The 114,097-nt window shown below is 71.2% G+C and carries 101 protein-coding genes, 3 rRNA genes and 1 riboswitch (2 of these 105 cut by a window edge); of the genes, 41 read left to right on the top strand and 63 right to left on the bottom strand.

Features of this window, described 5'->3' with window-relative positions; translation table 11 throughout:
* From C6376_RS22730 to lnt, 4 genes are all read left to right on the top strand, one after another.
* Positions 1-320, top strand: partial view of a DUF6585 family protein gene (locus C6376_RS22730; RefSeq protein WP_319595067.1) — the 3' portion only. It extends 520 nt beyond the left edge of the window; the window shows 320 of its 840 coding nt (coding positions 521-840); its start codon lies off the left edge, out of view; the stop codon is at positions 318-320.
* Positions 321-714: 394 nt separating this feature from the next.
* Positions 715-1,308 (top strand): DUF4291 domain-containing protein, encoded by a 594-nt coding sequence (locus C6376_RS22725; protein ID WP_107449110.1) that lies wholly within the window; start codon positions 715-717, stop codon positions 1,306-1,308.
* Positions 1,309-1,555: 247 nt separating this feature from the next.
* The gene (locus tag C6376_RS22720; protein WP_107445123.1) at positions 1,556-2,023 is read left to right on the top strand and encodes a nuclear transport factor 2 family protein; all 468 of its coding nucleotides are present in this window, start codon (positions 1,556-1,558) and stop codon (positions 2,021-2,023) included.
* Between the two features lie 268 nt (positions 2,024-2,291).
* Positions 2,292-3,863, top strand: coding sequence for an apolipoprotein N-acyltransferase (gene lnt, locus C6376_RS22715; protein WP_107445122.1), 1,572 nt, complete (start codon positions 2,292-2,294; stop codon positions 3,861-3,863).
* Here the strand turns inward: lnt and C6376_RS22710 are convergent.
* On the bottom strand, positions 3,781-4,692 hold the full coding sequence (locus C6376_RS22710) for a Gfo/Idh/MocA family protein (RefSeq protein WP_107445121.1): 912 nt from the start codon (positions 4,690-4,692) through the stop codon (positions 3,781-3,783). The genes lnt and C6376_RS22710 overlap by 83 nt on opposite strands.
* Before the next feature lie 214 nt (positions 4,693-4,906).
* Here C6376_RS22710 and C6376_RS22705 point away from each other — a divergent pair, with 214 nt between their 5' ends.
* Positions 4,907-5,419, top strand: a complete 513-nt coding sequence (locus C6376_RS22705; protein WP_107445120.1) for a DinB family protein — start codon at positions 4,907-4,909, stop codon at positions 5,417-5,419.
* 111 nt (positions 5,420-5,530) lie between these two features.
* A complete protein-coding gene (locus C6376_RS22700; RefSeq protein WP_107445119.1) occupies positions 5,531-5,998 on the top strand; it encodes a hypothetical protein in 468 nt (155 codons plus the stop codon).
* 231 nt (positions 5,999-6,229) lie between these two features.
* On the opposite strand, the gene C6376_RS22695 is transcribed toward C6376_RS22700, so the two are convergent.
* From C6376_RS22695 to C6376_RS22665, 7 genes are all read right to left on the bottom strand, one after another.
* Positions 6,230-6,721 carry a hypothetical protein gene (locus tag C6376_RS22695; RefSeq protein ID WP_107445118.1) on the bottom strand — a complete coding sequence of 164 codons (492 nt, stop codon included), beginning with the start codon at positions 6,719-6,721 and terminating at the stop codon, positions 6,230-6,232.
* Positions 6,722-6,917: 196 nt separating this feature from the next.
* On the bottom strand, positions 6,918-7,601 hold the full coding sequence (locus C6376_RS22690; protein WP_107445117.1) for a uracil-DNA glycosylase: 684 nt from the start codon (positions 7,599-7,601) through the stop codon (positions 6,918-6,920).
* A 93-nt stretch (positions 7,602-7,694) separates the two neighbouring features.
* Positions 7,695-9,245, bottom strand: coding sequence for an ABC transporter substrate-binding protein (locus C6376_RS22685; protein ID WP_254076010.1), 1,551 nt, complete (start codon positions 9,243-9,245; stop codon positions 7,695-7,697).
* A gap of 265 nt (positions 9,246-9,510) precedes the next feature.
* On the bottom strand, positions 9,511-10,272 hold the full coding sequence (locus C6376_RS22680; protein ID WP_107445115.1) for an SDR family oxidoreductase: 762 nt from the start codon (positions 10,270-10,272) through the stop codon (positions 9,511-9,513).
* A 31-nt stretch (positions 10,273-10,303) separates the two neighbouring features.
* Complete coding sequence (fabG, locus tag C6376_RS22675) at positions 10,304-11,065, bottom strand: 3-oxoacyl-ACP reductase FabG (protein ID WP_107445114.1); 762 nt, start codon at positions 11,063-11,065, stop codon at positions 10,304-10,306.
* 155 nt (positions 11,066-11,220) lie between these two features.
* Positions 11,221-11,637 carry a DUF3037 domain-containing protein gene (locus C6376_RS22670; protein ID WP_107445113.1) on the bottom strand — a complete coding sequence of 139 codons (417 nt, stop codon included), beginning with the start codon at positions 11,635-11,637 and terminating at the stop codon, positions 11,221-11,223.
* Positions 11,634-12,389 (bottom strand): HipA family kinase, encoded by a 756-nt coding sequence (locus C6376_RS22665; protein WP_107445112.1) that lies wholly within the window; start codon positions 12,387-12,389, stop codon positions 11,634-11,636. Before C6376_RS22665 ends, C6376_RS22670 begins: the two co-directional genes overlap by 4 nt.
* A gap of 191 nt (positions 12,390-12,580) precedes the next feature.
* On the opposite strand from C6376_RS22665, the gene C6376_RS22660 reads away from it, so the two are divergent.
* Entirely contained in the window at positions 12,581-13,090 is a 510-nt protein-coding gene (locus tag C6376_RS22660; RefSeq protein ID WP_107445111.1) for a Rieske (2Fe-2S) protein, read from the top strand.
* Here C6376_RS22660 and C6376_RS22655 read toward each other — a convergent pair.
* Entirely contained in the window at positions 13,077-13,739 is a 663-nt protein-coding gene (locus C6376_RS22655; RefSeq protein WP_107445110.1) for a cysteine hydrolase, read from the bottom strand. The genes C6376_RS22660 and C6376_RS22655 overlap by 14 nt on opposite strands.
* A 135-nt stretch (positions 13,740-13,874) precedes the next feature.
* On the opposite strand from C6376_RS22655, the gene C6376_RS22650 reads away from it, so the two are divergent.
* Positions 13,875-14,342, top strand: a complete 468-nt coding sequence (locus C6376_RS22650) for a pyridoxamine 5'-phosphate oxidase family protein (RefSeq protein ID WP_107445109.1) — start codon at positions 13,875-13,877, stop codon at positions 14,340-14,342.
* 62 nt (positions 14,343-14,404) lie between these two features.
* Here the strand turns inward: C6376_RS22650 and C6376_RS22645 are convergent, their stop codons facing one another.
* The gene (locus C6376_RS22645; RefSeq protein ID WP_107445108.1) at positions 14,405-15,307 is read right to left on the bottom strand and encodes a LysR family transcriptional regulator; all 903 of its coding nucleotides are present in this window, start codon (positions 15,305-15,307) and stop codon (positions 14,405-14,407) included.
* Between the two features lie 38 nt (positions 15,308-15,345).
* Here C6376_RS22645 and C6376_RS22640 point away from each other — a divergent pair, with 38 nt between their 5' ends.
* Positions 15,346-16,383 carry a DMT family transporter gene (locus C6376_RS22640; protein WP_107445107.1) on the top strand — a complete coding sequence of 346 codons (1,038 nt, stop codon included), beginning with the start codon at positions 15,346-15,348 and terminating at the stop codon, positions 16,381-16,383.
* A gap of 130 nt (positions 16,384-16,513) precedes the next feature.
* On the opposite strand, the gene C6376_RS22635 is transcribed toward C6376_RS22640, so the two are convergent.
* Positions 16,514-17,845: an aminotransferase class I/II-fold pyridoxal phosphate-dependent enzyme gene (locus C6376_RS22635; protein WP_107445106.1), complete on the bottom strand. Its 1,332-nt coding sequence runs from the start codon at positions 17,843-17,845 to the stop codon at positions 16,514-16,516.
* A 35-nt stretch (positions 17,846-17,880) separates the two neighbouring features.
* Between C6376_RS22635 and C6376_RS22630 the strand changes: the two genes are divergently transcribed.
* Positions 17,881-18,564, top strand: a complete 684-nt coding sequence (locus C6376_RS22630; protein WP_107445105.1) for a pyridoxamine 5'-phosphate oxidase family protein — start codon at positions 17,881-17,883, stop codon at positions 18,562-18,564.
* Positions 18,564-19,193 (top strand): FMN-binding negative transcriptional regulator, encoded by a 630-nt coding sequence (locus C6376_RS22625; protein ID WP_107445104.1) that lies wholly within the window; start codon positions 18,564-18,566, stop codon positions 19,191-19,193. Before C6376_RS22630 ends, C6376_RS22625 begins: the two co-directional genes overlap by 1 nt.
* Positions 19,194-19,214: 21 nt before the next feature.
* Here the strand turns inward: C6376_RS22625 and C6376_RS22620 are convergent, their stop codons facing one another.
* Complete coding sequence (locus C6376_RS22620; RefSeq protein ID WP_254076009.1) at positions 19,215-20,225, bottom strand: DMT family transporter; 1,011 nt, start codon at positions 20,223-20,225, stop codon at positions 19,215-19,217.
* Between the two features lie 193 nt (positions 20,226-20,418).
* Positions 20,419-21,417, bottom strand: a complete 999-nt coding sequence (locus C6376_RS22615; RefSeq protein WP_107445103.1) for a DMT family transporter — start codon at positions 21,415-21,417, stop codon at positions 20,419-20,421.
* 332 nt (positions 21,418-21,749) lie between these two features.
* Between C6376_RS22615 and C6376_RS22610 the strand changes: the two genes are divergently transcribed.
* Positions 21,750-22,178: an SRPBCC family protein gene (locus C6376_RS22610; protein WP_107445102.1), complete on the top strand. Its 429-nt coding sequence runs from the start codon at positions 21,750-21,752 to the stop codon at positions 22,176-22,178.
* 145 nt (positions 22,179-22,323) lie between these two features.
* Here the strand turns inward: C6376_RS22610 and C6376_RS22605 are convergent, their stop codons facing one another.
* The gene (locus C6376_RS22605; protein WP_107445101.1) at positions 22,324-22,962 is read right to left on the bottom strand and encodes a PadR family transcriptional regulator; all 639 of its coding nucleotides are present in this window, start codon (positions 22,960-22,962) and stop codon (positions 22,324-22,326) included.
* A gap of 109 nt (positions 22,963-23,071) precedes the next feature.
* Here C6376_RS22605 and C6376_RS22600 point away from each other — a divergent pair, with 109 nt between their 5' ends.
* Positions 23,072-23,947, top strand: a complete 876-nt coding sequence (locus C6376_RS22600; RefSeq protein WP_107445100.1) for an SDR family NAD(P)-dependent oxidoreductase — start codon at positions 23,072-23,074, stop codon at positions 23,945-23,947.
* Between the two features lie 61 nt (positions 23,948-24,008).
* On the opposite strand, the gene C6376_RS22595 is transcribed toward C6376_RS22600, so the two are convergent.
* From C6376_RS22595 to C6376_RS22560, 8 genes are all read right to left on the bottom strand, one after another.
* Positions 24,009-24,848 (bottom strand): class II glutamine amidotransferase, encoded by an 840-nt coding sequence (locus tag C6376_RS22595; protein WP_107445099.1) that lies wholly within the window; start codon positions 24,846-24,848, stop codon positions 24,009-24,011.
* 41 nt (positions 24,849-24,889) lie between these two features.
* Positions 24,890-25,321, bottom strand: coding sequence for a hypothetical protein (locus tag C6376_RS22590; RefSeq protein ID WP_107445098.1), 432 nt, complete (start codon positions 25,319-25,321; stop codon positions 24,890-24,892).
* A 42-nt stretch (positions 25,322-25,363) separates the two neighbouring features.
* A complete protein-coding gene (locus C6376_RS22585; protein WP_107445097.1) occupies positions 25,364-25,795 on the bottom strand; it encodes an SHOCT domain-containing protein in 432 nt (143 codons plus the stop codon).
* A gap of 132 nt (positions 25,796-25,927) precedes the next feature.
* Positions 25,928-26,635, bottom strand: a complete 708-nt coding sequence (locus C6376_RS22580) for an HdeD family acid-resistance protein (protein WP_107445096.1) — start codon at positions 26,633-26,635, stop codon at positions 25,928-25,930.
* Positions 26,636-26,678: 43 nt separating this feature from the next.
* Positions 26,679-26,876, bottom strand: a complete 198-nt coding sequence (locus tag C6376_RS22575; RefSeq protein WP_057580603.1) for a hypothetical protein — start codon at positions 26,874-26,876, stop codon at positions 26,679-26,681.
* A 184-nt stretch (positions 26,877-27,060) separates the two neighbouring features.
* Complete coding sequence (locus C6376_RS22570) at positions 27,061-27,582, bottom strand: hypothetical protein (RefSeq protein ID WP_107445095.1); 522 nt, start codon at positions 27,580-27,582, stop codon at positions 27,061-27,063.
* A 64-nt stretch (positions 27,583-27,646) separates the two neighbouring features.
* Positions 27,647-29,275 (bottom strand): MFS transporter, encoded by a 1,629-nt coding sequence (locus C6376_RS22565; protein ID WP_107449108.1) that lies wholly within the window; start codon positions 29,273-29,275, stop codon positions 27,647-27,649.
* 424 nt (positions 29,276-29,699) lie between these two features.
* Positions 29,700-32,417 (bottom strand): LuxR C-terminal-related transcriptional regulator, encoded by a 2,718-nt coding sequence (locus C6376_RS22560; RefSeq protein ID WP_107449107.1) that lies wholly within the window; start codon positions 32,415-32,417, stop codon positions 29,700-29,702.
* Between the two features lie 428 nt (positions 32,418-32,845).
* Here C6376_RS22560 and C6376_RS22555 point away from each other — a divergent pair, with 428 nt between their 5' ends.
* Positions 32,846-33,655 (top strand): PhzF family phenazine biosynthesis protein, encoded by an 810-nt coding sequence (locus C6376_RS22555; protein WP_107445094.1) that lies wholly within the window; start codon positions 32,846-32,848, stop codon positions 33,653-33,655.
* 9 nt (positions 33,656-33,664) lie between these two features.
* Here C6376_RS22555 and C6376_RS22550 read toward each other — a convergent pair whose 3' ends face one another.
* Positions 33,665-34,465, bottom strand: coding sequence for a CPBP family intramembrane glutamic endopeptidase (locus C6376_RS22550; RefSeq protein ID WP_107445093.1), 801 nt, complete (start codon positions 34,463-34,465; stop codon positions 33,665-33,667).
* A gap of 560 nt (positions 34,466-35,025) precedes the next feature.
* Positions 35,026-36,546 (bottom strand): glutamate-cysteine ligase family protein, encoded by a 1,521-nt coding sequence (locus tag C6376_RS22545; protein ID WP_107445092.1) that lies wholly within the window; start codon positions 36,544-36,546, stop codon positions 35,026-35,028.
* A gap of 574 nt (positions 36,547-37,120) precedes the next feature.
* Here C6376_RS22545 and C6376_RS22540 point away from each other — a divergent pair.
* The 3 genes from C6376_RS22540 to C6376_RS22530 all read left to right on the top strand — a co-directional run bounded on the left by C6376_RS22540 (position 37,121) and on the right by C6376_RS22530 (position 39,531).
* Complete coding sequence (locus C6376_RS22540) at positions 37,121-37,711, top strand: hypothetical protein (RefSeq protein ID WP_107445091.1); 591 nt, start codon at positions 37,121-37,123, stop codon at positions 37,709-37,711.
* A gap of 328 nt (positions 37,712-38,039) precedes the next feature.
* A complete protein-coding gene (locus C6376_RS22535; RefSeq protein ID WP_055632223.1) occupies positions 38,040-38,228 on the top strand; it encodes a DUF5999 family protein in 189 nt (62 codons plus the stop codon).
* Positions 38,229-38,484: 256 nt separating this feature from the next.
* Positions 38,485-39,531: a LacI family DNA-binding transcriptional regulator gene (locus C6376_RS22530; RefSeq protein ID WP_254076008.1), complete on the top strand. Its 1,047-nt coding sequence runs from the start codon at positions 38,485-38,487 to the stop codon at positions 39,529-39,531.
* Here the strand turns inward: C6376_RS22530 and C6376_RS22525 are convergent.
* The 4 genes from C6376_RS22525 to C6376_RS22510 form a co-directional block, all read right to left on the bottom strand.
* Positions 39,524-40,594 (bottom strand): endo-1,4-beta-xylanase, encoded by a 1,071-nt coding sequence (locus C6376_RS22525; RefSeq protein ID WP_107445089.1) that lies wholly within the window; start codon positions 40,592-40,594, stop codon positions 39,524-39,526. The genes C6376_RS22530 and C6376_RS22525 overlap by 8 nt on opposite strands.
* Positions 40,595-40,650: 56 nt before the next feature.
* A complete protein-coding gene (locus tag C6376_RS22520) occupies positions 40,651-41,415 on the bottom strand; it encodes a carbohydrate ABC transporter permease (protein ID WP_254076396.1) in 765 nt (254 codons plus the stop codon).
* A gap of 107 nt (positions 41,416-41,522) precedes the next feature.
* The gene (locus C6376_RS22515; protein WP_107445088.1) at positions 41,523-42,521 is read right to left on the bottom strand and encodes a carbohydrate ABC transporter permease; all 999 of its coding nucleotides are present in this window, start codon (positions 42,519-42,521) and stop codon (positions 41,523-41,525) included.
* Positions 42,522-42,527: 6 nt separating this feature from the next.
* Positions 42,528-43,823 carry an extracellular solute-binding protein gene (locus tag C6376_RS22510; protein ID WP_107449104.1) on the bottom strand — a complete coding sequence of 432 codons (1,296 nt, stop codon included), beginning with the start codon at positions 43,821-43,823 and terminating at the stop codon, positions 42,528-42,530.
* Between the two features lie 504 nt (positions 43,824-44,327).
* Here C6376_RS22510 and C6376_RS22505 point away from each other — a divergent pair.
* Together C6376_RS22505 and C6376_RS22500 are read left to right on the top strand one after the other, a co-directional pair.
* The gene (locus C6376_RS22505; RefSeq protein WP_107445087.1) at positions 44,328-44,723 is read left to right on the top strand and encodes a molybdopterin-binding protein; all 396 of its coding nucleotides are present in this window, start codon (positions 44,328-44,330) and stop codon (positions 44,721-44,723) included.
* A 63-nt stretch (positions 44,724-44,786) separates the two neighbouring features.
* The gene (locus C6376_RS22500; protein WP_107445086.1) at positions 44,787-45,206 is read left to right on the top strand and encodes a molybdopterin-binding protein; all 420 of its coding nucleotides are present in this window, start codon (positions 44,787-44,789) and stop codon (positions 45,204-45,206) included.
* Between the two features lie 50 nt (positions 45,207-45,256).
* On the opposite strand, the gene gcvP is transcribed toward C6376_RS22500, so the two are convergent.
* On the bottom strand, positions 45,257-48,142 hold the full coding sequence (gene gcvP / locus C6376_RS22495; RefSeq protein WP_107445085.1) for an aminomethyl-transferring glycine dehydrogenase: 2,886 nt from the start codon (positions 48,140-48,142) through the stop codon (positions 45,257-45,259).
* A gap of 182 nt (positions 48,143-48,324) precedes the next feature.
* Positions 48,325-48,420, bottom strand: a riboswitch (glycine riboswitch).
* A 110-nt stretch (positions 48,421-48,530) separates the two neighbouring features.
* Between gcvP and C6376_RS22490 the strand changes: the two genes are divergently transcribed.
* On the top strand, positions 48,531-48,902 hold the full coding sequence (locus C6376_RS22490; protein ID WP_173985704.1) for a PRC-barrel domain-containing protein: 372 nt from the start codon (positions 48,531-48,533) through the stop codon (positions 48,900-48,902).
* 36 nt (positions 48,903-48,938) lie between these two features.
* Here the strand turns inward: C6376_RS22490 and C6376_RS22485 are convergent, their stop codons facing one another.
* The 13 genes from C6376_RS22485 to C6376_RS22425 all read right to left on the bottom strand — a co-directional run bounded on the left by C6376_RS22485 (position 48,939) and on the right by C6376_RS22425 (position 64,338).
* Positions 48,939-50,369, bottom strand: coding sequence for a DNA polymerase IV (locus tag C6376_RS22485; RefSeq protein WP_107445083.1), 1,431 nt, complete (start codon positions 50,367-50,369; stop codon positions 48,939-48,941).
* A 69-nt stretch (positions 50,370-50,438) separates the two neighbouring features.
* A complete protein-coding gene (locus C6376_RS22480) occupies positions 50,439-51,122 on the bottom strand; it encodes a MerR family transcriptional regulator (protein ID WP_107445082.1) in 684 nt (227 codons plus the stop codon).
* 248 nt (positions 51,123-51,370) lie between these two features.
* Positions 51,371-51,844, bottom strand: a complete 474-nt coding sequence (locus C6376_RS22475) for a bifunctional nuclease family protein (protein ID WP_004934251.1) — start codon at positions 51,842-51,844, stop codon at positions 51,371-51,373.
* A gap of 84 nt (positions 51,845-51,928) precedes the next feature.
* Complete coding sequence (locus tag C6376_RS22470; protein ID WP_107445081.1) at positions 51,929-52,666, bottom strand: MerR family transcriptional regulator; 738 nt, start codon at positions 52,664-52,666, stop codon at positions 51,929-51,931.
* Between the two features lie 42 nt (positions 52,667-52,708).
* A complete protein-coding gene (locus tag C6376_RS22465) occupies positions 52,709-53,593 on the bottom strand; it encodes an FHA domain-containing protein (RefSeq protein ID WP_107445080.1) in 885 nt (294 codons plus the stop codon).
* 82 nt (positions 53,594-53,675) lie between these two features.
* Positions 53,676-54,509, bottom strand: a complete 834-nt coding sequence (locus C6376_RS22460) for a DUF881 domain-containing protein (RefSeq protein WP_107445079.1) — start codon at positions 54,507-54,509, stop codon at positions 53,676-53,678.
* A gap of 5 nt (positions 54,510-54,514) precedes the next feature.
* Positions 54,515-54,847, bottom strand: coding sequence for a small basic family protein (locus C6376_RS22455; RefSeq protein ID WP_020133151.1), 333 nt, complete (start codon positions 54,845-54,847; stop codon positions 54,515-54,517).
* Positions 54,844-55,749, bottom strand: coding sequence for a DUF881 domain-containing protein (locus tag C6376_RS22450; protein ID WP_107445078.1), 906 nt, complete (start codon positions 55,747-55,749; stop codon positions 54,844-54,846). The genes C6376_RS22455 and C6376_RS22450 overlap by 4 nt, the downstream gene beginning before the upstream one ends.
* A gap of 97 nt (positions 55,750-55,846) precedes the next feature.
* Complete coding sequence (locus C6376_RS22445) at positions 55,847-58,342, bottom strand: mannose-1-phosphate guanyltransferase (RefSeq protein WP_107445077.1); 2,496 nt, start codon at positions 58,340-58,342, stop codon at positions 55,847-55,849.
* Between the two features lie 109 nt (positions 58,343-58,451).
* Positions 58,452-59,060 (bottom strand): CDP-alcohol phosphatidyltransferase family protein, encoded by a 609-nt coding sequence (locus C6376_RS22440; RefSeq protein ID WP_107445076.1) that lies wholly within the window; start codon positions 59,058-59,060, stop codon positions 58,452-58,454.
* Positions 59,061-59,169: 109 nt separating this feature from the next.
* A 5S ribosomal RNA gene (rrf, locus tag C6376_RS22435) occupies positions 59,170-59,286 on the bottom strand.
* 90 nt (positions 59,287-59,376) lie between these two features.
* A 23S ribosomal RNA gene (locus tag C6376_RS22430) occupies positions 59,377-62,498 on the bottom strand.
* A 314-nt stretch (positions 62,499-62,812) separates the two neighbouring features.
* Positions 62,813-64,338: ribosomal RNA gene (locus C6376_RS22425) — 16S ribosomal RNA — on the bottom strand.
* The 16S, 23S and 5S rRNA genes sit together here, the layout of an rRNA operon.
* 561 nt (positions 64,339-64,899) lie before the next feature.
* On the opposite strand from C6376_RS22425, the gene C6376_RS22420 reads away from it, so the two are divergent.
* Both C6376_RS22420 and ptsP read left to right on the top strand, forming a co-directional pair.
* Complete coding sequence (locus C6376_RS22420) at positions 64,900-65,349, top strand: PTS glucose transporter subunit IIA (protein WP_107445075.1); 450 nt, start codon at positions 64,900-64,902, stop codon at positions 65,347-65,349.
* 79 nt (positions 65,350-65,428) lie between these two features.
* Entirely contained in the window at positions 65,429-67,099 is a 1,671-nt protein-coding gene (gene ptsP / locus C6376_RS22415) for a phosphoenolpyruvate--protein phosphotransferase (RefSeq protein ID WP_107445074.1), read from the top strand.
* A gap of 95 nt (positions 67,100-67,194) precedes the next feature.
* On the opposite strand, the gene C6376_RS22410 is transcribed toward ptsP, so the two are convergent.
* Positions 67,195-68,088, bottom strand: coding sequence for a hypothetical protein (locus C6376_RS22410; RefSeq protein WP_107445073.1), 894 nt, complete (start codon positions 68,086-68,088; stop codon positions 67,195-67,197).
* Positions 68,089-68,315: 227 nt separating this feature from the next.
* The gene (locus tag C6376_RS22405) at positions 68,316-70,283 is read right to left on the bottom strand and encodes an acetoacetate--CoA ligase (RefSeq protein ID WP_107445072.1); all 1,968 of its coding nucleotides are present in this window, start codon (positions 70,281-70,283) and stop codon (positions 68,316-68,318) included.
* Positions 70,284-70,497: 214 nt separating this feature from the next.
* On the opposite strand from C6376_RS22405, the gene C6376_RS22400 reads away from it, so the two are divergent.
* On the top strand, positions 70,498-72,858 hold the full coding sequence (locus tag C6376_RS22400; RefSeq protein WP_107445071.1) for a TIM-barrel domain-containing protein: 2,361 nt from the start codon (positions 70,498-70,500) through the stop codon (positions 72,856-72,858).
* Between the two features lie 18 nt (positions 72,859-72,876).
* On the opposite strand, the gene C6376_RS22395 is transcribed toward C6376_RS22400, so the two are convergent.
* Positions 72,877-73,413: an NUDIX domain-containing protein gene (locus C6376_RS22395; RefSeq protein WP_107445070.1), complete on the bottom strand. Its 537-nt coding sequence runs from the start codon at positions 73,411-73,413 to the stop codon at positions 72,877-72,879.
* A 206-nt stretch (positions 73,414-73,619) separates the two neighbouring features.
* On the opposite strand from C6376_RS22395, the gene C6376_RS22390 reads away from it, so the two are divergent.
* Together C6376_RS22390 and C6376_RS22385 are read left to right on the top strand one after the other, a co-directional pair.
* Positions 73,620-74,045 carry a Zn-ribbon domain-containing OB-fold protein gene (locus C6376_RS22390; protein WP_107445069.1) on the top strand — a complete coding sequence of 142 codons (426 nt, stop codon included), beginning with the start codon at positions 73,620-73,622 and terminating at the stop codon, positions 74,043-74,045.
* Complete coding sequence (locus C6376_RS22385; RefSeq protein ID WP_107449103.1) at positions 74,042-75,232, top strand: lipid-transfer protein; 1,191 nt, start codon at positions 74,042-74,044, stop codon at positions 75,230-75,232. The genes C6376_RS22390 and C6376_RS22385 overlap by 4 nt, the downstream gene beginning before the upstream one ends.
* Before the next feature lie 115 nt (positions 75,233-75,347).
* Here the strand turns inward: C6376_RS22385 and C6376_RS22380 are convergent, their stop codons facing one another.
* The 4 genes from C6376_RS22380 to C6376_RS22365 form a co-directional block, all read right to left on the bottom strand.
* Positions 75,348-75,953, bottom strand: coding sequence for an ATP/GTP-binding protein (locus C6376_RS22380; protein WP_107445068.1), 606 nt, complete (start codon positions 75,951-75,953; stop codon positions 75,348-75,350).
* 108 nt (positions 75,954-76,061) lie between these two features.
* Entirely contained in the window at positions 76,062-76,457 is a 396-nt protein-coding gene (locus C6376_RS22375; protein WP_107445067.1) for a DUF742 domain-containing protein, read from the bottom strand.
* Positions 76,458-76,466: 9 nt separating this feature from the next.
* Complete coding sequence (locus tag C6376_RS22370) at positions 76,467-76,898, bottom strand: roadblock/LC7 domain-containing protein (protein ID WP_107445066.1); 432 nt, start codon at positions 76,896-76,898, stop codon at positions 76,467-76,469.
* Entirely contained in the window at positions 76,895-79,753 is a 2,859-nt protein-coding gene (locus C6376_RS22365; protein ID WP_107449102.1) for a nitrate- and nitrite sensing domain-containing protein, read from the bottom strand. Before C6376_RS22365 ends, C6376_RS22370 begins: the two co-directional genes overlap by 4 nt.
* Before the next feature lie 420 nt (positions 79,754-80,173).
* On the opposite strand from C6376_RS22365, the gene C6376_RS22360 reads away from it, so the two are divergent.
* The gene (locus tag C6376_RS22360; RefSeq protein WP_107445065.1) at positions 80,174-80,773 is read left to right on the top strand and encodes a hypothetical protein; all 600 of its coding nucleotides are present in this window, start codon (positions 80,174-80,176) and stop codon (positions 80,771-80,773) included.
* 60 nt (positions 80,774-80,833) lie between these two features.
* Here the strand turns inward: C6376_RS22360 and C6376_RS22355 are convergent, their stop codons facing one another.
* The 4 genes from C6376_RS22355 to C6376_RS22340 all read right to left on the bottom strand — a co-directional run bounded on the left by C6376_RS22355 (position 80,834) and on the right by C6376_RS22340 (position 88,832).
* On the bottom strand, positions 80,834-85,474 hold the full coding sequence (locus tag C6376_RS22355; RefSeq protein ID WP_107445064.1) for a hypothetical protein: 4,641 nt from the start codon (positions 85,472-85,474) through the stop codon (positions 80,834-80,836).
* Positions 85,475-85,557: 83 nt separating this feature from the next.
* A complete protein-coding gene (locus C6376_RS22350; protein ID WP_107445063.1) occupies positions 85,558-86,436 on the bottom strand; it encodes a hypothetical protein in 879 nt (292 codons plus the stop codon).
* Positions 86,437-86,518: 82 nt separating this feature from the next.
* Positions 86,519-88,045, bottom strand: coding sequence for a hypothetical protein (locus C6376_RS22345; RefSeq protein ID WP_107445062.1), 1,527 nt, complete (start codon positions 88,043-88,045; stop codon positions 86,519-86,521).
* Between the two features lie 58 nt (positions 88,046-88,103).
* Positions 88,104-88,832: a GntR family transcriptional regulator gene (locus tag C6376_RS22340; RefSeq protein ID WP_107445061.1), complete on the bottom strand. Its 729-nt coding sequence runs from the start codon at positions 88,830-88,832 to the stop codon at positions 88,104-88,106.
* 171 nt (positions 88,833-89,003) lie between these two features.
* Between C6376_RS22340 and C6376_RS22335 the strand changes: the two genes are divergently transcribed.
* Genes C6376_RS22335 through C6376_RS22315 form a run of 5 tightly spaced genes read left to right on the top strand, consistent with a single transcriptional unit; the run spans position 89,004 to position 93,430 of the window.
* Entirely contained in the window at positions 89,004-90,305 is a 1,302-nt protein-coding gene (locus C6376_RS22335; protein ID WP_107445060.1) for an MFS transporter, read from the top strand.
* Positions 90,302-91,156 carry a putative hydro-lyase gene (locus C6376_RS22330; protein WP_107445059.1) on the top strand — a complete coding sequence of 285 codons (855 nt, stop codon included), beginning with the start codon at positions 90,302-90,304 and terminating at the stop codon, positions 91,154-91,156. The genes C6376_RS22335 and C6376_RS22330 overlap by 4 nt, the downstream gene beginning before the upstream one ends.
* Positions 91,157-91,185: 29 nt before the next feature.
* Positions 91,186-91,944 carry a LamB/YcsF family protein gene (locus tag C6376_RS22325; RefSeq protein WP_107449101.1) on the top strand — a complete coding sequence of 253 codons (759 nt, stop codon included), beginning with the start codon at positions 91,186-91,188 and terminating at the stop codon, positions 91,942-91,944.
* A gap of 2 nt (positions 91,945-91,946) precedes the next feature.
* Entirely contained in the window at positions 91,947-92,564 is a 618-nt protein-coding gene (locus tag C6376_RS22320; protein ID WP_107445058.1) for an allophanate hydrolase subunit 1, read from the top strand.
* A complete protein-coding gene (locus C6376_RS22315) occupies positions 92,561-93,430 on the top strand; it encodes a biotin-dependent carboxyltransferase family protein (protein WP_107445057.1) in 870 nt (289 codons plus the stop codon). The genes C6376_RS22320 and C6376_RS22315 overlap by 4 nt, the downstream gene beginning before the upstream one ends.
* A 408-nt stretch (positions 93,431-93,838) precedes the next feature.
* Here C6376_RS22315 and C6376_RS22310 read toward each other — a convergent pair whose 3' ends face one another.
* The gene (locus tag C6376_RS22310) at positions 93,839-95,260 is read right to left on the bottom strand and encodes a hypothetical protein (protein ID WP_107445056.1); all 1,422 of its coding nucleotides are present in this window, start codon (positions 95,258-95,260) and stop codon (positions 93,839-93,841) included.
* A 323-nt stretch (positions 95,261-95,583) separates the two neighbouring features.
* Positions 95,584-95,976, bottom strand: a complete 393-nt coding sequence (locus C6376_RS22305; RefSeq protein WP_107445055.1) for an ankyrin repeat domain-containing protein — start codon at positions 95,974-95,976, stop codon at positions 95,584-95,586.
* A 263-nt stretch (positions 95,977-96,239) separates the two neighbouring features.
* Here C6376_RS22305 and C6376_RS22300 point away from each other — a divergent pair, with 263 nt between their 5' ends.
* Together C6376_RS22300 and C6376_RS22295 are read left to right on the top strand one after the other, a co-directional pair.
* The gene (locus C6376_RS22300; RefSeq protein WP_107445054.1) at positions 96,240-96,434 is read left to right on the top strand and encodes a hypothetical protein; all 195 of its coding nucleotides are present in this window, start codon (positions 96,240-96,242) and stop codon (positions 96,432-96,434) included.
* A gap of 40 nt (positions 96,435-96,474) precedes the next feature.
* Positions 96,475-98,193 carry a hypothetical protein gene (locus tag C6376_RS22295; RefSeq protein ID WP_107445053.1) on the top strand — a complete coding sequence of 573 codons (1,719 nt, stop codon included), beginning with the start codon at positions 96,475-96,477 and terminating at the stop codon, positions 98,191-98,193.
* A 209-nt stretch (positions 98,194-98,402) separates the two neighbouring features.
* On the opposite strand, the gene C6376_RS22290 is transcribed toward C6376_RS22295, so the two are convergent.
* Entirely contained in the window at positions 98,403-99,902 is a 1,500-nt protein-coding gene (locus tag C6376_RS22290; RefSeq protein WP_107445052.1) for a PLP-dependent aminotransferase family protein, read from the bottom strand.
* 99 nt (positions 99,903-100,001) lie between these two features.
* On the opposite strand from C6376_RS22290, the gene C6376_RS22285 reads away from it, so the two are divergent.
* The 4 genes from C6376_RS22285 to C6376_RS22270 all read left to right on the top strand — a co-directional run bounded on the left by C6376_RS22285 (position 100,002) and on the right by C6376_RS22270 (position 103,510).
* Positions 100,002-100,694 carry a YitT family protein gene (locus tag C6376_RS22285; protein ID WP_107445051.1) on the top strand — a complete coding sequence of 231 codons (693 nt, stop codon included), beginning with the start codon at positions 100,002-100,004 and terminating at the stop codon, positions 100,692-100,694.
* Positions 100,691-101,458 carry a glycerophosphodiester phosphodiesterase gene (locus C6376_RS22280; RefSeq protein WP_107445050.1) on the top strand — a complete coding sequence of 256 codons (768 nt, stop codon included), beginning with the start codon at positions 100,691-100,693 and terminating at the stop codon, positions 101,456-101,458. The genes C6376_RS22285 and C6376_RS22280 overlap by 4 nt, the downstream gene beginning before the upstream one ends.
* 52 nt (positions 101,459-101,510) lie before the next feature.
* Positions 101,511-102,857 (top strand): MFS transporter, encoded by a 1,347-nt coding sequence (locus tag C6376_RS22275; RefSeq protein ID WP_107445049.1) that lies wholly within the window; start codon positions 101,511-101,513, stop codon positions 102,855-102,857.
* A 278-nt stretch (positions 102,858-103,135) separates the two neighbouring features.
* The gene (locus tag C6376_RS22270) at positions 103,136-103,510 is read left to right on the top strand and encodes an RNA polymerase-binding protein RbpA (RefSeq protein ID WP_020128921.1); all 375 of its coding nucleotides are present in this window, start codon (positions 103,136-103,138) and stop codon (positions 103,508-103,510) included.
* A 310-nt stretch (positions 103,511-103,820) separates the two neighbouring features.
* On the opposite strand, the gene fxsA is transcribed toward C6376_RS22270, so the two are convergent.
* The 4 genes from fxsA to C6376_RS22250 all read right to left on the bottom strand — a co-directional run bounded on the left by fxsA (position 103,821) and on the right by C6376_RS22250 (position 107,952).
* Positions 103,821-104,354, bottom strand: coding sequence for an FxsA family membrane protein (gene fxsA, locus C6376_RS22265; protein WP_107445048.1), 534 nt, complete (start codon positions 104,352-104,354; stop codon positions 103,821-103,823).
* A 46-nt stretch (positions 104,355-104,400) separates the two neighbouring features.
* Positions 104,401-105,237, bottom strand: a complete 837-nt coding sequence (locus C6376_RS22260) for a polyprenol monophosphomannose synthase (RefSeq protein ID WP_107445047.1) — start codon at positions 105,235-105,237, stop codon at positions 104,401-104,403.
* A 607-nt stretch (positions 105,238-105,844) separates the two neighbouring features.
* Positions 105,845-107,461 (bottom strand): amidohydrolase, encoded by a 1,617-nt coding sequence (locus tag C6376_RS22255; protein ID WP_107445046.1) that lies wholly within the window; start codon positions 107,459-107,461, stop codon positions 105,845-105,847.
* 50 nt (positions 107,462-107,511) lie between these two features.
* Positions 107,512-107,952, bottom strand: a complete 441-nt coding sequence (locus C6376_RS22250) for an Lrp/AsnC family transcriptional regulator (protein ID WP_057583720.1) — start codon at positions 107,950-107,952, stop codon at positions 107,512-107,514.
* A gap of 275 nt (positions 107,953-108,227) precedes the next feature.
* Here C6376_RS22250 and C6376_RS22245 point away from each other — a divergent pair, with 275 nt between their 5' ends.
* Both C6376_RS22245 and C6376_RS45350 read left to right on the top strand, forming a co-directional pair.
* Positions 108,228-108,698: a hypothetical protein gene (locus C6376_RS22245; protein WP_107445045.1), complete on the top strand. Its 471-nt coding sequence runs from the start codon at positions 108,228-108,230 to the stop codon at positions 108,696-108,698.
* Positions 108,699-108,992: 294 nt separating this feature from the next.
* Positions 108,993-109,190 (top strand): hypothetical protein, encoded by a 198-nt coding sequence (locus C6376_RS45350; RefSeq protein WP_107445044.1) that lies wholly within the window; start codon positions 108,993-108,995, stop codon positions 109,188-109,190.
* A gap of 182 nt (positions 109,191-109,372) precedes the next feature.
* On the opposite strand, the gene C6376_RS22235 is transcribed toward C6376_RS45350, so the two are convergent.
* From C6376_RS22235 to C6376_RS22225, 3 genes are all read right to left on the bottom strand, one after another.
* Positions 109,373-110,032: a TetR/AcrR family transcriptional regulator gene (locus C6376_RS22235; RefSeq protein ID WP_107445043.1), complete on the bottom strand. Its 660-nt coding sequence runs from the start codon at positions 110,030-110,032 to the stop codon at positions 109,373-109,375.
* Positions 110,033-110,106: 74 nt separating this feature from the next.
* Complete coding sequence (locus C6376_RS22230) at positions 110,107-110,247, bottom strand: SCO1431 family membrane protein (RefSeq protein ID WP_107445042.1); 141 nt, start codon at positions 110,245-110,247, stop codon at positions 110,107-110,109.
* 91 nt (positions 110,248-110,338) lie between these two features.
* Positions 110,339-111,715, bottom strand: a complete 1,377-nt coding sequence (locus C6376_RS22225) for a peptidase C39 family protein (RefSeq protein ID WP_107445041.1) — start codon at positions 111,713-111,715, stop codon at positions 110,339-110,341.
* A gap of 402 nt (positions 111,716-112,117) precedes the next feature.
* On the opposite strand from C6376_RS22225, the gene C6376_RS22220 reads away from it, so the two are divergent.
* Positions 112,118-112,687, top strand: coding sequence for a hypothetical protein (locus C6376_RS22220; RefSeq protein WP_319593919.1), 570 nt, complete (start codon positions 112,118-112,120; stop codon positions 112,685-112,687).
* A 439-nt stretch (positions 112,688-113,126) separates the two neighbouring features.
* Positions 113,127-114,097, top strand: partial view of an AAA family ATPase gene (locus tag C6376_RS22215; protein ID WP_107445039.1) — the 5' portion only. 898 nt of this gene lie beyond the right edge of the window; the window shows 971 of its 1,869 coding nt (coding positions 1-971); its start codon is at positions 113,127-113,129; its stop codon lies off the right edge, out of view.

Raw genomic sequence — 114,097 nt, 5'->3', positions numbered from 1 at the left:
CGAACGGCTGGGCCGCGACCCAGAACCGGATCGCCGAGGAGGACGCCAGGGCCCGAATGGCCGAACTCGGCGAGTTGTTGCAGACCGGCGGCCGGGCGGCGTTCGGACCGTTCACAGTGAGCCTGGCCGGCCTCGAGCACGGGGGCACCGTCACGGACTGGAAGAGGATCAGTGAGGTCGAGCTGATGGGATCGACCATCTGCGTGGTGGTGACCGGTGAGCTCAAGCCGGTCCGGGTGCCGGTCTCCGACGTGGCGGACGCCGTTCTGTTCCTCACCGCATCGGACGCCTTGCGACGGGCCTCCCGGCAGTCCAGGTGAGTCGCAGCCATGTGAGTCGCAGACCAGGTGAGTCAGGACCGCCCTGCCCCACCGATACCCGCCCGCCCGGGCTCCGCCCCGCGGAGCCGGGGCGTCCATCACCTCCTCGCCACCAGTACCAGCCGCTACCACCGCAACCGCTGTCTGGACGCCCTCAGGAACGGGGGCTACGACATCACCGCCCTGGAGAGTCCCGCTGACATTGCCGCACGCGCTCGGCATGTCCGTGACATCTGGACCGGCGACTGCACGGGCAACCTCCGTTCTGCCCCCGGACGCCACGTGGCCCGCACGGGTGACCGCCTGCCGCTTGCGGCCGACGTGCTCCAGCGGAACCGAGCAACGGGTCGAAAATCGGTGGCCACCTGAGATGACCGGGCCCACTCTGTACGCCATGGAAGAACCGCTCCACAGGATCCGCGCGCTCCACACAGCGTCCACGATCACCGTCTACCAGGCTTACTCCTCCGAGATCGGACTGCCTGCCATCCGAGACGGCCGTTTTCCGGCCGCGTGGAAGCCTGGCCGCATGACGTGGATCAAGCCCAGTTTCCTGTGGATGATGTACCGATCCGGCTGGGGCACGAAGGAGAGCCAGGAGACCGTCCTCGCCGTCGAGATCACTCGCGACGGCTTCGACTGGGCGCTGCGCCATGCCTGCCTGTCGAGTTACGTCCACGGACCGCATCCCGATCGCGGGACCTGGCAGCGTGACCTCAAGCGCGCACCGGCCCGTGTGCAGTGGGATCCCGAACGCGATCTGCACCTGCGTCCCCTGCCGTACCGCTCGCTGCAACTGGGGCTCTCGGGTGAGGCATCGTCGCGTTACGCGGACGAGTGGATCGTGTCCATCAGCGATGTGACTCCGCTCGCCCACGAGATCCGCGCACTCGTCAGGGAAGGCCAACTGGACTCGGCTGCCCGATTGCTCCCCAAGGAGCAGGAGTACCCCGCTGGAGCACAACTTCTGGCCCACCTGTCTCCCTGACCGGCAGGCCTGGTGGAGAGTGACGGTCGCTTCGGTGTGGAGCGCGCGGATGGGGAACTTCGCTTCCGGGTGGGCGGGTTGGTCATCGGGGTGGTGCCGGTCGTGCGCGTTCTTCGGTCTGTTCTCCTCGTTCACGGAGGCAGAGGCCGACCGCCCGCTCGTCCGTCGGGCCGCCGGATTACGCCATGCCCGCACCGATCCCGGCACAGACCTTGGCTGAGCAGCTCGCATGCCCAACACTCGGCCCATGACGCAGCGTGTGGAGCTCGCCGCCGTGATGGACCGGCTGGCCGTCGACGGATTGCTCACCGACTACGCGGTGGCGGTCGACGACGGGGACTGGACGGCGTACCGCGACCTGTTCACCCCGGACGGGCGGGCGGACTACCGCTCGGCCGGGGGCATCGAGGGGGATGCCGGGAGCGTCGCCTCCTGGCTCGCAGACAATCTGCGGGTGTTCGCGATGCGGCAGCATCTCCTCGTCAACCGCCGGGTGCGTTTCGGGATCCTGGAACAGGACGCGGGCGACACCGCCCGGGTGCAGGCCGACTACGTCAACCCGATGCGGTTCGCGGCCCAGGAGAACGGGGCGCCGCCCGGCGCGCCGGACTTCGTGTGCGGGGGCCGGTACGCCTTCGGTCTGCTGCGGACGCACGACGGCTGGCGGGTGCGGGAGGTCGCCGTACAGGAGAAGTGGCGGCGCATGTCCGGTTGAGCCGCGTCGAGGCGAGTCGAGGTGTCCCGACGGGCCGGGGCCCAGGGGGCGAGGAGTCCGGACAAGCCGGTGCGTCCGGTCGAGCGGCGGTGTCCCGACGGGCCCGGGGGTCCGGACAAACCGAGGCATCCCATCGAGCCGAGGCATCGGGACGAGCCGAGGCGTCCGGTCGAGCGGCGGTGTCGGTTCGGCTGAGTACGGGACACGCCCTGTCGGAGATCGTTCGCGGAGCGCACACTGAAGCTCAGCGCGGGTAGGGAGGTGTCGTATGAAAACGCTCGGACACTGGCTCACCTCCCCCCGGCGGCGTACGGCCGTGGCGGCCCTTGCGGGCGCGCTGCCCGTGGCGGCCTTCCCGGCACCTGCCCTGTGGTGGTGGGCGTATCTCGCCCTCGTCCCCTGGATCCTGCTCATCCGCTCCGCGCCGACGCCGCGGCGGGCCGCCTACGACGGCTGGAGCGGCGGGTTCGGGTTCATGCTGGCCATGCACCACTGGCTGCTGCCGGACCTGCATGTGTTCACCCTCGTCATCGCCGCGCTGCTGGGCGGCCTGTGGGCCCCCTGGGGCTGGCTGGTGCGCCGGTTCCTGGCGGACGAGGCCGTCCCCAGCCGGGGCCGGGTGCCGGGTGCGCTCCTCGTCCTGCCCTCCGGCTGGCTGGCCGTCGAACTCGTCCGCTCCTGGCAGGGTCTCGGCGGCCCGTGGGGCATGCTGGGAGCCAGCCAGTGGCAGGTGGAGCCGGCGTTGCGGCTCGCCTCGGTCGGCGGGGTGTGGCTGCTCAGCTTCCTGGTGGTGGCGGTCAACGTGGCGGCGGCCGTGCTGATCGCGCTGCCCGCGTCCCGGGCGCCGGCCGTCGCCGGGCTCCTGGCCACCGCCGTCACCGCCTCGGCCGCGTGGATGTGGGCCCCGCACCCGGACGGCGAGGGGCGGGCCCGGATCGCGGTCGTGCAACCGGGGGTGATCGACGGGACCGACCTGCGTTTCGACCGCGAGGAGCAGTTGACCCGCCGGTTGATCGGCGAGGACGTCGACCTGATCGTCTGGGGCGAGAGCAGTGTCGGGTACGACCTCGCCGAGCGGCCCGATCTGACCGCGCGGCTCGCGACGTTGTCCCGGGCGACCGGCGCCGACCTCCTCGTCAACGTGGACGCCCGCCGCTCCGACCGGCCCGGCATCTACAAGAGCTCGATCCTCGTCGGCCCGGACGGGCCGACCGGCGACCGGTACGACAAGATGCGGCTGGTGCCGTTCGGTGAGTACATACCGGCGCGCTCCCTGCTGGGCTGGGCCACGTCCGTCGGCAAGGCGGCCGGCGAGGACCGGCGGCGCGGCGGCGGTCAGGTCGTGATGCACGCCGGCCCCGGGCTGCGCGTCGGGCCGATGGTGTGCTTCGAGACGGCGTTCCCCGATATGAGCCGCAGCCTCGCCGAGCACGACGCGGACGTCCTCGTCGCACAGTCGTCGACCTCCTCGTTCCAGCACAGCTGGGCGCCCGCGCAGCATGCCTCGCTGGGCGCGCTGCGCGCTGCCGAGACGGGACGGCCGTTCGTCCATGCGACGCTCACCGGCGTCTCGGCCGTGTACGACGCGAGCGGCCGGCGCATCGGCTCCTGGCTGGGCACTGAGGCGAGCACGACGGCCGTCTACGAGGTCCCGCTCGCCGACGGCGTCACCCCGTACGTGCGGTACGGGGACTGGCCGGTCGGTCTGGCCCTGCTGGTGCTCGCCGCAGTGGCGCTCTCGGAGGGTGCTCGGACGGTCAGGCTGCGGCGGGCCGCTGCCGCACCGCTCGGACCACCCGCTCGCACAGTTCGTGAGTCGCCAGCGCGTCCCGGGCGCTGAGCACCCTGCCCTCGCGCACGGCGTCGAGGAAGGCGAACACCGCCTGCTCGATGCCGCGCTGGCGGGACACCGGGACCCAGTCGCCGCGCCGGCGCACGCTCGGCTGCCCCTTGTGGTCGACGACCTCGGCGAGATTGACGACCTGCCGCTTGGTGTCCTGCCCGGACACCTCCAGGATCTCCTCGTTCGAGCCGCTGAGCCGGTTCATCACGCCCAGCGCGGTGAAGCCCTCGCCGGCCAGTTGAAGGACCACGTGGTGCAGCAGCCCGTCCTCGGCACGGGCGCGCACGGTCACGTCGTCGATCGGTCCGGGCACCAGGAAGCGCAGCGTGTCGACGACGTGGATGAAGTCGTCGAGGACCATGATGCGCGGCTCTTCGGGCAGCCCGATCCGGTTCTTCTGCATGAGGATCAGCTCACGCGGATGGTCGGCGCACTGCGCGTAGCCGGGCGCGAAGCGCCGGTTGAAGCCGACGGCGAGAGACGTGCCGCGCTCCTCCGCGAGTTCCACGAGCCGTTCGGAGTCCGCCAGTTCGTAGGCGAGAGGCTTGTCGACGTACGTCGCGACGCCCGCTTCCAGCAACCGGGCGACGATCTCGGGGTGGGCTGCGGTCGGCGCGTGCACGAAGGCCGCGTCCAGACCGGCGGCGAGGAGCGAGTCGAGATCGCGGTGACGCTGCTCGCGGGGCACGCGGAGGGTGGCGGCGACCCGGTCGAGGGTGGCCGGGGTACGGGTCTGCAGGTGGAGCTCGGTCCCGGGCAGGGCGCCCAGCACCGGCAGATACGCCTTCTGCGCGATGTCTCCGAGTCCGATGCAGCCGACCTTCACGGGAGCTCCCTCACTGCTTGTCACCTGCACGGCAGCATACGACCCCGCCCCGGGCGCCGGTCCCCCGTGCCGGCGACGGTGCCCATACGGTGCCCGCACGGCGACCGCACGGCGAGCCGGGACGAGGGGCGGGCGAGCCTCGAAAGCCGCTCACGGCCTCCGCGGCCTCGGAAAACCCGTGGTGACGGCGGCCGACGTGGACGAACATACGAGGATGACGACGCAGCGCACCGAACCAGCCCAGAACGCCGACGAACGCACCATGCTGGAAGGCTGGCTCGACTACCACCGGCAGACGCTGGCGTGGAAATGCGAGGGCCTCAGCGACGCGCAGTTGCGCACCGCCTCGGTGCCGCCGTCCGAGCTGTCCCTCATGGGTCTGGTGCGGCACATGGCCGAGGTGGAGCGCGGCTGGTTCCGCGCGGTCCTGGTGGGCGAGGACCCCGGCCCGATCTACTTCAGCGAGGACGATCCCGACGGCGAGTTCCACCTCACCGAGCAGGACACCTGGGACCACGCCCACACCGTCTGGCAGGCGGAGATCGAGGTGGCGCGGCAGAACGCGGCCGGCTTCGCCCTCGACGAGCTCTCCCGCGGCAAGAGCAGGTCCACCGACGAGCCGTTCAGTCTGCGGTGGATCTACACGCACATGATCGAGGAGTACGCCCGGCACAACGGCCACGCCGACCTGCTCCGGGAGCGCGTCGACGGCGCCACGGGGGAATGACGTCAGCACGGGCGGACCGGCTCCCTCGTACGAGGCCCGGGATCACCCGTGCGGGGCAACCTGCGCCCGTCCGCTGTCGCCCGGGCGGCCGGAACCACCAGAGTTACGCAGGTGCCCCGATCGACGACGACCACCGCGACGCTTCTGGCCGCCATGGCATTCTCGGCGCTGTCCGGATGCGTGACCGTCCAGCATCCGACCGCGCCGGGACCGGCCGCGACCCCGTCCCGGCCACCCCTGCCGGGGCCGGACGGCCGGGCCGGGACTCAGGTCGTGCAGGCGCCGGCCCGTGAGGCGCTGGAGATGGCCGGGCAGCCCCGCGAACCGGAGCCGACCGTCCCGTCGGCCGAGCGACCGCGGACGTCTGCGGGCGGACCGGAGCACGGCTCCCGTGCCCACCCGCACACGCGGCCCGACCGGCCGGAGCATCGGCGGCGCGCACGGCCGCGCGTGGAGATCCCGGACGTGGCGGCCGAGGTGCGCCGCAGCACCGACGTCTGCGCACTCGGCGAGAAATACGGCGGCTGGCGGGAAGGCAGTCCCGAGGCGGTGATCTGCGGGCAGACCTACCGGCGCTGACTCGGGACGGGCGTCGAGGGGCGGTGACGGGCGGCGACCGAGATGGGCCCGGTCCAGGCCCTGCGGGTCAGGAAGGCGGTCCCAGGGCCTGCGAGTCCGGGAGGACGGGCCCAGGGCTGAGTCGGGAAGGGCTGTCCGGTTGAACTCGGCGTGCGAACGCAACGCCGCGAGCCCCTGCCCGCTCGTCGCCTCTCACTCGCGCCCCGCACCGCCCGTCGGCCCCGCTCCCCCTCATCCGCTCCCGTCCCGGTCGCCCGGGTCCCGGTCGTCCCGCGCCTCCCCCAGCCTCAGCTCCATCCTGCTGATCGCCGCCCGCACGCCGTCCCCGTAGCTGTCGTCCGCCAGGGCCACGGCCGCTCTGCGCGCCCTGCGGACATGGGTGCGGGCGGCCTCGGCGCGACCGAGCTTGACGTAGTCCGCCGCGAGATTGAGATGCAGCGACGGGTACAGCGCGCGGGCCTCGGCCGAGCCCGCGTGCTCCTCCGCCGCCGTGAGCGCCCGCAGATCCCACGCGAGTTCGTCCGAAGGGTCGTCGTGGGTGTCGGCCAGGTAGTGGGCGAGGGTGCAGCGGTGCAGCGGATCGCCGCCCTCGCCGAGCTCCGACCACAGGACGAGCAGCCGGCTGCGGGCCTCCTCGCGGTCTCCCCCGTGGTGCAGCATCACGACCTGTCCGATCCGCGTCAGCAGGGCGTCCGGCACCGTCTGCCCCTGTCGCTCCGCCACCTCGGCCTCCTTGCGTCGTTGCGACGACGCTAGCCGCAGGATGCGGCAAACCGGGTCAGGCGGCACCGGGCCGGTCCGCGGAGGGTCGGGCCCTGCGGGGCCATCAGACCCGGGCGGGCCGACCGCCGGGCCAGGCCTGGCCCGGCGGTCGGGCAGGGCCGAGGCCGGGCGGTCAGGCAGGGCCGAGGCCGGGCGGTCAGGCCAGGTCCGGGATAGTCCAGTCGATGGGCTCGTGGCCCTGTCGCGCCACCGCCTCGTTGATCTGGGTGAACGGGCTGGAGCCGAAGAACTTCTTCGCCGAGAGGGGCGAGGGGTGCGCGCCCTTGACGACGATGTGCCGCGTCTCGTCGATGAGCGGGAGCTTCTTCTGTGCGTAGTTGCCCCACAGGACGAAGACAGCCGGGTCGGGCCGGTCGGCCACGGCGCGGATCACCGCGTCGGTGAACTTCTCCCAGCCCTTGCCCTTGTGCGAGTTCGCCTCACCGGAACGGACCGTGAGGACCGCGTTGAGCAGCAGGACGCCCTGCCGCGCCCACGGCATCAGATACCCGTTGTCCGGGATCGGCGTTCCGAGCTCCTGCTGCATCTCCTTGTAGATGTTCCGCAGGGACGGCGGGGTCTTCACCCCGGGACGCACCGAGAAGCACAGGCCGTGCCCCTGGCCCTCTCCGTGGTAGGGGTCCTGGCCGAGGACGAGCACCTTCACGCTGTCGTACGCCGTCGCCTCGAGCGCGGCGAACACCTCCTCGCGCGGCGGGTAGACCGGGCCGTTCGCCCGCTCCTCCTCGACGAACTCCATCAGCTCCTTGAAGTAGGGCTGCTGCAGTTCGTCGCCCAGAACCCCGCGCCAGGACTCGGGCAGCATGGCGATGTCGGTCACGTCAACGTCCTTCGTTGTGCGGTCACTTCCTCAGAGCACAGAACCTACAGGCGACCACTGACAACGGGACGGGGACCGTCCCGACGGCGGGGACTACCAGCTGGTCTTCCGCGAAAGTTCCCACACCATCATGATCGTCGACGGGTCGAGGGCCCGCTCGCCGCCGGAGACGTCCTCGGACGAGGCGATGTACTGCTTGCCCTGCCACAGCGGCAGCAGCCGGGCGTCCCTGACGAGGATCTGCTGGGCCTCCTCGAAGTCCTTCGCCACGTTGGCGCGGTCGCTCACCTCGCGGGAGCGGGGCAGCAGGACCTGGGTGATCTCCTTCGCCGGGTAGGGCGTGCCGAGCGCGTTCTGGTCGCCGACGAAGGGGGCGATGAAGTTGTCGGCGTCGGGGAAGTCCGGGGCCCAGCCTCGCCCGAACACCGGGTACTCGCCCTTCTCGTAGCCCTGCACGTAGCTGTTCCAGGGGCGGTTCTTCAGCGTGACCGAGAACAGGCCGGAGGCCTCCAGCTGGCTCTTGAGCTCCTTGAACTCCAGGGCGGTGTCGGAGCCGTAGCGGTCGGAGGTGTACCAGAAGGTCAGCGGGACGGTCTCGTTGATCCCCGCGTCCTTGAGGATCTGGCGCGCCTTCTTGGCGTCGGGGTCGCCGAAGGAGTCGAAGAATCCGGTGGTGTGGCCGGCGAGACCGGCCGGGACCATGGAGTACAGCGGGTCGACGGTGTCCTTGTAGACCTTGTGGGCGATCGCGGCCCGGTCGACGACCTGGGCGATCGCGCGGCGCACGGCCAGCTTGTTGGACCACGGGTCCTTGGGGTTGAACACCAGGTAGTTGATGTTGCTGCCTGCGGCCTCGATGAGCTGCAGGCCCTCGTTGACGTCGCCCTTGCCCCCGAGGTCGATGATGTCGTCGGCGGCGAGGCCCTGGTAGGTGATGTCGATGTCCCTGGCGCGCAGGGCCTTGACCATCTTGCCGGAGTCCTGGAAGTAGCGGATGGTCACCGCGTTGTTCTTGCGCTCGGCGAAGCCCTTGTAGTTGTCGTTGCGCACCAGTACGGCCTGCTTGCCCTCTTCGTAGGACTGCAGCCGGTACGGCCCGGAGCCGACGATGCCGTCGTCCTTGCGCAGGGACTTCGCGGGGTAGTCGTCGGGGTCGACGATCGACATGCCGGGGGTGGCGAGCACGAAGGGGAACGTGGCGTCGGCCTTGTTGAGCCGGAAGACCACCTCGCGCTCGCCGTTCGCCTGGACGCTCTCCAGGGTGCCGAGGAGCCCGCTGGGTCCGGTGCGCGCGTTGATCGCCCTGATCCGGTCGATCGAGTACTTGACGGCTTTCGCGTCGAGCTTGTCGCCGTTGGAGAACGTGAGGCCCTCGCGCAGGACGCACTTGTAGGTGCGGTTCGTGCTGTCCGTGAAGACGCACTCGGCGGCGTCCGGCTGGGGCGTCGTCGCACCCGTGGGATAGCTCAGCAGCGTCTGGTAGACGTTGCGGAACAGCTCCCAGGAGCCGTCCCAGGCCGCGGCGGGGTCCAGCGTGCTGGGCGCGCTGGTGGTGCCCACGACGATCGGTCCGGCATCGTCGGAGCTCTCCTCCCCCAGGAGGCTGCACCCGGCCACCAGGGATATGGACACGATTGCCGCCATTTGCTGCACGGATCGGTTCCGGTTGAACACGCGCACGCTCCTCGATCTGCCATGCCAAGGGTTGGCAGACCATACCGCAGCGCCGGGCGACGTGAACCCGCGCCCGTCGGGCGTTCTTGATCACTCTCGGTGTGACGACGTTGTCATCCCGGTGTCGGCGATCCATATGTCCGTGAATACGACGACACGGGCGCCGTTTCCGTCAGGGAAACGGCGCCCGTGGAAGAGCTCCCGCCCGGCCCGGGCGGGTTCGGCCGCGCCGGTCTCAGCCCACGCCGGCGTTGAGGAAGATGCCCCCGTCGACGACGAGCGTCTGGCCGGTGATCCAGTCCGACTGCTCGGAGGTGAGGAACGCGGCGGTGCCGCCGATGTCGGAGGGCACCCCCAGGCGGGCCAGCGGGTAGGCGGCGGCCGCCTCCTCCTCGCGGCCCTCGTACAGGGCCTGGGCGAACTTGGTCTTCACCACGGCCGGGGCGATCGCGTTGACCCGCACGCGGGGCGCGTACTCGTGCGCCAGCTGCTGGGTCAGGTTGATCATCGCGGCCTTGCTGATGCCGTAGGCGCCGATGAAGGGCGAGGCCGAGAGCCCGGCGACGGAGGCGATGTTCACGATCGCGCCGCCGTTGTCCTTCTGCCAGGCGTGCCAGGTCCGCTGGGCGAAGCCGAGCGCGGAGACCACGTTGGTCTCGAAGACCTTGCGGGCCACGTTCAGGTCGAGGTCGGCGATCGGCCCGAACACCGGGTTCGTGCCGGCGTTGTTGACCAGGAAGTCGATCCGGCCGAAGGCGGCCATGGTGCGCTCGACGGCGGCCGCCTGGTGCTCCTCGTCGTGCGCCTTGCCGGCGACGGCGATGACCCGGTCGGCGCCGAGCTGCTCGACGGCCTCCTTGAGGGCGTCCTCACCCCGGCCGGTGATGCAGACGCGGTCGCCGCGGGCGACGAACGCCTCGGCGACGCCGTAGCCGATGCCGCGGCTGGCGCCGGTGACGAGGGCGACCTTGCCGGAGAGTGCGGGCAGTTCAGTCATGTCGGTGATCCCCAGGTGTCCCTAGTGGGTGTTAGTCGAGCGGTCCGCCGGCGACGTACAGCACCTGGCCGGAGACGAAGCCCGCGGCCTCGTTCGTGAAGAAGGCGATCGCGTTGGCGATGTCGTCGGGCTCGCCGACGCGCGCGACCGGGATCTGGGTGGCGGCCGCGGCCTTGAACTCCTCGAAGCCCATGCCGACGCGGGCGGCGGTCGCCGCGGTCATGTCGGTGGCGATGAAGCCGGGCGCGACGGCGTTGGCGGTGATGCCGAACTTGCCCAGCTCGATGGCGAGGGTCTTGGTGAAGCCCTGCAGACCGGCCTTGGCAGCGGAGTAGTTGGCCTGGCCCCGGTTGCCGAGCGCAGAGGAGGACGACAGGTTGACGACACGGCCGAAGCCAGCGTCGACCATGTGCTTCTGGACGGCCTTCGTCATCAGGAACGAGCCGCGCAAGTGCACGTTCAGAACGGTGTCCCAGTCGGCGGCGCTCATCTTGAACAGCAGGTTGTCGCGGAGCACGCCCGCGTTGTTGACGAGGATCGTCGGCGCGCCGAGCTCGTCGACGACGCGCGCGATCGCCGCCTCGACCTGGGCCTCGTCGGAGACGTCGGCGCCGATCGCGACGGCCCTGCCGCCCGCCGCGGTGATCTTCTCCACGGTGTCCTTGCAGGCGGCCTCGTCCAGATCGACGACGGCGACCGCGCGGCCCTCGGCGGCCAGCCGTACGGCGGTGGCGGCTCCGATGCCGCGCGCCGCGCCCGTGACCACAGCGACCCGCTGCTCAGTGGTGGACATTGCTGGTTCTCCTCGCCCTTGAGAAAGCCTGATGCGCCCCGGTGCCGGGCGCCGGATGCGCCCTACTGGTGAGCGACCGCTTAGTACCTTCGGCAGACGTGACGCTAGAAGCCCTGGCACCCGGTGTCAACGCCACACGACGCCGGTGTGATCCATTACCTCACCAGCAGTTCCAGTAGCCGCTCCGTCTCGGCGTCCGGATCGGCCGTGAGCCCGGTGTGCACGGGGCCCGGCTGGACGATCGTCGAGCGTGGCGCGATCAGCCAGCGAAAGCGCCGTCCGGCGTCGTCGCCGGCCGCCTGCCCGGCCGACGCGCCGCCCGCGCAGACGCCCTCGACGGCCCGCAGGGCGGCCCGCACCCCGGGCACGTCCGCGCCGGGGTCCAGGGCCAGCAGCCTGGCCTCGTCCAGATGGGTGCGGGCGCCCACGTAGCCGCGGCCGCGGCAGTACACCAGCACGCCCGCGTTGATGCACTCGCCGCGCTCGACGCGCGGCACGACCCGCAGCAGCGCGTACTCGAAGACGTCCCGGTCGCCGCCCTGGCCGGGCCGGATGATGTGGCGGTCGGTCACTTGATCCCCTCGATGCGTTCGTGGACGTCGGCGGCGCGCGCGAGGAGGGGCGCCGCGTAGGCGCGCCGGAGCGCGTCCGCGGTGTCGAAGCCCGGCTCGTCCGTCAGCCAGACCTCCGGGATCTCCGCGGTGACCTCGGCGAGGAGGTCGGCGGTGACCAGCGGCGCGAGCTCTGCCGCCGCGGCCCGGACGTCCGGCCCGAAGGGGGCCAGGACGTGGTCGGAGGCGTCGTAGGGACGGGCGACGGAGGTCTCGGCGGTGGGCCAGTTGTGCTGCCAGATCATGGTGGCGCCGTGGTCGACGAGCCACAGGTCGCCGCGGTGCATCAGGAGGTTGGGGTTGCGCCACGACCGGTCGACGTTGTTGACGAGCGCGTCGAACCAGACGATGCGGCCGGCTTCCTCGGCGTTCACCGCGAAGGCGAGGGGGTCGAAGCCGAGGGCTCCGGAGAGGAAGTCCATGCCGAGGTTGGTCCCACCGCTGGACTTCAGCAACTCCTGCACCTGCTGGTCGGGTTCGCCGAGCCCCAGCAGCACGTCGAGCTCGACGGTCACGAGGCGGGGGGCCCGCAGGCCCAGGCGGCGGGCCAGCTCGCCGCAGACGACCTCGGCGACCAGCGTCTTGCGGCCCTGGCCGGCGCCGGTGAACTTCATGACGTACAGACCGAGGTCGTCGGCCTCGACGAGTCCCGGCAAGGAGCCGCCCTCCCGCAGGGGCGTGATGTAGCGGGTCGCGGTGACTTCCTTGAGCATCGCCCCAGGTTACCGGGCCTGGCATGCCGTGCGGCCGACAGCTGGACGACAGCTTCGGCTTACGCCGTACTCATGTCGAACGGGTCAATATCTCGACACTGTCCGGACTTGACGGGGGCGCTGAACACGGGGCGTCCGTCACTCGTACCTTTCGGCAGATCCACGCACCCCTCTGGAAGGGACCCCCCAGCATGACCAGCGCATCGATCAAGTCCGCGTCGGGGCCTGCCCGCCGTGCCGTCGTGGCAGCCGCGGGAGCCGCGGGGCTCTCCGTCGCGCTGACCGCGTGCGGAGGCTCCGACGACGACTCGTCGAGCACGTCGCCGTCCGGCGCGTCGGGTTCCACCGGTTCCACCGGCAGCAGCGCGGCCGCGAGCACCGGCGGCACGGGCGGCGGGGACAACGCCGGGGCCGGCGCCGCGCTCGCGAAGACCGCCGACATACCCGAGGGCGGCGGGAAGGTCTTCGCGTCCGAGAAGGTGGTCGTCACCCAGCCGGCGGCGGGCACGTACAAGGCGTTCTCCGCCGTGTGCACCCACGCGGGCTGCGCGGTGAAGTCCATCTCCGACGGCGTCATCAACTGCCCTTGCCACAACAGCAACTTCTCGATCACCGACGGCAGCGTGAAGAGCGGTCCCGCGCAGAAGCCGCTGCCCGAGGTGCCGATCAGCGTCAGCGGCGACTCGATCAGCCTGGCCTGAGTCCCGGCCCCGCCCCGGGAGTCCGCCGGAGGCAGGCCAGCACCTCGGCCGTGGTCGCGACCGTGGCGACCAGGGCGAGCGTGTGACGGATCATCGCGGGGGTGTAGTCGGCGGGCACTCCCGCGATGGCGTCCGACGGCACGACGGCCGTGTAGCCGCGGTTCACGGCGTCGAACACGGTGTTCGGGATCGCGACGTTGGCGGAGACTCCGGTGACGACCAGGGTGCGGCAGCCCAGGTTGCGCAGCAGTGCGTCGACGTCGGTGCCCTGGACGGGCGAGAGCCCGTGCAGCCGCCGTACGACGAGGTCCTGTTCGGCGGCTTCGATCTCGGGTGCGAGGCGGGTCGCGTCGGTTCCGGTGAGCTGCTGGACCGGGAGGCGTTCGGCCGCGCGGAACAGCCGTGCGTTGCGGCTGGCGCCCCGTCCGTCGGGGCGGCGCTCGGCGACGGCGTGCACGACCTGGACACCGCTCGCCCGGGCCGCCGCCACGAGTCGGGCGATATTGGCGAGGGCCCCCGACTCCCTTGCCGCACGGGCGAGTTGGGGCAGGGCGGCGGCCGGTCCGACGACACCTCGCTGGCACTCCACCGTGATCAGCACGGTGCTCGCGGGGTCGAGGAGGTCACTGAGCTCTTCGTGCGACGGCATGGGCTCCCCTGACGTCGGTGTGGGGCGGGCGACGGTAACCGCCATTGCGTGGAGAAGGAAGAAGACCGATCCTTTTCTGACGGAGTTTCAGAAAAGGCAGCACAGGTAGGCACAAGAGCAGAATGAGGGGGCCGGATGACCGTCACACAGCGCCGGGGCCGAAAGATCATGATGTCGCCGGGCGAGCTGGACGCGTTCCTCACCGTCCAGCGCACCTGCCGGGTCGCGACCGTGTCCGTCGACGGCGCGCCCCACGTCAGCGCCCTGTGGTTCCTCTGGGACGGCACCGCGCTGTGGCTGTACTCGGTCGTACGCAGCAAGCGCTGGGCGGACCTGCGCCGTGACCCCCGGGTGGCCATCGTGATCGACACGGGTGAGGAGTACGACGCACTGCGCGGCGTGGAGCTGTCCGGCATCGTGGAGTTCGTGGGCGAGATCCCGCGCACCGGGGAGCTGTGCGCCGAACTCGACGCGGTGGAGACGCTGTTCGCGCGCAAGAACTTCGGCCTGGACGCGATGCCGCACGACGGCCGGCACGCCTGGGTGCGGCTGAGGCCGGAGAAGATCGTCTCCTGGGACTTCCGCAAACTGGGCGGCGCGTAGGCCGCGTCAGCCCCTCTCCGCCGGCCCCCGGCGTCGGGCCACGGCCCGGCGTCCGGCGGCTCTCAGCGGACGGCCTCCCCGGCGGACTTGAGTGCCCGGACCGCCGCTCTGATCGACGGGCGGCGGTCCGCGTCCGCCCGCCAGACCACGTACACATGCCGGCGCACCCGCTGCCGCAACGGGACCGTCACGACGCCCTCGGGGACGGGCCGGCGGCCGAGCACGGGGGCGATGCACACCCCCAGTCCGGCGGCCACCAGCCCGAGTTGGGTGTGCGTCTCGGCCGCCCGGTGGCCGACGATCGGCTCGACGCCTCGCGAGCGCAGGGTGAACATCAGCCATTCGTGGCAGAACTCACCCTCGCCCCAGGTGATCCACTCGTCCTCGGCGAACTCCCCGAGGTCCACCTCGTCCCGGCCGGCGAGAGGGTGATCGGCCGGCATCGCGACGTCCGCGGGGTCGTCGAGGATGGGCGCCTTGACCAGTCCGTCCGGCACCGGCATCGGCTTGTTGTACCAGTCCAGGACGACGGCGAGGTCGAGGTCGCCGCGCACCACGCCCGCGACGCCCCGCTCCGGCTCCAGTTCGCTCGAGCGCACCCGCAGGGCGGGGTGCGCCTTGCGCAGCTCGGCGAGCGCGACGGGAAAGAGCCCACGGGCCGCGGTCGGGAACGCGGACAGCCGCAACTCCCCCGCCACCTGGCCGCGTTGGGCCTCCAGATCGGACTGGGCGAGCTCCACCTGGGACAGGATCCGGGACGCGTGATCGGCGAGCAGGCGTCCCGCGTCCGTCAGCCGCACACCCCGGCCGTGCTTGGCGAGGAGCTGCTGGCCGACCTCCCGCTCGAGCTTTGCCAGCTGCTGGGAGACGGCCGAGGTGGTGATGTGCAGGCCCGTCGCGGCGCCGCTGACCGAGCCGTGCCGGGCGAGGGCGTCGAGGGTCCGCAGGCGCTCCAGGTTCAACATATAAGCAATGCTACGAGGTACTGCTGGAAAAATCTCGATTGTGCTACGAGATGGTGTCGACGATCGTGGAGGCCATGACCACCGCACCCACCGCATCGACCCCGACGCCACCCCCTGTCCGCACCACCCCGCCACCGGCCCCCGCGGTGACCTCGCCCCATCCCGGGCTGTCCGCCGAGGGCCCCGCCCCTGCCCGCCGCTCCCTCGACTGGCGTCTGCGCTTCGGCGCACTGTCGCTGATCTGGGGCTTCAGCTTCCTGCTGATCAAGGTGGGTACCGGGGGCTACGCGCCGTTCCAGGTCACCCTCGGCAGGCTGGCGTTCGGCACGGCGGTGCTGGCGGTGGCGATGGCGGTGAAGCGGGAGCGGCTCCCCCGCGGGGCCCGCACCTGGGCGCATCTGACGGTGGCCGCGCTCCTCCTCAACGCCGTGCCCTTCTCCCTCTTCGCGTTCGCGGAGCTGACCATCCCCTCCACCCTGGCCGGCATCTGCAACGCCACGTCGCCGCTGTGGGGCATGGCGCTCTCGCTGGTCGCGCTGTCGGAGGACCGGCCGACCCGGCTGCGCGTCGCGGGCCTCGGCCTCGGATTCCTGGGCGTCCTCACCGTCCTCGGCGCCTGGCAGGGATTCGACGGACTCGACGCCCGCGGCACGACCCTCGCGCTGCTGGCCTCGCTGAGCTACCCGGTCGGCTGGATCTACCTCCGCCGCACCCTGGCGCACACGGGTTCCTCCGCCCTGTCGATGACCGGCGCCCAGCTGTTCCTCGCCACCCTGCAACTGGCCGTGGTCACCCCGCTGTTCACCGATCTCCCGAGCCGCTTCCCGCTCGTCCCGCTGCTCGCGATCGCGGCCCTGGGCGCGCTCGGCACCGGTCTGGCCCTCCTCATCCAGTACGGCCTGGTGACGGAGGTCGGCCCGACGACGGCCCAGATGGTCACCTACTTCATCCCGGTCATCGCCACGGCGGCGGGCGTCGCACTGCTGGGCGAGACCCTGAGCTGGTCGACGCCGGTGGGCGCGGCGGTCGTCCTGGCAGGCGCGGCACTGACCCAGGCGCGACGGCCCGGGTCGTAACGGGCCGGGCGAAGCCTGGCGACCGGACGGAGCGTGACGGCCCGGCGACGCGTGACGGTCGAACCGTCGGGCATTCGGATGCGGGCATTCGGGCTGTCAGGCCGCCGGGGGGTGCTTTGCGACCTGATCGCTAGACGTAGTTCCGCGTCGGGGAGGGGCCGGCCGCCGCGGCGACGAGATCGGCCAGGGGCTCCATCTCCCCGGCGTCCAGCGTCGACACCGTGATGCGGATTCCGGGCGGGGAGCCGATCCGGAAGCGTGCCCCCGGTGCGACCGCCCAGCCGGCGTGCAGCAAGCGGGTGACCGCCCCCGTCTCGTCCGGCACGGGGACCCACACGTTCATCCCGCTGCGCCCGTGCGCCTCGACGCCCCGCGCGGCCAGCGCGGCGATCAGCGCGTCGCGTCGGGCGCCGTACGCCCGGGCCACCGCGCGCGCGTCCACCGCGCCGTCGGCCCACAGGCGCAGTACCGCCCGCTGGGTGATCCGGCTGACCCAGCCGGGACCGAGCCGCTGCCGTCCGCGCACCCGGTCCAGGGTGACGTCGTCCCCGGTGAGGACGGCGAACCGCAGGTCCGGACCGTAGGCCTTGGCGGCCGAGCGTACGAAGGCCCAGTGGCGGGTGACGCCCGCCAGGGGGTGCAGGGGGAGGTCGACGATCCGGTGACCGTGGTCGTCCTCGACCAACAGGGTCTCCGGGTGGTCCCGCAGCACGGCGCGCAGCGCACGCGCACGTGCGGCGCCGATCGCCGCGCCGGTCGGGTTCTGCGCCCGGTCGGTGACGACGAGGGCGCGCGCCCCGGACTCGAGGGCGCGGCGCACGTCGTCGGGCAGCGGACCGTCGTCGTCGAGACCGACCGGGACCGCGCGCAGCCCGAGCGCCGGCACGAGGTCGAGGAGGGAGCCCCAGCCGGGATCCTCGACGGCCACGGTGTCGCCCGGCCGGAGGTGCGCGGCCAGGACGCGTTCGATCGCGTCCAGCGAACCGGAGGCCACGGCCACCGGACCGGGCGGCACGCCGTCGGCGTCGAGGTCGGCGCGGGCCAGCCGGGCCAGCTCGGGTTCGACCGGCGCATGTCCGTACAGGACGGGCTCCCGGTCGCCCTGCGCGGCGGCCCAGGCGAACGCCGGTGCCAGCGGCGGAAGCAGTGCCGTGTCGGGATTGCCCGCCGCCGCGTCCCGCACCCCCGCCGGCACCTCCACCCGGATGAACTCGCGGCCGGTGGTGGCGGGCTTCGACCGCACCCGGCTCCCCCGGCGGCCGTCCGTCTCGATCACCCCGCGCTCCCTCAGGGTGCGGTAGGCGGCCGCGACGGTGTTCGGGTTCACTCCGAGCTCTGACGCCAACTCCCTCATCGGAGGCAGCAGTTGTCCCGGCCGGAGCTCACCGGAGCTCACCGCCGCTTCGACGCTCGCGGAAATCTCGGCTGCGCGCCGGCCTGTGATCCGATACTCTCCTAGCACAAACATCATTATGCACTAGTGCAATGGAGAACGCCATGCAGGGGACCCCGGAGACGACGACACGGGCCGCCGCGTACACCCCGACCGACCGCACGGTCCCCACCAGGTCCGCGCAGAAGGCCTCCTACGACAGGGGCCTGGTGCACGCGATACTCGACGAGGGATACGTCTGCCATCTCGGGTTCGTCCGCGACGGCGCGCCCGTGGTGCTGCCGACCCTGTACGGCCGGGTCGGCGAGACGCTCTATGTGCACGGTTCGACGGGTTCGCGTCCCCTGCGGATGACGGGACAGGCCGACCCGGGACTGCCGGTGTGCCTGACGGTGACGCACGTCGACGGGCTGGTCCTGGCGCGCTCCGCCTTCCACCACTCGATCAACTACCGCTCGGTCGTGGTGCACGGCGTGGCCCACGACGTGACGGACCCGGCGGAGAAGCTGGCCGCACTCGACGCCCTCGTGGACCACGTCGTGCCGGGCCGGGCCGCCGACTCCCGCCCCGCCAACCGGAAGGAACTGGCCGCGACCGCGGTGATCCGGCTGGACCTGAACGAGGTCTCGGCCAAGACCCGCACCGGCGGGGTGAACGACGAGCCGGAGGACCTCGCCCTCCCCCACTGGGCCGGCGTGCTGCCGCTGCGCAAGGGCTACGACGCACCCCTCCCGGAGGCCGACCTGGTGCCCGGCACCGCGTTCCCCGACTACCTCGCGACCCTGTGATGCTCGTCCACCCCTGGGACGCGCCCCACGACGACGCCGAGTGGCAGGAGTGGCTGTCCGAACACGACTTCGGGCAGCTCGCCGTCAACGGCCCGCCCGGCGAGCCCCCCTTCGTCCAGCCCCTGCACTTCGCCTACGACCCGGCCGAGGGCGACGCCGTCACCCACCTCGCCCGGCCCAACCCGCTGTGGCCCGCCCTGGAGGCGAACCCGGCGGTGACCCTGAGCGTGGTGGACGACTACGTGTTCGTCCCCGGCCCGTGGCAGGCCCCGCCGGGCGCCCCCGCCGAGCACGGAACCCCGACGAGCTTCTACGCGGCGGTCCAACTGCGGTGCACGGCGCACATCGTGGACGATCCCGCCGCGAAGGCGGACCTGCTGGCCCGTCAGATGGCGCACTTCCAGCCCGAGGGCGGGTCCGCCCGACCCACCGCAGGCGAGGCCCCGTTCGGCCGCCTGCTCCGGGGCATCCGCGGCATCCGGCTCCATGTCACCGATGTGCGGGCCAAGTTCAAGTACGCGGCGCACCGCCCGCCCGAGACCCAGGAACGCATCGCCGTCGCGCTGACCACCCGCGACGCCCCCGGCGACGCCGCGGCCCGGGCACACCTGCTGCGTCGCCGGGGGTGACACCGCGGTCCCGCCGGCGTCTCAGCCCCGCGCGGGAACGCCCCGCGCTTCTGCCAGGGCGAGGCCGGTGACCGAGGCCAGCATCAGCAGGGTCCCGGCGAGCGTGGTGACCGTGAGGGGTTCGCCGAGGAGGACGACGGCCAGCGCCGCCGCGCTCACCGGCTCGAGCAGCATGATCACGGAGACCGTGGCGGAGCGCACGACGGCCGCGCCCGCGAAGTAGAGGGCGTAGGCGAGCGCCGTGGGCACCGCGGCGATGTACGCCAGCAGGACGAGCACCCCCACGGGGTCGGCGCTGTGCGGCATCAGCCCTTCGGCCACGGCGAACGGCGACAGGCACACGGCGGTGACCGCGAACGCCCCCACGGCGCCGGCGGAGGCGTCCGCGCCACCGTCCCGCCCCCACCGGCGGGTGAGCAGGGTCATCGCGCTGTACCCGGCCGCGGACATCAGCGCGAGCAGGACGCCCCGCGGGTCCACGGTCGAACCGCCGCCGCCCGCGAACAGCACCCCCAGCCCGGCGAGCGCCCCCATGACGGCGAGCGCTCCGCCGCGCCCGAGCCGCTCCCCCAGCGTCAGGCGGGCGCCGAGCGCGATGAGGACAGGCCCCGCGCCGAGGGTGACGACGGTGGCGACGGCGAGTCCGGTGGCGGAGACGGCCGCGAAGTACGCCGTCTGGAAGACCGCGAGGCCGAACCCCGTGATCGCCGTCCGCCGGGCCTTGCGGCGCAGCGCCTCGGGCGCCGGCGCCTGCTCGCCGAGGGCCGGGGACGCCGTGGTCGTCGCGGGTGCCGGGGCGGACCGGGCGCGCCGCCGCAGCAGCGGGCGGGCGGCCAGCAGCAGGGCCAGTCCGGCGGCGCAGCGCCAGAACGACAGGGCGACGGGGCCCAGGTCGCTGATCCGGTAGATCAGGGACGCGGCGGCGCCGGCCGTACCCCAGGCCGCGCCCGCGACGACCAGATAGAGCAGAGCCCGTGCGAGGGGCAGGGAAACGGCGGCGGAGTCGCCGGAGGAGGACACAGAGGACGACACACTCGAACAGGACACGCGTTCTCTCCGCACAGAAGTTCGGGGAAGGGGTCGCCGCAGGGCAGCGGACCTCGGACTTCGTCTGCGGGCAGCACCGTTCTGTCCGGCAGCGCGTGCCGGACGTGGTTCACCGGAGGGCCCGCCTCAGCGGGCCGGAGGCGGCAGAACGCGTGCGTCGAGAGGCATGATCGAAAGCCTAGGTCGCCGTCCCCCGGGCGGACAACTCCCTTTCCGGGCCGCCGGCGGCCACCGGCTCCGCGGAGCCCTTGGCGGGCGCGGACGACTGCGCGACGAACGCCCCGAGCAGCACCACCGCCCCGCCGGCGATCTGCGGCGCCGAGAGGTGCTCGCCGAGCAGCACCCACGCCAGCACGGTGGCGATGACCGCCTCGAGACAGGCCACGACCCCGGCGACCTGCGGGGAGAGCCGGCGCACCGAGACCACGCCGGTGACGTACGCGACGACGGTCGCGATGAGCACGGTCCAGCCGAGCAGCAGCCAGGCGGGGACCTCGACGCCGTTCATGCCGGCGCTCTGGCCGAGCACGGACCAGTCCATGCCCCACGGCCTGGTGACGACGGTGAGCACGACGCTGCCGACGAGGAGCCCGTGGGCGATGACGCCCAGCGGGTCGGGAGCGTCGTCGCCCGAGTCGCCGCCGTGGTCGGACAGGACGAAGTAGCCGACCTGGCAGCAGGCTGCCGCGAGGGCGAGCAACAGTCCGACGGCGTCGAAGCCCAGACCCGACCAGACCTCGACGACGCAGGCCAGCCCGCCCACCGCGAGGACCACGCCGAGCGCCGCGGCACGCGTCACCGGCCGCCGCTGCACGAACCGCACCCAGCCGAGGACCAGGGCGGGCGCGAGGTACTCCACGAGCAGCGCGACGCCGACGGGGATGCGCGATATCGCGGCGAAGTAGAACGCCTGCACGCCGGCCACGGCGAGCAGTCCGAACCCGGCGAGCAGCGCGGGCCGGCCGCGCGGCAGGGCCCGGTGACGTACGGCCAGGGGCAGCATGACGAGGGCCGCGCCGGTCACCCGCAGCCACACCACGTGCAGCGGGTCGAGGCCCGCCTCGATCAACGGCTTGGCCGCCACCCCGGACCCTCCGAAGGCGATGGCGGACGCGACCGCCAGACCGAGCCCGATGCCCTTTCCGCGGTTGCCCCGACTGCTCACAGAGGTACGCACCGACCCATGATGACAGGGGACGACATGACCGTCATCCCGGATGACACCTGTCTCAGCCGTCGGACGGGCACCGATCCGTGAGGGCCGGCCCGTCAGTGACCGAACGGCGCACTCGACGCAGTGGCCGGCGTCTCCTCCCCACGGAGGAGATCGGGCCGATCCCCGCCAGGGGCGTACGCGGGCACCTGGCGGCGGCGCCTGCGGTGAAGGCCCTCTTCTCCCCACACTTTTGACGGTGCGTCAGTATTGAATGTTGGCGTCGCTGGAGCTACGTTCCGCGCACCGCAGCCCGAGTGGCCGGCCCGAGTTGCCCGACATGAAGAGGTGGTCGCATGGCCGAAGTCAGCGCGGAGGCACGCATCCAGGCACCGGCCGAGAAGGTGTGGGCCCAGCTCACCGACTGGCCGGCGTACGGGGAGTGGAACGCGACACACACCAACTTTCCCGAGGGCGGCCCGCAGGCCCTCGAACTGGGCGCGACCTTCCAGGAGAACATGAAGCTCATGGGCTTCCCGGCCGAGGTCGAGTGGACCGTGGCGGAACTGGAGCCCGCCCGGGTGCTCGCCATCCGCGGCAAGGGCCCGATGGCCGTGTCGGTGGCCACCCGCTACACCCTCACCCCGGACGGGGACGCGACGACGGTCCGTATCGACGGCGAGTTCACGGGCGCGGCCGTGTCACTGATGGCGGGCAGACTCAAGGACTCGGGGACGGCCGCCCTCAACGAGTCGCTGCGCAAGCTGGGCGGCCTGGTGACCTGACCCGCGCGGGAGGAGAGCACGGACGGCCCCCGCGGACAGGCCCGCACAGAAGGCCTGCAGAGGAAGTCCCGCCCAGGAAGCCGCACGGCGCGCGAAGGCGCCCCGCGGACGGTTCCGCGGGGCGCCTTCCGTTGCCGGAAGCCGTTCAGTCCTCGTCGGCGAGGATCAGGTACAGCTTCTTGCGGGCGTCGTTGATGACCGTGAGCGCCTTCTCGCGCTGCTCCTTGCTGCCGGCCTTCCAGACCTGCCCGAAGGCCTCCATCAGCCCGAAGCCGGCCTGGCGGATCTCGCCGAGGGCTTCCCAGTCGACCCCGCGCGCAGCCTCCTCCCAGGGGGCCTCCGGGCCCGCCTCGGCCGCCGCGCGGCCTTCCTCGGTGAGCGAGAACAGCTTCTTGCCGCCGTCACTCTGGCTGCTGATCAGGCCCTCGTCCTCCAGCAGCTGGAGGGTCGGGTACACCGAGCCGGGGCTGGGCTTCCAGGCGCCGCCACTGCGTTCGGCGATCTCCTGGATCATCTCGTAGCCGTGCATCGGCCGGTCCTTGAGCAGGGCCAGGATCGAGGACCGTACGTCACCCCGCCGCGCCCGGCCCCTGGGACCGCCACGCCCCCGTCCGCCCCAGGGGCCGCCGAAGCCCGGGCCGAAGCCGGGACCTCCGGGACCGAATCCCGGGCCGCCGGGGCCACCCGGACCGAAGGGCCCGAAGGCCGCCCGCTCTCCGCCGAAACCCCCGCGGCCGCGTCGGGGGCCCTGGCCGTGTCCACGCTCGAATCCGTGGGTACGCATCGCAAACCACTCCTTCATTCCATCGTTGATCAGTCGCGATGCCTCAACGATATATCGAAATAGCTCGCGCGGCAAGAGTTCGCCCCGTGATCGCCTCTAGGCTGCGGACATGACATCGCCGAGCCGCTCTCACGGCACCGCCTCCGCCCCCTCCGCCGCCCCGAGTGCCGCGGACGGCATTCCGTCCGGCGTCTTGGCCGGTCCCCGCGCCTCGGACGCCTATCTGGCCGAGCTGTTCTCGCTGGAGGGCCGGGTGGCCGTGGTGACCGGCGGCAGCTCGGGAATCGGGCGGGGCATCGCGGGGGCGCTGGCGCGTGCGGGGGCGAGCGTGGTGGTCGTCGCCCGCAGGAAGGCGGAACTGGCCGCGACGGTCGACGAGCTGACGGCGGCCGGCTGCCGGGCGGCCGCGGTGAGCGGCGACCTCGGCACCCGCGACGGGGTCCGCACGGCGGCGGAACAGGCCGCGCGCCCCTTCGGCGAACCCGACATCCTCGTCAACAGCGCAGGGATCAACCTGCGGCCGCCGATGGGCGAGTTGGACGAGCAGGTCTGGGACAGCACGATGGCGGTGAACCTCGAGGCGCCCTACCTCCTCGGCCGGCGGTTCGGGCCCGGGATGGCGGAGCGGGGTTTCGGCCGGATCATCCACATCACCTCGCAGCAGGCGCACCGCGCGTTCGTCCAGAGCGGTGCGTACGGGGTGTCCAAGGGAGCGCTGGAGTCACTGGCCCGCTCGCAGGCGGAGGCCTGGTCGCCGCACGGCGTCACCTGCAACACGCTGGTCCCCGGCTTCGTCATGACCGCGCTCAACGCCCGGCTGTCGTCCGATCCGGAACGGGTGGCGGCTCTGGCGGCGCGCACGATGGTCGGGCGCAACGGGCTGGCCGAGGACTTCGCGGGAGCGGCGGTGTTCCTCGCGAGCCGCGCCGCCGGCTACGTCACCGGGCAGTCGATCTTCGTGGACGGCGGCTTCTCCGTGCACTGAGCGCGCGTCCCCCGGGCATCCGCCCGGTCGCGCACGGCGGAGGCCTGGGGGACGTCATGCGTCATGCCGCCAGCGGGGTGAAGTGGACGATCTCGTCCGCACCGGGCTGCACCACGCCGTAGGTGCTCTCCGGGACCTTGTTCCAGGCGCCGGGCAGATCACCCAGGGGTTCGGAGACGATCAGCCGGGTCTCGTCGGAGACCTCGCGCAGGAACGCCATGTCGGGGTGGAGCGAGCGGAGTGTCTCCACCCGGGTGCTGTAGAAGAGCGACCGGGAATCTCCCTGGCTGGAGTACCGGAAGGCCCAGAGCCGCTCGCCGTCGGTCACGGCGACGGTCATCTGCAGCGGATACTCCACGCCGTGCGCGTGGCCGACCCGTTCGACCAGGCCCGCCATCCTCGCCACGGCGCCCGGCGGGTCCTCCTCCAGGCCGAGGGTGAGCGCCAGGTAGAACATCAGCTCCGAGTCCGTCGACCCCTCGATGTCGAGGAAGAGGCGCGGATCGACGGCGAGGGCCAGGTCCCGGCGGACGCGGTGGAACTCGGCGATCGCCCCGTTGTGCATCCACATCCAGCGGCCGTGCCGGAAGGGGTGCGAGTTGGTCTGCTGCACCGCCGTGCCCGTCGAGGCCCGGATGTGGGCGAAGAACATCGGTGAGCGGACGTGGCCGGCGATCTCCCGCAGGTTGCGGTTGCTCCAGGCCGGGCCGATCTCCCGGACGACGGCCGGATTACCGTCGTCCGCCTCGAGCCCGTACCAGCCGACGCCGAAGCCGTCGCCGTTCGTCGTCTCCACGCCCATCTTGGAGTGCAGACTCTGATCGATGAGCGAGTGCGCCGGCCGGTAGAGGATCGTCTCCAACAGGACGGGCGTGCCCGAGTAGGCGAGCCAACGGCACATCGTCTACCGCCTTCCTACAAGCGCCGCACGAGGCGCCGTCACTAGACCGACCTGTTCGGCTTCGCCACGCACAGAGCCCAGATGACGAACGCGGAGAACGCGATCATCACGACGGACCAGACCGGGTAGTACGGCAGGGACAGGAAGTTGGCGATGACGATGAAGGCGGCGATCCCCACGCCCAGAACGCGCGCCCACGTGGCTCCCGTGAACAGTCCCAGACTGACTATCACCGCGACCGCGCCCAGCGCGAGGTGGATCCAGCCCCAGCCGGTGAGGTCGAACGCGAACACGTAGTTGCGGGTCGTCACGAAGATGTCGTCCTCCGCGATCCCCATGATCCCGCGGAAGATGTCGAGCAGTCCGGCGAGCATGAGTGTCACGGCGGCGAAGACCATCAGGCCCTCGGCCCACTGCTGCTTGGCGGTGTGCCGCTCGGCCGACGGCGTGTGGGAGGTGGAGTGAGTCGTCATCCTGGTGCCTCGATTCGTGTTGGTTCGGCGGAGTGCGCCGGCTCAGCGGCCGGTGCCGCTCAGGACGAGTTGCTTGGCCTTGTCGTACTCCTCGTCGGTGATGTCGCCCCGGGCACGGATCTCCGACAGGCGGGCGAGTTCGTCGACGCTGCTGGTGGGACGGTCAGCGCCCTTGGCGGTCTCGCGGATGTAGCTGTCGAATGCCTTCTGCTGCTCCTGCGCCTGCGTGATCTCCCTGCGTCCCATGTTCTTGCCGCGCGCGACCACGTACACGAACACGCCCAGGAAGGGCAGGACGACGCAGAACACCAGCCAGCCGGCCTTGGCCCAGCCGCTGAGGTCGTCGTCGCGGAAGATGTCCACCACGACCCGGAACAGCAGCACGAACCACATGATCCACAGGAAGAACACCATCATGGTCCAGAAGGCGCTCAGCAGCGGATAGTCGTACGCGAGGTAGGTGTCGCCACTCATCTGTCTCCTCCGTCCCGGGCTTTCGCCCGACACCCGGCAGGCCGTTGCGTGCCGTTCTCAGACTGCGCGCCCGGGAGTCCGTCGTCCTCACCCGAGACGGGTGAGGAATGACCGCCGTCCGGGCCGCGCCGATCACTGGGGAGTCACTCGGGAACCGCCGGCCGGCCCTTGCGGCGCGGTCGCCGTACGGGCCCTGCGCAGCGCCGCCCGCCAGGCGAAGGCGACACCCGCCTCGACCAGTGCGAGCAGCACCAGCCACAGGCCGAGCAGCCGGGTCAGCGCGCGGGCCGACTCGGTGGGCAGCGCGAGCACCACGATCCCCGCGACGACGGCGAACACCGCCGCGCCGATGACGACGCCCCGGTGCGGCAGGTCCTTGGCCGCGAGGGCGGTGTAGAGGGTGAGGATGCCCGACACCAGCCACAGAACACCGACGATCAGCGAGAGCGCCGCGATGGTCTGCAACGGGTGCCGCAGACACAGCACCCCGGCCACCACGTAGACCATGGCCAGGAGGAGCCCGGTCGCCCGCTCCCCGTGGTCGCCCCCGCCGAAGGCGGCGACGAACCGGAACACGCCGGTCACCAGCAGGTACAGGCCGATGAGCACGGCGAGGACGTGCAGGGTCTCGTCCGGCCAGACCAGGATCAGGATGCCCGGCACGAACGCCGCGATCGCCGACCCGAGGATCCACGTCCAGGAACGCCCGAGCACACACAGGACGTCGGCGGGATCGCCGCCCGCGGGCGCGCGGACGGCCCGGTCGTCCCCCCGGCCGTCGCGGCCGTCGGCGAGCGGGTCGGGTGCGGACTGCGGTACGGAACCGTGCGGCACGCTCATGACTTCCTCCTCGCGCCCGGCCGGGACAGCGCGCCCCGGCATCTCACTCGGGCAGTTGGCGCATCTCCATGACGCGCAGTCCCAGGGACTGGCAGCGGGCCAACAGCCCGTACAGGTGCGCTTCGTCGATCACCCGCCCGAACAGAACCGTCTGGCCGGACATGACCACATGCTCCAGCTCCGGAAACGCCCTGGTCAGCGTGTCCGACATCTGTCCTTCCACACGGATCTCGTAGCGCATGGGCTCTCTCCCCGGGGCGGCCTGGGACAGGCGGACCACGCCCTCTACCGCGATGGTCCGCCCCGGTGAAGCCCTGGGCCTCACCCGGTGCAGGTGAGTCGGCATCCCGCCCGCGCCCTCGTCACCCGCTGGAACGAGGGTGCGTATGTACGTCAGCACGTCAGTGTGTATGTACGTCAGTGCGTCAGTGCGTCAGGTACAGCTTGAACACGATGATCACCAGGCCGAGCACCAGGTTCAGCGAGGCGGCGGCGGACACCATGCGCCAGGAACCGCCGGCCCGGCGCGCCGCCATCGCCGACCAGCCCACCTGCCCGGCGACGGCGACCGACAGCGCGAGCCACAAGGTGCCCGAGAGGTCGAGACCGAGCAGGGGGCTGACGGCCACGGCGACGGCCGGCGGTATCGCGGCCTTGACGATCGGCCACTCGTCGCGGCAGACGTGCAGCACGACCCGGCGGTCCAGGCTCCGCTGCGCCAGCCGTGCCCCGAACAGCTGGGCGTGCACATGCCCGACCCAGAACACGAGTCCGGTGAGCAACAGCAGCAGCACCAGCTCCGCCCGCGGGAACTTCCCCCAGGCACCGGCCCCGACGACGACCGAGGCGGCCAGCATGGATCCGTAGACGCCGCCGGTGTAGTCGGCGGTGGCCCGGCGCTCGGCGGCGCGGGCCCGGGCCGCGCCGCGATGTCCCGTCGCGGTCATGGCGGCCTCCCTTCGGCGATCGGTCGACGGAGGACCTGTCGAGCACGTCCAGCGAACAGGACTGTCAACGTGGCGCGTCGACGGGACCGCTCGGCATGCCGCCCCGCGACTTCCCGGGGCGTTCGGTCCTCGCTGTGGGCAGGTGCGACGTGACCAGGAAACTGGCGAGCGTGATCCCGCCGGCGGCGAGGATCGCCGCCTTCAGCCCGTCGAGCTGCGCAGAGGCGTAGGACTCGGTGAGCGCGTCGACCTCGGCGGGCGGCAGTCCGGCGTCCTCGGCGGCGGTGCGCACCTGCTCGGTGGGGACGAAGCTGATGCCCGCCTCCAGAGCCACGCCGGCCTGGCGGCTGGTCTCCTCCGACAACTGGGGGTGGCTCTCCACGCGGGTGGTGAAAGCCTGCGCCAGGGCGCCGACCAGCAGCGACCCGATGAGCGCGGTACCCAGCGCGGAGCCCAGGTTCTGAGCAGTGAACTGCAGCCCGCCCACCTCGCTGCGCTCGTCCCCGTGCACGCTCGACTGGACGACGTTGCCCAACTGGGAGGCCAGCAGACCCATCCCCACGCCGAGCAGCGCCATCGCCCCGGCGAACTGCGCGTCGTCGATGACGGGGTCGATGGTGGCCAGCAGCCACACGACCGCCCCGGCCAGGGTCAGCAGCGCGAGTCTCACGACCCGCCGCGCTCCCGCCACCCGGCCGAGCCTGGCGGCGCACATGGACGCGGCGAGCATCGCGACCGACACGGGAAGCAGGCGCAGGCCCGTCTCGAAGGCGTCGAAGCCCTGCACGACCTGCAGATACAGCGGAATCGTGAAGAACAGGCCGAGCAGGATGAGGTTCTGGCTCAGCAGACACATCAGGCCCGATCGCAGCACGGGCCTGTGCAGGAGCGCGAGATGGACGAGGGGATCGGCGCCCCGGGCCTCCCTGCGCCGTTCCCAGTGCAGGAAGAAGGCCAGCACGGCCACTCCGGCCCCGACGACGAACAGGGTGGGCGAGAAGCCGAGCACGGTGAAGGGCGGGTTGCGGGGCTGCAGCCAGCCCCAGGTGCCGCTCTGCAGGACGCCGAGCACTCCGAGCGCCAGCCCGGCCGCCGACAGCGCGGCGCCGACGCCGTCGAGACGAGGCCGTGTGCCGGTTCGGGGCGACGCCCTGATGGCCTTGTGGAAGCACAGCACGACCAGCACGACGACGACCTCGCCCGCGAAGACCAGCCGCCAGGTGAGGTACGTCGTCACCCAGCCGCCCAGCAGCGGGCCGACCGCGATCCCCGCACCGGCCAGCCCGCCGACCACCCCGTAGGCGACGGCCCGGTCCCGCCCCCGGTAGGACTCGGCGACCAGCGCCGCCATGGCGGGCAGGACCATCGCGGCGCCCAGTCCCTCGACCACCGACCAGCCCAGCGTGAGGACCCACAGGGTGGGTGCCACAGCGGTGAGGGCCGAGCCCGTGGCGTAGACGACGAGGCCGAGGAGAAACATCCGGCGCCGGCCGAGGATGTCCCCCAGCCGACCTCCGATGATCATGAAGGCTGCCATGACCAGGGCGTACAGGGTGATGACTGCCTGGATGGCCGTCACCTCGGTGTCGAAGTCCTCGACCAGCTGGCTGATCGAGACGTTCATGACGGAGGTGTCCAGGACCATCAGGAACTGTGCGGTCCCCAGGACCATCAGAGCGCGCCAGCGGTTCACGGTGTCCACGGGTCCATGGAAGCCGGGCGGTCCGGTCGGCGCCTCACCCGCCACGGGCGAGCCTTGCGCCGAACGGCGGTGGCGGCGTCGGCCAGGCCCCGCAACGCCGAACGACGGTGGCCGGAGCTCGGCTGTGGCTCAGCACCAGCGGCGGCTTCGGCCGTCCCCTGCGCGATCGGGCGGCCTCGCCAACGGTCCACCGCCCTCGCCGCCACCGCCACCGACCGCTCCGGCCTCGCCGCCGACCGCCGCCGCCACCGACGGTTCCGGCCTCGGTCGGGTCCGGCCGATACGTCCGGAACAGTTCAATGCAGAACAGGACAGGACTGGACGGGACAGGGCAGGGCAGGGCAGCCGACGTGCGGCCCCGGGGCAGCCCCGCCGCGGCGTCACCACGCACATCCGTCGTCGCTGTCAGACGCTGTCAGAGCAGGTCCAGCTCACGGGCCCGGCGCACCGCCTCGTTGCGGCGGTTGACCGACAGCTTCCGGTAAGCGCTCTTGAGGTGCGTCTTCACCGTGTTCACGGACACGTACAGGTCGGCGGCGATCTCCTCCGTCGACATCGTTTGGGCCAGCCTGCGCAGCACGTCGCGTTCGCGTCCGCTCAGTTCCTCCACCACCGGCGGCGGCCGGTCGTCGGACGGCGGCGCGCCCGGCGTGAGCCAGTCCCCGGCCGTCCCCCGCAGCGACGCCGGGGCGAGGAAGCGGCGGATCCACGGCCCGGCCTCGGTGAAGGGCCGGCGCAGGCCGTCGCGGCGTGCCTCGCGCAGGGCCTGGCCGACGAATCCGTGCGCGGCGGCCGTGTCTCCCGCCTCACTCGCCGCCTGTGCCCGCACCAGCAGGGCCCGGACGATCACCGCCGGCCCGGAGCGTCCCTCCTGACGCACGGCGTCGAGCAGGTCGATCGCCGCGTCCGGCCTTCCGGCGGCGAGCTGGGCCCGTGCGGCCGCGACCTCGCAGGCCGGCTGCGCGCCGGGGACCGCCAGGAGCACCTTGACCGCCGTCTCGGGGCGGCCCTCGGCGAGATGCGCGGCGGACGCGACGAGCGCCGTCTGTCCCTCCGCCCAGGGCGAGGGCACAGCGGCCGGAACGGTCGGCTCCGCCATGGCGAGCGCCGCCCGGGTGTCGCCCCGGGCCAGGTGCAGCCGAGCGGCGGCGACGGCCCGGACCGCCTCCATGACCGGGTCGCACCAGGCGGAGGGCGACTCGGCGCTCTCGTCGAGAAGGGTCCGGGCCCGGCCCAGGTCGTCGCGCTCGACGGCCAAGGCGGCCTGGACCAGCCGCGCCATGCCGGAGCCGGACGACTGGGGCAGGCCGTAGCGCTCCGTCTCCGCCGCGGCGGCCCGCGCCCTGCGCTCCGCTCGGCCGGGCCAGCCGTCGAGGTAGTCGATCAGGGCCAGCCGGCCCAGGGCGTCCTCGCGTGCGAGTGCCGTGGCGGCCCCCGCGGCGGAGCCTGCCACGCTCGACAGGGCGGCGCACGCCTCCTCGAACCGTCCCGCCCACAGCCGCGCCGAACCCAGATGGGCCAGTAGCAGTGCGGTGAGCTCGGGGTGCTTCTCGAGCAGCCGGGCGGGGACCTCGTGCCGGAGCGTGTCGGCCGCCGCGGCGGCCAGCTCCGCCCGGGCCGGAGCACCGGTCAGCCGGGCGGCCAGCGCCTCGAGCAACGCGCAGCTCAACCGTGCCGCCGCCAGCGCGGGCTGCTCCCCCACCGGATCGTCCCCGGCGCCGGCGCGTGCCGGCGACCCGCGCCCGGCCGCCGCGAGCGTCTGTTCAGCGTGCCGCAGATGCGCCTGGCCACGGTCGAGCTCGTGCAGGGACAGCTCGCGTGCCGCACGGACGAGGTGCGCGGCAGGGCTCGCCGCCTCCGGCCCCATCCGGGAGAACAGCTCGGCGAGCGCGTCGACGCGCAGACCGGTGAAGAGCCACCCGATCGCGAGGTCGTCGACCAGAGCTCCCGCGGTGAACTCCCAGTCGCCCGCCGCCGCGCCGTGGCTCAGGGTCGACGCGAGGGATCCCGAGCCGTGCAGCCAGTGCGCGGCCCGCCGGTGCAGTTCGGGCTCCAGACCGGGTGACCGCATCCGCAGATGGGCGCGGAGGATCTCCGCGAACAGCGGATGGAGGCGGTACCAGTCCCGCTCGAGATGTTCGACGAACGCGTTCTCGCGATGCAGCCCGGCCAGGATGGGCTCGGCGTCGGTCCGTCCGGTGAGGGCGTTCACCAGCCCGGGACGGAACCGGTCGAGGACGCTGACCCGCAGCAGCAGGTCCTGCGTCTCGGGAGGCTGCCGCCGGAGCACCTCCGCCAGCAGGAAGTCGGCGACCGCCGTGCGGTCGGCCTCGAACTTCTTCAGGTACGACTCCGGATCCGGGCTCTCGCGCGCGGCGAGGGCGCACAGCCGCAGACCGGCGGCCCAGCCCCGGGTGCGGGTCACCAGGCTCTGCGCCGCGTGCGCCGGAAGCCGCAGTCCGTGCAGTTCCAGCAGTTCGGCCGCCTCTTCGGCGGTGAAGGCCAGCTCCGCTCCGCGGATCTCCGTCAACTCGCCGGCCGCCCGGTAGCGGTGCAGCGGCAGCAGCGGCTCGGTGCGGGTGACGAGGACCAGGCGCAGGCCTCCGCCCGCGTGGTGCAGGACGAACTCCAACTGCTCGGCGATCTCCGGGTCGGCCACCCGGTCGTACTCGTCGAGCACGACGATCACGGGCCGCTCCCGGGTGCTCAGCCCGGCGGCCAGCCGGGCCAGCAGTGCGGCGGGCACCCGGCCCGCGTCCGCGGGACAGCCGATCTCGGCGGGCAGGTCGGTCCCGGCACCGCGCAGGGCCTCGAGCAGGTAGGCCCACAACATGCCCGGACCCTGCCCGGCCGCGTCGGTGGTGAGCCAGGCGACGGGATGCTCGCGTGCCGCGGCCCAGTCGGCGACCAGCAATGTCTTGCCTGCGCCCGCCGCGCCGTTGACCATGGTCAGCGGCGTCTCCAGAGCCCCGTCGAGGTGTGCGACCAGCCGCTCGCGCCGCAGAAACGTCACCGGCCGGGCCGGGACGACGAACCGCGTGCGCAGGAACGGATCTCCCTGGGGATCGGCGTACGGGCCCGCCGGCACATACGGGCCCCTCCGTTGCGCGTCGCTCTCCTCGAGCCCGGCCATGGCGCTCACCGCCCCGGTCGTCAGGTCATGCGTAACGCTCCTCCCAGCATCCCAGGGTTCCGCCACAGCCGCTTCGCGAGAGCCCCGCGAGCAGGTGCGACGCCTGCGCGGGCAAGGTGGGCGGCCTGCGGCGACGCCGCCGTGCGGACACCCGGGAGCCCGGCCGCGCCCCGCCTTGCCTGCCGTGCCGTCCGTGCCGTCCGTGCGGGAGGACGGATTCGACGAGCGGAACCGGCACGGGGCGGCACGCGGAATCGACAAGCGGACCCGCCCCCCGACGCCGGCCCCAGGGCCGGCCCGTGGCGTCGGCCCACCGTCTCGGCCGCCGACGTCGGCCCGCCTTCGCGGCCGTGGACACACCGAAGGCGGGCCACCACCCGCGGATTGGCCTTGGCCGACGGCGCGGCCCGTCTCCTAACGTCGGCGGCATGCGGATGCGAATCGTCGACGCCTTCACCGACCGCCCCTTCACCGGCAATCCGGCCGGGGTCCTGCTCCTGGACGCCTTCCCCGAGGACCGCCGGCTCCAGAACGTCGCCCTGGAGATCAATCACGCCGAGACGGCGTTCGCCCGTCCTCTCCCCGAGGGCGGCGACGCCGACTGGGCCCTGCGCTGGTTCACCCCCGTCACCGAGGTCGACATGTGCGGTCACGCCACGCTGGCCACGGCCCATGTCCTGCACACGACGGGCGTGCACGCCGGCCCGGTGCGGTTCGCGACCCGCAGCGGCGTCCTGGTGGCCACCCCCGTCGAGGACGGTTCGATCACCCTGGACTTCCCCACCGCCCCACTGACCGCGGTGGACGTCCCGGCCGGTCTGGCCGGGGCGCTGGGCGCCGAACCGCTCGCCTGCCTCGACACCGGCCCGCACGTCGGCGACCTGCTGATCGAACTGGCCGACGAGAAGACCGTGCGCGCCCTGCAGCCGGACCACCGGGCCCTCGCCGGCTGTTCCCGCCGCGGCGTCATCGCCACCGCCCGCGCCGAGGACCCCACCCGCGGATACGACTTCGTCTCCCGTTGCTTCTTCCCGAACGTCGGCATCGACGAGGATCCGGTGACGGGCAGCGCCCACACCGCCCTCGCCCCGTACTGGTCCGGTCGTCTCGGCCGTACCGCCCTGACCGGCTACCAGGCCTCGCCGCGCTCCGGCCGCGTACGGACCGAACTGAGCGGCGACCGCACGCTGTTGAACGGCCGTGCGGTCACGGTCATCGAGGGCGAGCTGCTGCTCTGAGCCGGCGGCTCACGCCGTGGGCAGCCACCCGACCTTCCCCGCCAGCAGCGCATAACCCACGAAGGCCCCGATGTCGAGCAGCGAGTGCGCCACCACGAGAGGGCCCACCCGGCCCCAGCGCCGGTAGAGGTAGACGAACACCACGCCCATCACCATGTTGCCGACGAAGCCGCCGATGCCCTGGTAGAGGTGGTACGAGCCGCGCAGCACCGAGCTGGCCACCAGCGCGGTGCCCGGCGTCCACCCCAACTGGCCGAGCCTGCGCAGCAGATACCCGACGACGATGACCTCTTCGAGGATCGCGTTCTGCAGCGCGGACATCACCAGCACCGGGTACTTCCACCACACGTCCGGCAACGCCTCCGGCACCACCGTCAGGTTGAAGCCGAGTCCGCGGGCCGCCAGGTAGAAGGCGATGCCGGTGCTGCCGATCACCGCCGCGACGGCCGCCCCGCGACCGAGGTCCGGCCAGGGCCGGGTGCGGTCGAAGCCCAGCGTGCGCAGCCCCTGCCCCTCGCGCAGCAGGAAGTGCGCGACGAGGGCCACCGGGACCAGCGCCGTGGCGATCCCGAACAGCTGCCAGGCGAGATCGAGCCATGGGCGGCCGGGCGCGGCGGAGGCGTTGAGGGTCGCCGCCTGGTCCTTCAAGCCCCCCGGCTTGGTGACCGATCCGACAAAGCTGATCAGGGCGGACACACCGCTCGCACCGAGCGAGACCCCCAGAACGAGCAGGGTCTCGTCACGGAAGATCCGTCGCGAGAGCCGCTCCTGCGGAAAAGATTCTGCCAACGCCCCTGCCTCCACCTGCACACCTGCCTCCGGTTGCGTGACCCCGCATCCCACCGCTGCCCCGCCAGGCTCTCCGACGATGCTGTGGAGATCGCGCGTGGCGGGCCGAGGAAAGCACGGGCGCCCCGTGACCGCGCGCCCCTCCCCTTCGCCGGCCGCGCGGCGGAGATCCGCCGCCGGCCGCCAGGAAGGGACGTCACCGTCGTGGGAGGTCACAGCTTGCCCGATCGGCACCGGGCAGGCTGCAGCGACCCCCGTCCGCGCGGTTCCGCCGCACGACGGCCGCCGCGGCAGCCTCCGCCCTCGTCCCCGCGAGGAATCGCACGCAGTGGTGCCGCCCCTGCCACCGGACTCTCCCAGGGCGCCGGCGCACCGATCGCGGACGAAGGCCCGGGCACGGACCGCGAGGACCCGAACCCGGTCGCGCCGCTCTCAGAACCCAGCCCGGCGCGCCCCGTGCTCGGCCGCCCGGTTCTCGGCCTCCCGTCGCTCAGCCGGTCGGTTCTCGGCCTCCCGTCGCTCAGCCGGTCGGTTCTCGGCCTCCCGTCGCTCAGCCGGTCGGTTCTCGGCCGCTCACGCGCTCACGCGCCGCTCGGGGCAGGCTCGGGCAGCCCCACGGGCCAGGTGTGCACCGGCTCGCCCGCGTGCATCAGCTGCGCGTACCGCCGTGTGGTCGCCGCCAGCGCGGCGTCCCGCGACATTCCGGCCTCCACCGCCCGGTGGAAGGTGGCCACCTGCCAGGACGCCCCGTTGGTCCGTCGCCGGCACCGTTCCTCGATGACCCCCAGGTAGAGATCGCGGTCGGCCGGGTCCACGCCCCAGGCGTCCAGCCCCGCCTCTGCCAGCGGCAGCAGCTCGTCCCGTACGAGACTCACCGCGTCCACCTCGACCAGGCCCCCCAGCCGCCCGCGCCGCGGCCACTGCAGCCGGGCCTCGATCCCGTGCCGGCACGCCGCGTCGAAGTTGGCCTCCGCCGTCTCGAACGGCAACCGGGACCACACCGGCCGCGAGTCCTCCGCCAGGGCCCGGACGAGGCCGTAGTAGAAGGCCGCGTTCGCGATCACGTCGGTCACGGTCGGTCCGGCGGGCAGGACGCGGTTCTCCACCCGCAGGTGCGGGACGCCGTCGGCGATGCCGTAGACAGGCCGGTTCCAGCGGTAGACCGTGCCGTTGTGCAGGACGAGCTCGGCGAGCGAGGGCACCCCGCCCGCCTCGAGGACCTCGAGCGGGTCCTCGTCCCCGCAGATGGGCAGCAACGGCGGGAAGAAGCGCACGTTCTCCTCGAACAGCTCCTGAGCCGAACTGATCCACTTCTCCCCGAACCACGTCCGCGGCCGGACGCCCTGCGCCTGGAGTTCCGGCGGCCGGGTGTCGGTCGCCTGCTGGAAGAGCGGCGGCCGCGACTCCCGCCACAGCTCGTGGCCGAACAGGAAGGGCGAGTTGGCGCCCACGGCGATCTGCGCGGCGGCGACGGCCTGCGCCGCGTTCCACACGGCGGCGAAACGGCCCGGTGTCACCTGCAGATGGAGCTGCACGGAGGTGCATGCCGCCTCCGGCACGATCGACTTCGACGTGCACGACAGCCGTTCCACGCCGTCGATCTCCAGGGCGAAGTCCTCGCCGCGTGCGGCCACGATCTGGTCGTTGAGGAGGGTGTAGCGATCGACGTCCGACAGGTTCGACGAGACCAGGTCGTCACGGTCGAGTGTCGGCAGAATACCGATCATCACGATTCCCGCGTCGACCTCGCCCGCCTTTCGATGGGCATATGCCAGTGACGTACGGATTTCCTCCGCGAGTCGATCGAATACCCGGCCGCCCAATCGGTGTGGAGCTATGTTTACTTCCAGGTTGAACATGGCGAGTTCTGTTTGGAAATCACGGCTCGCGATCCGCTCCAGCACCTCGCCATTCAGCATTTTCGGCAGACCGTCCGCACCCGCGAGATTCAGTTCGATCTCGAGACCCATGAAGTTCTTGGGTCGATCGAAGCGCTTCTGGGCCAGGAGTCGCTCGAGCCCCGTCAGGCACTTCCGGAGCTTGTCCCGGTAGTCCTGACGGTCGGACAGGTCGAACGCGCCTGCCACGACCTTCTCCCCCATCGAAGCGTCCTTCCTCGTGTGGCGGGCCGGCGGTGCGGCCGCCGGTGGTCCCGGGGTCAGGTGCAATGATGCCCAGCCCGGCCGATCGATAACGTCACCGACGGGGAGCATCGGCCGCTACGCTGGCCCAAAGCCACCGGAAGTGACCGGTGGCACATTCACCGGGCATGGTTTCGGGCGCCCTTTCGGTGAAATCGAGAAGTCGTGAAAAACGCCGACGAAAATGGGCCGACCGTCCAGCGCGCCACAACCCGAGGTCATCGAGGTGCGCGCCGCCCGGAATCGGGATTTTTCGCACGTATCGCCGACCGGTTGAACCCTTGTCGAGTGTCCCGGAATCGACTAGACGAAACACAGTCTGAACACGTGTCGTATAAACTCCGCGAACAAGGCAGAGAAGGTTGGCGCCCACGGTCGAAGGAGCCTGTCGTCGAGGAGACGGCAGGCCGCTCGCGCACCCCCGCACTCTCCCCCAGACCCGGCCCCCGCCTCTCCGACCTCGAGAGCTAGCTGACAGCGCCGTCCGCCCACGCCCTCGCGCCACCGTGCCTGTCGAATTGAGAGGCGACCCACCATGCCTTTGCATGTTCCCCCGGCTCCCGCGCCCGCCCTGCGCTCGGTCCTCACGGCACTCGGTTCCCCCACCGCCGTCCGCGAGGCCCGTACGCCGTCCCTGCGCAGCGCCCAGCAGGATGCCGTCCCCGACCTCCCCCTGCCTCTGTACGTCCTGGACGCGATCACCCCGGAAGGTCTGGCCGCGACCCGGCTGGCCGGCTGGCGCTTCCTGATCCGCTGCGGCGACCGGGCCGTGGCCGCCGCCGAGACCCGGCTCACCCCGGACGGCTGGGCGTTCTCGCACTTCTTCGAAGGCCCCTACATCGCCTCCACGGAGCGGGCCCTGCGCCAGGCCGAGCCCGTCGCCCAGCCCTGCCAGGCGCGGCTGCTGTCGGTGCCGGGGCTCTACATGCTCACGCTGTGGCTGCACGGTGACAGCGACTCGGACGGCACCACCGGTCATCCCGATCCGACCGATCTGCTCGTTCCGCTGGCCCCGGCGCCGCCCGGCATCGCCGCCCACCGCCCGCACCGGGTCGCCGAGCTGCTCCCGGTCCTCACCCTGCGGGTCACGCCCGCACCGCCCCCACTGCTCGGCTCGCCCGCCTGACCGTCGCGGCCCCGCACCGCCCCCCGTACCCCGTCGCCGCAGCCCGGCGACGGGGTACGGCGCTGCGCGTCGCTGGTCGGACTAGCCCCATCCGGCCACCGGGAACCACCCGAAGGGACGGTGTGGCGGGGATGAACCGCCCGCGCGGGTGACGCGTCCTGAACCTGTAAGAAGCGGTGCCGTGAAATCCCTGCGGATCGGCCTCCGTGGGGCAACACTGGTTCCGACCGACTTATCACAACGGGGGGCGGCCATGAACGACGTTTCACGCCGCGGGACAGACACCACATCCATCTCACATCTCACGCCAGAGCGGAAGTTCCCATCCATGTGCCAGCACCAGCCACCGTGCCCAACAGCGACCTCAGCCGACCGGGAGTCCGCCCGCCTCGTGGCGCACCACCCGGAACAGGGCTGGAGCCTGCTGTGCAACGGCGTCCTGCTCTTCGAGGACACCGGTGAGCTCCTGCCGGACGGCCAGGTCATCGCCCCCCACCGGGTCGTGACCGCCGCCTAGGCTTCCTGCCCGGCGGGGGCCGGACAGCCGCAGCACCCACGACGGCGCGGGACCGCCGTCCGCAGACTCGAGGGGCCGGCCGCAGCGTCCACTGCGAACCGGCCCCGCCGCATACCCGGAGCCGGTCACTCCGGGTAGCCCACCGGTTTCCACGCGACACGACGGCCGTGAACGTCTCCCGTGGCGGCCTTTTTTCCGGAAGACTCCTGGAAGTTTCGGCGGCGGCGCCCGGAGCGGATGGCGGCGGAGGTGGGCAGTGACGACGGACGATGCGACGCGCGCGTCCCGGATCGAGGTCCGGGTCACGATCACCGAGATCGCCCGGCAGGCCGGCGTCTCGGTACCGACCGTGTCCCGGGTGGTCAACGGCCGCTCCGACGTGTCGCCTCGGACGCGGGCCCGGGTCGAGGACCTGCTGCAGCTGCACGGCTACCGCAGGCGTCCCCCCTCGGCGCCGACCCGCGCCTCCCTGCTCGACCTGGTCTTCAACGATCTCGACAGCCCGTGGGCGGTGGAGATCATCCGCGGTGTGGAGGAGGCCGCCCACGCGGAGGGGGTCGGCACGGTGGTGTCGGCGATCCACGGACGCTCGGGCGACGCCCGCGAGTGGATGCGCAACCTGCGCTCACGCGCCTCCGACGGCGTCGTCCTGGTCACCTCGGCTCTGGAGCCCACCCTGCACGAGCAGCTGCGCGTGCTGGGCGTTCCACTGGTCGTCGTCGATCCCACCGGCTCCCCCGCGGCCGACACGGCGACGATCGGCGCGGCCAACTGGTCCGGCGGTCTCGCGGCCACCGAGCACCTGCTGTCGCTGGGCCACCGCAGGATCGGCCTGATCGCGGGCCCGGCCCGACTGCTGTGCTCGCGCGCCCGCTTCGACGGCTACCGGGCCGCGCTGGAAGGGGCGGGCCTCGCCGTCGACGACGCCCTCGTCGTCCCTGGGGACTTCCACCCCGAGTCGGGTTTCACCGGCTGCAACACCCTGCTCGACCTGCCCGAACCGCCGACCGCGGTGTTCGCTGCCAGCGACCAGATGGCGCTCGGGGCGATCGAGGCGCTGCGCCGGCGCGGCCTGCGCACTCCGGAGGACATGAGCGTCGTCGGCTTCGACGACCTGCCGGAGGTCCGCTGGTCGGCGCCGCCCCTGACCACAGTCCGCCAGCCCCTGGCCGAGATGGGCAAACTCGCCGTCCGCACGGTCCTGAGCCTGGCCCGCGGCGAGCGCCCCGACTCGCCGCGGGTGGAACTGGGCACGGAGCTGGTGGTGCGGGCCAGCACCGCGCCGCCCCGTGGCGCTAGCTGAGCGCCTCCCGGATCGCCCGGTACGCCGGCTTCGGCGCGAGCTGCTCGTCCCAGGGCAGCGCCGCGCCCTCGCCGGGGAAGAACGCCGGAATCCACGAGTACTTGTCCGTGTAGTCCCAGACGGTGATGCCGACGCACCGCCGCACCGCGAGGCACGACCGGGTCATGTCCCGGTACCAGTCGGCCTGTCGGGCCAGCTTCTCCTCGGTGGCGGGCAGCACCATCCGGACGTCGACCTCGGTGAACGCGGTGTCCAGGCCGAGCCGCGAGAAGCGGCGGAGGTTGTCCTCGAGGGTCGTCGGATAGCCGTACTGGAGGGCGAGGTGGGCCTGCAGGCCGATGCCGTCGAGCGGGACGCGCCGGGCCTTCAGTTCCTTGGCGAGGGCATGGTAGGCGTCGCTCTTCGGGCCGACAGCCTCGATGTTGTAGTCGTTGAGGTAGAGCTTCGCCTTCGGGTCGGCCTGGTGCGCCCAGCGCAGGGCGTCGGCGATGTAGCCGGGTCCGAGGGTCTTGTAGAAGACCGTCTCACGGTAGGTGCCGTCCTCGTTGAACGCCTCGTTGACGACGTCCCAGGCGTAGACCTTGCCCCGGTAGTGGCGGACCTCGGTCTGGATGTGCTTCTTCAGCACGGCCCGCAGCTCGTCGGCCGTCCACTCCCTGCCCGTCAGCCAGCCGGGCAACTGGCTGTGCCAGACCAGGGTGTGCGCGCGGACCTTCTGGTGGTGGGCGCGGGCGAGGTCCACGATCTGGTCGCCGGCGGTCCAGTCGAAGACGCCCTGCTGGGGCTCGGTGGCGTACCACTTCATACCGTTGCCCGGGGTGATCATGTCGAACTCGTGGCCCAGGATCTTGGTGTAGGCGGTGTCGGTGAGTTCGGGGTTGTCGGTGGCGCTGCCGAAGTAGCGGCCGTGGCGGTGGGCGAGGTCGGCGAGGGTGGCGCGCGGCTTTCCGTGCGCGGGTTGCTCGTGGGCCTGTGCGGCCGGTCCGGTGACCACGCCGGCGGCGACCAGGACGGTGGCGAGGGCGCCGGCGAGTCTGAGCCGGGTGCGGGCGGTGCTGGGCATGGTGCGACTCCTCACGGTGGGCGGGTGGGCGAGCCGTACGGGTCCGCGGGTGCGGGTCATCCCTTCGTGGCGCCGGCGGAGAGGCCGCCGACGAGTTGGCGCTCGGCGACGGAGTAGAAGGCCAGGGCGGGGACCATGGCGAGGACGAGATAGGCGAAGACGCGCGCGTACTCGGCGGAGTACTGCCCCTGGAACTGCTGGACCCCGATCGGGATGGTCCACCAGGTGGGTTCGTTGAAGACCAGCAGCGGCAGCAGGAAGTTGTTCCAGCTGCCGACCACGGCGAGGACCGAGACCGTGCCGAGGGCGGGCCTGGCCATGGGCAGCAGGATCCGCCAGAAGAAGCCGAGCGGCCCGCAGCCGTCGAGGGTGGCCGCCTCCTCCAGTTCGGCGGGGATCTCCCGGAAGAACCCGCGCAGGATGACGATCGTCATCGGCAGTCCGAACGCGGCCTGCGGCAGGATCACGCCGAGGGGGTTGTCCAACAGGCCGATGGAGCGCAGCAGCAGGAACAGGGGCAGCGCCGCCACCGCGAAGGGGAACATCAGCCCCATGGTGAACAGGGTGAACAGCAGCTCCCGCCCCCGGAAGGCGAAGCGGGCGAAGGAGAACGCCGCGAGCGCGGACACCGCGACGACGACCACGGTCGTCCCGACCGCGATGAGGGTGCTGCTGCCGACCAGGCGCCAGAACGAGCCGGCGCCGAGGATGTCGGTGTAGTTGGAGGGGACCCACGGGTCGGGCAGGCCGATGGGGTTGCGCGAGAGCTGGTCGGTGGACTTGAAGCCGGACAGCACGGCGTACACGAGAGGTACGGCCATCACCGCGCCGACGATCCCGAGGACCAGGTGCAGCGGCAGGGTCCGGCCGGTCCGGCGCGCGCCCCGCCCCGTCCCGAGGTCCGTGCCGCGGCCGGTCTTGGCGATGCTCACGAGCCGCCTCCTCGCATGGTCGTGGTGGCGCCCTGGAGGTCGCGGCGGAGCACGAACCGCTGGTAGGCGAGGGCGAAGACGAGGCAGATGCCGAACATGACGACGCTGATCGCACTGGCGTAGCCGACCTGGTAGCGCTTGAAGCCGTACTGGAACATGGTCACGGCCATCGTCTCGGAGTGGTGGTCCGGGCCGCCCGCGGTGACGACCCACACCAGGTCGAAGAGCTGGATCGCGCCGATGACCGACAGGAAGACGCTGATCCGCAGGGTCGGTGCGAGCAGCGGCAGAGTGACGTTGCGAAAGCGCTGCCAGGGGCCGGCCCCGTCGATCAGGGCCGCCTCGGTCAGCTCGGCCGGGATGGACTGCAGTCCGGCCAGGTAGAGCATCATGTGGAAGCCGAAGTACTTCCACGTCATGACCAGGAAGAGGGTGGCCATGACGGTGGAGGGATCGGAGAACCACTGCCCGCCCGCCCCGTCCAGCCCGACGGCGCCCAGCACATGGTCGGCCAGGCCGTCGTCCGGGGCGAAGATCATGCTGAACAGCACGCCGGTGATGGCCTCGGAGAGGATGTACGGCGCGAAGAACAGCATCCGGTAGACGGCCCGGCCGCGGATCTTCTGGTTCAGCGCGACGGCGAGGGCCAGCGCGAACGGCAGTTGCAGCAGGAGCGAGAGGCCGACCAGGAGCAGGCAGCGCCACAGGTCGCCGAGGAACACCGGGTCCTTGAAGAGCCGGGTGAAGTTGTCGCCGCCCACGAAGTCCTCGGGCATCCCGAAGCCGCCCCAGCGGAAGAACGCGGCGTACACCGCGAAGAGCATCGGCAGCAGCACGAGCGTGCCGAACAGCACCAGCGCGGGCACCTGGAAGCCGACGGCGGTGAGCCAGTGCAGGGCCCGTCGGCGGGCCCGCGCGCGGCCCGCGGCGACGGCCGGCGGTGCGGGCTCGAGGTCCGGACCGCTGCGCTTGTCCGGGAGGAAGGTGGAGGTCATCGCCGGCTACTGCTCTTCCTTCGCGACCTTGGTGATCGACTCGCTGACCTGCCGGGGCGATTTCGAACCGGCGATCAGAGCGGCGACGCTGTCGTTGACCTCCTGGCCGAGGGCGGGCGCGTAGGCCTGGTCGAGGTAGAGCTGGAAGCCGGTGGCGCCCTTCAACTGTGCCTGTACGGCCTTGATGTTCGGGTCCGTCAGGGCGCTCTCGGCGGCCGGGACGACCGGCAGCACCCCGGTCTTCTTGACGAGTTCGGTGTCCGTGGCGGCGGAGGCGAAGAACTTCAGGAAGTCGACGGCCGCCTGCGGGGCGTCCTTGCGCAGCGCGTGTCCGCCGCCGCCGCCGAACACCTCGGTGATCACGCCCTTGCCGCCCTCGACCGCCGGGAACGGGAAGAAACCTAGGTTCGCGCCGAGCCCCTTGCCCGCGTCGGCCTCCACGACCGGCGCCCACTGGCCCATGAGTTCCATCGCCGCCTTGCCGTTGCCGACGGCCGCGGCCTGGCCGGTGGGGCTGGAGTACGCGGCGCCGAGGAAGCCCTTCTGGAACGGCTGCAGATCGATGAGGTCCTGGAGGTGCTGTCCGGCCTGGACGAAACCGTCACCGGTGAAGTCCTTGTCCTCCCCGGCCTTCCGCAGCGCGTCGACGCCGGCGGTGCGCATCGCGAGGTAGGCCCAGTAGTACATGCCGGGCCACTTCTCCTTGCCGGCGAGGGCGAGCGGGGTGATCCCGGCGGCCTTCAGCTTGCGCACCGCGTCGAGGAAGCCGCTCCAGGTGGTGGGCGGCCCGCTGACCCCGGCCTGCTTGAAGAGGGCCTTGTTGTACCAGAACCCGATCATGCCGATGTCGAACGGTATGCCGTACGCCTTGTCGCCGAGCAGATACGGCTGCCGGGCGACGGACAGCAGGCTCTCCCCCCAGTCCTTCGTGCGTTCCGTGAGGTTCTCCACGAGCCCCGCGTCGACCTGCTGCTTCAGGACCCCGCCGCCCCAGGTGTGAAAGATGTCGGGGAGCTTCCCGGAAGCGGTCAACGCCGTCATCTTCGACTTGTAGGCGTCGTTCTCCAGCTGGACGATCTTGACCTTCACCTTGGGGTTCTGCGCCTCGAACTTCTTGGCCAACGCGGCCCATACGTCCTTGGTCGGCTGAGTGGTGGAGATGTTCCACCACTCGATGGTGGTCGTCCCCGACGACGACCCCTCGTCCGAGCCGCCGCCGCAGGCGCTCAGTGCCGTCATGCCCAGACCGGCCGCGGCGGAGGCCGCCAGGAAGCCTCGGCGGGAGAGTGCCGGGTCGCCCATCATGCGCTCCTTGTAAGATCGAAAGTTTCGAACCAGATCCAGAAAGGTTCGCTGCTGCCGCACCCTAGAGACACCCTCCGACGGGTGGCAACCCCTTGAACACACAGAATCCAGAGGCCTGTTCACGAAGGCCCGCCCGAGAAGGCTTTCAGAGTGAGCGAAACATTCGAATCACATGGCGAACGTTACGAAGTGGAGATCGATGCGTCACGATGACCGGGACCAGCCTTCCCGACCCGGGGCGGCGGCCGGAGGGACACGACGAAAGCCGATCCGGACCGCGTCGCCGCCCCGGATCCCCACCCCGGATCGGACCGGATCGCCGCCCGGATCCCCACCCCGGATCGGACCGGATCGCCGCCCGGATCCCCACCCCGGATCGGACCGGCCACCAGGCGCCGGGACACCGCGGCACCGGTCGACGCCCACCACGTCATCCCGCCGGGCGCCCACCCGCCGTCCCCCCGCGCCCACCCGAACGCCTCCCGGCCCTATCGTGACCGCATGCAGAGCTACACGATCGGCCAGGCGGCACGACTGCTCGGCGTCAGCCCCGACACCGCGCGCCGCTGGGCGGACGCCGGCCGCGTGGCGACCCATCGCGACGAGAGCGGACGACGCCTCGTGGACGGCAAGGCCCTAGCCGCCTTCTGCGTGGAACTCGCCCGATCGGACGGCACGGAGGACGAGACACCCCGCACCTCGGTCCGCAACGCCTTCCCCGGCATCGTCACCGCGATCAAGCTGGGTGACGTTGCCGCCCAGGTGGAGATCCAGGCCGGCCCGCACCGTCTGGTCTCCCTGCTGACCCGGGAGGCGGTCGAGGAACTCGGACTGGAGGTCGGCATGGAGGCGACGGCCCGCGTGAAGTCGACCAATGTGCACATCGACCGAACGTGACCGCAGGCGGCACAAAGCGGGCATCCGCGCCATAAGCACCTCGGGGCCGTACCGTTGACACCCATGACCTTGAGCATCCGCAACCAGCTTCCCGGCATCGTCACCGCCGTCCACCCCGGCCAGGTCATGGCCCTCGTGAAGATCCGCCTCGACGGCGGGCAGCACCTCACCGCGGCCATCACGCTGGAGGCCTCGGAGCAACTCGCCCTCACACCCGGTGTCGCCGTCCACGCCCTGGTGAAGTCGACGGAGGTCTCCCTCTCCACAGGCCAGGTCGCCGGGCTCTCGATCCGCAACCGGTTGCCCGGCACGATCACCGGACTCGCCCTCGGCTCGGTCATGGCCGCGGTGAGGATCACGGTGGACGGCGGCGAACTCACCGCGGCCATCACCAGGGAGGCTGCCACCGACCTCGGTCTGTTCGTGGGCTCCGACGTCATCGCGCTGATCAAGTCGACCGAGGTGTCCCTGGCGACCGCTTAGAACGACGAGGGGCCCCGTCCGTGACGGACGGGGCCCACACACCTTCCGGCTCAGTCCTCGTACGCGTCCGGCGGCGGGCACGAGCAGACGAGGTTGCGGTCGCCGAAGGCCTGGTCGACACGGCGCACCGGCGGCCAGTACTTGTCGGCCGCGGACACCCCGGCGGGGAAGACCGCCTCCTCACGCGAGTACGCGTGCGTCCACTCCCCACCGAGCGTGGCCGCGGTGTGCGGGGCGCCGACGAGCGGGTTGTCGTCGGCCGGCCACACGCCCGCGCCGACCTTCTCGATCTCCGCGCGAATCGCGATCATCGCGTCGCAGAACCGGTCGAGCTCGATCAGGTCCTCGGACTCGGTCGGCTCGATCATCAGCGTCCCGGCCACCGGGAACGACATCGTCGGCGCGTGGAAGCCGTAGTCGATGAGGCGCTTCGCCACGTCGTCCACCGTCACACCGGTCGCCCTGGTCAACGGCCGCAGGTCGATGATGCACTCGTGCGCCACCAGCCCGCCCGGCCCGTTGTAGAGCACCGGGTAGTGCGGCTCCAGGCGCTTGGCGATGTAGTTGGCGCTCAGCACCGCCACCTGCGTGGCCCGCTTGAGGCCCGCACCGCCCATCAGCCGCACGTACGCCCAGGAGATCGGCAGGATGCCCGCGGAGCCCCACGGTGCCGCCGAGATCGGCCCCACGCCCGTCTCCGGCCCGGCGGCGGGCTGCAGCGGGTGGTTGGGCAGGTACGGCGCCAGGTGCGACCGGACGGCCACCGGCCCGACGCCCGGGCCGCCGCCGCCGTGCGGGATGCAGAACGTCTTGTGCAGGTTCAGGTGCGAGACGTCGCCGCCGAAGTGCCCCGGCTTGGCGAGCCCCACGAGCGCGTTGAGGTTGGCGCCGTCGACGTACACCTGCCCGCCGGCCTCGTGCACCTGGGCGCAGATGTCGGCGACGTGCTCCTCGAACACACCGTGCGTGGACGGATAGGTGATCATCAGCACCGACAGCTCGTCCCGGTACTGCTCGATCTTCGCCCGGAGGTCCTCGACGTCGATCTCGCCGTCCTCGGCGGTCTTCACGACGACGACCTTCATACCGGCCATCACGGCGCTCGCCGCGTTCGTGCCGTGCGCGGAGGACGGGATGAGGCACACGGTGCGCTGCTCGTCGCCGTTGCCCCGGTGGTAGCCGCGGACGGCGAGCAGTCCGGCCAGCTCGCCCTGCGACCCGGCGTTCGGCTGCAGGGACACCTTGTCGTACCCGGTGACCTCCGCGAGCCGCTCCTCGAGCTCCCTGATGAGCGTCAGATAGCCCTGGGCCTGTTCGGCGGGGGCGAAGGGGTGCAGCTGCCCGAACTCGGGCCAGGTGACCGGCTCCATCTCGGTCGTGGCGTTGAGCTTCATGGTGCACGAGCCCAGCGGGATCATGCCCCGGTCGAGCGCGTAGTCCCGGTCGGCCAGCCTGCGCAGGTAGCGCAGCATCGCCGTCTCGGACCGGTGCCGCTGGAAGACGGGGTGGGTCAGGATGTCGTCGCTCCGCAGCAGCCCGGTGGGCAGGGCGTCCTCGACGGCCGCGTCGAGCGACTCGATGTCGCCGTCCACCCCGAAGGCCGCCCAGACCGCCGCGACCTGGGCACGCGCGGTGGTCTCGTCACAGGAGAGCGCCACCCGGTCGGCGTCGACGAGGTGCAGGTTGACCCCGCGGTCCCGCGCGGCGGCGACGACCTCGGCGGCCTTCGCGGGCACCCGCGCGGTCAGCGTGTCGAAGTACGTCCGGTGCACCACCTCGACGCCGCCCGCCTCGAGCCCCGCGGCGATGATCGCGGCATACCGGTGCGTGCGCCGGGCGATCGCGCGCAGTCCGTCGGGGCCGTGGTAGACCGCGTACATCCCGGCCATCACGGCCAGCAGCACCTGTGCCGTGCAGATGTTGCTCGTCGCCTTCTCACGCCGGATGTGCTGCTCACGCGTCTGCAGGGCGAGCCGGTAGGCCTTGTTCCCGTCCGCGTCCACGGACACGCCGACGAGGCGGCCGGGCAGGCTCCGCGCGAACTTCTCGCGCACCGCCATGTAGCCGGCGTGCGGCCCGCCGAAGCCCATCGGCACGCCGAACCGCTGGGTGGTGCCGACCGCGATGTCCGCGCCCAGCTCACCGGGCGACTTCAGCAGTGTCAGCGCGAGCAGGTCCGCGGCGACGGTGACCAGTGCGCCGAGCCCGTGCGCCTGGTCGATGAGCGCCTTCAGGTCCCGCACGGCTCCGGAGGCACCGGGGTACTGCACGAGCACGCCGTTGATCTCGCGCTCCGCGATCTGCGCCGGAATGCCGCCGCTCAGATCGGCGACGACGACCTCGACGCCGGTCGGCTCGGCTCGCGTCTCGATCACGGCGACGGTCTGCGGCAGCACGTCCGCGTCGATGAGGAAGAGGCCCTTCTTGTTCTTCCCCATGCGCCGTGAGAGCGCCATCGCCTCCGCGGCCGCCGTGCCCTCGTCGAGCAGCGACGCGCCCGAGGTCGGCAGGCCCGTCAGGTCGGCGACCATCGTCTGGAAGTTCAGCAGCGCCTCGAGCCGGCCCTGGGAGATCTCCGGCTGGTACGGCGTGTAGGCGGTGTACCAGGCCGGGTTCTCCATGACGTTGCGCAGGATGACGGGCGGCGTGAAGGTGCCGTAGTAGCCGAGGCCGATCATCGGGTCGAGCACCTGGTTGCGGTCGGCCAGGGAGCGCAGCTCGGCCAGCACCTCGGCCTCGGTGCGGGCACCCGGCAGGTCCAGCGCGTCGGCGTTCCTGATCACGTCGGGGACCGCGGCGGCGGTGAGCTCGTCGAGCGAGCCGTAACCGACGTGCGCGAGCATCTTGGCCCGCGCCTCGTGGTCAGGCCCGATGTGGCGCTGCTCGAAGGGGATTCCCTGCTCGAGCTCGGAGAGCGGAATGCGATGGGCGGTCATTACGGAGGCCTCCTGGTCTGACACGACCTTCGAGGGTCACCACGGCGGGTACCCGGACGGCCTCCCCCTCTGTCATCTCAACCTGAGAGCTTCACCGGCCGCCCGCGGACGACCGGCTTTCACCGTCGGTGAGAGCGGACACCGTCGACGCCGTCGGCACCCGCCCTGCTTTCCAGAGTGACCTCGTCCGTGCGGTACGTGAGCCTGAGAGATTCCGGGGAGGAGTTGCTCCTTCGGCGCCTCCGGTGGTCTCCGGAGGACTCTCCCGCACGGGGTCAGCAGCCTTTGCCAGACTACCAGCGAGGTCAACGGGCCTCTCGAGTGGCCGCTCGCCGCAATGTGCTCTTTTGTAGTCCTTACGGACGAGCTGCGACCAAGAGGAGGGCCCGTGCAGACCGACATCGATCCGCGCAACCTGATCGGCCGCAAGGCGTTCGACCGCAACGGCGCGAAGATAGGCACCGTCGACGAGGTCTACCTCGACGACGCGACCGGCGTGCCGGAGTGGGCCGCCATCCGCACGGGCCTGTTCTCCCGTGACGCCTTCGTCCCCCTCGAGCCCAGCGAGCTGGTCGAGGGAACCCTGCACATCCCGTTCGACCGCGCTCTGATCAAGGACGCCCCCGACTTCGGAGTCGGCCGCCACCTCTCCCCGGAACAGGAACTCCAGCTCTACCACCACTACGGTCTGGACGTGGCGGCCCCTCCCCCGCTGCCCGACCACGATTTCGGCCGCCTGGCGGGCACCGACGAAAGCTGACTCCCGCAGGCCGCCGCCCCTGGACCTCGAACAGTCTCACTCCGCCGTGCCGCTGTCCGGCGTCATCGAGAGTTCCCGCGTGCCGCCCGCCGCCTCCTCGTCCTCTCCCGGTCTTCGCCTCACCAGCGGCAGCGGGTCCGCCGGAGCCAACTGCGGATCGTCGGTGCGGAACGTGCGCACCCGGCCCGGCGCCGACTCCGGCGTCTCGAACCGCACCGTGACCCGGCCCAGCCCGCTGCCCTGCACCCACCCGTGCCCGAGTTCGGCATGTCGCACGTCGCGCCCAGGACGCCACAGATGCTCGGCGTGGACAGCGGCATGGGCAGGCGCCGGCGTCGGCTCCTCGGCCGCGGGCACCTCCGCAGATCCGTCCGCCGACTCGTCCGCACGCGCCTCCGCGGCCTGCGCGAAAAGGTCCTCCTGCGTGAAGTCCGCCAGACCGCTGACGCCCACCCCGAGCAGCCGCACCCCGCCCGTGGTGTCCACGGAGTCCAGCAACCGGGCCGCCGCTTCCCTGATCACCGCCGGATCGTCGGTGGGCCCGCGCAGCGTCTCGGACCGGGTGAGGGTCGAGAAGTCGTACCGTCGCACCTTCAGCACGATGGTCCGACCCGACAGGCGGGCCTCCCGGAGCCTGCGCACACACCGGTCCGCGAGCCGCTGCACCTCCAGCCCCACCCGGATCCGGTCGTGGATGTCCACGTCGTACGTGTCCTCGACCGAGACGGACTTGGTCTCCCGCTCGGCCACCACGGGACGGTCGTCGCGTGCCAGCGCCATGGCGTGGAGGGCATGGCCGTGCGCCTTGCCCAGCAGGCGCACCAGCTCGTCCTCACCCGCCTCCGCGATCTCGTCGACCGTGGTGATCCCGGCCCGCCGCAGATGGTCCCCCGTGGCAGGGCCCACCCCCGGCAGTGTCCGCACCGGCATGGGACCGAGCAGCTGCCGCTCGGTGCCCGGCTCGACGAGCACCAGACCGTCCGGTTTCGCCTCCTCCGAGGCGATCTTCGCGAGCATCTTGCAGGAGGCCAGTCCCACCGAACCCGTGAGACCGGTGACGGCCCGTATGTCCGCGCGCAGTCTGACGCCGGCCAGCCGCGCGGAATCCCCGTCCCAGGCCGCCCCGCCGGCCTCCAGATCCACGAACGCCTCGTCCAGGCTCAGCGGCTCCACCAGCGGCGAAAGCGCCCTCAGCAGGGCCATGACCTGCTCGCTGATCGACCGGTAGAAGGCGAACCGCGGCACGAGGTACGCGGCGTTCGGCGCCAGCCTGCGCGCCTGGGCCATGGGCATCGCCGAGTGGATCCCGAAGACCCGTGCCTCGTAGGAGGCCGTCGCGACCACTCCGCGGGGCCCGAGGCCACCGACGACCACGGCCTTCCCGCGCAGACTCGGCTTGGACGCCTGCTCCGCCTGAGCGAAGAAGGCATCCATGTCGAGATGCAGGATCGTGGGCGCGTTTCTCACACCTCCGATGCTGCACCACGCCACTGACAATGACGTCGCACGACCGTCCCCCGCGCCCGGGAGGCCGTGTCAGACCGCCCGGTTGCGCCTGCGCGCCAGCTCGTCCGCCGGATTGGGCCCGACGAGCGTCTCACCGGTATCGACGCGCTCCCCGTGCAGCTGCGACAGCGCGCTCTCGACGTCCCGCCACACCACGCCCACGGCGATCCCGAAGACTCCCTGACCGCCCTGGAGCAGCGCGTGGACCTCGTCCGGCGAGGTGCACTCGTAAACGGTCGCGCCGTCGCTCATCAGCGTCATCCGCTCCAGATCGCTGAACCCGCGCTCCCGTAGATGGTGCACGGCACTGCGGATGTTCTGCAGCGACACCCCGGTGTCGAGGAACCTCTTGACGATCTTCAGGACGACGACGTCGCGGAAACTGTAGAGACGCTGGCTGCCGGACCCGTGAGCCGGCCGCACGCTCGGCTCGACGAGCCCGGTGCGTGCCCAGTAGTCCAGCTGCCGGTAGGTGATGCCCGCAGCCGCACAGGCGGTCGGACCGCGATAGCCGATCTGCTCGGACGCCATGGACGTCGTCCCTCCGCTGCTCGGCACGGCCGCCGGTCGCTGCGGAACATGATCGGCCGCGCCGCTCTGCTGGGGATACCCCATGCCCGAGCGCAGTCGAGAGCCGGGGGGAGGATACGGACCGCTTCCCCCGACACCGAGTCCGGGGGCACCCCCAACCGCACCGTCGCCGCTGCTTCTCACGCCGACCTCCGTCCTAGACCTGCCTTCTCGACGGTAGGCAGTCGCCAGGGGTGCGTCAACGATCGCCACACTCGGCACGCCGAGTGATAATCACCCTAGGAGTGGTTTCCCGCACCTCACCGCGGGGAAAGGCTAGCCGAATGCGCTGAGAAGTGGCCGTAGGACGCTCTCAGTCGCCTCTGGCATTTGCCGACGAGGGCGGGACGCCCGCGCAGGTCGCCGCACGGGTGCGCCTCCCGCTCGGGTCGCTACTGGTTGCTGGTGCCGAAGTCCTCCGGCGAGATCTGGTCGAGGAACTCGCGGAACTTCTCCACCTCGTCCTCCTGCTCGTCCGGGATGGCGATTCCCGCGTCGTCCAGCACCGTGTCACTGCCGTAGATCGGCGTTCCGGTGCGCAGGGCCAGCGCTATGGCGTCGGACGGGCGCGCACTCACCTCGACGCCGCTGGCGAAGACCAGCTCCGCGTAGAAGACGCCCTCCCGCAGATCCGTGATGCGCACCTCGGTGAGCTCCTGGCCGACGGCTTCCAGCACGTCCTTGAACAGGTCGTGGGTCAGCGGTCGCGCCGGGGCCATGCCCTGCTGGGCGAAGGCGATGGCCGTCGCCTCCCCCGGTCCGATCCAGATGGGGAGGTAGCGGTCGCCTCCCACTTCGCGCAGCAGCACGATCGGTTGGTTGGAGGGCATCTCGACCCGGACACCTACGACATCGAGCTCGTTCACACAGCAACCCTAGGCCGTGCCCGGGACGTTTGGGTAGTCGGGCCGGGAACGGGCGACCGATCCGCCCTGCGCGAAACCGCCCGCTCAGGGCAGGCGCACCCCGAGCGCGGTCTGCACCAACGCCGCGTGCAGCCGGATCGCGAGCCCCGCGATTTCCTTCGTGCGGGCCTCCGCGTGCGCCCGGGTCTGCGGGTTGCGGTGCCGTCTGAGCGGTGCGACCACCTGGTCGACGAGACCGGCTTCGCGGTCGGCCGCCGTCTTCATCACACGCAGATGCCGCGGCTCGATCCCGAACCGCCCCAGCTCCGCGACGAGCGCCGCCACCGTGGCCGCCTCGGCGTCGTAGACACCGTCCTCGATCGGCACGACGAGCCCGTAGGACTCCCACTCCTCGAGCTCCGACTCGCCGATGCCCGCGGCCGCCAGCAGTTCCGTCCTGCCGATCCGGGCGACCGTGGGCCCCTCCGACGGCTCCAGGGCGTGCTCTCCGTCCCGCTGTCGGCCGACGGACGGCAGCGCTGCGGCCTCGCCGCGCTCCATGGCCTCCAGATGCTCACGGATGACCTTGAGGGGCAGATAGTGGTCTCTCTGCATCCTCAGGACGTGACCGAGGCGCTCCACGTCGCGCACGCTGAACTTGCGGTAGCCCGAAGGGGTCCGCTGGGGCTCGATGAGCCCTTCCGACTCCAGAAAACGGATCTTGGAGATCGTGACGTCCGGGAACTCGTCCCGCAGGGCGTTCAGCACGGTGCCGATGCTCATCAGCACACCGTCCGCAGCGGCGGTGCCGACTCCGGCACCGCCCCTCGGTGTTTGCAGCATGGACCTTCCCTCGGATCCCCCCGGACGGAGCCCGGGGGCGGGTCAGTAACCCCGCTGGCTCGCGTAGAAGACCAGCCGGTACTTGCCGATCTGCACCTCGTCGCCGTTCGACAGCGGGATCTCGTCGATCCGCTCGCGGTTGACGTAAGTACCGTTCAGACTGCCGACGTCGGCCACCTTGAACGTGCCGTCCGGGTTGCGACGGAACTCCACATGGCGACGCGACACCGTCACGTCGTCGAGGAAGATGTCGCTCTGCGGATGGCGACCGGCCGTGGTCAGGTCGCCGTCCAGGAGGAAACGGCTGCCCGAGTTCGGGCCGCGACGCACCACCAGCAACGCGGAGCCCACCGGCAGCGCGTCGACGGCCGCCTGCGCCTCGGGACTGAGCGCCGGCAACTGCGTCTGCCCGGTGACCTCGGAGTCATAGGCTTCAAGACCGGAAATCGAGATCGTGGAGGTCGTCTCGGACGCACGCTCGGGCGTCAGCCCGGGGCGCAGCGGCGCACCGCAGTTCGAGCAGAAGCGGCTGTTCTCCGCGTTGCGGTTACCGCACCTCGTACACACCAGGGCCGACATAGGGGAAAACCCTCCACCCGTACTCGAGGTTGACGGTTGGCCGAAACCTATGCCGCCGGACTGCGCGGGGTCAACAGACGCCGCGCCCTGACCTCCGGGAACGTCACCGCCCGAACCAGCCATCTGGTCCCTGAACAGCGGTCGCTGACCCTCTGCATCGGGCTGCGCGCGATGACGGGCGGTCGCGTTGTCGCCACCCTCACGCGGGCTCTTGCCGAACAACTTCGCAAACAACTTCACGGGCGATTCCCCTTGACCGAAACAGACCCGCCCGTGGGGCAGGACGAACCCTGACTGAATACACCGGTCGACCCGGACACCTTCACAACGTCCGTGCCCACCTGACAGTTTCCACCACGCACCACCCGATCTGTGCGCCGACCCCCCGCAACCTCATGCCCCTGCCGGACGCCCCCCATGCGCCCCCCGCTCATGGCGCCGACGACCGAGCGTAGTCAGGCCGCTTCGCCTCTCGCAAGGCGTCTACAACGATCTTGTCCGATCGCTCCACGGCCACGGTGGCCTGCTCCTTCTCGAGGGTCTGCACGACTCCTCCAGGGATGTTCAGCGCCGGCTCGAGGTCCTGCGGGTTGCCGATGACCTTGAAACGATACGGCGCGTTGATCTTCTTCCCGTCGACGCTCACGCCCCCACCCGACTCCGTCAGGAAGGTGCCGGCGACGACCCGCACACCGTTCACCTGGATCGCCTCGGCCCCCGCCGCGCGCAACTCCTGGATCGCGTCGAGCAACATGTCCGCCTCGACTGCTCCCTTCGTGTCCTCGATGGTCATGGTGATGCCGGGCCCCTGGGCCGCGACGGTGCCCGCCAGAATGCCGAGCTGCCCCTCCTTCTCGACCGTCTGCTTGCGAGCCTCCTCCGCCTGGTCCGAGCTGGTCTCCAGCTCCTGCTGCTGCTTCTCGAGCCCTTGCTTCTCGTCCTCAAGACGCTGACTGCGGTCGTCGAGTTCATCGAGGATGCGCACAAGATCTTCCTGACGGGCACCCCGCAGCGCGTTTCCGCTGTCGCTGTTGGATGCGACCTGCACGGCAAGGCCGAAGCCCAGACCGAACAGCAGCAGCGCCACGATGAGTTGGGCCCGCGTGACCCGAGGCGGCCAGAGCCCCTCCACCAGCCGTCGACGGCCGTTGGACGCGGTCTCGGCCGGCTCCCGGGCCGATCCGTCCTCGGACGACGTCACGGGGACCTCGTCGGGCAGTTCCTTGCGCAGCCGGTTCTCGGGCGTCTCGTCCCCGTCGCTCATCGTCGTCACGCCCGGAAAACGTGCCGACGGATCGCCGCGGCATTGGAGAAGATGCGGATACCGAGAACGACGACGACACCCGTCGACAGCTGCGATCCCACGCCCAACTCGTCTCCCAGGAAGACGATCAGCGCGGCGACGACCACGTTCGACAGGAACGACACCACGAACACCTTGTCGTCGAAGATGCCGTCCAGCATGGCCCGCAGCCCGCCGAACACGGCGTCCAGCGCCGCCACCACGGCGATCGGCAGATAGGGGACGACGGCTGCCGGAACCTCGGGCTGGACCAACAGGCCGGCCACGACTCCCACGACGAGACCCAGTACGGCGATCACGGTGTGCCCTTCTCAGTGCTCGGCTGTGCTGTGCGTACGATCACGCTCGGTGCGGCGGGCAGCCGGAGGTCGCTCGCCACGGAGATGGCCGTCCGGACGCCGTAGTTCTCCTGCAGGGCGTTGAGATAGAGCCCGTCCGCGCTGTTCTGGAACCTGGTGCTGAGCTTTTTCCCGTCCCCCACCGCGAGCACGGTGTACGGCGGCACCAGCGGCTTGTTGTCCACCAGTATCGCGTCACCCGCGGCCCTGATCGCGGACAGCGCCGTCAGCCGCTGACCGTTGATCGAGACGGCTTCGGCGCCCGAGGCCCACAGTCCGTTGACCACCCGCTGCATGTCCCGGTCGCGGACCCGCCCGGTGTCGGAGAACCCGGAGGTCTCGCGCGGGTCGCCGTCGCCGCCCGTGCTCGCTTCCTTGGCGTCGTCCACGACGAGCTTCACGCCCGGGCCGTGCACCGCGACGGCGCCCGACAGCAGCCCGGCGAGATCCGCCTGGTCGCTCCCGCCGCTCTGCTTGAGCGCCTCCTGCTGCCGGGCGCTCACATCGCTCCGCAGCTTGTCGACGGTGTCTTCGAGTTCCTCGGCCGCCTCCGTCTCGCGGTCGATGCGGTCGATCAGCTCCCCGCGCTCCTTGGCTACGACCGGAGCCGCGACCCGCGCCTGGGCGGCGCCGACGGTGACCACCAGGGCCGCGAGCACCAGCCCTGCGGCCAGCCCCAGCTTCGCCCGTACCGTCTTGGGCAGGCCCCCGGACCCGTCGGCCTGCTTCCGGGCGGCGGCCGCGGCATAACCGTCGTCGAGGCTGTGGTCCATGACGTTGGTGAGCAGCGACATGGACGCGTCCGGACGCGACGCGCGCGCGGGTGTGCTCCGAACGGGGGGCGGCTGCGGCATGCCGCACATCGTCGCACGTCATGCCCAGTACCTCCGAATGGCCCCACCGGCGTGCCGGACAGGCCCCCTCGGGGACACTTGTCCGGCACGCACGCGTGCGCGCGGTTCAGCGCCCTGCGCTGTCCACGACCGCCGACCACTCGTCGAGCAGGGCCTGTGCGGACGCGTCGTCCGGCCCCTCCGCCCACAGATGTGTGACGGCCTCGGCCGGGTCGGGCAGCACCATCACCCAGCGCCCGTCCGTCTCCACCACCCGAACGCCGTCGGTGGTGTCCACGAAGCGATCTCCAGCGGCTTCGACGACGCGCCGCATCACCAGTCCCTTGACGGCCCACGGGGTCGCCAGATCCCGCTTCAGGACGTGCGCCCGCGGAATCCGCGCGTCGATCTGGCTGAGGGTGAGCTGCGTGCGGGCCACCAGCCCGATCAGCCGCACGAAGGCCGCAGTGCCGTCGAAGACACTGTTGAACTCGGGGACGATGAACCCGCCCTTGCCGTCCCCTCCGAAGATGGTCGACTCGTCCCGACCCACCCGGGTGAGGTCGTCGGGCGACGTCGTCGTCCACTCGACCTGCGTCCCGTGGTACGCCGCCACCTGCTCGGCGATCCTCGTCGTGGTCACGGGCAGGGCGACCCTCCCGCTGCGACGCTCTGCGGCGACCAGGTCGAGCAGGACCAGGAGCGCCCGGTCGTCCTCGATGATCCGGCCCTTCTCGTCCACGAGGGAGAGCCGCTCGCCCACCGGGTCGAACCGCACACCGAACGCGGCCCGGGACGACGCCACGATCTCGCCGAGCCGCACGAGCCCGGAGCGTCGCTGATCGCCGGTCTCCGTGGGCCGCGCCTCGTTCAGACCCGGGTTGATCGTCAGTGAATCGACCCCGAGCTTTCCGAGCAGGCTCGGCAGAACCAGGCCGGCACTGCCGTTGGAGGCGTCGACGACGACTTTCAGCCCCGCCTCCGCGATGCCGGTCGTGTCCACGTTCCGCAGCAGCGACCCGGTGTAGGCGTCGAAGACACTGGCCGGGAAGTACAGATCCCCGATCTCTCCCGGGAAGGCCCGCCGGTACTCCTGCCGTGCGAAGACCCGGTCCAGCTTGCGCTGACTGCCCTGCGAAAGGTCGGCCCCCTGTCCGTCGAAGAACATGATGTCCACCGAGTCGGGCACCCCGGGCGAGGTCCGGATCATGATGCCGCCGGCACTCCCTCGCGCGGTCTGCTGCCGCGCCACGGGCAGCGGCACGTTCTCCAGGTCCCGCACGTCGATGGCACTGGCCTGCAGCGCGGAGATGACGGCCCGCTTCAGCGCACGGGCGCCTCGGGAGTGATCCCGGGCCGTGGTGACCGTGGAACCCTTCTTCAGCGTCGTGGCGTACGCGCCGGCGAGACGCACGGCGAGTTCGGGCGTGATCTCGACGTTCAGGATTCCGGACACCCCGCGGGCGCCGAACAGGTGTGCCTGTCCTCTCGACTCCCAGATCACCGATGTGTTGACGAACGCGCCGGCTTCGATGGTCTTGAAGGGATAGACCCGCACATTTCCCTGCACGATCGATTCTTCACCGATCAGGCATTCGTCGCCGATGACGGCGCCGTCCTCGATCCGGGCGGCACGCATGATGTCGGTGTTCTTCCCGACGACGCAGCCTCGCAGATTGCTGTGCTGACCGACGTAGACGTTGTCGTGCACGACGGCCTTGTGCAGAAAGGCCCCGCTCTTCACTACGACGTTCGATCCGACCACGGTGTGCTCACGAATTTCGGCGCCGGCCTCGACCTTCGCGTAGTCCCCGATGTAGAGGGGACCGCGGAGCACAGCGTCGGGATGCACCTCGGCGCCTTCGGCAACCCAGACACCGGGGGAGATCTCGAAACCGTCGATCTCGACGTCGACCTTGCCTTCGAGCACGTCGGCCTGGGCCTTCACGTAGCTCTCGTGCGTGCCCACGTCCTCCCAGTAGCCCTCGGCGATGAAGCCGTAGACCGGCTTGCCCTCCTTCATCAACTGCGGGAAGACATCGCCGGACCAGTCGACGGGAACATCGGCCTCCACATAGTCGAAGACCTCGGGCTCCATGACATAGATGCCCGTGTTAACGGTGTCGGAGAAAACCTGACCCCAGGTCGGCTTCTCCAGGAAGCGTTCGACCTTGCCTTCTTCGTCGACGATGGTGATACCGAATTCCAGCGGATTGGGTACGCGCGTCAGACAGACCGTGACGAGCGCCCCCTTTTCCTTGTGGAAGTTGATCAGCTCGGTGAGGTCGAAGTCAGTGAGGGCATCACCGGAAATGACGAGGAAGGCGTCGTCCTTCAACGCCTCCTCTGCGTTCTTGACGCTTCCGGCGGTACCGAGTGGCTTCTCCTCGTTGGCATAGCTGAGCTCCATTCCGAGCTCTTCGCCGTCACCGAAGTAGTTCTTGACCAGCGATGCCAGGAACTGGACAGTAACGACGGTCTCATTGAGCCCATGCCTTTTGAGCAGCCTCAGTACGTGCTCCATGATCGGCCGGTTGGCCACCGGCAGGAGCGGCTTGGGCATGCTCGAGGTCATAGGGCGAAGGCGCGTGCCTTCGCCTCCGGCCATCACGACGGCCTTCATGTCGGAAGCGTCCTCCTAAAAGAGACGACGGTCTAGCCGACTTCGCTCATCCAGATTGTCCCGCACTTTTCCACCGCGGGCCAACGAGCCACTGGTCCAATCGGCGAGGTCAGCCGGCCATGGTGTCCGCTCGAACCAGGCGGCGGACCTGTACCACATAGAGGACTCCTGCCCACCAATACAGCGTTGTACCCCATCCGGCGAACGCCCATCCGAAAATAGCACCGAGTGACGCAAGCCAGCCGCTTCCGTCACTCAGCAGAAGCAGCGGGAAGGCGTACATCAGGTTGAAGGTGGCCGCCTTGCCCAGGAAGTTCACCTGCGGCGGTGGATAGCCGTGCCGACGGAGGATCCCCACCATCACCAGCAGAACCAGCTCGCGCAAAAGCAGTACAGCGGTCAACCACAGAGGCAGAATCTCCCGCCAGGTGAGTCCGACCAGTGTCGACAGAATGTAGAGCCGGTCGGCAGCGGGGTCGAGGAGCCGGCCGAGGCTGCTGATCTGGCCCCAACGCCGCGCGAGCTTGCCGTCCAGGTAGTCGCTGACCCCGCTGAAGGCCAGCACGAGGAGGGCCCAGCCGTCGCTCTGCGGACCTCCGAACTCGGGCCTCAGGATCAGCCACAGAAACAGCGGCACGCCGACGAGGCGGGCCATGCTGAGGATGTTGGGGATGGTGAGGACCCGGTCTGTCTGGACACGGGTCTCCTGGACCTCCACCCGGGGGCCTCCAGTAGGAAATGAGCCGACGATTCCCCCTGACCTTACCCCAACGCAAAAAAGCTCTGGCTCTTGGGCTGTGTGCCCAAGAGCCAGAGCTCTAAAAGGAGTTCGGCGGTGTCCTACTCTCCCACAGGGTCCCCCCTGCAGTACCATCGGCGCTGTAAGGCTTAGCTTCCGGGTTCGGAATGTAACCGGGCGTTTCCCTCACGCTATGACCACCGAAACACTATGAAACTGTTCAGCCGCACCACACCGTGACCATGGCATGGGGCTGTTCGTGGTTTCAGAACCAACACAGTGGACGCGAGCAACTGAGGACAAGCCCTCGGCCTATTAGTACCAGTCAGCTTCACCCATTACTGGGCTTCCACATCCGGCCTATCAACCCAGTCGTCTACTGGGAGCCTTACCCCATCAAGTGGGTGGGAATACTCATCTCGAAGCAGGCTTCCCGCTTAGATGCTTTCAGCGGTTATCCCTCCCGAACGTAGCCAACCAGCCATGCCCTTGGCAGAACAACTGGCACACCAGAGGTTCGTCCGTCCCGGTCCTCTCGTACTAGGGACAGCCCTTCTCAATATTCCTGCGCGCGCAGCGGATAGGGACCGAACTGTCTCACGACGTTCTAAACCCAGCTCGCGTACCGCTTTAATGGGCGAACAGCCCAACCCTTGGGACCGACTCCAGCCCCAGGATGCGACGAGCCGACATCGAGGTGCCAAACCATCCCGTCGATATGGACTCTTGGGGAAGATCAGCCTGTTATCCCCGGGGTACCTTTTATCCGTTGAGCGACGGCGCTTCCACAAGCCACCGCCGGATCACTAGTCCCGACTTTCGTCCCTGCTCGACCCGTCGGTCTCACAGTCAAGCTCCCTTGTGCACTTACACTCAACACCTGATTGCCAACCAGGCTGAGGGAACCTTTGGGCGCCTCCGTTACTCTTTAGGAGGCAACCGCCCCAGTTAAACTACCCATCAGACACTGTCCCTGATCCGGATCACGGACCCAGGTTAGACATCCAGCACGACCAGACTGGTATTTCAACGACGACTCCACCTGAACTGGCGTCCAAGCTTCACAGTCTCCCAGCTATCCTACACAAGCCGAACCGAACACCAATATCAAACTGTAGTAAAGGTCCCGGGGTCTTTCCGTCCTGCTGCGCGAAACGAGCATCTTTACTCGTAGTGCAATTTCACCGGGCCTATGGTTGAGACAGTCGAGAAGTCGTTACGCCATTCGTGCAGGTCGGAACTTACCCGACAAGGAATTTCGCTACCTTAGGATGGTTATAGTTACCACCGCCGTTTACTGGCGCTTAAGTTCTCAGCTTCGCCACCCCGAAGAGTGACTAACCGGTCCCCTTAACGTTCCAGCACCGGGCAGGCGTCAGTCCGTATACATCGCCTTACGGCTTCGCACGGACCTGTGTTTTTAGTAAACAGTCGCTTCTCGCTGGTCTCTGCGGCCACCCCCAGCTCGAGGAGCAAGTCCTCTCACCAAGCGTGGCCCCCCTTCTCCCGAAGTTACGGGGGCATTTTGCCGAGTTCCTTAACCATAGTTCACCCGAACGCCTCGGTATTCTCTACCTGACCACCTGAGTCGGTTTAGGGTACGGGCCGCCATGAAACTCGCTAGAGGCTTTTCTCGACAGCATAGGATCATCCACTTCGCCACAATCGGCTCGGCATCAGGTCTCAGCCTTGATGTGTGACGGATTTGCCTATCACACGGCCTACACCCTTACCCCGGGACAACCACCGCCCGGGATGGACTACCTTCCTGCGTCACCCCATCACTCACCTACTGCAAGTCTGGTCCGTCGGCTCCACCACTTTCCATTCCCCGAAGGGTCCGGAACGGCTTCACGGACTTAGCATCGCCTGGTTCAATGTTTGACGCTTCACAGCGGGTACCGGAATATCAACCGGTTATCCATCGACTACGCCTGTCGGCCTCGCCTTAGGTCCCGACTTACCCTGGGCAGATCAGCTTGACCCAGGAACCCTTAGTCAATCGGCGCACACGTTTCTCACGTGTGAATCGCTACTCATGCCTGCATTCTCACTCGTGAACCGTCCACAACTACCTTCCGGTGCTGCTTCACCCGGCACACGACGCTCCCCTACCCATCACGATCCCCGTTGGGGGTATATATCGCAATGACACGACTTCGGCGGTACGCTTGAGCCCCGCTACATTGTCGGCGCGGAATCACTAGACCAGTGAGCTATTACGCACTCTTTCAAGGGTGGCTGCTTCTAAGCCAACCTCCTGGTTGTCTCTGCGACTCCACATCCTTTCCCACTTAGCGTACGCTTAGGGGCCTTAGTCGATGCTCTGGGCTGTTTCCCTCTCGACCATGGAGCTTATCCCCCACAGTCTCACTGCCGCGCTCTCACTTACCGGCATTCGGAGTTTGGCTAAGGTCAGTAACCCGGTAGGGCCCATCGCCTATCCAGTGCTCTACCTCCGGCAAGAAACACACGACGCTGCACCTAAATGCATTTCGGGGAGAACCAGCTATCACGGAGTTTGATTGGCCTTTCACCCCTAACCACAGGTCATCCCCCAGGTTTTCAACCCTGGTGGGTTCGGTCCTCCACGAAGTCTTACCTCCGCTTCAACCTGCCCATGGCTAGATCACTCCGCTTCGGGTCTTGAGCGTGCTACTGAAACGCCCTGTTCGGACTCGCTTTCGCTACGGCTACCCCACCCGGGTTAACCTCGCAACACACCGCAAACTCGCAGGCTCATTCTTCAAAAGGCACGCAGTCACGAGATACGTGCAAGCACGTATCCGACGCTCCCACGGCTTGTAGGCACACGGTTTCAGGTACTATTTCACTCCGCTCCCGCGGTACTTTTCACCATTCCCTCACGGTACTATCCGCTATCGGTCACCAGGGAATATTTAGGCTTAGCGGGTGGTCCCGCCAGATTCACACGGGATTTCTCGGGCCCCGTGCTACTTGGGTGTCTCTCAAACGAGCCGTTGATGTTTCGACTACGGGGGTCTTACCCTCTACGCCGGACCTTTCGCATGTCCTTCGCCTACATCAACGGTTTCTGACTCGCCTCACAGCCGGCAGACTGTGAAAGAGAGATCCCACAACCCCGAATGCGCAACCCCTGCCGGGTCTCACACGCATACGGTTTGGCCTCATCCGGTTTCGCTCGCCACTACTCCCGGAATCACGGTTGTTTTCTCTTCCTGCGGGTACTGAGATGTTTCACTTCCCCGCGTTCCCTCCACATACCCTATGTGTTCAGGTATGGGTGACAGCCCATGACGACTGCCGGGTTTCCCCATTCGGAAACCCCCGGATCAAAGCCTGGTTGACGGCTCCCCGGGGACTATCGTGGCCTCCCACGTCCTTCATCGGTTCCTGGTGCCAAGGCATCCACCGTGCGCCCTTAAAAACTTGGCCACAGATGCTCGCGTCCACTGTGCAGTTCTCAAACAACGACCAGCCACCCATCACCCCCAACCTGAGCTGGAGTTCACTGGGGCCGGCATCAGAAGGACGACCTCACGGCCATACCCTCAGACACCCAACAGCGTGCCCGACCCGATCCCGCCCGGAGATCATGCTTTCCACGCCCCGAAGAGCAGTACTCGCAAGCCTCCGACCCGGAAACCCGGCCGAATAATCAACGTTCCACCCATGAGCAACCAGCACCGGACGTTCGCCGATGAACTGGCCTCTGGACAACCTTGCGGCTGCCTAGAAGTGCTCCTTAGAAAGGAGGTGATCCAGCCGCACCTTCCGGTACGGCTACCTTGTTACGACTTCGTCCCAATCGCCAGTCCCACCTTCGACAGCTCCCTCCCACAAGGGGTTGGGCCACCGGCTTCGGGTGTTACCGACTTTCGTGACGTGACGGGCGGTGTGTACAAGGCCCGGGAACGTATTCACCGCAGCAATGCTGATCTGCGATTACTAGCAACTCCGACTTCATGGGGTCGAGTTGCAGACCCCAATCCGAACTGAGACCGGCTTTTTGAGATTCGCTCCACCTCACGGTTTCGCAGCTCTTTGTACCGGCCATTGTAGCACGTGTGCAGCCCAAGACATAAGGGGCATGATGACTTGACGTCGTCCCCACCTTCCTCCGAGTTGACCCCGGCAGTCTCCTGTGAGTCCCCATCACCCCGAAGGGCATGCTGGCAACACAGAACAAGGGTTGCGCTCGTTGCGGGACTTAACCCAACATCTCACGACACGAGCTGACGACAGCCATGCACCACCTGTACACCGACCACAAGGGGGCGACCATCTCTGGCCGTTTCCGGTGTATGTCAAGCCTTGGTAAGGTTCTTCGCGTTGCGTCGAATTAAGCCACATGCTCCGCTGCTTGTGCGGGCCCCCGTCAATTCCTTTGAGTTTTAGCCTTGCGGCCGTACTCCCCAGGCGGGGAACTTAATGCGTTAGCTGCGGCACCGACGACGTGGAATGTCGCCAACACCTAGTTCCCACCGTTTACGGCGTGGACTACCAGGGTATCTAATCCTGTTCGCTCCCCACGCTTTCGCTCCTCAGCGTCAGTAATGGCCCAGAGATCCGCCTTCGCCACCGGTGTTCCTCCTGATATCTGCGCATTTCACCGCTACACCAGGAATTCCGATCTCCCCTACCACACTCTAGTCTGCCCGTATCGAATGCAGACCCGGGGTTAAGCCCCGGGCTTTCACATCCGACGCGACAGACCGCCTACGAGCTCTTTACGCCCAATAATTCCGGACAACGCTTGCGCCCTACGTATTACCGCGGCTGCTGGCACGTAGTTAGCCGGCGCTTCTTCTGCAGGTACCGTCACTTTCGCTTCTTCCCTGCTGAAAGAGGTTTACAACCCGAAGGCCGTCATCCCTCACGCGGCGTCGCTGCATCAGGCTTTCGCCCATTGTGCAATATTCCCCACTGCTGCCTCCCGTAGGAGTCTGGGCCGTGTCTCAGTCCCAGTGTGGCCGGTCGCCCTCTCAGGCCGGCTACCCGTCGTCGCCTTGGTGAGCCATTACCTCACCAACAAGCTGATAGGCCGCGGGCTCATCCTTCACCGCCGGAGCTTTCAACCCCCACAGATGCCTGCGGGAGTGGTATCCGGTATTAGACCCCGTTTCCAGGGCTTGTCCCAGAGTGAAGGGCAGATTGCCCACGTGTTACTCACCCGTTCGCCACTAATCCCCACCGAAGTGGTTCATCGTTCGACTTGCATGTGTTAAGCACGCCGCCAGCGTTCGTCCTGAGCCAGGATCAAACTCTCCGTGAATGTTTTCCCGTAATCGGGATCGCACACACGAGAGCGGAACGTCGAGCGGAATAAGCCCGGCGTTCACAACGTCCTCGCTGTGTTTGTTTCAAAGGAACCTCATCCTCGGCTATCACTGCCGGGGACGGGGTATCAACATATCTGGCGTTGATTTTTGGCACGCTGTTGAGTTCTCAAGGAACGGACGCTTCCTTCGTACTCACCCTCTCGGGCTTTCCTCCGGGCAGTTTCCCTTCGGTCTTGCGTTTCCGACTCTATCAGGGTTTTTCCGGCCCTCTGACCACCCTTTCGCAGGCAAGCGAAAGGAGATCCAGAGAAAGGATCTGACAAGTTGGATGCTGCTCGGGAAGCATGCTCAATCGCTTCGCTCACCCTCAGGCAGGAGTACGACTGTACACGCGGCCCCAGAGGGGCTGCAAATCGACTAGGCTAGTGGTCTAGACCACGGATCGGGAGCTCTCGTGCGGAACAGGTACTTCATATGACATACCCTGCTCCAGAGTGCGCCTTCGTGGACAGGCAGTGACGGCCCATGTACATCTCCACCCTGGGAGGCCCCCCATGACCACCGTGATGTCCCCTCTTGCAGGACGCGCCATCGGACTGGCCGCCGTGCCGGATCCGGTCTTCTCCGGGGCCATGGTCGGCCCGGGAACGGCGATCGATCCCGTACGTGAGCCTGCCGAGGCCGTCGCCCCCGTGGACGGGGTCATCGTCTCCCTCCACCCTCATGCCTTCGTCGTCGTCGACTCCGAGGGGCATGGCGTGCTCACCCATCTCGGGATCGACACCGTGCAGCTCAACGGCGAGGGCTTCGATGTTCTCGTGAACAAGGGCGACACCGTCGCGCGCGGGCAGAGCATCGTGCGCTGGAACCCGGACGCGGTGGAGAAGGCCGGCAAGTCCCCGGTCTGCCCTGTCGTCGCGCTCGAGGCGACTGCCGACTCGCTTCGCGAGCTCCGCGAGGACGGCGACGTGAAATCCGGCGACGTTCTCTTTTCCTGGCAGTGACACCGCCGTCCTCATGACGAAGGCGCACAGGACAACCACCGCGGCGGCGGGGCCCGCCGCACTAACGGAGACGGGTGAGATGGAGACAACGCTGCGAGGCGTCGGCGTGAGTCACGGTGTGGCGATCGGCGAGGTTCGGCACATGGGTACGGCGGTTCTCGAACCGCCCGCGAAGCAGATACCGGCGGAGGAGGCGGAGCGCGAACAGGGGCGCGCCCGCAAGGCCGTGGAAGCCGTCGCAGCCGACCTGACGGCGCGGGGCAATCTGGCGGGAGGCGAAGCCCAGGCGGTGCTCGAGGCCCAAGCGATGATGGCGCAGGACCCCGAGCTGATGGTCGACGTGGACCGGCGAATCGCCGTCGGCAGCACCGCCGAGCGTGGTGTGTACGACGCTTTCGCCGCCTATCGCGAACTGCTTGCGGGAGCCGGGGAGTATCTCGCCGGACGCGTGGCCGACCTCGATGACGTGCGGAATCGGATCGTCGCCCGTCTGCTGGGGGTCCCCATGCCGGGGGTTCCGGACAGTGACGAGCCCTACGTGCTGGTCGCCAGGGATCTGGCGCCCGCGGACACGGCGCTCCTGGACCCGACTCTGGTGCTCGGTTTCGTTACCGAGGAGGGCGGCCCGACCAGTCACAGCGCGATCCTCGCCCGTGCCCTTGGAGTTCCGGCTGTCGTGGCCCTGCCCGGAGCAGGTGAACTGGCCGAGGGCACGATGATCGCGGTCGACGGCAGTACCGGCGAGGTCTTCGTGAACCCGAACAATGAGAAGAAGGCGGAGCTCGAGGCGGCTGCCGCAGCGCGCAGGGCGGCGTTGGCCGCTTCGACCGGGCCGGGCGCCACCGCAGACGGCCACAAGGTGCCGCTTCTGGCGAACGTCGGCGGGCCGGCGGACGTCGCGGCTGCGGTCGAGGCCGGGGCGGAGGGTGTGGGGCTCTTCCGCACCGAATTCCTCTTCCTCGACGACAGCAAGAACGCGCCGACCGAGGAGAAGCAGGTCGAGGCCTACCGGCAGGTGCTGGAGGCCTTTCCCGAGGGCCGCGTCGTCGTGCGGGTGCTGGACGCCGGTGCGGACAAGCCTCTGGACTTCCTGACGCCGGCCGACGAACCCAACCCGGCTCTGGGTGTACGCGGACTGCGGACGCTGCTGGACCACCCGGACGTCCTGCGGACCCAGCTGACGGCACTGGCGAAGGCCGCCGACGGGCTGCCGGTCTACCTCGAGGTCATGGCTCCGATGGTCGCCGACCGCGCCGACGCGAAGGCTTTCGCGGACGCGTGCCGGGAGGCGGGACTCCGGGCGAAGTTCGGCGCGATGGTCGAGATCCCGTCGGCCGCTCTGCGGGCTCGCTCCATCCTGCAGGAGGTGGAGTTCCTGTCACTGGGCACGAACGACCTCGCGCAGTACACGTTCGCCGCGGACCGGCAGGTGGGCGCGGTGTCGCGACTGCAGGACCCGTGGCAGCCGGCCCTGCTCGACCTCGTGGCGCTGTCCGCCGAGGCGGCCAGGGCCGAGGGCAAGAGCTGCGGTGTCTGTGGCGAGGCCGCTGCTGATCCGCTGCTGGCGTGTGTGCTGACGGGTCTGGGGGTCACCTCTCTCTCCATGGGGTCGGCGTCGATTCCCTACGTGCGGGCCGCCCTGGCCAAGTACACGATGGCGCAGTGCGAGCGTGCCGCGGCAGCCGCGCGAGCGGCGGACAGCGCCGAGGAGGCTCGGCAGGCGGCGCAGGCCGTGCTGTCCGGCGAATAACACGCCAGTGGCCGGCTCCGGCGGCGGGTCTGCCGGGTGAGCAGGGGCGCTCCGCCTTCGGGGGAGCGCCCCTGCCACGTGGAGCCGTCCCTAGGTCAGTGGTGATGGCCCGGCGTCGGGCCTTCTGTGCCAAGGGCCGGCGGGAAGCAGTAGTCCACGCCGGACTCGGGCGCGATGAGTTCTCCCGACTCCACGTCGGTGCAGTAGGCGTCGAAGACCTCCCCGGCGGTCAGGGGTTCCAGCCCGTCTCCGCGCAGGCGCCATCCGTAGATCTGGTCGGAGATTCCGGGTGCGGTGGTGCGCATGACCAGGCCGCCCGGGCCCTGGTTGGCGAGGCCGAGGGCGAGGACGGTGGTGAACTCGAGCGCTTCGGCCTCGTCGAACCGTGTGGTGCCGCCGGTCTCCGCGTCCGCGTGGAGGACGGCGACCAGGGTTTCCGGGGTCGCCGTGACACTGCAGACGAGGTGGTGGTCGCCGGGCGGCGCGGTGTCGAGGATGCGGGCGACGAGGGCCGACGCCCGGGTGAAGGCGGCGCGGCCGATGTCCTCGCCGCAGGTCGCGCAGGCGCCGAGGCGGGCCAGCAGGGTGGCCGCGTACTCCCAGGTCGCCCGTCGGACGGCTTCGTCGACGAGGGCAGGCACGAGGTCGGCGAGGGGCTGCCCCTCGTAGGGGATGGTGGGACCCGTGGTCGCGAGTTCGGCGGTGAAGCGCGTGCGGTGGGCGGGGATGTCGGGGTCGAGTCCCCTGTCGGCGCAGTACTCGGCGTATTCCTGCGGGTCGAAGAGGGCCACGGTGGTGTGGGTGCCCTGCAGGGCACGTGTCCTCAGGAGGTCCTCCACCTGCTGGAGGTAGGTGACGTGATCGTCGAAGGTGAAGGTGCGGTAGTGCTGCATGGCTCGGAAGTCGTGTTCGTCGGTGAGCAGGCCGATGGTGCCGGCGATCTCGCGGCGCAGGACGCGCCGCATGGTCTGGTGGTCGGTGTGTGCCATGTCTCCCCCGGTGCGAGCGGTCGATCAATGCTCACTCACAGTAATCGAGGGTACTGACAGCCGGCTCGACACCGAGTCGACAACCACCGCTTGTCAAGGGAAACATACAGGTCAAGGCATCTGACGGCCGAGAGTGGTCACCCCGGAGGATGTTGCCGAGTGTGGTGTTCCGTCGGTGCGGGGCGGTGCGGCGAGGTCGTCGGACCGAGCGCCGCACCGGCAGGCGTTCAGGCGCGCTCGCGGGCGAGGCCCTCGTAGAAGTGCAGGAGGTCGAGGTTGTCGATGGAGCCGGGGTTGACTGCCTTCTCCAGGGGCGTGCCCTGCAGGAGTCGTTTGACGGGGACCTCGATGCGTTTGCCGGTGAGCGTGTGCGGCACACCGGGCACCTCGATGACCTCGTCCGGGACGTGGCGCGGCGAGAGCTGCTCGCGGATCGACTGTTTGATGCGGCCGAGGAGGGTCTCGTCGAGGGCCGCTCCCGGGGCGAGGTGGACGAAGAGGGGCATCCAGTAGCCTCCGTCGGGCTGCTCGACGCCGATGACCAGCGATTCCTTGATCTCGGGGAGCCGTTCGACGACCTCGTAGATGTCGGCGGAGCCCATGCGCACGCCCTGGCGGTTGAGCGTGGAGTCGGAGCGGCCGTGGATGACGACGGAGCCGCGCGAGGTGATGGTGATCCAGTCACCGTGGCGCCACACACCGGGATAGGTGTCGAAGTAGCTGTCGTGGTATCGGCTGCCGTCGGGGTCGTTCCAGAAGCGGACCGGCATCGAGGGCATGGGGTTGGTGACGACGAGTTCGCCCACCTCGTCGATCACCGGGTGGCCGCCCGGGTCCCAGGACTGCAGGTCGGTGCCGAGCCCCGGCGCCTGGAGTTCGCCGGTGTGGACAGGCAGCGTCGGCACGGCTCCGGCGAAGCAGGAGCACACGTCGGTGCCACCGCTGACCGATGCGATCCAGAGGTCGTCGCGCACCTCGTCGTGCAGCCAGCGGAAGCCGTCGGGCGGCAGGGGTGACCCCGTCGTGGCGACGCACTTGACCTTGGAGAGGTCGAAGTCCCGCGCGGGGTGCACTTCCGCCTTGCGGCAGGCCATGACGTAGGCCGCGGAGGTGCCGTAGAGGGTGGCGCCCGTGCGCTCGGCGATGCGCCACTGGGCGCCCGTGTCGGGATAGCCGGGGCTGCCGTCGTACAGGACGATCGTCGTGCCGGTCAGGAGGCCGGACACGAGGAAGTTCCACATCATCCAGCCGGTCGAGGTGTACCAGAAGAAGCGGTCCCCGGGGCCCAGGTCGCAGTGCAGGCCGAGCTGTTTGAGGTGCTCGACCAGGATGCCGCCCTGGGACTGGACGATGGCCTTGGGCAGTCCCGTCGTACCGGAGGAGTAGAGCACCCACAGGGGGTGGTCGAAGGGGACCTGTTCGAAGACGGGTTCCTCGTCCGAGGCGGTCAGGGCCGCCCAGTCCAGGGCTCCCCTGGGCGGTTCCGTGCCCAGCACGGGGATGTGGACCACCGCGCGCAGGGTGGGGAGTTCGGCGCGCAGTTCGGCGACGACGTCGCGGCGGTCGTGCTCCTTGCCGCCGTAGCGGTAGCCGTCGACGGTGAACAGGACCACGGGTTCGACCTGCTGGAACCGGTCGAGGACGCTGCGGGCGCCGAAGTCGGGCGCACAGGAGGTCCAGACGCCGCCGACGGCGGCCGTGGCCAGGAGGGCCACCACGGCCTGCGGGATGTTCGGCAGGTAGCCGCTGACCCGGTCCCCGGGGCGGACGCCGAGGGCGCGCAGCTCGGCGGCCAGAGAGCCGACCTGGCGGCGCAGCTCGGACCAGGTGACCGGCGTCGGTTCGTGGGTCTCGTCGACATACAGCAGGGCCGGTTCGGCCGGGCGGGTGGCGGCCGCGCGCAGGGCGTGCTCGGCGTAGTTCAGCGTCGCGCCGGGGAACCACCGGGCGCCGGGCATGGAGCGGTCGCCGAGCACGCGCGTGCAGGGGGTCGAGAACCGTACGTCGAACCATTGGGTGACGGCCCTCCAGAACGTCTCCAGCTCGTCGACCGACCAGCGGTGCAGGGCCGGATATCCGCCGTGGGACGGGGCTCCGTGCTGCTCGGCCGCCCAGGTCTGGAACTTCGTGATCTGGGCGCGGGCGATGCGCTGGGCGTCTGGCCGCCACAGCGGCTCGGGGTTCACTGTCGGCATGGGGCGGCTCCCGGACTCGGCGCGTCGTGTGCGTCACCCGCGCACGAGCTGGGGTGGTGCGCGTGACGCGGCTGACACGGACGATGCCATGTGATCGACTTCGGCACCAGGGTGAGCTGTACACAGTCCGTGTCGTGAAGATGTGGTCCGGCCACGGATGAACGGAAGTTGAACGACCCGCGCGTGCGGCGCGGTCAGTGACAGGGTGAACAGCATGGACGGTCGTGACCTGGTGCGTTCGATGAAGACGGTCGGCTCCTCGGGAGCCGTCCAGGGGTTGCGCACCGTCCGGGCCGCGTGGCGCAGGAGGCGTGTCGACGCCGCCGCCCTGCCGGGGCGGGGACCCGAGCGGGCGCGGGTGCCGGGGCAGGTGCTGGCGGCGGAGCCGGGGCCCGGCGGGGGGACGCTGCGGTTCGGCCGATCCGTGCTGAGGATCCACGTCGCCGTGAACGGGGCCGTCTTCTGGGGCTGGGACGGCGCCGAGCCGGAGCCGTCGTACGCGCTGGCCGGCCGCTGTCCGGATCCGGACCCGCGGGCGGTGCTCGAGCCGGACAAGGACGGCGGCTGGCGGGTCGTCGCCGAGCGGGTCACGATCGTGGTCTCACGGCACGGCGCCGTCGAGGTGTGCACGCCGGGGGGCGTGCTGCTGCGCCGCGATCTGCCGCCCCGGTGGTGGGAGCCGCTGGACGGTGGGCCGGGGCGCTGGCTGCAGCGCTCGGAGGTGGCGGCGGACGCGCGCTTCTTCGGTCTCGGCGCCAGGACGTCCGGGCCCCGGCTGCGCGACGGGTCGTACCGGCTCTGGAACACGGATCCCGGTCGTGCGGCCCAACGCGGAGACGATCCGCCCCACCTCGCGATGCCGGTGCATCTGGTGGTGGCCGACGCCGCCACCCATCTGGTCTTCCACGACACGTCGTGGGACGGGACGGTGACACTGCGGGAGGGCGCGGAGGGTGCGGGGTCCGGACACGACCGGCCCGGCGCCTGCGAGGTGCGGATGGACGGGGGCCCGCTGCGCTGCTGGGTGATCGTGGGCGCCCCCGCGCGCGTACTCCTCGCCTGGGCGTCGCTCACGGGTCCGCCGGCGGTGCCGCCCGCGTGGGCGCTCGGTCACCATCACGCGCTGTGGGGGCGGGGCGGCGAGCAGGAGCTGCGCGAGATCGTGGCGGGCTACCGCGAGCACGGGCTGCCGCTCGACTCCGTGCATCTCGGCATCGACCACACGGACGAGCACCGGGTGTTCACGGTCGACCAGGACCGCTTTCCGAAACTGCCGGTGCTGGCCGAGGAGTTCCGTCAGGACGGGATACATCTGGTGTCGGTCGTCGGTCCCGCCGTCCGGGCCGAGGCGGGCAGCACGGTGTACGACGGCGGGGTCGCCGAGGACGCGTTCGTGCGGGAGCCGTCGGGGCGGCTCGTGGAGGGGGTCGTGGGGCCCGGGACATCGGTGTTCCCGGATTTCACTCACGCGCGGGTTCGTGAGTGGTGGGGAGGTCTCTACGCCGAGCGCGTGGGGCAGGGGTTCGCCGGTTTCTGGCACGCCATGGACGAGCCTGCGTCGTGGGCCGCGTTCGGGGAGTCGACGCTGCCCCGGTCGGCGCGGCACTCCCTGGAGGGGCGCGGCGGTGATCACCGGGAGGCGCACAACGTGTACGCGCTGTGCATGGCCCGGGCGGCCTACGAGGGGCTGCGGGAGCTGGTTCCGGACGAGCGGCCGTTCGTCCTGGCTCGGTCCGGGTGGGCGGGCCTGCAGCGGTACGGCGGCACCTGGTCCGGGGAAGTCGCCCCGGGCTGGCCCGGGCTGCGGGCCTCCCTGTCTCTGGTGATGGGGCTCGGACTGTGCGGGGTGCCGTACTCGGGGGCGGACGTGGGCGGCGTCGACGGCGGTTCGACACCCGAGCTGTATCTGCGCCGGCTGCAGTTGGGCGCTTGCCTGCCGCTGTTCCGCACGTACGCGCATCCGCGCGTGGGGCTGCGGGAGCCGTGGGAGCTCGGTCCGGAGATGCTGGAGCACGTGCGCGCGGCACTCGTCGGGCGTCTGCGCCTGCTGCCGTATTTCGTGACGCTGGCGCATCAGGCCCGGCGTACGGGTGCCCCCTATGTCCGGCCGGTGTGGTGGGGGTCTCCCCGGAACCGGGCGTTGCGGGACTGCGAGGACGTCTTCCTGCTGGGCGAGAGCCTTCTGGTGGCCCCCGTGCTGGCACCGGGGGTCGACCGGCGGCCGGTGCAGCTGCCGAGGGGGCGCTGGTACGACACGGCGACCGAGCAGGTCTACCGGGGGCCGGGGCGGGTCATGGTGGACGCCCCGCTGTCGCGTATCCCGGTGCTCGCGCGCGCGGGTGCCGTCGTGCCGGTACGGGGGGACGGCGGTGAGGTGGAGCTGGAGGTGTGGGCGCCGGCCCGTGGGCGGACGGGCGGCGGCCTGGTGGTGCGGGACCCGGGCGACGGCCTGCGAGAGCCGGGGATCGAGCGGTATGCCGTCCGCTGGGAGGGTTCTCGCGTGGTCGTCGAGCGGGAGGGTGAGGACGGCGTGCAGGCACCGTCCTGCCCGGTGCGCGTACGCGGGCTCGGCTGACGACGGACCGCGCGGGCCTCAGATGTAGCGGCCCTCGAAGAACGCGCGTACGGCGAGCGTGTGCAGCGGGAAGGCCACCTCCTCCGCCCGGCGCAGGAGGTGCCAGCCCTCGGTCTCGTCCGTGGCGGCGGAGGCGGGCAGCCGGTCGGCGGGGCGCTCGGGAAGGAGCCCGAACAGCAGCAGATGGCCGTCGGGGGAACTCATGGCGTCGGCCAGCCGCACGTCACGGGGCGCGGCGTCGATGCCGGTCTCTTCCTTGAGCTCGCGCGCGACGGCGTGCCGCCAGTCCTCGCGGTCGTCGATGAAGCCGCCGGGCAGGGCTATGCCTCCGCGCGCGGGATCGATGGTTCGGGTGACGACGACCAGGGCGGTGCCCTTCGCGTCGTACACGGGCTGAAGCGCGACGGCCACCGGCAGCGGGTTGCGGTAGGCCACGGCGGTGCAGGCCCGGCAGGTGCGGGGCCAGCCGGTGGCACCCTCCCCGTAGGGCGCTCCGCAGCTCGAACAGTGGGAGTCGCGCGCGGAGTTCGAAGTGGGGTGCAGAGTTTCGGACACGCGGCGGAGCGTATCCGATCTTGCGGAGTGCGGTGTACGGGGGCGGTCGGGCGCTGCGGACCCATGAGGACCGGGCGCAGGGAGTCGAGCCCCGCGACGTCCGCGTACTGCCTTGTCCCTGCCCAATCATGGGTGGGCGTGGCACAATCTGACGTCCCGTCAGATCTCGTGTCCGGGAGGCATTCTTGTCACGTACACGCACGCCCGTGGTCGCCGGGTGGTTCACCGGGGAGGGAGACGGCTTCCGGCTGCTCGGGACGCGCTGTGCGGCGTGCCGGTCGGTCTTCTTCCCCCGCGAGGACGCGTACTGCCGCAACCCGGGCTGTTCGGGCGGCGACCTGGAAGAGGTCCCGCTGTCGCGGCGCGGACGTGTCTGGTCGTACACGGACAGCCGGTACCGGCCTCCGTCACCGTACGTGACCGACCCGGAACTTCCGTGGGAACCGTACGCGTTGATGGCTGTGGAGCTGGAGTCCGAGCGGATCGTGGTGCTGGGACAGGCGGTTCCCCGGATCACCGTCGCCGATCTGACGGTGGGCATGGAGGTGGAGGTCGTCCCCGGAGTGCTCGACGAGGACATGGGGACGACCTGGACGACCTGGTGGTGGCGGCCTACGGGGGTGGCGGGATGACGGCGGACGTGGCGGTGCTGGGCGCGGGGATGCATCCATGGGGGAAGTGGGGGCGCAGCTTCGTCGAGTACGGCGTGAAGGCGGCGCGCTCGGCCCTGGCGGACGCGGAGGTGGGCTGGCCGGAGATCGGCTCGATCGTGGGCGCGGACACGGTGCGGGGCGGGTATCCGGGCTATGTGGCCGGGGCCACGTTCGCCAAGGCCCTGGGGTGGCAGGGGGCCAAGGTCACCAGTGTGTACGCGGCGTGCGCCTCGGGGGCCCAGGCGATCGACACCGCGCGGGCGCAGATCCTCGCCGGGATGGCGGACGTGGTGCTCGTGGTGGGCGCCGACGCCGCGCCCAAGGGCTTCTTCCGGCCCGCGGGAGGCGACCGGCAGGACGACCCGGACTGGCTGCGGTTCCGTGTGCTCGGCGCGACCAACCCGGCGTACTTCGGGCTGTACGCGCGGCGCCGGATGGCGGTGCACGGGGACACCCTCGAGGACTTCGCGCGGGTCAAGGTGAAGAACGCGGCCGCGGGGGCGTTGAATCCGAACGCACGCTACCGAAAGCGGGTGACGGCCGAGGAGGTGGCCGCGTCCGCCGTGGTCTGCGATCCGCTGCGGTTGCTGGACATCTGCGCGACCTCGGACGGCGGGGCCGCGCTGGTGCTGTCCAGCATGGAGTTCGCCCGGCGACGGGGTGTCGCCGACCCGGTGCGGATCAGGGCCGTGTCCACCGTGACGCCTCGGTATCCCCACACGGTGCTGGACCTGCCGGACATCGCGACCGACTCGGCGGCGGGGAACGAGCCGGCCGGTGAGCCGTTCCGGGCGTCGATCGCCCGAGCCGCCTACGAGGAGGCGGGTATCGGCCCCGAGGACCTGTCGCTCGCCGAGGTGTACGACCTGTCCACCGCACTGGAGTTGCAGTGGTACGAGGATCTGGGGCTGTGCGGCGGCGGTGAGGCCGCGAAGCTGCTTCGGGAGGGCGCGACCTCGCCGGGCGGACGCATACCGGTGAACATGAGCGGTGGGCTGGCCTCGTTCGGGGAGGCGGTGCCGGCGCAGGCGATCGCCCAGGTGTGCGAGGTGACCCGGCAGTTGCGGGGAGAGGCGGGCGATCGCCAGGTCGTGGGCGCCCGTGTCGCCCTCACCGCGAACCAGGGGCTGTTCGGTCACGGTTCGGCGGTGGTCGCGGTGCGGTGAGGGGCGGCTGCACGGCGCCGGCGACGGTCGGCGTGCCAGGACCCCTGCCGTGTTCCGCGGGCAGCTGAGGCGCCGTCACGCGGTGTCGCCGTTCGGTGAGCCGGCCGGCCCGCTCTCAGGTGGTGACGGTCTGGCGGCGTTCGGCGCCGAAGTCCATGGCGTGCTGGACGACGCCGACCAGCACGTCCCGGACCGACCTGCGGTCACGGGCGTCACACAGCACCACGGGCACACCGTCGTCGAGGTCGAGGGCCCCGCGGACGTCCTGCTCCGGGTAACGGGCGGAGCCCTCGAAGCAGTTGACGGCGACGAGGAAGGGAATGGAGCGCCGCTCGAAGTAGTCCACGGCGGCGAAACACTCCCCCAGCCGGCGGGTGTCGGCGAGCACGACGGCGCCCAGGGCCCCCTCGGAGAGTTCGTCCCACATGAACCAGAAGCGCTCCTGGCCGGGTGTCCCGAACAGGTAGAGCACCAGGTCCTCGCGCAACGTGATACGCCCGAAGTCCATGGCCACGGTGGTGGTGTGCTTGCCCTCGACGCCGGTGGTGTCGTCGACCGGACGGCCCGCCTCGGTGAGGTACTCCTCCGTGCGCAGCGGTTTGATCTCGCTGACCGAGCCGACGAGGGTGGTCTTGCCCACGCCGAATCCGCCCGCCACCAGGATCTTGAGCGTGACGGGCTCGACCGGCGGCTTGCCGCTCTCAGAACGCCCGAAGGTCATCGGTTGCTTCTCCTGCTCGATGGCTTGACTGGAGGGAGTTCCGCCGCGGTCCCCGGCCCGCGGCCGCCGGCCGGTCACGTCGTCGTCCGCGTTCCAGTTCGGTACCGCTCACAGCGCTCGGAGGCCGTTGATCACGTCGCGCAGAATACTCTCGTCCGGCAGTTCGGCCGGGGGCACCGGTCGGTTCACATGGACGAACTCGGCGTCCACGAGGTCGCCCACGAGGACCCGCACCACGCCGATCGGCAGATTGAGTTCGGCGGCCAGTTCGGCGACCGACTGGGGCGCCTGCCTGCACAGGTCCACGATGTCCACGTGCTCGGGGGACAGTGAGGAGTCCGCGTCCGGATCGTCGGCATGAGGTTCGACGACGACGAGCGCGATCAGGTCGAGGCGGTGCTGGACCGCACTGGTGGTACGGCCGCGCGTCATGGCGTACGGACGGACGACCGGTCCGGCCTCGTCGTCGAACCAGTGACTTCTTCCCTGACCGTCTGTGCTCATGCCGTCTCACTACCCGCCGGAGGGCAGATCGGTGCGCGGCGTGGTGGCCAGATGTACGCCGACCCGCTTGACCAGCAACGTCATCTCGTACGCCACGAGGCCCACGTCCGAGTCGGCGTCCGAGAGGACGGCGAGGCAGCTGCCGTCGCCGGCCGCCGTGACGAACAGGAAGGCGTCGTCGAGTTCGACGACGGTCTGGCGGACGCTGCCGGCCTCGAAGTGGCGGCCCACGCCCTTGGCGAGGCTGTGGAATCCGGAGGCGACGGCGGCCAGGTGCTCGCCGTCCTCCCGCGTCAGGTCCTTGGACACCCCTGTCGCCAGGCCGTCGCCGGAGAGGACGACTGCCTTGCGGATGCCGGCGACTCGGTCGACGAGCTCGTCGAGGAGCCAGTTCAGTTCGCCGGTGTGGGTGGTGTGGTCGGTCGCCTTCGGTGCGGTCATCGACCGTCCCCCTTTGTCGTTCCTCGTGGTGCTGTGCCGCTGTGGGCGTCGTCGCCCGCGGCGTTCTCTACGCGGCCGCGCTGCCAGCCACGCTGGAGCGAGGCCATGCGACTGCGGACCTCGTCGGCGTCACGGTCGGCGGGATCGGCCGGCTTCGGAGCCTCGGGAGCCTGGCCCTGCCTCAGCTGCGGCGCCAGGTTGGCCTGCCGCACGCGTCGGGGCAGTGCTCCCGTCCCCGAGGCGCCGGTTGCGCCGGTCGGGGCGGCGGCCGGATCCGTGCTTCCGGCGACGCCGTCGGGGCCGCCGTCGGACGTCGACGGCTGACGGACGCGGCGCGGAAGCAGGGGCGGCTCGGAGGACTGCGCCGGGCCTCGGCCCGGATGATCCGGCAGGACGGGACGCTCGGGCGCGCCACCGCTGCGGGGGATCTGGGCCGTCGTGCCGCGGCGGCGGGACGGCAGGGGCGCCGGGCCCTCGTCCACCGGACGGCGGGAGCCTTGCCGAACCGGGGCCTGGGCGTCGGTGTCGGCACGCAGCGGGCGCGGTTCCGGCACCGGGCGGCCGTGCGAGCTGACCAGCTTGGGCGTGCGGCGACCCGGCAGCAGCGGGACCGGGGCGGCGGGGTCGTCGGCGGGCTTCACCGGGTCGCCGAGACCGGTGGCCGGTGCGCGGGAGTGGTCGACGGCGTGGGCGGCGGGGTCGTCGTCGCGGGTGAGCGGGCGGCGGGGGCGGAACAACCCGCCGTGGTCGTCCTCGTCGTCCAGGGCGGCGGGGAAGCCGCCGAGGGCGTTCAGGCCGACGGGCGCCTCCAGTTCGACGGGGCCGTCGAGCATGGAGACCGGTATGCCGGGGAGTTGCGCCGCGGCCGGGGACAGTGCGGGCCTGCGGGACTCGGCCGGCTCTGCCTCCTTCGGGGGCCGGGGACGGTCGAGCCGGAAGCCGATGCCGTTGGTGTCGGGGACGTCGTCGGTGAGGAGGGCGTCGGGGATGAAGACGACTGCGGTCGTACCGCCGTACGGCGAGGGCTGCAGGCAGACGCGGACGTTCTGCCGTTGGGCGAGGCGGCTGACCACGAACAGTCCGAGGCGGTCGGTGTCGGACAGTTCGAACTCGGGCGTCTCGGCGAGCCGGAGGTTCGCCTCCAGAAGCGCTTCGGGTGCCATGCCGAGGCCACGGTCGTGGATCTCGAGGGTGAAGCCGTTGGCGACCCGGTCGCCGAACACCTGGACGGCGGTGTGCGGCGGGGAGAACACCGTGGCGTTCTCGAGGAGTTCGGCCACCAGGTGGGTGAGGTCGGCGACGGCCGGGCCGGTCGCGGCGAGCCGTGGCAGGCGGCGGACCTCGATGCGTTCGTAGTCCTCGACCTCGGCGACCGCGGCGCGCACGATGTCCATGAGCTGGACGGGCTTGCGCCACTGCCGGGAGGGGGCTGCGCCGGAGAGGATGACCAGGCCCTCGGCGTGCCGGCGCATGCGGGTGGTGAGGTGGTCGAGGCGGAAGAGGTCGGCGAGCTCCTCCGTGTCCTCGGTGCGGCGCTCCATGGTGTCGAGCAGGGTGAGCTGCTTGTGCAGCAGCACCTGGCTGCGGCGGGCGAGGTTGACGAACACCTCGGACACCCCGGAGCGCAGTTCGGCCTGTTTGACGGCGGCCTCGACGGCGGCGCGCTGCAGGGTGTTGAGGGCCTGGCCGACCTCGCCCATCTCGTTCTTGTCGTACTCCAGCCGCGGTACCTCGGTCTCGACGTCGACCTGCTCACCCGCGGACAGACGGCGCATCACGCTGGGCAGTCGCACACCGGACGCCTCGTGGGCGTCCAGTCGCAGCTGACGCAGGTCGCGGATGAGGCCGCGGCCGATGCGTACGGACAGGACGAGGGAGACGAGCAGGGCGATCAGCCCGAAGACGCCCGCGACGACCGCCTTGACGATGACCTCGATCGCCACCGGCCGAACGCGGTCCTGGTAGCGGTCGTTGGCCTGCTCGTCCAGGGCGCCGAGTTCGGCGAGGACGTTTCCGGCCGCGGTGTCCCAGTTCCGGGCGCTGACACCGCGGGGCAGGTCGCCGGACGTGCCGCCGATGACGGCCTGTTCCGCCGTGCGCAGCGTGGCGGTGGTGGCGTTCTTCCAGAAGCTCTCGTAGCGCTGGCGCTCCGCGGCGGGCAGTTGGGCGAGGTTGATCTCGTAGATCACCTCACGCTGGGCCACCAGGTCGGAGACCTCACGGGTCTCCTCGCGGCGGAGCCGGCCCACCACCAGGGCGGAGCCGAGCAGTGCGTCTTCCCGGGAGAGCAGTTCACGCGCGCGGGCGACACTGACGAGGGCCCGGTACTGCTTGTCCATCTCCACGCTGTCGACCACGTCCAGTTGGGACAGCAGGGTGTAACACGGGTCGATCAACTGGGTGTAGAGGTTCAGCGCCTGATTCCGTGAGACGGCGCGTTCCTCGACGCTGCGGCGCAGCGAGTCGATGCCGTCGAACCCGTCCAGCACCACGGTGAGGCCCTCGGCGTCGTCCTGGTCCAGGACGTCACGCACGTCGGGGTCCCGCGCGTTCTGACGGATCTCGGCGAGCGCCTCGTCGGTGGCGGTCCGGGTGCGGCGCAGCGCGGTCAGCGCGTCGGAGGCGCGGGGGTCGGCGAGGTAGACGAGGGTCTGGCGGCGTTCCTGCTGGACGACCCGGACGGTGTCCTCGAGGGGGTAGCCGACCTTCTCCACGACGGCGGAGACGGTGAACAGCCGACTCGCCTCGCGGCCCGTGAGTACCGTGGCGAAGCCCCAGACGGCGGTCAGGGACACCAGCGGCACGAGAAGCAGCGCCACGATCTTCCGGCGGATCGACTTCCCGCGAAAGCGCATGGCCTCCCCCAGCTCGAACCCCCACCGGTCGGGGGTACGCATGTGCGTCAACAAACGGCGAGAGCCTACTACCGACACACAGTTAACTCGAAGAGCCGTCCGGAACCTGAACTTCCGTACCGAGGGCGAGACATGGCGTATTGTCCAATAATTATGGGAGATGGCATCCCTGAATCACGCGTGTCGGGCCCGGACGGATCCGGTCGACTCCGCACACGAGTTGGCCAGAATTTTTCGCAACGAGGGAACAATCAGGGCACGTCGATCGTCCTTCTCCATGGGAACTGGGGGCGGAATCGGCCACACGAGCCGTAGGCCGCACCTGGGCGGCGTAATTCAGCGCAAGCCGGGCAGCCACTGGGGAGCCGGGTCTTCGACTCGGAGGCGAGCGGTCTGCTGGCGGTGGGGAGTGACACGGTGATGGGCACGGCGGAGCGGCGTGAGGCGTCCGAGGACGGTGCGGCGGCGGGCGGTACGGCGCTGCGGGACCCCGTGGCACCGGAGGACGACAGCCCGAACGGGCAGGTGCGTACGGAGCGCTCCGCGCATGCGGCGAACGCGGGCCGTTCGCCGGACCGGGGCCCGACGGCCGCCGGGGCGGACTCCTCCGCGCGGCAACGGCGGGTCGACTACCGGCCGTTGTGGGTGGAGGAGACGGCGAAACGGCGTCGCATGCCCGACCCGGTGCGTACGGCGGCCGTGCGCGCGGTGCTCGTCATCGCCGTGACACTGATCCAGGCCATGGTCGCCTTCCTGTGCACGCTGGCCGGGTCCTGGCTGGCCTTCCCCATGGTGATCAGCAGTGTGGTCAGCACGGTGCTGGCCACCTGGGGCGCGCTCGACGTCTGGGTGACCCGCCAGGTGTGGAACCAGCGCAACGGTGTGGTGTCCACGCCGAGCAGCACCGCGCGTGCGCTGCGACGCGAGCAGCGCAGGGCACGACGACAGGAACGGACCGTCCAGCGGGCACAGGAGCGGATACTCCGGCAGAGCGGCGCCGGACAGCTGTCCCACCCCTGATGCCGCAGGCCCGTCGACGGGGAGAACGTGCCTGGGGGTCTCCTTGGGCCGTACCTCCGGTCAGCCGGCGTTCGGTGCGGGCCGTTTGTACATCCGTGTCGCCGTGATCTCGCTGTGCGTCTGCACCGCGTCGCCGTCCGCCGCCTGGTTCTGCTGGGGCAGACCCGGCCGCAGATGTTCCTCGACGCTGATGTATTTCAGGCCTGCCCGCAGGTCGGCGTCATTGCGCAGACGGATGACCAGCGGGAACTCCGCGAGGGCCGTGGTGTCGAACAGGCCGGTGGTGTAGAGGAGCTGCACTCCGAGCGCGTCCGAGACCGCCCTCTGGAGTTCCAGCAGATAGGTCGCGTTGGCCCGCCCGATGGGGTTGTCGAGGAACAGCGTGCCGGCGTGCCGGTGCTTGTCCCTGCCCCGGTCGTTGCTCCTCAGGGCCGCCATCGTGCAGTACAGGGCGATGGCGGCGGTGAGCAACTGGCCGCCGGAGAACACGTCGCCCATCTGTCCGACCGGGACGCGCTCCGCCCGCAGGACGGCGTCCGGCTTGAGGATCTCGACGGCGACGCCCCTGGGCTGCAGGGCCGCGCCGACCCCGCGCAGCAGCAGCGACATGCCGTCGCGCCGCAGGTCGGAGTTCTTCCTCACGGCCGCGCGGGTCGCCTCGTCGATGACCTCGCCGAGCCGCTCGACGAGGGTCGCCTGGTCGGGCTCCTCGAAGCGGATGCGCAGGAACTCCTGTCCGGACCATTCGCCGAGCCCCTCGGGCAGCCGGGAGAGCCGCTGGGCCGAGCGCAGAGTGGCGAGCGCGGACTCGACGAGCCCCCGCAGACGGTCCACGATCGAGTCCCGGTTGCGTTCCAGCTGCGCCAGTTCGTCCGTCAGGACGCGCAGCCGGGGAGCGAAGGCGTCCGCCCACTTCTGGGCGTGCTCCGGCAGCGCGGAGGCGGGAAGTTCGCGGATCTGCTGACGCGCGGGGGTGCGCACCTGCTCGTAGCGTGTGGAGTTGGCGTGCCGGACGAGCACATCGCTCGCCTCGCGTACGGACGACTCCGCGGTGGAGAGGTCGGCGGCGCAGCCTCGCAGCGAGCGGCGGGCCTCGGCGGCCGTCCTGCGCGCCTCCTCCAGGACGCCGGGGTAGGGCTCCGTCTCCTCCTGCTCTTCCTCCGGGGTGTGTTCGCGCAGCAGGTCGCGGAGCATGGCGGCGATCTCGTCGAAGCCGCCGGCCGCGTCCTCGGCGGCGCGGTGTGCGGCCAGGAGTTCGGCGTGCGTCTCGCGTGACCGGTCCAAGGCCTCGGCGCGGGCGGCGAGTTCGGCGGTAGCCGTACGCAGCAGCGCCTGCGCGTGCTCGGCGTCGCGAGGCCGGAGTTCCTCGGCCAGCTCGGTGTGCGCCTCGCCGTCCTCGGGCGCGAGCCGCTCGTGTTCGCCGCGCAGCCGTCCGAGCTGCTCGCTGGCGGTGGACATACGGGTCTCCAGGAGCTGCACCAGCTCCTCCGCACGTGCGGCGGCGGCCTGCCGGGAGGGTCCGTCGGAGCCGTCGGGCGACTGGAGCAGCTGTTCGGCGCGGGTGCGGACCTTGTTGCTGAGCCGGTCCAGCTCGGTGCGGGCGGCGCTCTCGTCGCTCTCCGCTCGGGCCTGTTCGGCGCGCAGGTCGGCGCCGACGCCGACCTTCTCGTACAGCAGGGACGCGGCCCGGTAGGCCTCGCGCAGCGCGGGCAGCGACGCCGTGGACGCGGCCGTGCCGTCCCGCGGGACGTCGTCGGGGGCTCCGGCGATCTCGGCGCGCTCGGCGCGCAACGCACGCGCGGTACGGCGGGCGTCGTCCGCGGCGCGCTGGGCGCCGCGCCGGTCCTCGTCCGCGGCCCGGGCGCGCTCCAGGCAGGTCTGGGCGCGGGCCTCCGACTCGGCGGCCTCGTCGGCGAGTTCGCGGACCTTGACCTGCCAGCCGGCACGTTCACGCAACCGGAAGGCGAGCCCGGCGAGGGCGTCGGCGGTCCGCCTGGCGCGCTGCGCGGCCTCCTGGTGTTCGTCGCGGGCCCGGGCGGCTTCGGCGGCGCTCTCCTCGGCCTCCGCGCGCAGGCTGCGCGCCTCGGCCAACTCGGCCTCGGCCTCCTCGGCGAAGGCGCCTGCCTCCAAGGCGGCCCGGGCCAGCTCGGCGAGCCGCCCGGCCGGACAGCCGGTCCGCCAGGACGCGAGGCGAGCGGACAGCTCCCGGTCCTTGGCGAGCCGCCCGGCGAGTCGGCGGATGTCCTCGTCGCGCTCGGTCGCCCGCGCGCGCAGCGCCTGCCGCTCCTCGTCGGCGGCGTGCTCGTCGTGCATGGCCGGGTTCGGCGGGACGAGGAAGACGTCGCTCCGGGCGCCGCCGTCGGGGTCGTCCGGCGGGGTCGGGGCGAGCAGGGCGGCGGCAGTGCCGACGGCCACGGCGGAGCGGGGCAGCAGCGCGGCGTCGCCGAGCGCCTCACGCGCGCGTGCGTGGGAGCCGGGGTCGGTGATGATCACGCCGTCGACCAGTTCGGGCCGGGCGGCGAGCACACGGGCGTGGTCGGCGGGGTCGACGGCCTGGGCGAGGTAGCGCCAGCCGGGCAGCGCGGGGATGCCGTGTTCGCCGAGGAACTCGACGGTGGCCAGGACGTCCGGGCCGGGCGGCAGCAGTCCGCCGTCGCCGAGGGCGCCGAGGATGCGGGAGTCGTCGGCGGCTGCGGTCCGCAGTTCGAAGAGCTGGCGTTCGGCGGAGGAGACGGAGTCGTCGAGGAGTTCGCGCAGTTCGTCGGCGCAGCGGTCCAGGTCCTCAGGGGTCACCGCGGAGCTGTCGTCCGGCTCGCCGTCCTGCCGGGGCTGTGGGATCCGGGGGCCTGTTCCGCGGCCGGTCAGCCCGAGCAGTTCCGCGAGGCGTTCCTCGTCGGCCAGGGATTCGGCGAGCCGCCGCTCGGCCTCGTAGGAGCGCGCCGCGCCCGTGGCCGCGTCGGCTGCGCGGGCGGCGGTGAGCTCGGCGCGGGACTCGGCCGAGGCGGCCTCGCGCGCGTGCTCGGCGGCCCGGGCCGAGGTCTCGCGGGCGGTGTCCCAGGCGGCGACGGCCGTCTTCTCGGCGTCGCTGGCCGCGAGGGCCGCGCGGGCCGGGTCGGCGTCGGGCGCCGTGTCGTCGAGCCAGCCGGCGCGTACGGCTTCGGCGGTTTCCTGTTCGACCTCGGACAGCCGCTGGCGCAGGTGCCCCACCTCGCTGCGGGCGCGCTGGGCGTCGGTAGCGGCGGACGTGGCGTCGCGGTGTGCGGATTCGCCGACCTCCTGGAGGGCGGCCGAGCGCTCCTCCTCCTCGTTGGCCAGGGTCTCGGCGCTGTCGGCGGCGGCGTGCAGGGCGCGGACGAGGTCGACGGCGGCCCTGGCGCGGGCGGCCAGCGCGGGGGCGGCGTCGCGTTCCGCTTCCTGGATCGCGGCGGACACGCGCGCGACGCGGTCGGCGGCGGCCCGGTGTCGCAGCACGGTCTCGGCGGCCTGCCAGGCGGAGTGCAGGGTGCGGGCGTCGGCGAGTTCGCGTTTCAGCGCGGCGGCGGACTTCTCCGCGGCGGCGAGCGCCAGCGAAGCGTGCCGGAAGGCGAGTTCGGCGGTGATCAGCGCACTGCGCTCCCGGGCGCCCTCGGAGTGCGTGACGGCGTACGCGGCGGCTGTGACCCGCTGGGCGAGGTCCCCCGCCCGCGTCTTCTCCCGCACGCCCCGCGCGGACAGCCGGCGGGCCAGCGCGCGGGTGCGCCGTTCGGCCGCGGCGTGCACCTCGCGCGCGCGTGAGCGCGATCCGGCGGCCTCGACGATCCGCCCCAGCAGGTCCGCCGACCCGGCGGTGAAGTCCCGTTCGGCGATCAGCTCGGCGCGTCGGCCGAGCTTGTTGCCGAAGCCGCTGACCAGGTCGGCGAGCCCGTCGGTGTCGCGGGTGTCGGTGACCGCGCGCAGCAGCAGGTCGGTGAAGTCGGAGTCCTTCTTGACCGCGAAGAGGCCGGCGGCCTCGCCCTCGTCGGCGTTCATCTCCCGCTGGTAGCGGAAGAGCTCCGGGTCGAGGCCGAGTTCGCCGAGGTGCTCGATCCAGCGGTCGTGGATCTCCTCCCAGTGCACCTCAAGGTGCGGATACGCCTTTCCGGCCTCGGTGATGGCGTCCCGGAAGCCCTTCATGGTGCGCCGGCGGCCCTGCGCCCCGGAGGCGCCCTCGACGGGCGGGCGGACGGCGGTGGCCTCCGCGACGGGCAGGTTGTCCAGGCTCAGTCCGGGCCCCGGCCTGAACGAGTACCAGGCCTCCGCGAACTTCCGCGGGTCGTTGGACACCTGCCGCCCGCGCCACTCGCTCGCCTTGCCGACGACCACGCACTCGCCGGTGAGCACGTGCTGCCATTCGAGCGCCACATGTCCGCAGTCGTCGGCGAGCAGGAACTTGCGCAACACCCCGGAGCTGGCGCCGCCGAGGGTGTTGCGGTGCCCCGGCAGCATCACGGAGAAGATCAGCTTGAGCAGGACGGACTTGCCGCCCCCGTTCTCCAGGAAGAGGACGCCCGCCGGGGCCGGCCGACGCGGCGGGCCGACCGGCTCCTCCTCGAAGAACTCCGCCTGCGTGGGTGCGGGGTCGGGCACGACGTCACCGACGCCCCGCAGGTCAAGCACGGTGTCGGCGTAGCGCGCACCGGCGGGGCCGATGGAGTAGAGGCGGACCCGGGACAGCTCGTACATGGCGGACTCTCGTAAGTCTTCGGCAGAACAGGGGGGTTGAGGAGCCCTCAGGAGAGGGCGGGGCCTCGCAGGAGGGCGGTGCCTCAGGAGTGGAACGGCAGTCCGGCGTCGGCCACCAGTTCCAGGTCGTCGCTCTCCTCGGCGGGCAGCAGCGTCGGGGTGCCGTCGGTGACCGGGACGACGCCCAGCTCCAGCAGCTCGGCCATGGCGGCGGCGCCCGCCATGTCGCGTACCTGCAGCTGGTAGCGGGCGGTGGTCCGATAGGTGCCGCCGTTGTCGTCGCCGGTCCGCTGCAGGAAGCCGGAGTCGGTGAGGAAGGCGACGGCCTTGCCGACGATGCCGGTGGTGGAACCGGCGAGTCTGCGCGCGTCCTTGGTGGCGCCGGTGGAGGTGCGTCTGGCCCAGATCCGCCAGGCGGCCTCCAGACCGGGGGCGTCGCTCGCGGGGTCGGTGTTCTCGCCCTGCTGCTCCGCCCGCTCCTCCAGCCGGCGGCAGGCCTGACGTACGAAGGCGTCCACGCCGTTGACGCTGACCCGCCCGATGTAGCCGTCGTCGGCCAGGTCTTCGGGGCGCGGGTAGGCCATCGCGGCGACGGCGAGGTGCGCGAGGCCGTGCAGGAAGCGATCGCCTCCGTCGGCGGACGTGCGACGCGCGTAGTCGCCCATGCGAACGGCGAAGACCGAGTCCTCGGCGGCGGTGACCGCCATGCCCGCGCGCGGGGACACCTCCAGCACGATCAGGCCCAGCCCCGCGGCGACTGCGTCGGCGAGCCGCGCGAAGGCCGGGTCCTCCCGGTGGCGCCGCAGCAGCTCGGCGTACTCCTGGTCGCGCGCGGGCTGCAGTCTGGGCTGCAGTCCGAAGGCGACGAGCCGCGCCGCGTCGGCGGCGTCGGCGGGGGTGACGGCGGTGTGCGCCGCCTGAGCGGGTTCCTCCGTGTCGCTCCACTCGACGTGCTCGGTCACGGCTTCGGCTCCTCGGTGTGCGGGGGCAAGTGCGTATACGTGGGCGTGATCGCGGACTCGTGGCCGCGGTGGCCGGTCCGGCTCATGCCGCCTCCGTGCGGTCCGCCGCCATCCCCGCGGCGTCGAGCAGCGCGGTGCCGACGATCAGGTCGGCCCCGCCGAACTCGGGGTCGTCCAGCTCGGTCCCGTCGTCGACGGCGAAGAGCAGTCTCTCCTCGCCCTGCCGGTAGGCGGTGCCGACCGCGGGGCTGGCCGCGTGCACGGCCAGCAGGGCCACCAGGTAGGGGAGTCCGGGGTCGGATCGACGCGCTTCGGCCAGCAGCCCGGACAACCGGCGCGGGGCGTCCGCGGGCAGGTCGAGCAGGTTCATGGCGGCGGCCAGCTGTTCCTCGCTGAACCGGCTGTCGTCCGGGGTGGCGATGAGGTCCGGTTCCGGCATCTCCGCTCCGAGGTGCTCGCGCTCCACCGGCGGCGTCAGCAGCAGGTCGACGAGGTCGCCCATCCGTACGGCTCCCGGTGTGCGCAGACCGGTCCCCCGGGCGAAGAAGGCGTCGGTGACCCGGACGGCCTGTTCCAGCGGCAACGGCAGCACAGGAGTGACCAGGTGCCCGTAGAGGTCTATCCCCGACGAGGTCATGGGGGTGGCGAAGGCCTGCCGGTCCTGTTCGGCACGGAACAGCGGGCCGGCCTCGAGCAGCCGGGACTGCAGCTGGGTGTGGCGGCGGATGCAGTCCTTGACGATGTCGACGAGTTCGGCGGCCCGCCGCTTGTTCTCGGCGTCCTCGATCTCGTCACGGGCTTTTCGGATGTTGGTGAGGATCGCGTTCTCGTGGCGGTAGCGGTCGGCCACGTGGTCGAGGGCCTCGGCGATCATGTCGGGCACGGCGTTGAGCCAGTCCACCGCGCGCACGTTGCGCCGGGTCGCCTCCAGGGCGCGGCGCAGCGTCTCGGAGTACTGGACGGTGCGGTAGCGGGCCTGTTCGGCGGCGAGCTGGGCGTCGGCGAGTCGGCCGCGGCGGATGAGCACCTCGAGCTTGACCTCGGCGGCGATCTGCGCGCTGGTGACATCGGTGTCCAGGGCCCCGACGAGGACGTTGACCGCCTCGTCGGTCGTCCGGAGGTAGACCGCGCCGCCGTAGCCGGGGACCTCCTCGATCAGCTTGAAGTCGTAGTCGCGGCGCACGTAGGTGCCGTCGGGCGCGAACGTGCCGTAGGCGGCGCGGAAGCCGCGGTCGACGCTGCCCACGTTGATCAGGTTCTCCAGGACCCACCGGGCCACCCGCTCGTGCTCGGCGACGGGCCTCCGGGGCGCCTGGGCGGCGATGCGCGGCAGCAGACGCGCCACTATCTGGTCGTGGTCGGCGCCGGTGTCGAAGTCCATGTTCAGCGTGACGAGGTCGATCGCGGCGAGGGCGATCTCCGCCATGCCGTAGACCGAGTACTCACCCGCGAGATTGGCCTTGCGCGCGTCGAGGTCGTGGATCGGCGCGGTGCAGGCGAGCGCACGCAGCCGCCGCGCCAGCCCCTCGTCGGCGGCCGGACCCGGTGCGGGGCGCGGCGCCGCGCTGAGCTGGGGCGGAACACGGTCCGTCGAAGCAGGCGAAGTCACGCTGCACAGACTAGGTCCTCGGTCTGACATCGACCCAAACGACGCAGAGCGACCGCCGTCACGGAGACGCGAGAGGACCTCGGTCGTCGTGCGGGGGCTGCTCGCTCACCCGCCGCCGGTAGACCTCGACCACCCGCTGGAGCGAGTCGGCGAGGTACACCTCGAGCAGCCTCTCCGCCTCGGCCCTGTCGCCGGCCTCCAGGGCCTGCAGGATCTGGCGGTTGCGCTGGAGGTAGGGCTCGTGCAGCCGGCGCGGATCCTCGACGAGGTGGAAGGCCAGGCGCAGCTCGGCGAAGACGCTGCGCATCAGTTCGTCGGTGCGCGCGCTCTCGGCCAGGGCGACCAGCTCCCGGTGGAAGTGGAAGTTGGCGGTGCCCAGTCCCTTCCAGTCGTTCTCGAGGGTCGCCACCTGTCCCTCGGTGACCGCCGCACGCAGGGCGTCCAGCGCGTACGGGGGCTCGCCCAGCCCTCTTACGACGGCGCACTCGACGAGGGCGCGGGTGCGGTAGATGTCCTCGACGTCCCTCACGGTCAGGACCCGGACGAACACCCCCCGGTTCAGCTCGTGGACCAGCAGGCGCTCATGGGTGAGCAGCCGGAACGCCTCGCGCAGGGTGTTGCGGGAGACCCCCAGCGCCCCGCCGATGCTGTCCTCCGAGAGCCGTGTCCCCGGCGGGAAATAGCCCTCGGCGATACGGCTCCTGAGGATGTCCGACACCCGCTCGGCCGTGCTCGTACGACCCAGGAGGGCGCGGTCGTCGGCCAGTCCGGCCAGTTGCTCTGCCATGCCCGGAATTCAATCGCAGACAGAAGAACGAGACAACAGGGGTATTGAAGGATCGTTCAACGATCCTCTACCTTCATTTCATGGCCCCGCCCGTCCCCACCGCGGCGACCCGCCTCACGCACGGCACGGCTCACCTCTCAGCACCGTCCGTCATCCCTCAGCGAGGTGCCCATGAGCACGACTCCTCCCTCACCGGTCCCGACCACCGAAGCCCTCGACACCGCCGCCGAACACTCCTCCGACGACGGGGCGTTCGCCTGGCTGCGGGCGCTGGGACCGCGCGGCAGGCGCGCCTTCGCCGGCGCGTTCGGCGGCTACGCCCTCGACTCCTACGACTACTTCACGCTGCCGCTGAGCATGGTGGCGCTGGCGGCGTACTTCGGTCTGGACAGCGCCCAGACCGGCCTGTTCACCACCGTCACGCTGATCGCCTCCGCCGTCGGCGGCGCCGTCGCGGGCGTCCTGGCCGACCGGATCGGCCGGGTCAGGGCTCTGATGATCACGGTGATCACCTACGCCGTCTTCACCGTCGCCTGCGGCTTCGCACCCAGCTACGAGACGCTGCTGGTCTTCCGCTCCCTGCAGGGCCTCGGCTTCGGCGGCGAGTGGGCGGTCGGCGCGATCCTGGTCGCCGAGTACGCGAGCGCGAAGCACCGGGGCCGCACCCTCGGCGCGATCCAGAGCTCCTGGGCCGTCGGCTGGGGCCTCGCGGCGCTGGCGTACACGCTCGTCTTCTCGTTCGTCGGCGACGACATGGCCTGGCGCGTCATGTTCTGGACGGGCGCGCTGCCCGCCCTGCTCGTGGTGTGGATGCGGCGCCGTGTGAAGGACGCGCCGCAGGCCGAGGCCGCACGCGCGCGAAGCGCCGACAGGGGATCGTTCCCGGCGATCTTCCGGGGGCCACTGCTGCGGACCACGGTGTTCGCCGGACTGCTCTCGACCGGTGTGCAGGGCGGCTACTACACCCTGGCGACCTGGGTGCCGACCTACCTGAAGTCGGAACGCGGTCTGTCGGTGGTCGGCACCGGCGGATATCTGACGTTCCTGATCTCCGGCGCCTTCCTCGGCTACCTGACCGGCGGATACCTCACCGACCGGCTGGGCCGGCGTCGCAACATCTGGCTGTTCGCCCTGCTGTCGGCGGTGTGCATCCTGGCGTACGCGAACATCCCGAGCGGCGCGGACACCCTGCTGCTCGTGCTCGGCTTCCCGCTCGGGTTCTGCATGTCGGCGATCTTCAGCGGCTTCGGGTCGTATCTGAGCGAGCTGTATCCGACCGCCCTGCGCGGCACGGGTCAGGGCTTCACCTACAACACCGGCCGCGCCGTGGGCGCCGTCTTCCCCACGACGGTCGGGTTCCTGGCCGACAGCTGGGGTGTGGGCGGCGCGCTGGTCTTCGGCGCGATCGGGTACGCCATCGCCGCCCTGGCGCTGCTGGGGCTGCCGGAGACGCGTGGAAAGGAACTGGAGTGAACCGACCGACGCTCACACGGGAGCACCGTCCGCCGAGCCCCGCGGACCGTCCCGTCACTCTCGTTGAGGACCGCGCTCACGCGTGGAGCCCCGCCGCGGCCCGGGCCCGCTTCCGGGCGGGCCTGCCGGGCCCCACGGCCGGGGTCGCGGCCGGGCACACCCAGGCCAACCTGATCTCGGTGCCGGCGGACTGGGCGTACGACATGCTCCTGTTCTGCCAGCGCAATCCGAAGCCGTGTCCGGTCCTCGACGTCACGGACGCCGGCTCCGTCACGACCGTCCTCGCCGAGGGCGCGGACCTGCGCACCGACCTGCCCCGCTACCGGGTGTGGGAGGACGGGGAGCTCGTCGACGAGCCGACGGACGTGCGCGCGTACTGGCGCGACGACCTGGTGTCGTTCCTGATCGGCTGCAGCTTCACCTTCGAGTGGGCTCTGTCCGGGGCGGGCGTCCCGATCCGGCACGTCGAGCAGGGGCGGAACGTTCCCATGTACGTGACGAGTCGTGAGTGCCGCCCGGCGGGCCGGCTGCGCGGGCCCCTGGTGGTGTCCATGCGGCCGGTGCCGCCGCGCCACCTGGCGACGGCGATCCGGGAGAGCAGCCTGCTCCCGGCGGTGCACGGCGGCCCCGTGCACTGCGGCGATCCTTCGGGACTGGGCATCGTCGACCTCGGCCGTCCCGACTTCGGCGACCCGGTGGACGCCGAGCCGGACGACATCCCGGTGTTCTGGGCCTGCGGCGTGACCCCGCAGGCCGTCGTGACGGCCTCGCGCCCGCCGTTCGCCCTCACCCACGCCCCGGGACAGATGTTCCTCACCGACGCCCGCGACGAGCAGTACCGCGTGGCCTGAGAAAGAGGTACGAAGGAATCATGACCGCGATGACCGCGATCGACTTGAACGCCGACCTCGGCGAGGGCTTCGGCCGCTGGCAGCTGACCGACGACGAGCGGCTCCTGTCGGTCGTCACCAGTGCCAACGTGGCCTGCGGCTTCCACGCCGGGGACGCGGTCACCATGCGGCGGGTGTGTGCGCTGGCCGTCGAGCGGGGCGTCACGATCGGCGCCCAGGTCTCCTACCGGGACCTGGCAGGTTTCGGGCGGCGCGCGATGGACGTGCCGGCCGCGGAACTGGCCGCCGAGGTGGCGTACCAGATCGGCGCCCTCGAGGTGTTCGCCCGGGCGGCGGGCGCGCGCGTGGCGTACGTGAAGCCGCACGGCGCGCTGTACAACCGGGTCGTGCACGACGAGGAACAGGCCGGCGCGGTGGTCGAGGGAGTGCTCCTCGCCGACGCCGCGCTGCCCGTCCTCGGGCTGCCCGGCTCCCGGCTGCTGGAGCTGGCCCGCGCGGCGGGGCTGGCGGCCGTCCCGGAGGCCTTCGCCGACCGCGCGTACACCGATCAGGGCACGCTCGTGCCGCGCGGGCGGAGCAGCGCCGTGGTCACCGATCCGGACGACATCGTCGCGCGGTCGGTGAGCCTGGCCCGGGCCGGCCGGGTCGTCTCCGAGGCGGGCATCGGGATCGACGTCCGCGCGCGTTCCCTGTGCCTGCACGGGGACACTCCCGGTGCGGTGGAGCTGGCCCTGCGGGTGCGGCGCGGGCTCGAGGAGTCGGGCGTGCGGGTGGAGGCCTTCGCATGAGTATGCGCATCCTGCACGTCGGCGAAGACGCCCTGCTGGTCGAGGTGGCGTCGGGTGCGGAGGCAGAGGCCCTGCACGCCGAACTGGTGCGCCGGCACGCGGCGGGCCTGCTCGGCGCCCGCGAGATCGTCCCGGCGGCCCGTACCGTCCTCCTGGACGGCCTGTCCGACCCGGGCCGGCTGGCGTCCGAGCTCGCCGCCGCGGACGTCCCGCCGGCTCCCCCGCGCGAGCAGGAGGTCGTGGAGATCCCGACCCGCTACGACGGTCCGGACCTGGCCGAGGTGGCCGCCCGGTGGGGCGTCCAGGAGCGGGAGGTCGCCCGGATCCACGCGGCCGTGGAGTTCCGGGTGGCGTTCTGCGGCTTCGCGCCCGGCTTCGGGTATCTGACGGGCCTGCCCTCGCGCTACGACGTACCCCGCAGGTCGACCCCTCGGACCGCCGTGCCGGCCGGTTCGGTGGCGCTGGCGGGGCCCTACACGGGCGTGTACCCCCGGGCGTCGCCGGGCGGCTGGCAGCTCATCGGCACCACCGACGCGGTGCTGTGGGACCACGCGAGCGAGCCGGCCGCACTGCTGTCGCCGGGCACCCGGGTGCGTTTCGTACCGGAGGAAGGGGCATGAGCGACCGTGCGATGTCCGTCGTCCGCGCCGGGGCGCTGACCACCGTCCAGGACCGGGGCAGACCCGGGCACGCGCATCTCGGCGTGCCGCGTTCCGGTGCGCTCGACGGGCCCGCGGCGGCCCTGGTCAACCGGCTGGTGGGCAATCCGCCCGACGCGGCCGTCCTGGAGACCACGCTGACCGGCTGTGCCCTCGCGCCCCGTTCCGACGTGACGGTCGCGGTCGGCGGGGCTCCGTGCCGGGTCACCGTGGGAGGCCGTCCGGCCGCCTGGGGCGCGCCGGTGCGGGTACCCGCCGGAGCGGTGCTGGACGTCGGGCCGGCGATCCGCGGAGTGCGCGGCTACGTCGCGGTGTCCGGCGGCATCGTCGTCGAGGCGGTTCTCGGCAGCCGGTCGACGGACCTCCTCTCGGGCCTCGGCCCCACGCCGCTGACGGACGGCACGGTGCTGCCCCTCGGGCGCGAAGGCACCCCGCACGCGCGCGTGGACGTCGCCCCGCAGCCGGCGCCCCCGGCCGAGCTCGTCCTGCGGGTGACGCTCGGCCCCCGCGACGACTGGTTCACCCCGGACGCACTGCGCGCCTTCACCGCCCACACCTTCCACGTGTCCTCGGCGAGCAACCGCATCGGCCTGCGCACCGAGGGGCCCGTCCTGGAGCGGGCCCGGGGCGGGGAACTGGCCAGCGAGGGCATGGTCCTGGGCGCCGTACAGGTCCCGCCGGCCGGCCGGCCGGTGGTCTTCCTCGCCGACCATCCGACGACCGGCGGCTACCCGGTGATCGGGGTCGTCCGCACTGCCGACCTGCCCGCCGCCGCGCAGGCCGCGCCGGGAACGCCCGTCCGCTTCGTGGCCGTACGGCGACGGTGACGCGACAGGGCGTCAGGACGCCCGAAGAGACGGCTCAGCCTCGTTCGAGGAGCCTTCCCCACTCGGACGCCTGCGACGCCGGGACGACCGCTTCGACGCGGCCGGGCTCGGCGATGCGGCGGCCTTGAGGGCCTTGAGGGCCTTGACGATCGTCCGTTCCGCTCGGCGCACTCATGACCCCACCACGGCCGACCGGTCTGCTGGTCTGCCCGTCTGCGTGAGCACATCCGTTGCGTTGCCGCCCGCACCTCGCGCGGCCGCGAGGCACGCGCGGGTCGCCGGGTCGCGGTCCGCCAGGAGGTGAGGAGGACGGCAGGCCGACGGCCGTCGCCTCGGCCCGGCAGGCGCGCTCGCGCCCTCCCCGGTGGCCGCCGCCGACCGCTCTTCGGGCGGCGGCCTGCCCGGCGTTCACATGGCGGACGTCGCGTCCGGGCCGATCCGGCTGCGCACGGCCGTCTGGACCTCGGCCTCCTCGGCAGGGTCGGCGGCCAGCCGTCGCAGGCGCTCCACGACCCGGGTGTCGCCGGTCTCGGCGTGCCGGGCGGCGATCTCGCGGGTGCCCTCCTCGCAGTCCCACAGGCATTCGACGGCGAAGCCGGAGGCGTAGGAGGGGTCGGTGGCGGCGAGTGCCCGGGCGCAGCGACCGCGCAGATGGGACGAGGCCGTCTCGCGGTAGATGTGGCGCAGCACCGGCGCCGCGCAGGCGATGCCGAGCCGTCCGGCGCCGTCGACGAGAGTCCACAGACTCGGGGCGTCGCAGCCCTCGCCGCGCACCGCCTCGCGCAGGGCGCCGAGGACCAGGTCGCGGTCCTGGACGCCGCCCCGGCACGCCAGCATACGGCCGGCGGCGGCTCCGAGGGCGTCGGGCCGGTGGACCCAGCCGCGGGCCCGGTCGACGGCGGCCACGCTGCGCATCCGTTCGAAGGCGTCGACGGCGGCCTCCACCACGGCGACGGGGCCGGTGGCGACGGCCTGTTCGATGAGGACCAGGGCGTCGGGATCATTGCAGTCGGCGAGGTAGCGCAGAGCTGTACACCGCGCCCCCTCGTCGCCGTCCTTGGCCGCCTGGACGATCTCGGGCCGGTCCTCCGGGCCGGCCACGGCGGAGAGGCAGCGGGCCGCGGGGACATGGAGCGCGGCGCCGCGTTCGACCCCTTGCTGGGCCCACTCGAACACGGCGTGGACACTCCAGCCCGGGCGCGGTCCACCGGGACTCATCTGCCGCTGCCAGCGGTCGAAACAGCCGGCCTCGTGGGCGGCACGCACCCGCCTGGCGACGTAGTCCCGGGCGTCCTCGGCCCACAGCCGCCAGGGTCGTGGCTCGAAGGCGTCCCGTACGACCGCGGCGAGTTCGGCCTCGCCCTCGGCGTCGGTGGCGAACCGGGCCAGGACGGGCACGGCCAGGGCACGCAGGCCGGCATCGTCGTCCCGCAGGGCGAGTTCGTCCAGGGCCCAGGCCCAGTTGGTCCCCGAGGCGGCGTACCTGCGCAGCAGGTCGAGGGCGTCCCGCCGGCCGTAGGAGGCGAGGTGGCCGAGGACGGCAAGGGCCAGGCCCGTGCGTGACTCCTCGGCGTCGAAGACGTCCTCGACGTCGAAGAGGTGGGCCTCGATCTCGTCGAGCTCGCCGTGCAGGTCGAGGTAGAGACGGGCGTAGTAAAGGGAGCGGTTCTCCACCTGCCAGTCGTGACGGGGATCCCGCAGGACACAGTGGTTCAGCGCCGCGAGCGCCTCGGCGCGCGGGGCGGTGAGCGCGTGCAGCGTGCCGTCGCCGCGGCCTCTCTGGAGCAGGCCGAGCAGCGTACCGCTGGGCGCTATGACCGGATCGAACATGGGAAACAGCCTCACATCAAGCGTCGACGCAACCGGGGACGTGCATTACCTGGCCGCGTGACAACGCGTCGGGGCGCCCGCCGTTTCCTGCTTGCTGTAGACCATTTTCCTCTGCCTCTCGTCAGTGGCCCATGCGGACCGCGTCACGGCCCGCGCGGTGCGGCAACACCTGCCCAGCCATCGCGTCCGTGAATCACGACGTCATGATGACCCGGCTCTTCTACCTGCCGCGACCGAAATTTCCGGCGGCCCTGTACCGCCTCCCCCGTGGTCGTCTGTTTACCTGGTGGAAAAATTCCCTTGACCTGCTCGGGACCGTCGGCTCATCGCGCGCCGAACAGGTCCAGCAGTTCTGTCCTGCCGAACATGCGGGCCGTGTCGACGGCCGACGGCGTGCCCTGGGAAGGGTCGGCGCCGGCCTCCAGCAGTGCCCTGATCACGTCCGTCTCACCTTTGAAGGCCGCCCCCGCGAGCGGGGTCTGGCCTCGGTCGTTGATCCGGTCGGCCTCGGCGCCACGGGCCAGCAGGGCCCGGACCGCATCGGCGTGCCCGTGGTACGCGGCGAGCATCACGAGGGAGTCGCCCCGGTCGTTGGTGAGGTTGGCCGGGACGCCCGCGTCGACGTACGCCACAAGCTCCTCGGTCTGGCCCTGGCGGGCCAGATCGAAGATCTTGGTCGCCAGCTCCACGACTTCGGGGTCGGGGGCTTCAGTCATCGGCCGGTCCGCCTCTCGCTACAACCGTTCAGGTGAATCGTCAGCGTACTGGCTCGTCGCAGACATGGCCGGACCCGTCGGCTGCGAAGCTCACGAACAGCCCCGTTCGACGCGATTCTCCTGCTCAGGCAGCCCTGCGGACCTTCCACCAGCCGAGGGAAAACACCTGTTTTTCACTCAGTTGCACCTTTTGTCGTATGGATACATCCTGTGACCCTGGAAGTACTCATGGTGACTGTCCCCCGCGAACCAGGAGAACCCAAATGATCCTGTCCATGTCAGGCGTGGTCCTGCTCGGCATCATCGTCTTCCTCTTCTTCCGGAAGGACGGGCTCAAGGCGTCGCACGCCGTGGTCTCGGCCCTCTTCGGCTTCTACATGTCCAGCACGGCCATCGCCCCGAGCATCATGGCCGGCGGCGAGAGTCTGGCCAGCCTCCTCGGCGGCATCAAGTTCTGACGCCGCACGTCCCGTCCGTACGCACCACCAGGAGACAGAAGTGGCCCGGCGCCCCCTCCCCCGCATCCTGAGCACAGGCAGCGCACAGATCGCCCGGAGCAGGGAGCTGGCCCGGACGGCAGCCGACAGCGCCACCGACGTCCTCCATCCGCTGATCACCGTGTCCCGCGGACTGCGCCGGCTGGCCTCGGCCGGGCGGCGCAGGTGGACCGAGACGCCCAAGGACAAACGCGGGCCGCTGCTGTTCCTGACGGCCTCCGTGATCCTTGTCGTCGCACTCGTGCCGTACGGCCCGTTGCTCGCCGTCATCACCCTGGCGGCTGCGGCGGCCTGGCAGGGCAGGGACCGCAACCCAGCGGCTCCCGAAGGCCCCGACGAGTCGCAGATCCAGCGGCTCCAAGTGCTGTACGAGGCCCTGGTCCCGTACTTCTCGACGGCCGACGATCCCACTCCCCTGTACGCCCACGGCGGCGACTGGGAGGAGGCCTTCCCCACACAGGAGTTCGACGACTCGGGCCGCGTGACCCATCTGGTGATCCGCTACCCGGCGTACTTCCCGGACGGCGAGCCCGGCCCGCGCGCGCGGATCGAGCAGCTGCTCGCCGCGAAGTCCGGCCGCGGCCGCGAGTACCTCTTCGTCTGGGACGAGGAGGGCAACGAACTGACGCTCAGCGTGCTGTCCCCCCTCCCCACCGACATCTCCGCCCAGCGCTTCGTCACCGCCCCCGGTGAGACGGTCCTGGGCTTCACCGACCCCGCCGGGGTCCAGCGCACGCTGCCTCTCTCGTTCGGCGAGGACCGGCGTGACGTCCCGCCGGTGGTCTGGCGCACCGGCATCCGCTCGACCGAGCCGCATCTGCTGGCGGTGGGCCGGCCCGGCAGCGGCACGTCGACCCTGCTGCGCTCCATCGCACTGCAGGCCCTCCAGCACGGGGACGTGCTCATCGTCGAGGGCGGCGGCACCGGTGAGTACGCCTGCCTGGCCGGCCGGGACGGCGTCCTGGGCGTCGAGGTCGGACTCTCCGGGGCGCTGGCCGGTCTGGAGTGGGCGGCGGGCGAGACCGAGCGCCGGCTCATCGCCGCCAACAGCGCCCGGCAGGCGGGCGAACCCGCGCCGGAGGACACCAAGCGCCCGCTGTGGATCGTTCTGGACCGGCCCACCGTCTTCACCCATCTGGCCGAGGCGGAGGGCCACCGGGATCCGCAGTCCCTGCTGCAGGTTCCCCTCCGGCACGGCCGCGCGGCCGCCGTCACGGTCGTCGTGGCCGAACAGTTCGACGCCCTGGACTCCCTGAACGAGGCGGTACGACAGCACACACGCGCACGCGTCGTGCTCGGCCCGGCTTCGAGGGAGCAGCTGCAGACGGTCCTCGGCGCGCCCCCGCACACCACTCCGGTCGACGACGTGCCGTCCGGCCGGGGCTACGCCAGGCTGGGCTCCGGGCCGGTGCACCGGCTCCAGGTCCCGGCCACTCCGGACCCGTACGACGACGCGACGAGCGACGCGCACCGGTCGGCCGTGCTCGACCTGCTGCCGCCGCGCTCCGCGCCCGCCGACACCGAGCCGCTGTCGGCGCCGGCGCCGGTCGAGACCCCCGTCGCGAAGGTCGTGATCACCAAGACCGCGGCCGCACCGACCTCGGACCCGCAGACGGCCGTCCCGCAGACTGCCGCCCGGCAGTCCGTCACCCAGGACGCTGCGGCGGCGTCGACCGCGGCGCCGGAAACCGCCGCCGCCGAAGCGGCGGTCGCGGAGTAGGGAACGCACGCCCGGCGGGCAGGCGAGGCGGGACGCACGGCGACAGTGCGGGTGCCGGTGACGCGACCGCCGTGACCCACGGCCGGCCGCACCCCGCTTGCACGTCGTCCGCACCCGGCCGAGCCCTCGCGCCTCGCGCCCCACTCCCTACGCCGCCCCGCCCCGTCCGCCGCCTTACGCCCCACGCCCTACGCCCTACGCCCTACGCCCTACGCCACGAACGTACGCGGCCCCTCGCCCCCCGCCGTCCCTCCGCTCCGCACGATCCGCGCTGCGGCGGACAGGCGGGCGGCCGCCTCTTCCGCCACCGCGCCCCCCACGGTGAACGGCAGCCGTACATAGCCCTCGAAGGCGCCGTCGACGCCGAAGCGGGGCCCCGACGGCACCCGCAGGCCCACCCGTTCCCCCGCCTCGGCCAGCCTCGATCCGGAGAGCCCCCCGGCCCTCACCCAGAGCGTCAGCCCGCCCTTGGGCACGGTGTACTCCCAGTCCGGCAGCTCGCGGCGCAGCGCGGCGACCAGGTCGTCCCGGTTCCCCCGGGCCTGGCTGCGCCGCAGCTCCACCGCCTGCTCCCAGCCTCCGGTGCTGAACAGCCAGTTCACCGCCAGCTGCTCCAGCACCGGCGTGCCCAGGTCGGCGTAGGCGCGGGCCGCGACGAGACTGCGCACGACGTCGGGGGCGGCCCGCACCCAGCCGATGCGCATGCCGGCCCAGAAGGCCTTGCTCGCCGACCCGACCGTGATCACCGTCGAGCCCGCGGGGTCGAAGCCGCACACCGGCCGCGGCATCTCGACGTCGTCGTCGAGCCACAGTTCACTCATGGTCTCGTCGGCCACCAGGACCGTCCCGGCGGATCGGGCGGCCTCCACGAGACGGCGCCGTTGGTCCTCGTCGGCGAGCGCGCCGGTCGGGTTGTGGAAGTCGGCGACGACGTACGCGATGCGCGGCGCGGCGTCCCGCAGCACCTGGCGCCAGCGGTCCATGTCCCACCCGGCCAGTCCGTCCGCCATGGCGACCGGCACCAGACGGGCGCCCGCCTCGCGCATCAGCTGGAGGATGTTGGCGTAGGAGGGCGACTCGACGGCGATGCGCTCCCCACGCCCGCCGAACAGGTGACAGATGGCGTCGATGGCCCCCATCGCGCCCGTCGTGACCATGATCTGCTCGGGCATCGTGGGAATCCCGCGCGCGGTGTACCGCTCGGCGATCATCGTCCGCAGCGCGGGCAGGCCCGCCGGATAGTCCCCGTGCGTGTGGGCGTACGGGGGCAGTTCCTCCAGCGCGCCCTGCACGGCGCGGGTGAGCCACGGCTCGGGCGCGGGCAGGGCCGCGCAGCCCAGGTCGATGATCGAGCCCAGGGCCTCGGGCGGCAGCGGTTCCAGGCCGCGGGCCGGGACCGGGTTGCCCGCCGGAACGGCCGTCCAGCTCCCGGCGCCCCGCCGGGACTCCAGGAACCCCTCCGCGCGCAGCGCCTCGTAGGCGGCGGCGACGGTGGTCCGGCTCACGGACAGGGCGAGGGCCAGTTCCCGTTCGGCGGGCAGGCGCGCGGCGACGGGCACACGGCCCTCCAGCACCAGCAGCCGGACGCCGTCGGCGAGTGCCCGGTAGGCGGGCGGCCGACGCGAGCCCGGGCCCGCCGGGCGGTCCTGCTGGGACTTGAGGAGCCGCGCGAGCTGGGCGGCCCCCACCGCCGAGGTCCACTGCGCCATGAATACCAGTCCACCTTCCCCGAATTGGCCATGGATGACTTCCACTTCCCAGCCACAGAGTGTCACGAGTCAGGCCACTACCACCACTGGGGGCACCTCTTGGAGACCACAGGATTTCTCCGGCGTCCGACGCGGCGACGTCCGGCGCCGGGAAAACTGCCGCGACGGCTGATCCAGCTGTACACCGGCCTCGCGCTCTACGGCGCCAGCTCGGCACTGCTCGTCAAGGCGGGTCTCGGGCTGGAGCCCTGGAACGTGCTGCACCAGGGCCTGGCCGAGCTCACCGGAATGTCGATCGGGGTCGTGACGACCCTTCTCGGCGCGGTGGTGCTGCTGCTGTGGATCCCGTTGCGCCAGCGCCCGGGGCTCGGCACGATCTCCAACGTGCTGGTCATCGGCGTCGTGATGGACGGCACGCTCGCCCTGGTCCCCGAGGCCCACGCGCTCGCCGTGCGCGTTCCCCTGATGGCGGCGGCCGTCGTGCTCAACGGAGCCGCCACCGGCCTCTACATCGCGGCCGCCCTCGGACCCGGCCCGCGCGACGGACTGATGACGGGACTGCACCGGCGCACCGGGCGCTCGATCCGTCTGATGCGGACGACGGTCGAGGCGGCGGTCGTCGTGACCGGGTTCGCGCTCGGCGGCACCATAGGCGTCGGCACCGTGCTGTACGCGGTCGCGATCGGCCCGCTCGCCCAGTTCTTCCTGCGGACGTTCGCCGTCCGCACGCCGGCCGCCGCCAGCACGGTCGTTGCCGCAGGGGCGCCCCGGGGAGCGATACTGCGTGCGTGACCAGCCCCGTACGCCACCCGTACCTCGATCACCCGCGGCCCATCCCGATCGCCCACCGCGGCGGGGCCGCGGACGGCCTGGAGAACACCGTGGCGCAGTTCCGGCGCGCGGTCGAGGCGGGTTACCGCTATATCGAGACCGACGTGCACGCCACTCGGGACGGCCGGCTCGTCGCCGTCCACGACACGACGCTGGACCGGGTGACGGACGGCTCGGGGCGCATCGCCGACCTCCCCTGGTCGGACGTGGCCCACGCGCGCGTGGGCGGCGAGGAACCGGTGCCGCTCTTCGAGGAGCTTCTGGAGACGTTCCCCGAGGTGCGGTGGAACATCGACGTCAAGGCGGAACCCGCCCTGCACCCCCTGCTCGATCTCATCGGCCGTACGGACGCGTGGGACCGCGTCTGCGTAGGCTCGTTCTCCGAGGCCCGCGTCGCCCGTGCCCAGCGGCTGGCCGGCCCTCGCCTCGCAACGTCGTACGGCACCCGGGGCGTGCTCGGCCTGCGGCTGCGCTCCTGGGGTGTGCCCACGCCGCTGCGTCGCTCGGCGATCGCCGCGCAGGTGCCCGAGGTGCGGTCGGGGGTCCAGGTGGTGGACCGGCGTTTCGTCCGCGCCGCGCACGCGCGCGGGCTGCAGGTGCACGTGTGGACGATCAACGAACCCGATCGGATGCACCGGCTCCTGGACCTGGGGGTCGATGGCATCATGACCGATCACATCGACACGTTGCGCAAGGTCATGCAGGACCGGGGCGTCTGGGTCTGACCTCGGCCCGTCGCCCGCGCGCGGGTTCCGGGAGCGGGAAGCGAGGGCACGGGTGGGCATCGACACCGTGCGGACGGCGGCGTCCGAGGAGGCCGCCGGGCGGCGGCGCGAGCAGCGCGGGTGGTATTTCTACGACTGGGCGTGCTCCGTCTATTCGACGAGCGTGCTCACCGTGTTCCTGGGGCCGTACCTGACCTCGGTCGCGAAGAAGGCAGCGGACGCCGACGGGTACGTGCATCCGCTCGGCATCCCGGTCAGCGCCGGCTCCTTCTTCGCGTACTCGGTCTCCCTGTCCGTGATCGTCGCCGTCCTCGTGATGCCCCTCGTGGGTGCCGCCGCCGATCGGTCCGGCCGCAAGAAGCCCCTGCTGGGTATCGCCGCCTATGTGGGCGCCGCGGCCACCGCCTGCATGTTCTTCCTGGGCGGCGACCGCTATCTGCTGGGCGGCGCGCTGCTGGTCGTGGCGAACGCGGCCCAGTCGGTGGCGATGATGCTCTACAACTCCTATCTGCCGCAGATCGCCCCGCCCGAGGAACGCGACGCGGTCTCCTCGCGGGGATGGGCCTTCGGCTATGCGGCGGGGTCGCTGGTGCTGGTCGCGAACCTGGTGCTCTACCTCGCCCACGACTCCTTCGGCGTCTCCGAGTCCGCCGCCGTCCGCATCTGTCTGGCCTCGGCCGGTCTGTGGTGGGGCGGCTTCACGGTGATCCCGCTGCTGCGGCTGCGCGACCGGCCGGCCGCGGTGCGGGAGGCGACGGCTCCGGGGCTGCGCCAGCTCGCCGCGACGGTCCGCGACATGCGCCGCCACCCGCTGACGCTCGCCTTCCTCCTCGCCTACCTGGTCTACAACGACGGCATCCAGACCGTGATCTCCCAGGCCTCGGTCTACGGCTCCGAGGAGCTCGGCCTCAGCCAGGCCACGCTGATCGGGGCGGTCCTGCTGGTGCAGGTGCTCGCCGTGGCGGGCGCGCTAGGCATGGGGCGCCTGGCCCGGGTCTACGGCGCGAAGCGGACGATCCTCGGATCTCTGGTGGCCTGGACGCTCACCCTGGGCGCGGGGTACTTCCTGCCGGCGGGAGCGCCTGCGGCGTTCTTCGTGCTGGCCGGCGCCATCGGGCTGGTCCTCGGCGGCAGCCAGGCCCTCTCCCGCTCCCTCTTCTCCCATCTCGTCCCGCCCGGCAAGGAGGCCGAGTACTTCTCGGCGTACGAGATGAGCGACCGCGGCATGAGCTGGCTCGGGCCGCTGCTGTTCGGTCTCACCTACCAGCTGACCGGCAGTTACCGGGACGCAATCGTCTCCCTGGTGGCCTTCTTCGTCATCGGGTTCCTGCTGCTGGCGCGGGTGCCCGTGCGGCGGGCGATCGGCGACGCGGGGAACCCGGTGCCCGACAAGATTTAGCACTCAGGACGAAAGGGCGGTAGTGTACGCGTTTGGCCTGCCAGGCGTACCGTTACTGCGTGTCAAAGACACCGAAACGCTGGGTGACATCTCCTTTCAGATGTGACAAACCGGGCGCCGGTGGGTACTGCACTGGTTGACAAGGCTGCGGCTACGACGGCGACCCACGACCCGGAACGGGACTCGGTACGGGAATCTTTACCGCCGACCGGACGTTGACCGGATGACGACGACAGCGACACCTGTCCTGTGGGCGACAAGCCCGGGAGGCACGATTCATGAGTGAGCGAGCTCTTCGCGGCACGCGCCTCGTGGTGACCAGCTACGAGACGGACCGCGGCATCGACCTGGCCCCGCGCCAGGCCGTGGAGTACGCATGTGAGAAGGGGCACCGGTTTGAGATGCCCTTCTCGGTCGAGGCGGAGATTCCGCCCGAGTGGGAGTGCAAGGTCTGCGGAGCCCCTGCACTCCTCGTGGACGGCGACGGCCCTGAGGAGAAGAAGGCCAAGCCCGCGCGTACGCATTGGGACATGCTGATGGAGCGGCGGACGCGCGAGGAACTCGAAGAGGTCCTCGAGGAGCGGCTGGCCGTTCTGCGGTCCGGGGCGATGAACCTTGCGGTGCATCCCCGGGACAGCCGCAAGTCGGCATAGGCCCTGCACGGCTGAGGCCGGCTGCACCACACGCACGCCGATGACCGCGGGCGCCGTACGTGAACATGCGTACGGCGCCCGCGGTCTTCGTGCTGCCGTCCGCCTTCCTTCTGCCGCCCGCCTTCGGCCGCCGCGGTCGGCCCGCCGGAGTAGCGGGCCGGCTCAGGCCCGGCGCCCCGGGCCGGGTAACAGGGGCCGGGTGCCGGGACGCCCTCGGGCTGTGCCCGGTGCGCGCCCGGTGCCGGTCAGACGTGGGAGCCGGGAGCCGGCGCCTGCCGCACCGTCTGCCGTTCGTCCCGGGACGAACGGTCTACCGGTCGTCCCGGACGACCTCTCCCTGGACCACCTTGCCGTCGGGGCGGTGGATGCGCGCCTGCTGGAAGGCGTCCCCCAGAGTGCCCGGAGTGGCCGCCGCCACACGCAGTCGGCGCTCGGCGAAGGCGCCGACCGCCTTCTGGACCGGCGGCAGGAGCAGGAGCAGGCCGACCGCGTCGGAGAGCAGGCCCGGGATCATCAGGAGCAGCCCCCCGAGCATCATCAGGCCGTTGCCCCCGCGGCCGGGGGCGGCGCCCCGCTGGAGCGCCTCGTTGAGGTTGCGGAAGGCGCGTCGGCCCGCCCGCTTGATGACCACCGAACCGAGCACGAACCCGGCGACGAGGAGCAGGCACACCACGAGGCCCGAGGACGCTCCGGCGACCATCGTCAGCAGCCAGATCTCCAGCACCAGCCAGCCGGCGAGGCCCAGCGGCAAGAACGTGCGCAGTCGCGAGCGGCGGGGCTGGGGCTGAGGACGGCCTGGGCGGTCGGGGATCGGGTGTACGGGGGTCGGAGCTCCTGTCGTCATGCTTCCAGTGTGCCCGGACCCGGCTCAGAGCGACGTAAGGGGGCGATCAGCCTTCGCTGTGCGACCTGGCGGGCGCCTGCGGACGCTCGGTCCGGCCGGCACTCCGTCCGGTGATCCTGCCGACCCTCTCCCCCACGCCCCAGGCCGTGACCCGCCACAGGGCCTCGACGAGGATGTCGCGGCTCATCTTGGAGTCGCCGTGCTCGCGCTCGACGAAGGTGATGGGGACCTCGACGACATGGAAGCCGCCCTTGACCGCGCGACGGGCCAGGTCGACCTGGAAGCAGTAGCCCTGGGAGGCGACCTCGTCCAGACCCAGCCCCTCGAGGGTCTCGCGGCGGAAGGCCCGGTAGCCGCCGGTGATGTCCCGCAGGGGCAGATCGAGGGCCAGGCGGGAGTAGAGGCTGCCGCCGCGCGAGATGACCTCGCGGGACCTGGGCCAGTTCACCACCCGACCGCCCGGCACCCAGCGCGAGCCGAGCACCAGGTCGGCGCCCTTGAGCGCGGTGAGCAGCCGGGGCAGTTCCTCGGGCTGGTGGGAGCCGTCGGCGTCCATCTCGATCAGCACGCCGTAGTCGTTGTCCAGGCCCCAGCGGAAGCCCGCGAGGTAGGCGGCGCCGAGACCTTCCTTGCCCTTGCGGTGCAGCACCCGGACCTGGTCGTCCGCCGCGGCCAGCTCGTCGGCGAGCCGCCCGGTGCCGTCGGGACTGTTGTCGTCGGCGACGAGGACGTGGGCCTCGGGAACAGCCTCCCGCACCCGGCCGACGATGCTCTTGATGTTCTCCGCCTCGTTGTAGGTCGGGATGATCACCAAGGCCGTACCGAGCGGACCGAACATCCTCCCCCGGTCCTGTGCCGCGAGGGTCCCGTCGCCGTCGTTCACTGCTGCCCCTTCATGTCCGTACGCCGGAGACCACCTTAGTGGGCCCCGGCCTGCGATGACGGGACAGGACGTTCGAACGTCGGTGTCGAACCCACGGAAGCGGGGTAGCAATGTGCTTTTGGGCCTGTATGTACGCACGGGCCCTGCCGTGCGCGCAGGCGCTGCCACCGGCCACGAGCCCTGGCCCGCACGCGTGCGGGACGGCTGCGGATGGGGGCCCGGCGCCCTTCGGGCCGGCCCGGGACCCGCTGGCTGCGGGTCGACCGAAAGCCGTTGTCTACTGAGCAACCGGGCCCCACCCGGGTCACACCTCCCCGACCGTCCGGAACGTTCCCTCGCTGCGGCGCGGGCGCTGAGCCTGGCTGCCAGTGGAGATGCGCCGGTTCGGCACACCGTCCCTGACCCAGCGGCGCCGCGGCGAGTGCGCGGATGTTCCCCGGCGGGGCGTCCGGTGGTGGACTCCGCCGAACCTACCGGCCTTCCGCCGTCAGCTGTCAACAGCGGTGCGACCTGCGGGTCTTTCGTCAACGCGCAGGTCAGCCGGGAGGAGACCCGCAGCGCACGACGACGGGCGGACGGGTGATCTTTTCCGGGTCGCCCCGGGAGATCACTCGCTCGGCCGCACGAACACCGTCCGGCCGCCCACCACGGTGCGCAGACACACCGGGAGGTCGTTGCCGGGCGTCAGATCGGGCAGTCCCGGGGTTCCGGAACGGGGGTCGGTGGACCAACGGGCGACACGGTCGTCCGGGGCCTGGACCACGAGTTCGTCCGTGCGCCAGAGCGCGTAGTCGGCCGGTGCGCCCGGGACCAGCACCCCCGCGTCGTCGCGGCCGACCGCCCGCCAGCCGCCACGGGTGTGCGCGGTGAACGCGGCGCGGGCGGAGACCCGGTGTTCCGGGGTCCGATGGAAGGCGGCGGCGCGCACGGTCCCCCACGGGTCGAGCGGGGTGACCGGGCTGTCGGAGCCGAAGGCGAGCGGCACGCCGGCCCGCAGCAGGGCGGCGAACGGGTTCAGGGTCCTCGCCCGGTCCTCGCCCAGCCGCTGCGCGTACATTCCCTGTTCGCCGCCCCACAGGGCGTCGAAGGCGGGCTGGACGGAGGCGGTGAGTCCCAGTTCGGCGAAGGCGGCGACGGTCTCGGGCGTGAGCATCTCCGCGTGCTCCACACGGTGGCGGGCGGCGCGGATCCGGGCTAGGCCGACCTTCTCGGCGGCGGCGCGGACGCCCTCGACGACGGCCGTGACGGCGGCGTCGCCGATGGCGTGGAAGCCCGCCTGGAGCCCTGCTTCGGTGCAGGCCGTCACGTGGGCGGCGACGTCGTCGGCGTCCAGGTAGGCGGCTCCGGTGTGCCCGGCGTCGGCGTACGGAGTGTGCAGACAGGCGGTGTGGGAGCCGAGGGCTCCGTCGACGAACAGGTCCCCCGCGGCTCCGAGGGCTCCGAGCTCGCGGGCCTTGTCGACGTCGCGCTCCGCCCAGTAGCCGACGACGCGGGGGCCGGGCGTCCGGGCGGCGAGCCGAAGCAGGTCGGTGAAGTCGTCCTCGGAGGAGATCTCCGGGCCGGCGCACTCGTGGACGGATCCGATGCCGAGCGAGGCGGCGTGCGCGAGGGCGGTGCGCTGGGCCTCGGCGCGCTGGGCGGGCGTCACGGCTGCGAACGCGGCGGCGCGGACGGTGTGGTGGGCGTCGCGGGTGAGCGGATCTTCGTCGGCGAAGCCTGCCGCGTCCCGGGCCCGGGGGGCGAGTGCCAGCAGGGCGGTGGTGACCGCGGCCGAGTGGACGTCGATCCGGCTGAGGTAGAGCGGCCGGCCGCCGGCCGCCTCGTCCAGTTCCGCGCGCCGGGGCGGGCGGCCCTCCGGCCAGCGGGAGGCGTCCCAACCATGGCCCAGCAGCACCTTGTCCTGCGGGCGGGACACCGCGAACTCGCGCACCAGGGCGAGGGCGGCCGCCAGGGATGGCGCCGCGGACAGGTCGAGTCCGGTGAGCGCGAGGCCGGTGGACGTGGTGTGCACATGGGCGTCGGTGAACGCCGGGGTGACGAGGGCTCCGTCCAGGTCGACCACCTCGTCGACGCCGCCGGCGAAGGCGTCGGCGGCGCCCTCGGAGCCGACCCAGGCGACCTGACCGCGTTCGACGACCATCGCGGTCGCGAAGGGATCGGCGGGGCTGTGGACCTCTCCTCGGCGGAGCAGGACGGTCTTGGGCTCGGGGGCGTGCTCGCTCATGGAGAACAGTCTCGCGCTTCCCCGGGGGCGCCCGTCCCCCAGGGGGCTCCTCAGATCCGCGGCGGCCGGGCCTCGTAGGGGGTGGACAGGACGACCGTCGTCCTCGTCGACACTCCCGCGAGCGCCCTGAGCCGCCCCAGCAACTCCTCCAGCTCGTGCGGGGTGGCCACGCGCACCTTGAGGATGTAGTTCTCGTCGCCGGCCACGCTGTGGCAGGCCTCGATCTCGGGCACGTCCGCCAGCCGCTCGGCGATGTCGTCGGGGGCGCTGGGGTCGAACGGCTTCACCGAGATGAAGGCGGTCAGGGGCAGCCCGACGGCCTCCGAGTCGACGACGGCCGCGTATCCGCGGATGACGCCGCGCTGTTCCAGCCTTCGCACCCTCTGGTGCACGGCAGATGTGGACAGGCCCGTGGCCTTGCCCAGATCGGTGTAGCTCATCCGCCCGTCCTTGACGAGCAGCTGCACGATTTGTCGGTCCAGCTCCTCCATGGCGCAAGAACTTACAGGCAGCGCGATCTCCGCGTATACCTATGCAGCGCAGGTCATACCCCGTTTGTGATGTGTCCGGAGCGGGCCCGCGCGACGACCGGGCGCCGCGCGGGAGCGTTCGCGTGCGGGGCACCTGCGAGCGGCATGTGACGAATGCCACAGCACTCGTGAACGCTTCGTGATGCCCCGGTGGTTACCGCCGGGACGGGCAGGGAAGTGCTTGCTGTGGTCGAGACCGCACTGCCGTCACGACCCAGCCCGAGGGGGAGAAGCACATGCAGAGTCCCAAGCGCCCTGGTCGCACCGCGCCCAAGCGGCTCCAGTCCGTCGGCGAGCCCGAGCCGGAGGGCGTCGAACCCTTCGACGCCGACGGCTTCGACGGTGACGCCGCCGAGCACGTCGACGCGTACGACACCTTCGAGATGTACCGGGTGATCTGCCCTGACTGCGCGCAGCCCATCGCGCTGCTCGCGGACGAGGAGAGCCTTCCGGAGCACGCGCTGTGCGCCTCTCCGTGGAATCCGTTCGGACTCACGGTCTGCGCCGGCACGGGGCGCTCGGCGGCCGAGGCCCGTCCCGCGGACGAGTCCGCGGAACTCCAGGGGCAGGACACCGCGCTCCTGCTGACGCTTCCTCAGGGGCTGGACTGGCGTACCCAGCCCTTCTCGCACGTCGGCGGCCCGGGTTCGCGCCCGATGCGCGTGCCCGCGATGCGCGCCCCGGCGACGCGCCGCGCGGCCGCCTGAGCGGCGTTGCCGCACCCGCCGCCGCGGCTCGACTCCCGTGACAGGACTGCACCATGGCCGGCCTCGGGCCGTGGTGCGGGATCGGCGCGCCCTCACCGACCGGGACGGCGACGTCCGTGACGGACGCCGGCACGGACGTCTCAGCGGCCCCCGGGAGCACATCCCGAACTCACGCGCGCCCCTGCCCGCCGGTGACCGGGTCGCGCGGACCCGCGTTGCCCTGGTATGGCACCCACCAACTCGGCTGCTCCCGGGCGTCACCATCGGCTCTCCGCACCGGTACGTCCGGAGCCCGTGAACGCAGAATCGGTTCCGCTGACTCCGCCGCCCCCTCAGGACCCGCCCATCTACCGCGACCTGCTGCGGACTTGGGCCGACCGGGGCCGCACCCTGCCGGGGCGTCATGACCCGGAGTGGGTGCGGCTCGCCGCGCCGCAGGTACGGAGGGGACAGTTCAGCGGCCTCGCGAATCCAAGGGACGAGGGGCGATGACCCGCCGAACGGCGGACCGTGTCAGGGCGATCGGGTAGCCCACCGGCCGGGTCGCGGCCGGGGCGTAGGCCCGTCAGCCCTCACACCCGCGCGGCCCCCTCGGCAGGTCCGCACCGCCGGCGGGTGGGGTCGCCGTGCGGCGCGCACCGCCGGCGGTGCGCGCCGTGCGCATGCCCTGCCTGTCAGCCCTCGCGCCGGGCCGGCTTCGGCGCCGGGAAGGCCGGGTCGAGGTCCTCGATGGCGCGCAGGGCGCCCCCCAGGGTCTTCACCAGCAGCTCGACCATGACCGCACGGGTGAGCTCGGGACGGTCGATCCACTCCAGCGTGACCCCCTCGACGCTGCACACCCAGGCGAGCAGACCCATGCGCGGCAGCGGCGGCACGTCACTGCGGCCGTACGCACCCTCGGCGATGGTCGCCACGATCGCCGCGCGCACGCCGTCCCGGATGCCGTGGACCTCGGTGTCGAAGCCGACGCCGCCGCTCACGATCGTGCGGTAGGCGGCCTGGTTGTGCTCGGCATAGCGCAGATAACCGTCGATGGTGCGCTGCACCCGGTCCACCTGGGGCAGTTCGAGGCCGCTCGCCGCGAAGGTGACCAGATCGGCGACGGAATCCTGGATGATGGCCAGGTAGTAGCCGCGCTTGGACTGGAAGTAGTAGTAGATCAGCCCCTTGGCGACATGCGCCTGCCGGGCGATGTCGTCCATCGAGAGCGCGTCGTAGGACGTGTCGGCGAACAACTTCCGGCCGATGGAGATGAGTTCGGCGCGACGCGCCAGTGAGCGCTCGGTGCCGCGCGCCCGGGGACGTACGACTTCGCGCTGTTCACTGATATTCAATTTCGACCCTGGTCTCGGGCAGTCGGCGGGACATCCGCAGTATGTCAGGTCAACCGTGTGTCAGGTCACACCCGTCAGAGCAGCCCGAGCTGGGTGACCAGCATCGCGAAAACCGCGACGAGGACCCAGCCCAGGGCGTGCTCCAGGATCTTCGGGCCGTCGGTTTCGGGGCCGCCGGTACGGGTGCGGGTGACAGTGGCTGTCTGAGCGGTCATGGTGTCTCGCTGAAGTCGGACGTACTGGTGGATCCCCCCACCGATCCGTCCACCCTGCCACCCGCCGGGTCTTTTGTGGCAGAGATCTTGCTCACATCCGGATTCCCACCGCCGTCAGAGCCTGGCGCTGGCGGGCGCTCGGACGTGCCGGGAAGTAGAGGTAGCAGACGCCGCCCGTGCCGGAGACCACCTTGCCCGTCGCGTTGCGACGCCTGGTCCTGAGCCAGATGTCCTCGAACTCCCGCCGCGGGTACACCCGCCGCACCGCCGCGTCGTCCGCCGAGAACGGGTCGTTGGCGATCACGTCGCCCTCGGCGGTGAAGCCGATCACGGTCATCAGATGCCCGGAGGTCCCGTAACCCGCTCCGGTGAGCTCCCCCTTGAGGAAGGACTGTGACGTCATGGCCGGGATGCCCGCGCCGATCAGCGTCTCGAGGTCGGTGAGGGAGCCGAGCCGGGTGACCACGCCCTGCAGGTCCTCGAAGGTGGCCGCATAGGCCGCGTTGAACGGCCAGTTGCCACAGCCGGCGTACTGGTGGTCGTAGGTGTGGCGGGCCGCGTGGCACACCTGCGGGTCGGCGTAGGAGGGGTCGACCCACGCGAGCTGCTCGTCGGTGAGCCGGCCGCCCCAGTACTCGACGATCATCTGCGAGGAGGTGGGGCTGCACCAGGCCTCGCCGCCGCTGTCGTACTCGGGGTACTGGCCCTGGTGGATCTCCTGCGAGTAACGGGGCACGCGCAGTTCCCGCGCCAGGCCGGGCACGGAGGCCGGCACGGTGAAACGGTCCGGCACGTCGGAACCCATCGCCCCGAGCCGCCACACGGTCGGCGTGACCTTCGTGCCGGGACGGCGATACAGGGTGAGGCGGAGGCGGTACGCGTCGAGCCGCAACCCGCTCGCGGCGTCGTCGATCGCGAGGGTGTCGGTCCATACGGTGCTTGTGCCGTCGGTCTGGCCGTCGACCGAGCACCGCTTGATGTCCTGGTCCCCGGAGGCCCAGCGTCCCATGACGTACCAGGGGGTGTCCGTGCCGTCGGAGTACGTGCCCCGGAACTCGACCTGGAGCCAGCTGCCGGCCGGGGTGCTCGCGTTCCAGGAGGCGATCGCCTCCGTGGCGGGGACGGTGAGCCGGTGCAGGGGCGACGTCCAGGTCGCGTACTCCCACGACGCGGTCGTGCCGCTGTGCCGGTCGGTGTGATCGACGACGCCGAGCGGGGTGGCGATGGAGACCCCCGGGCGGACCCCCGCCAGGGCACGGGTGCCCTCGGCGAGGCCGGAGCGCCAGTCGGCGTAGGTCGTCCAGCCGCGGTAGTCGACGGTTCGGGACGGCGCCGCTTCGGCGTCCGCCGCCCCGGTCGCCTCGGCGGCGGACGCGGCCGACGCGGAGGGGCACGACCCCCCGGCGACCGCGGCGGCGACCGTGGCGGCGAGGACCGTTCTGCGGGACGGCTGTTCGACTCTGCTCAAGGGTCTGCTCATGGGTGGACGCTCCCGAGGGTCTGTGCGGTCCGTACGACTCTGTACAGCCCGGTGTCGCTCCGCGGCTGTCCGGCCACTATGGGGCGAGCCGCACGCGGCTTCCAGCAGGTGGGCCCGTGCCACGCCCACCACCATCGGTCTGGCCCACCGGCATCCGGCCCACCGAGGGCGGCGGCGGCCCCGTAGACTCACCCGCCACGGCGAAGCACCGCCGCACCGAAGCATCTCCGGGCCGAAACACCGCTGTACCGACGCACCACCACACCGAAGCAACGCCGCCACACCGAAGCAACCCCGCCGCCCCACGCCCCGTCGGCCTCGCGCACCCCAGGATCCGTCATCCGCCAGCTCGCCTCCCGGCTCCGCCGCCTGTCGCCGTCCTGCGGACCGGTGCGTCTGATCGGCGTCGACGGGCACGCCGGCTCGGGGAAGTCCACCTTCGCGGGACGGCTGGCACAGGCACTGGACGGCGCCCCGGTGCTGCACCTCGACGACATCGCGTCCCACGACGAGCTGTTCTCGTGGACCGGCCGTCTGCTCACCCAGGTGATCGAGCCCTTCGGCCGCGGCGAGAGCGCGCACTACACGCCCTACGACTGGCGCGCCCACCGCTTCGGCGCGCCCCGCGTCCTGCCCGCCGCCCCCGCCGTGCTGGTCGAGGGGGTCGGCGCGGGCCGCCGCGCCCTGCGGCCGTTCCTGGCGTGCGTGCTGTGGATGGAGGTACCGCCCGAGGAGTCCTGGACGCGCGGCCGGGCGCGCGACGGAGAGGAGCAGCGCGCGTTCTGGGACGAGTGGGTTCCGGCCGAGGTCCGCCACTTCGCCGAGGACCCGTCGCGGCCGCACGCCGCCTTGCTGGTACGGCAGTTGGGGCAGGGGTACGTGGTGCTGCCGGGGCCCGGGAAGAGTTCTGGTCCGGACCGCGATGTCACCCACCGTGAGGGACCACCCTCGGTGTGGTGAACTCGTGAAGACCCTCGCGTCCGAACTTCGCCAAGTGCTCCGACTCTGCTTGACCGGCGGCCCGGACAGGACTTACGTTCTCAATGCGCGGCGACCGCAGCCGCGCTCGGACGCGAAGCCCCCGGTTGTTCCCCCGTGACCGGGGGCTTCGTTCTGCCCGGAAGCCGTTCCCGGCTGGCTTTCCGGGCCGGACGCGAAGCGATCCGCTCACCGAGGGTCACCACGCGGTATGCGCCCCGTCTGCTCCCACCTCGTCGAACGGCCCGTGCGGCGCCCTACGGCAGGCACCCTTCCCGCAGGTACGATGCCCTCGGTGCGACCTGGACGGCTGCTGCGCGCACCTGGCAACTCCGGTCCGCGGCACAGCGGTTCGACCAAGGCAGCCGGCGGGCGACGACCCGGCGGCATACCGACGGGGGCACGGTCTGTGGGGGACGTGATGGACTTCGGCACACAGGGCCCCGAGGCCCCCGCCGACCTCGCCTGGCTTCGAGGCGTGGACGCCTACACCATGGGCGCCTATCCGCAGGCGGAGGAGGAGTTCCGTACCGCGGTGCGGATCGATCCCGGGATGGCCGACGGCTGGCTCGGACTGCACGCACTGCGCGTCGACACCACGACCGCGCTGCTGCGCATGTTCCGCCACCGCGAACGGTTCGGGGAGCAGCGCGCACGGCACCGCCGCACCCTCAACTCCTGGTACTGGCTGGGCTGGTGGGTGCAGCCGGTACTGGAGAGCCCCCGCGACCTGCTGCTCGCCCACGCCTCGCACTGGCTCGACGGCCGCCACGTGCCCGAACTGGACCGGGCCCTCGCCGGGCTCCCGCCCGTCGACACCGACCACCAGGTCCGCTTCCTGCACGCCTGTCGCGCGTACCTGGTGAAGGACTGGGAGCAACTCGTCCGGTACACCGACTCGCTGCTCGACGACCCGCTGCTGTGCATCGAGGCCGGCCTGTTCGGCGGGATGGCCCGGGTGCGCCTGGAGATGTACGGGCAGGCCGAGCCGCTGCTCTCGGCGGCTCTGATGCGCTGCCGCAGCGAGCAGCCGCAGCGCAAGGAGCTGCGGTACTGGCTGGCCAGGGCGCACGAGGGCACCGGCCGTTCGGCGGCCGCCCTCCCCCTGTACCGGGCGGTGCACCGCGTCGACGCCGCCTTCATGGACACCTCGGCCCGGCTCGCCGCCATCGCGGAGGGCGACGGATACGACGACACGGCGGATCTGGCGTCGATCACGCTCAGCGGGCTGGGGCAGGACACGGCGGACGGGCCGGACGGTTTCGACCCGCTGTTCGGCGCGGAGGGCCGAGACCTGCGGCTCGAGCCCTCGGACCTGCCGCCCGTCGTGCCCATGCCCTCGGTGACCGACCCGGCGGTGCGCGAGACGCACGCCGTCCGTTCCTCGTCACC

The organism is Streptomyces sp. P3 (assembly GCF_003032475.1).
GTDB lineage: Bacteria > Actinomycetota > Actinomycetes > Streptomycetales > Streptomycetaceae > Streptomyces.
The sequence above is the reverse complement of the archived record's forward strand: the minus strand, read 5'-3'. Positions and strand labels throughout refer to the sequence as shown.

What these genes read in the sequence shown, in the direction of transcription:
- C6376_RS22725 (WP_107449110.1), top strand. Translation starts at nt 715, where the DNA reads ATGGAAGAACCGCTCCACAGGATCCGCGCGCTCCACACAGCGTCCACG.
- C6376_RS22720 (WP_107445123.1), top strand. Translation starts at nt 1,556, where the DNA reads ATGACGCAGCGTGTGGAGCTCGCCGCCGTGATGGACCGGCTGGCCGTC.
- lnt (WP_107445122.1), top strand. Translation starts at nt 2,292, where the DNA reads ATGAAAACGCTCGGACACTGGCTCACCTCCCCCCGGCGGCGTACGGCC.
- C6376_RS22705 (WP_107445120.1), top strand. Translation starts at nt 4,907, where the DNA reads ATGACGACGCAGCGCACCGAACCAGCCCAGAACGCCGACGAACGCACC.
- C6376_RS22685 (WP_254076010.1), bottom strand. Translation starts at nt 9,245, where the DNA reads ATGGCGGCAATCGTGTCCATATCCCTGGTGGCCGGGTGCAGCCTCCTG.
- C6376_RS22680 (WP_107445115.1), bottom strand. Translation starts at nt 10,272, where the DNA reads ATGACTGAACTGCCCGCACTCTCCGGCAAGGTCGCCCTCGTCACCGGC.
- fabG (WP_107445114.1), bottom strand. Translation starts at nt 11,065, where the DNA reads ATGTCCACCACTGAGCAGCGGGTCGCTGTGGTCACGGGCGCGGCGCGC.
- C6376_RS22665 (WP_107445112.1), bottom strand. Translation starts at nt 12,389, where the DNA reads ATGCTCAAGGAAGTCACCGCGACCCGCTACATCACGCCCCTGCGGGAG.
- C6376_RS22660 (WP_107445111.1), top strand. Translation starts at nt 12,581, where the DNA reads ATGACCAGCGCATCGATCAAGTCCGCGTCGGGGCCTGCCCGCCGTGCC.
- C6376_RS22655 (WP_107445110.1), bottom strand. Translation starts at nt 13,739, where the DNA reads ATGCCGTCGCACGAAGAGCTCAGTGACCTCCTCGACCCCGCGAGCACC.
- C6376_RS22650 (WP_107445109.1), top strand. Translation starts at nt 13,875, where the DNA reads ATGACCGTCACACAGCGCCGGGGCCGAAAGATCATGATGTCGCCGGGC.
- C6376_RS22645 (WP_107445108.1), bottom strand. Translation starts at nt 15,307, where the DNA reads ATGTTGAACCTGGAGCGCCTGCGGACCCTCGACGCCCTCGCCCGGCAC.
- C6376_RS22630 (WP_107445105.1), top strand. Translation starts at nt 17,881, where the DNA reads ATGCAGGGGACCCCGGAGACGACGACACGGGCCGCCGCGTACACCCCG.
- C6376_RS22625 (WP_107445104.1), top strand. Translation starts at nt 18,564, where the DNA reads ATGCTCGTCCACCCCTGGGACGCGCCCCACGACGACGCCGAGTGGCAG.
- C6376_RS22610 (WP_107445102.1), top strand. Translation starts at nt 21,750, where the DNA reads ATGGCCGAAGTCAGCGCGGAGGCACGCATCCAGGCACCGGCCGAGAAG.
- C6376_RS22605 (WP_107445101.1), bottom strand. Translation starts at nt 22,962, where the DNA reads ATGCGTACCCACGGATTCGAGCGTGGACACGGCCAGGGCCCCCGACGC.
- C6376_RS22600 (WP_107445100.1), top strand. Translation starts at nt 23,072, where the DNA reads ATGACATCGCCGAGCCGCTCTCACGGCACCGCCTCCGCCCCCTCCGCC.
- C6376_RS22595 (WP_107445099.1), bottom strand. Translation starts at nt 24,848, where the DNA reads ATGTGCCGTTGGCTCGCCTACTCGGGCACGCCCGTCCTGTTGGAGACG.
- C6376_RS22590 (WP_107445098.1), bottom strand. Translation starts at nt 25,321, where the DNA reads ATGACGACTCACTCCACCTCCCACACGCCGTCGGCCGAGCGGCACACC.
- C6376_RS22585 (WP_107445097.1), bottom strand. Translation starts at nt 25,795, where the DNA reads ATGAGTGGCGACACCTACCTCGCGTACGACTATCCGCTGCTGAGCGCC.
- C6376_RS22580 (WP_107445096.1), bottom strand. Translation starts at nt 26,635, where the DNA reads ATGAGCGTGCCGCACGGTTCCGTACCGCAGTCCGCACCCGACCCGCTC.
- C6376_RS22575 (WP_057580603.1), bottom strand. Translation starts at nt 26,876, where the DNA reads ATGCGCTACGAGATCCGTGTGGAAGGACAGATGTCGGACACGCTGACC.
- C6376_RS22570 (WP_107445095.1), bottom strand. Translation starts at nt 27,582, where the DNA reads ATGACCGCGACGGGACATCGCGGCGCGGCCCGGGCCCGCGCCGCCGAG.
- C6376_RS22560 (WP_107449107.1), bottom strand. Translation starts at nt 32,417, where the DNA reads ATGGCCGGGCTCGAGGAGAGCGACGCGCAACGGAGGGGCCCGTATGTG.
- C6376_RS22555 (WP_107445094.1), top strand. Translation starts at nt 32,846, where the DNA reads ATGCGGATGCGAATCGTCGACGCCTTCACCGACCGCCCCTTCACCGGC.
- C6376_RS22545 (WP_107445092.1), bottom strand. Translation starts at nt 36,546, where the DNA reads ATGGGGGAGAAGGTCGTGGCAGGCGCGTTCGACCTGTCCGACCGTCAG.
- C6376_RS22540 (WP_107445091.1), top strand. Translation starts at nt 37,121, where the DNA reads ATGCCTTTGCATGTTCCCCCGGCTCCCGCGCCCGCCCTGCGCTCGGTC.
- C6376_RS22535 (WP_055632223.1), top strand. Translation starts at nt 38,040, where the DNA reads ATGTGCCAGCACCAGCCACCGTGCCCAACAGCGACCTCAGCCGACCGG.
- C6376_RS22525 (WP_107445089.1), bottom strand. Translation starts at nt 40,594, where the DNA reads ATGCCCAGCACCGCCCGCACCCGGCTCAGACTCGCCGGCGCCCTCGCC.
- C6376_RS22520 (WP_254076396.1), bottom strand. Translation starts at nt 41,415, where the DNA reads ATGGCCGTACCTCTCGTGTACGCCGTGCTGTCCGGCTTCAAGTCCACC.
- C6376_RS22515 (WP_107445088.1), bottom strand. Translation starts at nt 42,521, where the DNA reads ATGACCTCCACCTTCCTCCCGGACAAGCGCAGCGGTCCGGACCTCGAG.
- C6376_RS22510 (WP_107449104.1), bottom strand. Translation starts at nt 43,823, where the DNA reads ATGGGCGACCCGGCACTCTCCCGCCGAGGCTTCCTGGCGGCCTCCGCC.
- C6376_RS22505 (WP_107445087.1), top strand. Translation starts at nt 44,328, where the DNA reads ATGCAGAGCTACACGATCGGCCAGGCGGCACGACTGCTCGGCGTCAGC.
- C6376_RS22500 (WP_107445086.1), top strand. Translation starts at nt 44,787, where the DNA reads ATGACCTTGAGCATCCGCAACCAGCTTCCCGGCATCGTCACCGCCGTC.
- gcvP (WP_107445085.1), bottom strand. Translation starts at nt 48,142, where the DNA reads ATGACCGCCCATCGCATTCCGCTCTCCGAGCTCGAGCAGGGAATCCCC.
- C6376_RS22470 (WP_107445081.1), bottom strand. Translation starts at nt 52,666, where the DNA reads ATGCTGCAAACACCGAGGGGCGGTGCCGGAGTCGGCACCGCCGCTGCG.
- C6376_RS22460 (WP_107445079.1), bottom strand. Translation starts at nt 54,509, where the DNA reads ATGAGCGACGGGGACGAGACGCCCGAGAACCGGCTGCGCAAGGAACTG.
- C6376_RS22450 (WP_107445078.1), bottom strand. Translation starts at nt 55,749, where the DNA reads ATGTGCGGCATGCCGCAGCCGCCCCCCGTTCGGAGCACACCCGCGCGC.
- C6376_RS22445 (WP_107445077.1), bottom strand. Translation starts at nt 58,342, where the DNA reads ATGAAGGCCGTCGTGATGGCCGGAGGCGAAGGCACGCGCCTTCGCCCT.
- C6376_RS22420 (WP_107445075.1), top strand. Translation starts at nt 64,900, where the DNA reads ATGACCACCGTGATGTCCCCTCTTGCAGGACGCGCCATCGGACTGGCC.
- ptsP (WP_107445074.1), top strand. Translation starts at nt 65,429, where the DNA reads ATGGAGACAACGCTGCGAGGCGTCGGCGTGAGTCACGGTGTGGCGATC.
- C6376_RS22410 (WP_107445073.1), bottom strand. Translation starts at nt 68,088, where the DNA reads ATGGCACACACCGACCACCAGACCATGCGGCGCGTCCTGCGCCGCGAG.
- C6376_RS22405 (WP_107445072.1), bottom strand. Translation starts at nt 70,283, where the DNA reads ATGCCGACAGTGAACCCCGAGCCGCTGTGGCGGCCAGACGCCCAGCGC.
- C6376_RS22400 (WP_107445071.1), top strand. Translation starts at nt 70,498, where the DNA reads ATGGACGGTCGTGACCTGGTGCGTTCGATGAAGACGGTCGGCTCCTCG.
- C6376_RS22385 (WP_107449103.1), top strand. Translation starts at nt 74,042, where the DNA reads ATGACGGCGGACGTGGCGGTGCTGGGCGCGGGGATGCATCCATGGGGG.
- C6376_RS22380 (WP_107445068.1), bottom strand. Translation starts at nt 75,953, where the DNA reads ATGACCTTCGGGCGTTCTGAGAGCGGCAAGCCGCCGGTCGAGCCCGTC.
- C6376_RS22375 (WP_107445067.1), bottom strand. Translation starts at nt 76,457, where the DNA reads ATGAGCACAGACGGTCAGGGAAGAAGTCACTGGTTCGACGACGAGGCC.
- C6376_RS22370 (WP_107445066.1), bottom strand. Translation starts at nt 76,898, where the DNA reads ATGACCGCACCGAAGGCGACCGACCACACCACCCACACCGGCGAACTG.
- C6376_RS22365 (WP_107449102.1), bottom strand. Translation starts at nt 79,753, where the DNA reads ATGCGCTTTCGCGGGAAGTCGATCCGCCGGAAGATCGTGGCGCTGCTT.
- C6376_RS22360 (WP_107445065.1), top strand. Translation starts at nt 80,174, where the DNA reads ATGGGCACGGCGGAGCGGCGTGAGGCGTCCGAGGACGGTGCGGCGGCG.
- C6376_RS22355 (WP_107445064.1), bottom strand. Translation starts at nt 85,474, where the DNA reads ATGTACGAGCTGTCCCGGGTCCGCCTCTACTCCATCGGCCCCGCCGGT.
- C6376_RS22340 (WP_107445061.1), bottom strand. Translation starts at nt 88,832, where the DNA reads ATGGCAGAGCAACTGGCCGGACTGGCCGACGACCGCGCCCTCCTGGGT.
- C6376_RS22335 (WP_107445060.1), top strand. Translation starts at nt 89,004, where the DNA reads ATGAGCACGACTCCTCCCTCACCGGTCCCGACCACCGAAGCCCTCGAC.
- C6376_RS22325 (WP_107449101.1), top strand. Translation starts at nt 91,186, where the DNA reads ATGACCGCGATCGACTTGAACGCCGACCTCGGCGAGGGCTTCGGCCGC.
- C6376_RS22320 (WP_107445058.1), top strand. Translation starts at nt 91,947, where the DNA reads ATGCGCATCCTGCACGTCGGCGAAGACGCCCTGCTGGTCGAGGTGGCG.
- C6376_RS22315 (WP_107445057.1), top strand. Translation starts at nt 92,561, where the DNA reads ATGAGCGACCGTGCGATGTCCGTCGTCCGCGCCGGGGCGCTGACCACC.
- C6376_RS22310 (WP_107445056.1), bottom strand. Translation starts at nt 95,260, where the DNA reads ATGTTCGATCCGGTCATAGCGCCCAGCGGTACGCTGCTCGGCCTGCTC.
- C6376_RS22305 (WP_107445055.1), bottom strand. Translation starts at nt 95,976, where the DNA reads ATGACTGAAGCCCCCGACCCCGAAGTCGTGGAGCTGGCGACCAAGATC.
- C6376_RS22300 (WP_107445054.1), top strand. Translation starts at nt 96,240, where the DNA reads ATGATCCTGTCCATGTCAGGCGTGGTCCTGCTCGGCATCATCGTCTTC.
- C6376_RS22290 (WP_107445052.1), bottom strand. Translation starts at nt 99,902, where the DNA reads ATGGCGCAGTGGACCTCGGCGGTGGGGGCCGCCCAGCTCGCGCGGCTC.
- C6376_RS22270 (WP_020128921.1), top strand. Translation starts at nt 103,136, where the DNA reads ATGAGTGAGCGAGCTCTTCGCGGCACGCGCCTCGTGGTGACCAGCTAC.
- fxsA (WP_107445048.1), bottom strand. Translation starts at nt 104,354, where the DNA reads ATGACGACAGGAGCTCCGACCCCCGTACACCCGATCCCCGACCGCCCA.
- C6376_RS22255 (WP_107445046.1), bottom strand. Translation starts at nt 107,461, where the DNA reads ATGAGCGAGCACGCCCCCGAGCCCAAGACCGTCCTGCTCCGCCGAGGA.
- C6376_RS22250 (WP_057583720.1), bottom strand. Translation starts at nt 107,952, where the DNA reads ATGGAGGAGCTGGACCGACAAATCGTGCAGCTGCTCGTCAAGGACGGG.
- C6376_RS22245 (WP_107445045.1), top strand. Translation starts at nt 108,228, where the DNA reads ATGCAGAGTCCCAAGCGCCCTGGTCGCACCGCGCCCAAGCGGCTCCAG.
- C6376_RS22230 (WP_107445042.1), bottom strand. Translation starts at nt 110,247, where the DNA reads ATGACCGCTCAGACAGCCACTGTCACCCGCACCCGTACCGGCGGCCCC.